Consider the following 113,774-nt stretch of genomic DNA (forward strand, 5'->3'; position numbering starts at 1 on the left):
GGTTTCCGGGCGGCGGCCCAGCACTCGCAAAGCCTATATGCGCTGTTTACATCGATTCCGGGATTAAAAGTCGCCGTGCCGTCAACGCCATATGATGCGAAAGGGCTGCTTTTGGCTGCGATCGAAGACAATGACCCGGTTATCTTTTTTGAAGATAAAACGCTTTACAACATAAAAGGGGAAGTGCCCGAAGATTACTATACGATTCCGCTCGGCAAGGCGGACACGAAACGTGAAGGAAGCGACATCACCATTGTTGCGGTCGGCAAACAGGTACAGACCGCACTTGAAGCGGCAGACCGGCTTGCCAAAGATGGCATTGAAGCGGAAGTGATTGATCCGCGCAGTTTATCGCCGCTCGATGAAGGGGCGATTCTCCAGTCGGTCGCAAAAACAAACCGGCTCGTTGTCGTCGATGAAGCGAACCCGCGGTGCAATGTGGCAACCGATATTGCGGCGCTTGTTGCCGATAAAGGATTTGATGATCTGGATGCCCCGATCAAACGGATCACGGCACCGCACACGCCGGTTCCGTTCTCGCCGCCGCTTGAAGATTTGTATTTGCCGTCCGCCGGGAAAATTGTGCAGGCGGTATCAGAGCTCTTGGGAGAACCGGTCGGGCAATAACAGACAGATAGAAAGGAGTGGTTGGCATGCCGGTTGAAGTCATTATGCCCAAACTTGGGATGGCAATGAAAGAAGGAACCGTTTCACAGTGGAATAAAACAGAAGGAGAAGCCGTTAAAAAAGGCGACCCGATCGCCAGCATCAGTTCAGAAAAAATAGAAATGGAAATCGAGTCCCCTGCGGACGGCAGTGTATTAAAAATCAATGTGCCGGAAGGAAAGGGAGTGCCGCCGGGAACGGTGATTTGCTATATCGGAAATCCGGATGAAGAAGTGGCGGCAACAGCAGCCCCGGTGCAGGAAGAAAAAGGCCAAAAAGAAGAAATACAGGCGGCACATCCCGCACCGCCCCCGAAAAAGCCGGGAAAAGCGCGCGTGAAAATTTCCCCGGTCGCGCGGAAAATGGCGGAAGCATCAGGCATCAAACCGGAAGATATAATAGGGACCGGCCCGGGGGGCAGGATTACAAAAGAAGATGTGGAACAGGCCATTGCGTCGGCAAAAGAAAGCCGCAAACAGGACATCCCCGTCCAGGCGGTGGCAGAAGAACCGCAGCGCATACCGGTATCCGGCATGCGCAAAGTGATCGCAGAACGCATGCATTTAAGCCTGCAATCGGCTGCACAGCTGACGATCACGATGAAAGCGGATGTCACGGAACTATTGGCGCTGCAAACGCAAGTGAAAGAGACAATTGCAAAACGGTACGGCAGCAAACTGACGATCACGGATTTTGCAGCAAGGGCTGCCATCCTTGCTCTCGAAAACCATCCGGAAATGAACAGTGCGTTTATGGATAACACCATCGTCACTTACCTGGAAATCCATTTGGGCATTGCAACGGCGGTTGAAAAAGGGCTTGTTGTCCCGGTCATCCGCCATGCCGAAAGCAAATCGCTGATCGATCTGGCAAAAGAAATCAAAGAAAAAGCAGCGGCAGCAAGAGCCGGGAAACTTCCGGCAGATGAGATGCAAGGGTCCACTTTCACCATTTCAAGCCTGGGTGCAAGCGGCGTCGAATTTTTCACGCCTATTTTGAACCCGCCGGAAGCCGGGATATTGGGTGTCGGTGCCGTTTCGGATGAAGCTGTTTTTATCGGGGACAAAATTGAAAAACGGAGCCGGCTGCCGCTCAGCCTGACGTTTGACCACCGCGTGCTCGACGGGGCGCCGGCAGCAGCCTTCCTGCAAACGGTCAAGCAATATTTGGAAGAACCAGTTACGATGCTTTTGTAGGAAAGAAGGGATCAGGATGGGAACCATCGGGATTTTAGGCGGCGGGCCTGCGGGCTACGTCGCTGCCATTACAGCAGCACAGCAGGGTGCGGATGTCATTTTATTTGAACAGGCAAACTTAGGCGGCACATGCTTAAATGAAGGGTGCATGCCGACCAAGACGCTTTTGGAAAGTGCAAGGCGCTACCGGGACATCCGGGAAGCGGACAAATTTGGGATCCGGGTGAACAAGGAAGCGGTGTCCATTGACTGGCCCGCCCTGCTTGAAAGGAAAAATGCAATCGTTTCCCGGCTTGTGCAGGGCATCCATTACTTAATGAAAAAAAACAAAATCAAAATCGTGCAGGGAAAAGCGGCATTCCAGTCACCCCATGTTGTCCTTGCAGAAACGCTGGACGGCACGGTTGAAATAAAAGCGGACCAGTTCATCATCGCAACAGGGTCTGAACCGGCAGCCCTCCCGTTTGCGCTGTTTGACGGAAACTGGATCATCGACAGCACGCAGGCCATGTCTCTTCCCAGCGTGCCTCCATCGCTCGTGGTCATTGGCGGTGGGGTAATCGGCTGTGAGTTTGCGAGCATTTACAGCCGGCTTGGGGCAAAAGTATCGATCATAGAGATGGCCGCGCATATTTTGCCGGGGGAAGATGCGGATATCGCGGGTATTTTAAAAGAGCAGCTTGAAAAAGACGGGGTGGATATTTATACATCGGCTGCCGTTAAAAAACTGGACCGTGACAAGAAATGTGCGCTGATTGAGCAGGGAGGGAACACGCGCGAGATTTACGGGGCGCATGTGCTGGTTGCAATCGGCCGGAAACCGTCTGTCAACGGGATCGGACTCGAAAATGCCGAGGTGGCGTATGAAAAATCGGGCATTAAAGTCAATGAAAAGATGCAGACGAACATCCCCCATATTTATGCCTGCGGGGATTGTATTGGCGGCATCCAGCTTGCGCATGTCGCTTTCCATGAAGGAAAAGTGGCTGCGCTCAATGCATCGGGAATCGAGGCAAGTGCGGATTATAAGGCCGTTCCCCGCTGCATTTATACGTTTCCGGAAATTGCCGCAACCGGCCTCACCGAAAAGCAGGCGAAAGAAGTGTACGGTGCTGTCCGGATCGGCGAATATCCGTTTTCGGCAAACGGAAAGGCGATGATCAGCGGGGAACAGGCCGGGAAAGTGAAAGTCATCATCGAACCGGAATACGAAGAGGTGGTCGGCCTGTCCATTTGCGGCCCGCATGCAACCGAACTGGTCGGGCAGGGGGTATTGATGCTGAACGGGGAAATGACGGCTGATCTGCTTGAACGCTTGATTGCCGCCCATCCGACCGTCTCAGAAGCCATCCACGAAGCCGTTTTAAACGCACAGGGCCATCCGGTGCACGTATAACCATGCCCGGCAGTTTGGGACTGCCGGGCATATTCATTCTATATTGAAAACGCTTTCCACATTCGATTATAATAGAAAAGAACATCACGACTTTCTTCCTGATGCGCAATTTTCTATGATGAGTCGGAGGGATGAAAGATGGCTGTATGTTATTGGAATACGTGGAAAAAGTTTGTCCAGGAAGGGATATTGGATTCTGGGAGAATCAACAACCGGATCGCTGAATCGTGGTACCGCTGTAAAAAACGGGATGTTAACCCCTATTTGCGGAAAGGGCAGCATATCCTACCGGTTGAAAAACTATTGGCACACCGGGAACGGCATAAAGATTTTTTGAATATTGCCGAACGCCATGTGAAAAAGATGGAGCCTGTGTTTCAGGAAGCTGGCATGATGGCGCTCCTGATTGATCCTTGCGGGCATGTGCTGTCCGTATCAGGAAACCGGAAAACCATTTTTGAAGCACAAAAAATTAATTTTGTCGAAGGGGTTTGTTGGACGGAAGAGCGGGTCGGCACGAATGCGATCGGCACTGCGCTTGAGACGGGGGAAGCCGTGATGGTGAACGGCCCTGAGCATTTCTCGGTTGCCTCCCACCAGTGGAGCTGTGCGGCTGCGCCGGTTTACGACAGCCAAAGGAATCTTGTTGGCGTCATGGACTTAACATGCCCGTATACCGAATCCCACCCTTTCATGCTCGCCATGGTTTCATCGCTCGCTTATACAGCAGAGCAGGAAATGGTACGCATGGCAAAAAGCCGGCATGAACGTTTCATCCAAAAGGCTGTTGAACTTTCGGACCAGTACGGGGACCGGTTACTCGCCATTACGGATGAAGAAGGAAAAACCGTGGCGGCAAGCCGGCCGCTCCGGAAGAAATTGCCGGATTATTTTGGCAGAACGATTGAAGAATTGACCTCCCAAACGGATACCATTGTAAACCAATCCATTCCATTGCCTTCCAGCCGGGAAAAAATCGGCACTTGTTTCTTTTTATCTGAAAATAAAAATCTGTCTGGAACCCTTCTTCCAAAAGAAAGGTTCGTCTTCCGCGGCGTCACCGGCATAAGCAAAAGTTTTCAGGAAACGTTGCGCAAAGCCCGGATTGCCTCCCTTTCTGATACCACTTGTTTTATCACGGGTGAGACCGGGACAGGAAAGGAGCTGGTCGCACGTGCCATCCATGAAAACAGTAGCCGGAAAAACGGCCCGTTTATTGCCGTCAATTGCGGGGCTGTGCCGAAAGAATTAATGGAAAGCGAGTTTTTCGGTTATGCCGACGGGGCGTTTACCGGCGCAAAACGGGGCGGCCATAAAGGAAAATTCGAGCAGGCCCATGGCGGAACCTTATTTCTTGACGAAGTGGCCGAGCTGCCGCCTGCCATGCAAACGGCGCTGCTCCGCGTCCTGCAGGATAGAAAAGTTGTGCCGGTCGGTGCCACAAAAGAAGTGGCTGTGGACGTCCGGATCATTGCCGCGACCCACAAGGATTTGCCGAAGCTCGTCAAAGAAGGGAAGTTCCGTGAAGATTTGTTTTACCGCCTGTATGTTTTTCCCGTCCGCCTTCCTGCCTTGCGCGAAAGAAAAGAAGACTTGCCTGCTTTGATTCAGTATATCGGCAGGAAAAAAAATCAAGACTTCGAAATCCCGCCGGCGGTTTTGAAAAAAATGCAGGATTATCATTGGCCCGGCAATATCCGCGAACTGATGAATGTGATCGAAAATGTGCGGCTGCTTGCACTGGCCGGTGAAGAAGAAGTGGAACGGTATGTGGACGAATATGTTTCCGGGCAGACCGGGCTTTGCGGCAAGGAAAAACAGGACGCGCCGCTGACCCCGCGGGAAGCGATTGAGCGCGATATGATCCTTGAAGCTTTGAAACATACGAAAGGAAATGCGGCGGCAGCGGCGAAAATGCTGGATATTCCGCGCAGCACATTTTACAGGAAACTGCGGAAATACGGCTTGTAACGATTGAATGCTAGGTTTCAGGGTATAGAAAAAATATCATCTTGGAACCGGGTGGTTATGTTGTTGGATACCGTATGGAAAGCATTCTCGGACATTCATCTTTTTCGTTTTGCGCTGGGTACGGCAGTGCTGCTTGTTGCCGGCAAGCTGCTGAAGTGGACGGTATCGGTTGCAGCCAAAAGGAACCGCCGGCTGCAAAAAACGGTAGTGCCGGCGGTTTATTCGATTACAAACTGGGCTTGTTTATACGGTGTGCTGATGATTTTCCTGTTTGATTTCTCCAATAACAGGTGGTTGTTTTACCCGCTTTATTCCAAAGGCGGGCTTGATGTCACGCCGTTTTTGCTGATTGTCGCTTTAATGATTGTCACACTCGCGCACCGGCTTGTGAAGCTTCTGACAAAATATGTGCTTTCAACCGTTTATGACCATTACCACGTTGACCGCGGGCTCGGGTATACATTTAACCGCCTCATTTATTATACCGTCATGATTGCTGCACTTTGTATCAGCTTTACAACGGTCGGCCTTGACCTGTCCGCACTCGGGGCGGTTTTAGGCGTAATCGGGATCGGGCTCGGCTTCGGCATGCGCAACATCGCGGCAAACTTCGTATCCGGGATCATCATTTTATTTGAACGTCCGATTGAAGTCGGGGAAACGGTTGAAATCAATGAGGAAACCGGCAGAGTGGAAAAAATCAATCTCCGTGCCACGACGGTCCGGCTCGATAAAAGCGGCACGCTGATTGTCCCGAATCAATATTTTATTGAACAGGTCATTAAAAACCGGACGACGGAAAAGCCTTCTGCCTCCATCCAGGTCAGCGTCAGTTCCGGAATGGATACAAAAAAGGTGGAAAAGCTGCTGCACCAGGCTTTTGAAATAGTGAAAGAAGCAGATCACAGTCTGGCGCCGGATACGACTGCGTCTGTAAAGCTGATCCGGCTGCGGAACCATAGCTTTGATTTTCTTGTAGAGATCCCGCTTTTGCCGGGCAGCCAGAAAGACGGGATTGAAAATGAAATGCGCCATGTGATCGTCCGGCTGTTCCGCGAAAACGGCATTGAATTTGCAAAAGAACCGATCGAACAGGTGATTTTGCGGGACAGTTGAGGCCAACCCAAAAAAGCAGGCACTTTTTGCGCCATCTGCCTTATTGGCGGCATTATGCGTATGATTAAAAAAAGTGAAAAAATTTGCCCCCGCCCCTCCGAAAAGTTATCCTTATAGAAGGAGGGGATGGATTTGGCAAGTTTTACGGAAAAAAAGGATTCGTGCGACTTCACGAAAGTGGCGGAAAATGTGTGGAAACTGGTCGTCCGTTTTCCGTTTGGCATGCGGGAGGTCAATTGCTATCTTTTTAAAGGGGAAAAAGGGTACACCATTGTGGACACAGGGGACTGCCATGAAACGGCGAAGGAAACATGGAACAAAGTGCTGGCATCGGTTTTTCCCATTGAAAAAATTGTGCTGACACATTCGCATCCCGACCATCTCGGGCTTGCGAAATGGCTGAAAGAAAAATACAGCGTGCCTGTTTTCATGTCCGATTTAAGCTTTCAGGCCATGCAGGAAACAAAGGCCCGTTTTGCCGCTTCACATGATAAATACGAAGCGGTTTTGCAAAAACATGGCGGGCCGGCTTTGCCGAAACGGAATTTTGCTCGGGAGATCCCGAAATATGATTTTGAACCGGACGGGCTTTTTAAAAATGGCGAACAGGTCCTGCTCGGGGATGATCCTTACGAAGCGATCCGGACGCCGGGCCATGCGCCGGACCATTTTTGTTTTTACAATCGCAAAGAGCAAATACTGGTGCTCGGAGACCATGTGTTAAAAGACTTGTCCCCCATTGTTGCCGCCTGGTCTGAAAACGACAAAAACCCGCTTGGGGATTATTTTGATTCGCTCGACCGGATTAAAGACCTCCCTGCCAAAGTGGCGCTTCCGGGGCACGGCGGGCTGATCGGCGATGTAAAGGCGCGGGCGGAAAGCATCCGGATGCGCCATGAGCACAGGCTCAAGCAAATGACCATGTCGCTTCAGGAAGGGGAGAAAACAGCGGCGCAAATCTGCCGGGATACTTACGGCGATGTCGCATTAAAGCAATTTTTTGCGCCGTTTATGGCAACGATTACAAGATGCCTTTATCTGGAATCCGCCGGGAAAATTTCGAGCCGGCTGGAGAATGGTAAAATTTTATATTTTTTGCCCTGATATGCCCGCATCTGCTTCAGTTTAAGAAGCAGATGATTTTTTTGCGACGAAGGAACAGGCGTGCAGCAGGCAAACCGAAACCGGATGCGCGGATTTGCGTATCGGCAAGGCTTTAGGCGGGCGATAAATATAGGGCAAGCGGCAAACCGGGCTGACGTTTTCCCTACATATATAGGAATTGGCCTTGGAAGGTTCGGAATATATAATCAGTTGTGAAAGCTATCTTTACAAAAAGTCCTACGGTGTGATGTCAAGGGTTAAAAACAAGTGAATTGGAAATTTTGTTGGCTCTATGTCATAAAAATGGCAATACTGAACTAAGCCTCCAGATAATTGGAATAATCTGGAAGTTTTCAAGTTCAGGCTATCGATGATGGTTACCTGGTTACCTCATCGCGTCACCTTCTTTTTCGGCGCATAAATTTGATCGTTGCGGAGCAGCGCATCGATCAGGCGCACCAGTTTTCTTGCCGTTAAGACGAGGGCGCGTTTGTGTGAGTGCTTATGCACCTCACGATATTTCTTTTGGTAAAAGGCGCGGTACTCAGGTTCGTGTCGCCGGACCAGATTGGCAGCCTCAACCAGGTAATACCGGAGATAACGATTGCCTGTACGCGCAAGCATTTTGTCATCAGCCTCAAAATCACCCGATTGGTGGCGGGGCCAGAACAATCCGGCAAATTTTGCGATCGCGGCTTGGTCGTCAAAGCGCTCAATGTCGCCGATTTCAGCGAGAATCCCAGCACAGCTCACCGGGCCTATTCCCGGAATGGTCTGGAGGGTATTCGGGATTCCATCAAGAACGCGGGCAATCGCCTTATCCAAATCCTTGATTTGGCGTTTAAGATGCCGGATGATCTCAATAGAACTGCCCAGGACCAAGTCAATCGAATCCTCCACACATTTAGAAAGCCGGTAAGAGGACCGGGCAGCTTTTTGGATGGATGCGGCCAAATCCTCGGGATCGCTAAAGCGGCCATGGCCTTTGGTCTGGAGATACATCGCTAAGTCCTCCAGAGGCATTTGGGCAATTTCATCGAGGCTATAGGCCTCAAGCAAAAATTCCGTTATGGCATGGCCGAAGACCGATGTATCCACTTCAAGGTTAAAGGCACTGAATTTGAAAAACAGATGATTCAAAAATACCTGTTGTTCCCGGGTTAAACTTTGAATCAGGTGATAGCGCATCCGTGTTAACCGTTGAAGGGCAAGGTATTGTTCTGACTGAATCACGGATTTCGGCAATCTCCCGAAACGCAAGCGGTCCGCAATTACCCAGGCATCTTTGGGATCGGTCTTGTCCATCTCGGCATAAGCCTTTTTGAAATTTCTCACCAGCTTCGGATTCAGGGTAAACACCTTTGTACGACGCTGTTTCAGCTCGGGATCTTCATGGAAAAACATTGCCGGGTGCCAACTATACACAGATGTGGCCTCCATGGCGATCTGGATGGTGTCATCCGCCTCCGCATGTTGGAGGATGGTGTCTCTTAACTCAGAGGCACCGGGAAGATTGTTTGTCACCGTTTGGGTGGCCAACGTTTCCCCCATTCCATCCATCAGGCAGGCATCGAGGTTTTTGGAGCTCACGTCAATACCGACAAATAAGGGCATATGATTTCCTCCTCTCTGTATTGGGATCGATGGAATCGGACGCTTCGGGATATCCCCAGATGGCTTGCCGATCTGTCAGCCTCGCGTATGAGAACTCATCCGGGCCGTGGGCTGCCTGGAACTGCTCATTTCCAGCACGGAGATCCGGAGGAACGGCCTACGGGTTAGACGTTCAAGCAAGAACCTGGGGATGCAGACTTTTCGAGTAGTCAGGCTACAAGGAGGGGAAGCATTGACCCAAACGATCCTAAGACCATTATCCGGGAACATCGCGAAGCGTCCAAGTCCGAACTTGTATTCCGGGCTCGCCCGGAATACAAAATCTTATATTCACTTGTCAATGAGCAGCAGAATGAACTGGAAATTGACATCCACTTTGGATTTAAACTTATTATACGAGGAGGAACCGCATGGAAACCGTTGACGAAATTTTTCAAACCATTGATGCTGCCTTGAAGAAAGATCCTTCCCGGTCACAAGGAATGAACGCGGTATACCAGTTTAACTTAAGCGGGGAAGAAGAAGGGGCTTACCATGTCGTTATGCGCCCGGAAGGCAGTTACGCCGGGGCGGGGGAAGCGGAGGATCCGAATTGTACGCTCTCTCTGTCATCCGCTGACTTTAAAAAACTGGTGCAAGGCAAAATGAACGGCACGACGGCTTTTTTAACCGGCAAACTCCGGCTGAAAGGGGATATGGGGCTGGCTTTGCGGCTGCAGGACGTTTTGTTGGCATATAACGCTTCGTGATGGAAGCAAAAGAAGCGAAAGGAGGGCAAAATGATTTCATACAAACGGCGGCAGCTGCGAAACACCTGTGAAAATGTCTTCTTTTCCGCTTTTCCGGCACGTGCCGGCCCGGGCAAAAAAAGCTGGCATGCTGGCAAAAGCAATTGATTGACTCAATTCACCAGGATCGCCACAGTTTTGCCGGATTTTTCGCCATTATGTGAAATCCTTTCCCATTCTGTTGCTGCTTTTTCATACGCTTGTTTTGTCCGTTCGTCAAAGCAAACCATCCAAACTTCCTGGACGGAGCCGGAAGTTTCAAGGAATGTGCAAATGGTGCGGACAGCGATCCGGGCAGCCGCATCCACCGGGTAATGGTAAACGCCGGTGCTGATGGAAGGAAAGGCAACCGTCCGCAGCCCTTTCGATTCAGCGAGGCGCAGGCTGTTTTGGTAACTGTTTTCCAATAATTCGGCTTCATGATGGCCGCCTCCCTGCCAGACGGGGCCGGGCGTATGAATGACGTATTTTGCCGGGAGCCGGTATCCTTTCGTTATCTTTGCTTCGCCGGTCGGGCATCCGTTCAATTTCCGGCATTCCTCCAGGAGCCCGGGCCCTGCTGCCTTGTGGATGGCCCCGTCCACTCCGCCGCCGCCAAGCAGTGTTGTATTCGCCGCATTCACGATGGCGTCCGTTTTGGCTTTTGTAATATCGCCAAGCACGATTTTAAAAGACTTCATCCCCATCATCTCCGTTTCTGTTCTTTGTTTTATTTTAGCACAGGAAGAGGCGGATGTTTAAATGCCGGTATAGTTTCATACCCCCCTATCCATACTTTAATTATAAAAAGAAACGGAGGTTTTGATATGGATGCAAGACGTGCGCAGGAAATTATGAACGTGCCGGAAATGGTGACGGTCACCTTGAACGGGGAAAGGATTTACATCGAGCACGTTGACCGGCAGGAAGAAACGGCAACGGTGCATACCCTTGACCATCCGGATAAAAAAATGAGCGTTCCCGTCAACTTTTTGCTGGAACATTAAAACCGCTTTTGAGCGGTTTTTTTCGGTTGACAGCGAAAATACAAACATTTAGAATTTTAGATATGAACGGATTTTCACGGGAGAGGGGTTTGGCCAAATGAATCTGGAAAACAGCACAGCCATTGTAACCGGCGGGGCATCAGGACTCGGGGAAGCAACGGTGAGAAAATTGGTGGAAAGCGGCGCAGAGGCGGTTGTTTTTGACCTTCAGCAGAAAAAAGGGGCAAAATTGGAGCAGGAACTAAAAGGCCGTGTCCGCTTTTTCCAAACGGATGTAACCGACGAGAAAAGTGTCCAATATGCCCTGGAACAAATTGAAAGCGTTAACATTCTGGTGAATTGTGCCGGCATCGGAGCGGCGAAAAAAACATACGGCAAAAGCGGCGCCCATGATCTTGCCTCTTTCCGGAAAGTGATTGAGGTGAACCTGATTGGCACTTTTAATGTGATCCGGCTTGCCGCTGAAAAAATGGCACAGAACAGCCCGAACGAGGAAGGGGAAAGAGGGCTGATCATCAATACAGCCTCGGTTGCCGCTTTTGAAGGGCAGATCGGGCAGGCGGCGTACAGCGCGTCAAAAGGCGGCATTGTCGGGATGACACTTCCGGTTGCCAGGGATCTTGCCGGGCTTGGCATCCGTGTTGTCACGATTGCACCGGGTGTATTTGAAACGCCGCTTTTTGCTTCTTTGCCGGAAAAAGCAAGGGATGCGCTTGGCAAAATGACGCCGTTTCCTCCCCGTCTCGGACGGCCGGCGGAGTATGCGCAGCTTGTCCAAAGCATTGTCCTGAACCCGATGCTGAACGGGGAAACGATCCGCCTTGACGGTGCGATCCGGATGCAGCCGAAGTAATGGGTGTGAGCTGGCGCTGGAAAAATCCGCCGGTAGGCAGATGCGGGAAACATATCTGAAACCGCACGTGCCCGGCGGATTGGACGTTTGCTTAACGTGCCGATAAATAAGATTTTCAAAGCATTCGTCCGGGCCGGGCACCATTTTTCAAAAAGGCCCGTGCAAATGCGGGTTTACAAACGGAATCGCAGGTTTGGAAAACGCAGGGTGTAAGCGGAGTGGAAAATTTTTATGGTGAGGGGAATTCGGATGCGGGAAGCGGTCATTGTAGAGGCGGTTCGGACACCCGTTGGAAAGCGGAACGGATTATTAAGCGGGATCCGGGCGGAAGAACTGGCGGCGAAAGTTTTGCAGGAAGTGGTTAAACGAACGGGGATATCCCCGGATTTGGTGGAAGATGTGATCATGGGCTGCGTTTCCCAGGTCGGGGAACAGGCGTCTGATATTGCGCGGCAGGCAGCGCTGATCGCCGGATTTCCGATTGAAGTGCCCGGTGTTACTATTGACCGCCAGTGCGGATCCAGCCAGCAGGCGGTGCATTTTGCAGCCCAGGCGGTTCTTTCCGGCGATATGGATGTGGTGATTGCAGGCGGGGTTGAGAGCATGTCACGCGTTCCGATCGGGTCCAACAGGAGCGGCGTACAATTTAGCAAGGTACTCACAGCAAAATACAACATGATCCATCAAGGGCTGTCCGCGGATTTGATTGCGGAAAAGTGGGGCATCAGCCGTGAAAAGATGGACCATTATGCGTTGGAAAGCCATAGGCGTGCATTGCAAGCGCAAAAAGAAGGGCGTTTTGACAGGGAGATCATGCCGGTTGAAGCGGAACAGCCGGATGGCATAGCCGTATCGGTTGTGAAAGACGAAGGCCCGCGTGCAGATACATCGGTTCAAAAATTGGCCGCGCTGAAACCGGCTTTTCAGGAAGACGGGCGTATCACGGCAGGCAATGCGAGCCAGATTAGCGACGGGGCAGCTGCCGTTTTAATCATGTCCCGCACAAAAGCAGAGTCACTCGGCCTGAAGCCGCGATTCCGTATTCTCGCCCGGGCCGTTGTCGGGTCCGATCCGACACTGATGCTGACGGGGGTGATCCCGGCTACGGAAAAAGTGCTGCACCAGGCGGGCCTTTCGATTGATGATATAGATGTATTTGAAGTGAACGAGGCATTTGCTTCCGTACCGCTTGCCTGGCTTTTAGAAACCGGCGCCAGTCCGGAAAAACTGAACCCGAACGGCGGTGCGATTGCGCTTGGCCATCCGCTTGGCGCAAGCGGGGCGCGGCTTATGACAACGATGGTGCACGAACTGGAACGAACAAACGATCGTTACGGCTTGCAAACCATGTGCGAAGGTTATGGGATGGCAAACGCGACGATTATTGAGCGATTGGATTAAAAACATGTTGTCTCCGGCTGCAGGCAGGAAAGGACCGCCGCAGCCGGCGCTTTACTGCGGCAAACGGAAAAACCGGGTTTTTCGAACAGGAGGAGTAAAAATGTTTGTAGGGCAACAGCTTAAATGGCATGCCATTCATCAACCGGACCATATCATCACGTCTTACCGGGGAAAGAAAACGACTTATGCCCAATTTTACTGGCAGTCGGTAAATGTCGCCGCTTTTTTCCAAAAAAAGGGATACAACAAAGGGGACATGATTGCCCTTTTTCTCCATAATTCCGATGCGCTGCTCATTGCCTATTATGCCTGCCAACTGGGTGGTTTTACAGCCATGCCTGTCAATACAAAATTGGCGCCGCCCGAAGTGCAGTATATTTTTCAGCACTCAGAAGCAAAAGCCCTCATCTATGATTCCCGCTTGCTTCATATACTGCATGAAATTCCGCGCGAGTTCCATCAGTTCCAATACCGCCTGGTGGTTGGCGGGGAAGACATATTCCGGGCTGTTGCCGGAGAAAATACTGATGCTTTTATGACTCCCCAAATAGAGGCAGATGATACTGCTGTCGTTTTTTATACATCCGGCACAACCGGCAGGCCAAAAGGCGTCATGCTGTCTGCCGCAAATGTCCGGGCAGCGGCGCAAATCTGGTCTGAGGCAATGGATTTAAACAGGGAAGACCGCGTGCATATTGTAACTCCGTTATTCCATTGCGCGGCATGCCATGTCTTTAGCATTCCATCCATCTACCGTGGCGGCACCATGATCATAGAAGAACAATTTTCCCCTGAGAAAACGCTTGAAACAATGGAAAAAGAAAAAGTTACTGTTTTCTTCGGGGTGCCGGCAATGTACAGTATCCTTCTCAATACGCCGAAAATGGCTCAAGTTGACCTTTCTTATTTGCGATTGTTCTGTTATGGCGCGTCTCCGATGCCGTATGAACGTGTGCGCCAGTTAAAAACGCGTTTTCCGAAAGTAAAAGTGCAAAATTTATACGGGCAGACCGAAAATGCACCGGCCGCTTCAACATTAATTGACCGTTTTGCTTTGGAAAAGGCCGGTTCGGTTGGCAAAGCATTGCCGCAAACGGAAATTCAAGTGGTAGATGCGGGCGGTTCACCTGTTCCCGCCGGGGAAGTAGGCGAAATCATTGTTAAAGGGCCGCAAGTCATGAAAGGATATTTGAAAAATGAAGAAGAAACGCGGAGGGTATTGCAAAACGGCTGGCTTTACAGCGGGGATTTGGGCCGTTTCGATGAAGCCGGTTTTCTCTATTTAGTTGACCGTAAAAAAGATATGTTAATCCGCGGGGGAGAAAATGTTTATCCGGTGGAAGTGGAGGAAGTGCTATATGAAATGCCGGAAATTTTGGAAGCGGCAGTGGTCGGCATTCCGCATGAAATATACGGGGAAGTGCCAAAAGCCTATATTGTCGTGAAAAAAGGCGAAACACTGACAGAAGAAAAAGTGCTCGCCCATTGTTCGGGGAAACTTGCAAAATATAAATGGCCGGCCGAAATGGAATTTTTACAAGCACTTCCACGAAATGCGAGCGGAAAAGTTTTAAAACACGTTTTGCGAAAACAAATCTCCGGGGTATAAGGCAAACAGTACGGCAGCAAAAAATCCCCATTTTGAGAAAAGGCGCCCATGCCGTTTGGGAAAAGCGGAATGCTGGCAATTCGCCGGTATTTTTTTGCGTAATTTGTTTTAATAACACTATGTGCTAAAAGATAAATAAATTTTTCATTTCAACCAATTGTTTAAATGTTCACCATTCTATTGCCAGCTGTAAAAAAATAGCCGGATACGCGGATGGATATAAAACGCATTTCCATTTTATAGAAAATGAAAGTGTTTTGGGACAAATCAAAATACACAGTGTGCTAAAAACACAATAAAACAAAAAACCTGCAATTAAAATAACATACGTTCGAGCGTTATTTTTTGTGTGCTGCCGGCACATTTTACTATAATGAAAGAAAAAGGGGTGAGCAGCATGGCGGAAAAGCGGCAAAGGGAGAGTACCGGCTTTTTAATCAAACAGCGCGCCTTTTTGAAACTTTATATGATCACCAATATTGAAAACGGGCGCTGGTACGGGCTGCAGCTTTTGGATGAACTGAAAAAAGAATTTAAGCCGCTCGGTTTCGAGCCGCAGCATTCCGAAATCTACCGGGCGCTTCATGAACTGGAAGATGAGGAGCAAATTTTAACCAAAATAAAAGTAAAACCGGACGGAGCAAAAAGAAAAGAGGTTGTTGTATACAAAATTAAAGACATGGAAAAAGCAAAAGCGTACAAAAAACTTGTCAAGGCTGATTTGGAACGGTGCGAGCAGCTTTTGCAAAAAGCGCTCCGGGATAATTTTTCATAAAAAAAAGCCGGGTGTTCCGGCTTTTTTAATTCACTGTTAAAACGGACGCCCCTTATACTTGATCGATCACCCCGAGCATTTCCAAACCATGGTAAATGCCGGATTCGGTAACGCTTGTCGTCCGGTGTTTTGCATAAGCAAACAGTCCGGGGTTGCTGTTTGCCATCGCAAAACTTTCGCCGACCACCTGCAGCATTTCTTTATCGTTCATGCCGTCCCCGAACGCAACGGCTTTTTCTTTTGGAATGCCAAGGATATCAAGAGTTTTGGCTACAGCCATTCCTTTATTCACTTTATCAAGAATGACGTCGTAACAATGCCTGAATCCGTCAATGTTGACCTGGGATAAATGCAGGCCGGCCAAATCCGCATACAATGCCGCGCCGTTTCCCCGGACATTTACAAGCGTAATGCCCAATATTTGATCATGTGCTTCCGGTGTAAAAGGGGCGTTTTGGCGAAGGTGGATTTTTTTTATAAAACTTTCCACTTCAGGCACATCAAAAGAAGTGATAAAGTTTTGCCGGTCCGTATACAAAACGACTTCATGGCCGTGCTTTTCAGCAATGGCAATAAATTTGTCCACAATTTTTGGATCCATTACCGTTTTAAAAAGGTTTTTTCCTTTATAAACAGCAAGCGTGCCATTATAGCCGATTGCGGATTGAATATCCAGTTCGTCCATCAGCCACGAAATTTCATGAAGCGGCCTCCCGGTTGCCAGAAAGACTTCCATTCCGTACCTTTTTGCCTTGGCCACAGCCTGCTTTGTTGAAGGCTGGATCGTATCTTCCGGTGTCAAAATCGTTCCGTCCACATCTAAAAAAAGTGCTTCATAGTGTCCCATCATTTCGCTCCAGTATGTATGATTTTTCACTTTTACTCTACCACAAATAAAAATGAATGTGAAAAAAACTTCGCTATTGTTGTTTGTCTGCCAATCTTCATGCTATCATGGAAGCATATGGTTACAGAATATAAAAATGACGGGGTGCTTGAAAACATGAATAAAGGGAACAGTCCATCTTACCAACCGAAAAGTGATAAGAATTTTACGGCGCTGATTATCACCGTTTCCCTTATAGTAAATATCATCATTTTACTGCTCTTTTTTACGAACATCGGTTACAAGGGAAAAGTAGGATTTGATATTTATATTTTGCCGAGGCTGAACGCCGTTTTTAACAGCTTTACGTTTATTTTTCTGGTCTGCGCGCTCATTGCCATTAAACGGAAAAATATCAATGTGCACAGAGGATTTGTTCTGGCTGCTTTCGCGTCAACGTTTTTGTTTTTGCTTTCTTACTTGACGTTCCATTATCTTTCGCCTGAAACGGCAAGATACGGCGGGGAAGGGGCAATCCGGGCCATCTATTTCTTTATCCTCATTACCCACAGTTTTCTCGCGGCCATCATTGTTCCGCTTGCCTTGTTCGCGCTTGTGTGGGGATGGACGATGCAGGTGAAAAAGCATAAAAAAATTGTCCGCTGGGCGATGCCAATCTGGCTTTATGTCAGCCTCACCGGCGTTATCGTTTACTTGATGATGGCGCCGTATTATTAAACAACACTGCACCAACCGCCGGCCCGGTTGGTGTTTTTCAATGTAACTTTTGTCATAAATTCTTGTTTTTTATCGAAAATAAAGGGCCGGACATGTATAATAATAGAGAACAGGAAGAAGAGTTTTTGAAGGAGGGATACATATTTGATGGTCTGGACATTAGCAATTTTATTTGCGGTATCCGTTGTGTTGCTGATCATTTCCATCTTTAAAACGCGGAACCTTGCGAAAGAGGAACAGCAGGAATTGGAAACGGTGCATTTGGCACTTATGGATGAAATCAATCATCTGAAAGACGGCATCCAGACGCTTGAACTGGAAATGGAAATTCTTGAAAAAGAAGCCGGTATCCAGCTTTCTGCCTTTGATAAACAGTTCAGGCTTGAAGTGCTGGATTTATATAAACGCAACTACTCTATTGAAAGCATTGCAGGAAAAAAACAAGTGACGCAAGCCGAAATTGAGGAAATCTTGGCCCCGTTTATGGCGGCGAAAAACGAAAGGAGCAAGGTTGCCGGTGGGAATGAATAAATTGAGCAGCTTTGCCGCAGGGATTTTGCTCGCCACGGCTGTAACAGGCGCCGTTTATTTTTCCGGAACAGGCAAAGCAGCGGACAATACGGCGAAAAAAACCAATACGGCTGAAACTGCAAAGCTCTCCAACAGCCAGATGAAGGACAAACTGGAGCAAGCAGGATATGTCGTTCAAACCAAGGCTGCATATGACAAAGATCTGGCCGATGCGAAGTCATCCGCCGAAAAATCTGCAAATACCAAAACCGTCAACCGGGTTGTATTCCAGGTAACGGATGGGATGACCAGCATTGATGTCGGCAGATTGCTTGAGAAAGCAAATATCGTGGATGATGCATTTAAATTCAGTAAAGACGTCGAAAAGAAGGGCATTGAGAACCATCTCCGCCCGGGCACTTATGTCGTGGACAGCACGATGAGTTACGATAAAGTGATTTCAACCATTTTTAAAAAATAATCATGCATCTTAAGCTGCCTACCGTACTGCGGACCGGGCAGCTTTTTTTATGCAGTATTTCCGGTTTACGAAATTTTCTCTTCAATAGTATGATTTTAAATGTTAAAATAAAGAAAACAAGGAGGGGAGACAACAGTGAGAAAGACGAAATTGGTGGTTGCAGGCGTCGGGCATGTCGGTTCGTATGTGCTTGCAAATGCGATGAAACTGGGCCTTTTTTCGGAAATTGCTGTACTGGATAAAAAGGAAGGGGTCGCATTCGGGGAAGCGCTCGATTGGAGGCATGCCACAGCACTTACATATATGCCAAACACAAGCGTGAAAGCAGGGGATTACTCGGAATGCGCCGATGCGGACGTCATTATTTGTGCAGCAGGGCCAAGCGTAATTCCATCGGAAAAAGACGAAATGCCGGACCGGTCAGGGCTTGCCAGGACGAATGCCGCCGTGGTTCGGGAAGTCATGGCAGGGATTACGAAATATACAAAAGAAGCTGTCATCATTTTTATTACAAATCCGCTTGATACGATTGTCTATATTGCTGAAAATGAATTTGGCTATCCGAAAGGGCGGATATTCGGAACAGGCACCATGCTTGACTCGGCCCGCCTCCGCCAGATTGTTGCCGAAAATTACGGCATTGATCCGAAAAGTGTAACGGGGTATATGATGGGCGAGCATGGGTTTACCGCATTTCCGGTTTTCAGCCGTTTAAATGTACAGGGATTCCGCGAAAAAGAACTGGATAGCGTGTTTAAAGGAAAAGAACCGTTGGACAGAGAAACGTTCAGACAAAAGGTGGTGAAAACCGCTTTTGATGTCCTGAATGGGAAAGGATGGACCAATGCCGGTGTCGCTGAGGCTGCAGTCACATTGGCAAAAGCAGTAATGCTGGATGAAAAAAGCATTTATCCGGTTTCCGCCACTTTGCACGGTCAGTACGGATATAACGGTGATGTCGCTTTAAGCATACCAAGTGTCATCGGCCGGGGCGGGATCGAACAACAGCTTGAAATTGAACTCGACGAACAGGAAACATCCTGGCTGCACGAATCGGCAAAATCGATCCAGCATACAATGGCATCGGTAAAAACCGGAAAATCGTATATTCGGGCTTGACCTGAAAGGTGTAAAAGGGCATGAAGAAAAGAAGGGTGTTGAGCATCGTCTCCGCCCGGGCACTTACGTCGCGGACAGCATAATGCGTTACAATAAAGTGATTTCAACGATCTTTAAAAATAGCAAAAAAGCTGCCCGGCCAACAATGGACGAGGCGGCTTTTTCATTGTCTCCACAACGCTGAAAAGAACAAAAATGAGGGCATCCCCATCCTTCAGCAAAAAATGATTTTACTGCGTGCTTATGGATACATCGTGTACAATAATAGGGAAATCCAAACGGGAGGAACAAGGATGAATATCCGTAAAATTCTCATTGCCGGTTTGATGTTTATTTTGATGATCATCATCGGCACTGCCGGTTACGAGTGGACGGAGCACCTGTCTTTTTTTAATGCGCTTTGGCTGACAGTTGTGTCCATCTTAACAATTGGGTACGGGATATGTATCCGGTTACGTTTACAGGAAAAATTTTCACGCTTATTCTTATCCCAATCGCGATCGGGCTGGTTACATACATACTGGCACAATTTGCTGCCGCTTTAATTGAAGGGAAATTTACGAGCGAGGTGAAAAGGAGAAAGATGAATGCAAAAATCAATAGGCTCCATCCACATATCATTGTATGCGGATACAGCAGGGTCGGAAAACAAGTGATCAGCCAGCTGGAAAAAGAAGGGAAGCCCCTCGTCGTCATTGAAAAAAACAGTCAGGAACTGGAAAACACTTCAAATTTATTATATATTACCGAGGATGCAACAGATGACGATGTCCTGATTTCTGCCGGCATCAAACGGGCTGACTGCCTTGTGCTGGCGCTCCCAAAAGATTCGGACAATGTATTTATTACGCTGACGGTAAAAGGAATGAACCCGGATATATGGATCGTTACGCGCGCGGAAAAACACGAGTCAGAGAGAAAACTATACAGTGCGGGCGCCGATAAAGTGATTAATACGGCAAGCATTGGCGGCCATCGTATTGCGTGTCAGTGCTCCGTCCGGTCAGCGTTGAACTGGTTGAAAATGTACTGCAAAATGAGGACGCCTTTTACAGTGTTGAAGAAATCATTGTCGGCGGGCAATCACCGTTATCCGGCCGGTCCCTGAAACATTCTCGGATCCGTGAAATGTACGGGGTGACGGTTCTGGCGTTAAAACGGGGCGAGAAAATTATCAACAATCCTGAACCTTTTGAGCCATTATTGGCAAATGATATTGTCATTGTTTTCGGCCCGGACGAGAAGCTAAGAAAATTTGAAAAAGTGTTAGGATAAAAAAGAACCTTCCTTCTGCATGAAAAGTTTTTTGCATCAGCGCCTTTTCTTTTTGTTGTCAACTGTAATGGTCCGCTTTTTGGCAGCCGGTTCGAACTGAACTTGCACACGATAAACGTTTTCTGTGATTTCCAATATATCTTTTATTTTTCCATTTCTGCCTTTGATTCTGATATCCTGGCCGCAAACTGGAACCCTGTTCACCAGCTGGCTCAGTATATGTTGCTGATTTTCATAGTAATGTACGGTTTTCATCTGAACCCCCCCTTAACCCGTTTTTCTAAACATATGAATTGCACTGTGATTTCATTCGTTCTGATTGGTTGGGGGAACCGTTTTTCAGAGAAGGACGGCCAAGAGAAGGGAGGGGGAATGGCCGTCATTCTTCAAGCCAAAGGAACTGTTGGCCGCTTCTACCTCCTGAAAGAGGTGGAAACCGTGCTGATCAACAAAGCCTACAAATTCCGCATATGCCCAACAAAAAAACAGGAAATCCTATTGCCAAAACAATCGGATGCAGCCGTTTCGTTTTCAACCATTTTTTTGAAGCCATCCATGCAGATATTGTTTTTGAAGAGCTGGAGAATGATGTGAATGGATTTATGTTGAGGATTGTATCGAGGTAGAATGTTTTAATTAGATGAATGCCGGATAGTGAACCTCTCATCACTATTCGGCATTTGTTAACATAAGAGGGGGATAAAGCCCCATACGAAAAAAATAAGTTAGTTAACATAATATATATTATAACTAGTTGAGGAGTAAAATGAAATTTTATCTCAAAAAAGAAGATTACTTTAAACATTGAGACAAAAACGATTTTTTGTGAAATACAATCCTTTATTGCATCTTTTCATCTCATCAGGACGGGATTTCGGTTTATCCGTATGCGGTCGCGGTCATTGATCGTTCCGGGTTTATTCCATCACTCAGCGTTATTGCATTTTCATCTACATTTTTTCACATTCTTTCATTGAATCGCCCTAAATTTTGGCTTATTCTTTTACTTACAATACCAGCACACTCTTTTTGCTTTAAAATTTTTCTTCTGGCTGATTTCCCTGTTTTTGTGCTTTAATGAGCATTCCGCATCGGTTTGATTTTACGCCTGCTTTTTCTTCAAAGTAACTGCAAACGTTTATACTTTTTTGATGGTTTTAAAACTGTCTATTGAGGTAAGTCAATTTTTCGAACTGTTCTTTCCTTTTATTGTAAACCTTTTCTTGCGGTGATACACTAAAAATTGTAAAGAAAAGTAAACGCTTACTTTTTCTATGAATATATCCATCAGGAGGCATGCATCATGTCAGGCAGAGTTGCAGTGATTACAGGGGCCGGCAGCGGGATTGGCCGGGAAACAAGTTTAACTTTTGCACGTAAAGGCGATTCCGTTGTGGTTGCCGATATTGATGAAGAAAAAGGGCTTGAAACGGTGGAATTGATCAAACAAGAAGGCGGAGATGCTGTTTTTGCCAAGACGGATGTTTCCAAATTTGAAGAAGTCGAATCACTTGTCAATCAGGCAGTTGAAATATACGGGACGATTGACGTGATGTTCAACAACGCCGGAATCGGAACGCTCGGGCATATCCTGAGTATGAAAATAGAAGATTACTTGCGTGTCATTGATATCAATCAGCACGGCGTGGCATACGGGATCATTGCTGCAGGCAGAAAAATGCGCGAGCTGGATGTAAAAGGCGTCATTATCAACACGGCTTCCGTATTCGGTTATTTGGCAAATTTCGGTACTTTCCCATATCAGGCTGCAAAAGGCGCTGTCCGGATGATGACGCAAAATGCCGCGCTCGAACTGGCACAATACGGCATTCGCGTCGTCGGCATTGCGCCGGGTTGTGTGGATACCCCGATTATACAAGCTTATAAAGATGCCGGAATGACGCAAAAAATGACAGAACAGCAAATGCGCAAAAAACTGATCCGCCCGGAAACGATCGCAAATGCGGTTTATCTGTTAACGCTTGAAGAAGCAGATGCTATTAACGGAAGCGTTGTCATGCTTGATGACGGCTATGCTTCTTTCAAATAACTTTCTTGGATGCTCAAACTTGCTGCTCTTGAAGTGTTGGAAAAATTTCCGTACACCCCTTCTCCCCCCTTTCCGGTTCAAAAGGGGGAGGCCCTTTTGAACCGGAGTATTCTTGTTCATTTCATCTCTGCCCGCACGAAAAAAGTGGCAATCCAAAACGCTATGCAAATAGACTTTACACAAAAGGTTCATTTTGTCATTTTTGTGGAAAATTATGTTACAATATTCATACAGCTCTCGTTTTTGATCCGTCTGTCTTTGTCCCTGTCCGGGGCGGTTTGAAAGAAATTACGAGAAAGTGGGAGTATGTATGGGAAGTCAATCATTTACATCAGCGCCGTTAGAGGCAGAAAACCCTTTTTTTCGCCGTGCGCTGTTTACGTTCAGCGGTGCGCATTTTTTAAATGACCTGGTGACAACCGGCATGGTTCCTGCCCTTGTTGTCATGTACAAGCATGCGCTCCATTTGAATTATACGCAATCCACTTTAATTGTACTGGTTTCTTATTTTACTTCATCGGTAACACAGCCGGTTTTTGGCATGCTGACGGACCGGAAACCGCGGGTCTGGCTTTTTTCGCTCGGTGTCTTCTTATCGATTGCCGGCCTGAGCCTAACCGCCATTGCGCCATCTCTCCCATGGCTTTTGGTTTTTATTGCGCTTTCCGGATTCGGGTCGGGCGTCTTTCATCCGGAAGCATCACGCGGCACCCATTTTGCGTCCGGGTATAAAAAAGGATTGGCACAGGCAATATTCCAGGTTGGCGGAAATGCCGGGCAGGCTTTCGGGCCGCTTATGATCCCGCTCTTTTTGGTGCATACCGGCATACACGGCCTGATCTGGCTGCTGCCGGTTGCTCTTTTATCCCTTATTTTAACAGCCCCCCTGCTTGGCTGGATGAACAGCAAAGTGCAAAATATCCAGCGCCGGAAAAAAGAAATCGCCGGAAAAAACCATATTCCCGGCGTCATCCTGCTTGTTCTGGTCATTATTTTGCGTTCCTGGTGCCAGGTCGGGGTTGTTATTTTTCTTCCGTTTTACATGAAACATGCAAGTTTGGAAACAAGCGAACTGTTGAACTTTGTCTTTGTCGGCGCCGGGGCACTGGGCACGCTTTTTGGCGGCATTATTTCAGACCGGGCCGGCATGAAACGGCTGCTTGTCGTGTCCATGTTCCTTGCCACGCCTTTTGCGCTTGTGTTGCCGCATTTAAGCGGCTGGCTGGCCGTACTCGATCTGCTCTGTTTCGGTTTCAGCGTCCTTTCAAGCTTTTCTGTCGGCGTCATCTATATGCAAAAGCTGTTGCCCAAAAATATCGCGCTTGCTTCCGGCCTGTCAATTGGTTTCGGGGTCGGCGCCGGCGGAATCGGTTCCGTTTTCATGGGCGGCGTTTCCGATATGTTCGGGGTTGCTACAGTATTTACCATTTTATCTTTCTTGCCCATGATCGGCGCTGTCATATCCTGCTTTTTGCCAAATGAAAAAAGGATCGCAAATTAAAAAGTGGTGTATACATTTTCGCATGTTTCAGCTGTCGGTTCGTAAAAACAATGCAATTTATACCGGGCAACGAACGGCTGGTCATACCATGTGGGCGGGCAGTCCCCTTGCGGCCTGAAATACCATAAACTGTATTTGGCAGGCCAATGCCTTTCGCCGTTAATCACACGTCTGGCCAACCGCCGTTCGCTTTCCCGTGCCCGCTGGTAAAAATACCCGTGTATCACTGCTTCAAAAGCATGCGGCTGATAAACCATTTGCGGAATGGTCCGGATCCCGATAAAATCCGAACAATTCGCCCTGATCCGGTTTATGCCTACATTGCCGACAAGCAGCATGCCAAGCTGCCCCTCCCCTTCTGCTTCCGCCCTTAAAAGCCGTGCCAGTAAATCGATGTCTGCACTTGATGCCCTTACGACTGCCATTTTAAGCCTCCCTGGATTTGCAAATTGCGCACAAGTTCCGCTTTTTATCTTATGCTGCAAAACACCAAAAGAGAACCCCACCTGTGCCTGAAATAAATCAAGCACCCGGGCGGAAAAAACCGGATGCTTGATGTTTGTTAAATCCGAAAGAGTACCGGGCTTTAAGTTTCGGCGCACAGCACAAAAGGGCAATCGGCAGAAACGGATCCTGCCAATTAAAAATTGGTTTCTAAAAATACCGGACAGTGGTCACTGCCCATTATTTCCGGATACATGCCGGCACCTTTTAAACGGCCGGCAAGTCTTTTGGATACGAGAAAATAGTCAATCCGCCAGCCGATATTCCTTTCCCTTACTTTATTCATATAAGACCACCATGTATATGCGCCTTCCCGCTCAGGATAAAAATATCGGAACGAATCAATAAATCCGCTGTTCAGCAGCCCGGTCATTTTATCGCGCTCTTCCGCTGTAAACCCTGAATTGCCGATGTTGCTTTTTGCATTTTTTAAATCAATTTCCTGATGGGCAACGTTCATATCGCCGCATACAATGACCGGCTTCTTTTTATCAAGATCCGTTAAATAGGCCCGCATCCGGTTTTCCCATTCGAGGCGGTAACCGAGGCGGGCAAGATCGCGCTGGGAATTCGGCGTATAAACATTGACCAAATAAAAATCTTCATATTCGAGTGTCAAAATCCGGCCTTCCGGTTCTGTCCGATTTTCCCCGACGCCGTAGCGCACGGAAAGCGGTTCTTTTTTTGTAAAAACGGCCGTGCCCGAATACCCTTTCCGCTCGGCATAGTTCCAATATTGATAATAGCCGTCCAAATCAAGGGCGATCTGGCCTTCCTGCAGTTTCGTCTCCTGCACGCAAAAAATGTCGGCGCCGGTTTCTGCAAAAAATGCAAGAAACCCTTTTTTTACACAGGCGCGGAGCCCGTTCACATTCCAAGAAACAAATTTCATCCCCGGTTTCTCCTCCATTGCATTTAAAAGTTCAGGTGTTTTAATGCTTTATAAACCGCAGCGACGTCCGCATTTTCAGCGATTTCTTTCGGCGTTTTGCAAACGGCGGCGCCGGCTTCAGCCAGTTTTTCCGTTTTCTTAATTGTGCGATTATACACAAACAAATCGAAATGCGCATCTAAAAGGCGGCAGGCCATCGGAGATCCCATATGCCCTAAACCAATCCAACCTATCTTCATGACAAAAGCCTCCATGTTTAGACAAATTCACCTAAAAGCCATCAGCTTTAAAGGGATATTCTGTTCTTATTCTAATGTTAAAGAAAAAATGCGGCAAGAAATACGCAATTTTTGTATAAATATTTGGCGTTTGTATTGAAGAAAAAAGCGGTATTATACAAGTATAATTGATGTTCGCCAATCCTTATGCGGGGGGGTGGGAAAAGTGAAAATCAAAGTCGGAAGTTGGAATATGTTAACGCTCCAAGACAAGTTATCGATTTTAAAAGCCATCAGCCGGCGAAACAAACGTGGGCATCAGTAAAAAGGCGCCGGTACGAAGCAGGCGCCTTTTTCCACTCTGTATAAGTGCTCCCTATTCTTTACGGCCATATCCCTTCATACAGCCGGATATATGCTTTTGCAGAATTCTCCCAGCTGAAATCAAGCCCCATCACCCGTTCAGACAACGACTGCCATGTTTTCGGCTGGTAGCGGAAAAACCAAACGGCCCTTTCAACTGTGTAAAGCATATCGTGCGCGTTATAGTTTGCGAACGAAAAACCGTTGCCTTCGCCTGTGAATTCATTGTATGGCTTTACGGTATCTTTCAGCCCGCCGGTTTCACGCACAAGCGGCAATGTGCCATACCGCATGGCGATCAGTTGCCCGATGCCGCACGGTTCAAATTTGGATGGCATTAAAAATAAGTCACTGCCCGCATAAATTTTATGTGAAAGGGCTTCATCGAAATAAATATGTACGGATACCCGGCCCGGATACTGGTTTTCAAGATGCCGGAATGCTTCCTCGTACTGATGCTCGCCTGTGCCAAGAAGGACAAACTGGACATTTAAACTTAACATCTCATGTATTACATGTAGCACCAGATCGATGCCTTTTTGTTCCACCAGCCTTGTCACCATCGATATAACGGGAATGCCGGAATCCGGCTGCAAATGGAAAGCTTCCTGCAAGGCTTTTTTATTCTTTAATTTTCCCGGATAGTCCTCATATGTAAAAAACAGCGCGTCGTCTGTTTTGGGATTATAAGCATCCGTATCAATCCCGTTGACAATGCCTTCGAAACGGTTGCTTTTCATCCGCAAAAAGCCGTCAAGATTTTCCCCGTAATACGGCGTCTGGATTTCCCGGGCGTATGTCGGGCTGACGGTTGTAATGGCATCTGCATAAGCAATCCCCGCCTTTAAGTAGCTGACATTCCCATAAAACTCAAGGCCATCCACATGGAAATACAATTCGCTTAAATCGAGAAGATCAGACAGAACACTTTTTGGAAATACGCCCTGGTAGCGCAAATTATGAATCGTAAACATCGTTTTGATGCCCTGGTAGAAAGGATGGCTGGAAAAATGCGCTTTTAACAGCACGGGAATCGGCCCGGTTTGCCAGTCATGGCAATGGATGACATCCGGTTTCTCGTTCAAATAAGGAAGAGATTCAAGCACTGCACGCGAAAAAAAGGAGAACCGTTCGCCATCATCGAAATAGCCGTAACTCCCGTGCCGTTTAAAATAATACTCGTTGTCCAAAAAATAATAGCGGATCCCCCCTTCCTCCAATGTTTCAATCCCGCAATACTGCTTCCGCCACCCAACCGGCACGGTCAGGCTTCCCATAAAGGAGAGGCGCGCTTTTACTTCGGGTTTTAAATCTTCATATTTCGGCAGGATGACTGCCGGATGGATCCCCGCTTTTTTCAAAGCTTTGGGCAATGCCTGGATAACATCGCCCAGCCCCCCTGTTTTAATAAATGGCGCGCATTCTGAAGCAGCGAATAATACGTTCATCTTGTCCCCTCCATCAAATGATCTCTTTTTTGCATAATACTTTTGGATGCGACGGAGTCCCGACAACCACCTTATGCTGGGTAACGACCACCTGCTTGTCTGCGATGACATTTTCCAATACCGCATCTTCTTCCACTTCTGTTTTTTGCATGATGATGCTGTTTTTCACGACTGCCCCTTTTTTGATTTTCACGCCGCGGAAAATAATACTGTTTTCCACTGTCCCTTCAATTAAACAGCCGTTTGCAATAAATGAATTTTTTACGTCCGCTGTTTGTCCGTATTTTGCCGGCGGCTCATGTTTGATCTTGGTCAGAATTTCCCAGTCGCTGTAAAAGAAAGCGCGGATCGTATCCGGGTCGAGCATGGCCATGTTTGCCGCGTGGTAACTGTCCATGGAGTGGATAAAGATCATATTGCCGCGGTGGTGATACCCCTTAACTTTAAATTTATGGACATTCGCTTTGATCGCATCCCGCAAAAAGTCATATTCTCCGTTTTCAGAACAGGTTTGGATGAGATCCATCAGCAACAGTTTTGACAGCACATAGGTTTCCAGGCAGACGAAGTCGCCCTTTTGCGGAGTGGTAAACAATTCGATGTCCCGCACGTTGTCCTCTTTATCTACCACCACTTGATGATAGTTCGGTTTTTGGATCGGCTCCCCGTCATATTTCCTGTATACAACCGTGATATCTGCCTGGCTTTTCTCATGGAATGCGACCAGCTCGCAAATATCGAGTTTGCTGACGTTGCTTCCCGGCGAGATGATGACAAGGTCTGCCGAGGCGCGTTCAAAGAATTCGCGATGATCATAAAAGCCCTGGATATCCCCCTTCAATTTTGCATTATCGGCAACCGGCGGCAGAATAAACAGCCCGCCGTCGTACCGGTCCAAATCCCATTCCTTTCCTGAACCAATATGGTCTATGATCGATCTGCCGTTGTCTTTCGTAAAAACGGCAACCTGGGTAATTTCAGCATGAATGAGATTGGAAAGCGCAAAATCAATGAAGCGGTATCTGGCGCCGAACGGAACGGAAGCAAGGCAGCGGTGTTTCGTTAGCTCCTTTAAAATCGGCTTTTCGTTGATCAAATTGATAACTCCTAATACGTTCGTCATGTTTCACCCGTCCCTTTTATAAAACTTCTTTTATTTCCGCTTCTTCTCCGTTTTGCGGACAGCTGTACAACTGAATATCATTTGGCTTTGAAGGCGTGATTTTTTTGCCGTTTTCAATGACGGTGCCGCTCGCAATAATGGCGCGTTCGATCGTCACATTGCTGCCGATCGTGACACTCGGCATGATGACGGAATCCCGGATCGTGCTGTTTTTGCCAATATAGACATGATCCGAGATGACGGAATGGAAAACATCCCCATAAATCCAGCTGCCTTCGTTGATGAGCGCGTTTTTAATATTGGATTGGGGCGCAATGTATTGCGGAGGATGGTTCGCATCTCCGGTGAAAATGCGCCAGTCCGGGTCATCCAGATCAAATGCCGGTTTTTCTTCCAGCAGGTCCATATGTGCTTCCCAGAAGCTTTGGACCGTGCCGACATCTTTCCAATAACCTTGGAATTTATAAGCATACATTTTCTTTTTATCCTTCAGCATTTTCGGAATAATGTCTTTCCCGAAGTCATGCGAGGAAGCGCTGTTTTTCTCGTCCTGTATTAAATATTCGCGCAAATGCTTCCAATTAAACAGATATACGCCCATGGAGGCAAGATTGCTCTTTGGGAATTTCGGTTTTTCTTCAAATTCAACAATGCTTCCTTCCGCGTTTGTTACCATAATGCCGAAGCGGCCTGCTTCCTGCCACGGGACTTCAATGACGGCAATGCTCGCCTGCGCCCCTGCTTCCACATGCGATTTTAACAGTTTCCGGTAATCCATTTTATAAATATGATCGCCTGAAAGAATCACAACATATTCCGGATTGTAGTGGTCAATATACTGGATATTTTGGTAAACCGCATTGGCCGTCCCCTTATACCATTCGCCGCCGTCTTTCCCTACATACGGCGGCAGTACGGTTGTACCGCCGAAATTTTTATCCAGGTCCCACGCTTTCCCGTTTCCGACATACGAATTTAAGAGATGGGGTTCATATTGCGTCAGCACGCCGACGGTATCAATGCCCGAGTGCATGCAGTTGCTTAGCGAGAAATCAATAATTCTGTACTTGCCGCCAAAAGGCACTGCCGGTTTTGCCAGCTGGGATGTCAAATCCCCGAGCCTTGTTCCCTGTCCGCCTGCTAAGAGCATTGCCATCCATTTCTTTTCTGCCATTATTTTTTGCCACCCCTTTGCCGTTTTGTTGATTGCTTTTTAAAGATCAATGCACTGAGTGGGGGAATGCTGATTTCCATACTGTATGGCTGGTTATGAAAAGGCTCCTTATCCACTTGGATTGCTTTTTTGTTCAACAAACCGCTGCCGCCGAACTGTTCATCATCCGTATTGAAAATTTCAATATATTTTCCGAATGAAGGCACGCCAATTCTGAATTTGTCATATTTGTTTTTTGAAAAATTGCAGAGGACGATGCAATAATCCCCTTTCCGCTTTCCTCTTCTCATAAAAATTATGATGCTCTGCCTGCGATTATTCGGATCAATCCATTCAAAGCCTTCAGGGTCATGGTCCTGCCGCCACAAGCTTCTTGTGTTTTGATAGAATGTGTTCATGGCTTTTGTAAACTGAAAGAAGGTCCGGTGCGTTTCAAAATCCAGCAGCATCCAATCCAGCTGCGTCAGGTCTTTCCACTCGTCAAACTGTCCGAATTCGCTTCCCATGAATAATAATTTTTTACCCGGATGGGTCATAAAATAAGCATAAAGAAGGCGTAAATTTGCAAACTTTTGTGGAAAATCCCCGGGCATTTTATTGAGCAGCGATTTTTTTCCGTAAACCAGTTCATCATGCGAAAAAGGAAGTACATAGTTTTCCGAAAAAGCATAGTGCATGGAAAAGGTGAGGAGATCGTGGGCATCAGGCCTTTTTTCCTCCGGTGTCTGCATATAGGTGAGCACATCATGCACCCAGCCCATGTTCCATTTATAATTAAAGCCGAGCCCGCCCGCGTAAACCGGCGCTGTCACGAGTGGCCACGATGTTGCTTCTTCTGCAATCATTAAGGCATGCGGAAACTTTTTAAAAACGGCTTCATTCAGCTTTTTGATAAACTCGACAGCTTCCAAATTGACGTCACCGCCATATTGGTTTGCCAATTTCTTTTCGTCTCCCCTGTCATGGTTCAAATAAATAAGAGAAGAAACTGCATCAACCCGGAAGCCGTCAATATGATAAACGTCCATCCAAAAAAGGGCATTGGAAATAAGAAAACTGAAAATTTCAGGTTTCTGAAAGTCAAAATTGTATGTACCCCAAATCGGCCGTTCCGCCATGTCAGGATCTGCAGGCTCGAACAGCGGTGTTCCGTCAAACCGGCCAAGGCCGTGGGCGTCTTTGCAGAAATGGACGGGAACCCAGTCTAAAATCACCCCAAGGCCGTTCTGATGGCATTTGTCGATAAAATACATGAAATCTTCCGGCTTCCCGTACCGGCTCGTCGGTGCATAGAAACCGGTAATCTGGTAGCCCCATGACCGGTCAAACGGATGTTCCATCATCGGCATAAGCTCGATATGCGTATAGCCATGGCCGGCAACGTATGGGACCAGTTCGTCTGCCATTTCACGGTAGGTGTAAAAATCACCATTGGCTTTTTTCTTCCATGAACCGAAATGCATTTCATAAATCAGCATCGGCTCGTGGTATGGGTCGGATTTTGCTTTATGGCTCATCCACTTTCTATCATGCCACTGATACATGCCGGGATCATAAATGACAGATGCCGTTTTCGGGCGTACTTCCGAATAGAACGCATATGGATCCGCTTTAAAAAAAGTATTGCCTGAAGGTCCTGTAATTTCATATTTATACAGTTCACCAGGCGCGAGATCCGGAATAAATAATACCCAGATGCCGGAATCTTTGAGCCGTTTCATTTGGTGTTTGCTGCCATCCCAGCCGTTAAAATCGCCGGCTACGGCAACGGCTTGCGCATTCGGCGCCCAAACTGCAAACCGCACGCCCTTTTTTCCTTCATACTCCATGGCATGTGCTCCGAACAAAGTATAGCTCTCGTAAAGGGTGCCTTCGTGGAATAAATAAAGCTCGAAATCAGTGGGCAGGACTTGTTGCGAATTTTTTACTGAATTTTCCAATGTCGCACCTCCGCTATTTCATCATACTTTTACTATTCGTTATGAATTTTACGAATCCTGCAAAAAAAGCCGTCTAATTTTGTCGAAATGGAGACAAAATGATTTTATTTTCAAATCCGCCATTCCGTTTACCAATAGAAAAAAGCTGTTTTAAATGTGCCGCATTGGTTTGACATGCAATGAATATGCGGGCTGCGGATTTAAAACAGCTTAAAATTGACTGTTCAATTGTTTAACGGACGTCCATTGTTTTGAAAAACTGGTATGCCAAAGAAACAGACCAGGCAAGCGGCTTATTTCCATTTGGCACGTACTTGCCGCCGATATAAAGTTCCGGGATTTCCCAATTTTCCGTAATAATGCGCTTGGTTTTTTCCACATATCCATTTGCCTTATCATACATACCCAGTTCATAGAAACATAAACCAAGCCACGGAAAACCAAAGCACCATTCGGCTTCTGCGCCTTCGTTATAGTATTGGTCGTTGACATAGCGGATCACGCCATATTTCCGTTCAAGCGTAGTGGTGACATCTTCCAGTATTTGAAGCGCCATGCCGCGGCTGACAATCCGGTAAGGGTAAATGAGCGACAGTAAGGCAAGGTCGGTCGGTTTGCCTGCGCTCTCCCGCGGCAGCAGTTTATAAAGTGTTTCTTCCCCTTTTTCAATCAGCCCATCCTTCACATGCACGAGCATCCTGACTGCTTTTAAGCCGGCAACGCATGCCCCGACACTTGAAGCATGCACCTCCATATTCTCTTCCCACATGCCGTTATCTTCGGCCTGCCAATACTCCAGGCACTCGAGATAGTCAACCAGTTTTTGGATAATCTCCAAATCTTTTTGGCTGCGGATGATTTTCTGGCCGTGGTGGATGCCTTCCCCTACTCCCCAAAGAAAAGCCCCAATAGCATCATTTTGGGCATGGCCCCATTCTTGCGGGAGTTCCTTGAGGTCAGTGGAATAGCGGGCGTGAATATATTCGTATAAATACCGAGGCCTTTTCTTCGTATGAATGTCAATTTTCCACTCATAACGGATAAACAGATCAAGCAATGCGTGGTATGCTTTTTCATAGTACGGGGACGGCGTGGCTAAAAAGGGCAAAACGGTATATACGACATCTCTGATCCAAACATAATGGTAGTCGGAAGACAAACTGGCGGTATAAGCACCGTTTGGCAGGCGCATCCGGTCAATGACCTCAACAGCTTTCTCGATGTTCATCATTCTTCACCTCCAAAAAGTTGATCCATACCATTAGTGTTGGCAAGACGCTGATCCTTTTATAACCATTCCAACATAACTCCCCTGTTTTAAAGCGCTTTCATGAAGATCTTTGCTTTTTGCAGATGCATTCAAGCGGGAAAAGCCCTGGTTTGGCAAACGGCGATGCTGCCATTTGCCGGCCGTTTCTTTTCCTGGACGGTTGTTTTTTATATATTATGTCTGCATTTGTTGGATGATTATTTAGAAAGCCTAATCAATCCCGATTTTTTTGCCCGTTTCTGCCCGCTTAAATTCTGGCATCCCGGAGTTTTTTCCGTTCCATTCCCTTAAATGTTTGTTTTGGTTTTATTTTTATTGTGTTATCAGCACATAGTGTAATTTGATTATTTAGATGCGGCATGTTCCCCGGTTTGGCGTTGCAGTGCCCTTGATTCTTATTTATTTTTTGTTATTAGCACAATGTACAACAGGATCATTTAAATTATGGGGTGATTGAAAAATAGGCTAATGATTATGTGTTTTTAGCACATTGTGTCTTTACTTTTTATTCGTTCTGCTTTTCAGCCGGATTTTCTTGTTCAACTTCCATTTCTTACAGATACTGGTTTTTATTTGAGACGATGCAAATATGCAGGATGTGTAATTTTGCCCTTTCTGCACAAGCTAGAATTGATATTCGGTATGAATATCAGCGGTATCCAAATCCTTCCAAGAGGTGATCGTATGAGCTACAAAGACCAGCTGGATCCGCATTCGGGGTTGTTCCATCACAACTGGACGCGGCGGAAACATACAAATTCCCAGGTCAATGGCGAGACGGAAGTCACACAAAACACCATCATCTTGAGGAGCAATGCAAAAGCGCATCGCTGGTGAGGATACTAAAAAGGCCGGGATAATTACCGGCCTTTTTTGGGTGTGGCAATAAACGGAAATTCGCTGAAACGCTTGTTTTTCGTTTAAAATCATGCTATATTGATATAGCGATGAGCTGAATTGCGTAAGCCGGCAAGGCAACCTTTTTGGAATGCACAATGTGGAGTGCAAGCCTTAGCCGCCGTAACACAAGATCGGAAAAAAGCGCCCCGGACCGGGCGCTTTTTTCATGTTTATATGGCCGCCACATAGGTTTCTTCCCGCCATGCTTCATGCATGGACCGGACAATGAAATCGACCGGGCGGGCTCCCGAAATCGCATATTTCCGGTTGATGACCATAAAGGGGGCAAAATCCGCACCCAACAGATCTGCCTCTGCCTGGTCTTTTTTGATATGCTCCAAGTAAACATCCGTTACAATGGCCTGTTCAGCCTTGCCTTTATCCAGCCCGGCCATTTGGGCAGCCTGTAATAAATCTCCTTTGCCTGGTGAGGGCTGCCTGGCATACGTTTCAAACAGGGCCTTGGCAATAAACGACTGCTTCCCGTGTTGTTTTGCAAAGTGCAGCAGTTTATGGCTCCCTTCAATATGTACTTCTTTTTCGGGGTTTTTCATGAAACTGCGAAATTCCAGTTGAATGCTTTCCCTGTGGCCAAATTGTTCCAGTGCCTCGCCAAGCCTAACAAAGGCAAGATAAGAATCCGCCGATGAAAAATCCGACCATAATTCTATTTTCATAACTTTATAGCTCCTTAAGCCTTTCAAAATCCTTTAAATTTTTTTGCCGGTGATCATTAAATCGTGCATGCGCCCGTCAAGCACAGCCACTTCTTTCAAATGCCCCCAGGTTTCAAACCCGAAGGATGCAAATAACTTTAAACTGGCCTTGTTTTCGCTGAAAATAAAGCCGAGCAGTGTTTCCACCCCAAGCTTCGGGCAGGCTTCCAACATTTTCCTGAGCAGGTACTTCCCGGCCCCTTTTCCTCTCCATTTTCCGCTGACATAAATGCTTACCTCGGCTGTAGGCTGGTAAGCAGGCCTTCCGTAAAAATCGCTTAAACTGATCCAGGCAGCAATCTCCCCGTCTGCTTCCAACACCCAAAGTGGCCGGCTTTCCGGCTGATGGGCTTTAAACCACGGCAGCCTTTCTTCTACGGTGACCGGAACCGTGTCAGCCGTTATAATCCCGTTGCCAATGCAGGCATTATAAATGTCCAGGATCTCCTGCAGATCTTCTTCTGTGGCATCTCTGACCAGACCATGCTGTATCATCGCTCATTTTCCCTCGATTGTAAAAATGACCTCCGTTTCCGCAACGGAAGCTTTGTATTATAAACAACATTTTATAATAATTTCCCGCAATTGAACAGCTTTTTATGCCTTACACACCAGGCCATGATGGAAACACCCGGTATTCAGGCGCCCGGCTTCCGGATCCTGTCGGCATTTCCGGTTTTCAAAAGAGCAGCAGGACAGCCGCCGCGGGCACCGTTCAAGCCTTGTCTGCGCCCAAAATATCCATAAAATTTTTCAAAATACCGGCGGTTAATCCCCAAATGACATACTCCCCGTAGTAATAAAAATACTCGTCCATTTGCTGGCTATTCCATTTATATGATTTGCCGCCCTGAATTAAATGGAAAGGAAAATCCTGGTCAGGCTCCACCTTAAATTCGATCCGGTAACATTCCGGCGCTATTTTGGCGAAATGTGAAAGCGGGACCGTAAAGACTTCTTCCACTTCGCCCGGATTCGGATGAAAAGGCGCATCCGGCAAAAAACCTGCAAACGGAAAGATCGCACGCCTTCCGTATGATGAAACGACATAGTCAAGCGGGAACACGTCCCGGATGACAGACGCGTCAATGCCCAATTCCTCGGTTGTTTCCCGAATCGCGGCTTCCATCGGGTTTTTATCCGTCGTCTCAATTCTGCCGCCCGGAAAACAAATTTCCCCCGGCTGTTTTCTTAACTGCCGGGACCGGACTTCAAATAAAACGTGAAGGCCATCGCCTTTTTGAACGAGCGGCAACAGGACCGCAAACTGGGACAAACGGTCCATCCCAAAAACGGACGGTTCCCGCTTTTTTAACTTTTCGATAATGAATGTCTCGTTCAATCGATTCCCCCCTTTTTTATTAGCGTTTCCATGATGTGAAAACAGTTTTCCCTATACCTAATATATACCACAGTTTTCAAGAAAAGGATGCATTTTTCTCCCCTCCTGCTTTCTCTCCCGGAGCAGAAGCCATAACCGCACATAAATCGGGCATAATGATCAAAAAGCATGTTTTCCACAAAAAATACAGGGGAAAATGCATGCAAAAGGTTTACTTTTTCGCAAACATTGAATATAATAGTACCAGATAAAGTTTTCCCTAAGGAAACTTTTTTGTTTCGGGGTTAAAGTTAAAGAAGGGGGAAACATCTAATGAGTGAAAAAACGATGAGCCAAAAAATGCCAGGCTGCACGTCCCATAATACAACGAGCGCACAAGCCGTGCTCCGAGGGGATGTAAAAGGGTTAAAACGGATTTTACCTTTCCTTGGCCCGGCCTTCATTGCAGGCGTTGCTTATATCGATCCCGGCAATTTTGCCACCAATATTACGGCAGGATCGAAATACGGCTATATGCTGCTTTGGGTCATTGCCTTTTCAAACTTAATGGCCGTTTTAATCCAGTCCCTTTCCGCAAAGCTCGGCATTGCAACCGGGAAAAATCTGCCGGAAGTTGCGCATGACCGTTTTTCAAAACCGGTGTCGATATTTTTATGGATCCAAAGCGAGCTTGTCATTATTGCAACAGATTTGGCAGAATTTATCGGCGCGTCTTTGGGCCTGTATTTAATTTTCGGCCTTCCGCTGCTTCCGGCCGCATTGATTACAGCAGCCGGATCGTTTGCCATTCTCGAATTGCAACGCCGCGGCTACCGGTCATTTGAGGCAGTAATTGCCGCCCTTGTGATGATTGTTGTGCTCGCTTTTGCTTTGCAAACGTTTCTGGCAAAACCGGAATGGGTGAAAGTGCTCGGCGGGCTTGTCACGCCAAAATTCGATGGCATCCAAAGCGTTGTCCTGGCTGCCGGCATTCTTGGCGCCACCGTCATGCCCCATGCCATTTATTTGCACTCTTCATTGACGCAAAACAGAATCGTCGGGAAAAATGAGCTGGAAAAAAGAAAAATTTTCAAATTTGAATTGATCGACATCATCATCGCCATGGTGATTGCCGGGGCCATCAATATGAGCATGCTTGTGATTGCGTCCAGTGTATTTTATAAACACGGCCTTGTCGTGGAAGATCTGGATGTCGCGTTTCGCGAGTTTTACACCCATATCGGTCCGGCAGCGGCTATCTCTTTCGGCCTCGGCCTTTTGATTGCAGGGCTTTCCAGCTCCTCTGTTGGCACATTATCCGGTGATGTCGTCATGCAAGGATTTATCAACAAACGGATCAATCTTTATTTGCGCCGTGCGATCACAATGATCCCGCCGCTTCTCATTATCATGCTGGGCACCAACCCGACAAGCGCGCTTGTCATAAGCCAGGTCATTCTCTCATTCGGGATCATCTTTGCCCTTGTCCCGCTGATTCTGTTCACGAGTAACAGACAGATCATGGGTGAACTGGTGAACCACCGGATAACGAGCATCATCTCCTGGATCGTGGCAGGATTCGTCGTATGCCTGAACCTGTTCCTTTTGATTGATACGTTTATATAAAGTGAAACAGCCCTTCCATCAAATGGAAAGGCTGTTTTTTTATTTGCCGCTGCTTCCCGGTTGAGGAAAACAAGGGCATTTACCGTTTGTCCGCCATCGCATCCAGCATCCAGATATCCTTGTCAAACCGGGCCAAAAACCGGGTGAGCAGATTGACGGTGGCGTCGTCCTTTCTTTCTTCCGCCAGCGGAATCCCCGTTTCCAGGATCTCCTTTGCCAGCTGTGCCAAATCCTCCCTTAATTGCTGCAGCAGTTCGCCTTCTTCATTATCCGCGCTCGCTTCAACAAGCGTCTTCCGGTCCAGGAATTTCGACATGGTTGCAAGCGGCCGTCCCCCGATTGCCAAAATCCTTTCGGCAAGCACATCCATTTGTTTTGAAAACGCCTGGTACAAATCTTCAAAATAAGCATGGAGCGTAAAAAAGTTTTTCCCCTGAATATACCAGTGGTAACGGTGCAGTTTGATATAAAGCACTGTAAAATTTGAAAGTTCCTGGTTTAAAAACCGGACCAGTTTTTCTTCATCCAATCCACACTTCCCCCCTTTTTTAGGCCGGCCATTGATGGGTCCCCGTTAGATTATCTCCGTAGGGCTTTTCTTATGCATATTTAACGCCAAATCTCAATTTTTATTTTTTTCACAAGCTTGCGGACCAGTAAAAATATGCCGTAACCGCACAATCCGCCCGTTGTATTCAGCAAAATGTCATCCACATCAAAACCCCCGACATGGAAATATCCTTGAATGATTTCCGCCAAAGCCGATGCCAGGCAAGACAGCAATCCCATTATCCAGGCCTTTCTCAGCCGCCTAAAAAGAATAGGCAGGAAAAACCCGAACGGCATAAACATGAAAATATTCCCAAACAGATTGGAAAACCAGACTTCAAATTGAAAGTAACGGTAATAAAGGATATACATCCGGATCGTTTTAAACGGGATAACATTTTGGCTGGCAGAATTGGGCGCATGGCGGTACGGGATAAAAAACAAAAGTTCCATTAAATAAGCAGCATACACAATGAAAACGAACAAAACGGCCGCATTGATTTTTTTCCGGTTGTTTTTTCCCATATCATCCTCCAGCGGTCCGGGCAAGCCCCCATTATTATCCTATTCGGCGGGTGCGCACGCTATGCGCCGCCTGTACAGCCTGATGCGTGCGCCGTCCCAAAAAAAGCAAAGAAGAGACCTGCTCTGGCAGATCCCTCCTTCACCCGGCCCTTTGCCGCCATTTTACCCGAATTTGCCCGCTGTATCAAAACGCAATATCGCGTTTTTGAAAATACCAAAAGGTCAAGGCCATAAAAACGGCATAATAAACAGCCAGCGTGATTAATGAAAACGGCAAGGTGACGCCATCTGTAAGTTTATCCTGATACGCATAGACGGACAAGTCCAAATGCGGGAAGATCAGGAATTTGAGCCAATGGTACCGGTCCATCAGAAACAGAAAAATCCCGCCCAGTGTGTTTGTGATAAACAGGGCAAAAATGCCGATCCCGACAGCCAGCGCCTGGCTCTTGAACAGGGTCGAAAGCATGAACGCAATCGCGCTTACCATGACAAGGCTCGGCAGATAAAGGGCAAATTTCAGGAAAAACTGCGGACCGATTTCTTTAATTTTATATTGGCTGGAATCCAAAGTATTTTCGACCATTTTCATATGGAAACTGCCGGATCCCTGAAAAATGATGCCGATCAAATAGCCGGCTAAAAGCAGGACAGCAAGCAGTAATACCGCGTAGGCTGTTACAGCAATGTATTTGGACAGCAAAATTTTCCATCTCTCATGCGGGCGGATCATCAGTTGCTTAATCGTTCCGGATGCAAATTCCGATGAGACATTGGCGCTCCCGACGATTACACTGAACAAGGTGACAAATGAACCAAGCGGAATGACCACATTGTTCATGAAATGCCAGTTTGAATGGGCATCCGGATTGATATTGTATTTCAAATAATCTTGCTTTCTTTGGATGGTTGGCGCAAGGTCCGCGTATTGTTCAGGATCCTTTTTCATGAGTGCCTCATCCGCTTTGATTTCTTTCTCGATTTTCGTGCGCCAGTTTGGATCGTCTTTGCCGTAAACCTTATTGTAAAACAGTGCAGCAATCAGCACGAACGCTACAATCAGGAGCATATAGACCCATGCGCTTTTCCGGGCAAATATTTTCATCCATTCATTTCGAATTAAAGCGGTCATTGATTTTCCTCCCCTGCTGTATGATTCGTGAGTTCAAGGAAACGGTCTTCCAGCGTTTTCTTTTCAAAATGAATTTCATAGACGTTGCAGCCGTTTCCTACCAATGTTGCGTTGATAACGGCTGCGTCTTTGTAAGCTGCCGAAACCAAAATGTGCGTATCATCGACAATGGAAACCGGAAAATGGAGCTGTTTTTCTACCGCCTGCTTCGCGCTTTCGCTGTCATCCGTTGCAAACAGGATATCGCGGCGGTCATCCTGTTTCACCGTTGTCGTTTCTGCCATCGTTTCAATATGGATCAGTTTTCCTTTTTCGATAATGGCATACCGGTCGCACATCAATTCCATTTCCGCAAGAAGGTGTGAGGAAACGAGGACAGATACCCCGCTTCCCGCCAGATCCCGCAAATAGCCCCTGAATTCGCGGATGCCTTGCGGGTCAAGGCCGTTTGTCGGCTCATCAAGGATCAATAACGAAGGCCGGTGCAAAATCGCCTGGGCGACCCCGAGCCGCTGCCGCATTCCCAACGAATACGTTTTGACTTTTTGTTTAAGGGCATCTTCCAGTTTGACAAGCTTTGCGACTTCCCATAATCTCTCTTCAGAAATGGGTTTCCTTGACATTCTCTTATAGTGGACGAGATTTTGATAGCCGGTCATATAGGGATAAAACTCCGGATTTTCAACGATCGCGCCGATTTCGTTCAAAGCGCCTTTGTAATCTTCATCAAGGCTTTTGCCGTTAATATAGATTTCTCCGCTTGTGCGTTTCATCAATGAAACAATCATCCGGATAATCGTTGTTTTACCGGCGCCGTTCGGACCGAGAAGGCCGAAAACCTCGCCTTTTTTCACTTCAAAACTGACCTGGTCCACAATTTTGCGCGAGCGGATTTGTTTTGTAATCCCTTTGACCGAGAGCGCAATTTCACTCATAACATCCCTGCTTTCTGCTAGACTAGTCTAATCAATATACGAAACCGGCCTTAAAAAGTTTCAAGAAAGATTCGGTTAAAAAAGCATTTGGTTGTGGTATATACATATTTTAATGAATGGCCCCATAAATATATTCATAGAGACGTTTTGGGAGTAGAGGGATGACAAATGGAAAAACTGAAATGGAAACTGGTTTTATTCATCATCTGCCTGGCCGTGCTTGTAGGGTTGCTCTTTTTTCAGCGCCCGGTAAGCTATCAGCGCGTAAAGATTACTGATAAATTTTATACGCCCAACCGGAAAGAAGTGCCGGTTGCAACCGGTGTGAAAACGAAGCGGAAAATAAAAGTGGCACCAACAACAACGAAACCGTATTGCGCGATCGCCTTTAATAACGGCAAAACGCTGACGGCTGACTGCGATACGTATTTAAATTTTAACATTGGCGACCAAGTGTACATCAAATACCGCGGGAACCGGTTAACCGATATCCGCCGGAAGGGCTGAAAAACATCCCGGTTCTTTTATACGCAAAAGAACCGGGATGTTTTTTAATCTTCCCCAATAATTTTCACTTCTGTCTCGAGGTCCACCCCGAATTTTTCCTTTACCGTTTTTTGGACAAACTTGATCAAATTCATATAATCCGTTGCCGTTCCGCCGCCAACATTCACCATAAATCCTGCATGCTTGGTCGAAACCTCGACGCCGCCGATGCGTTTCCCCTGGAGCCCGCTGTCCTGGATCAGTTTCCCTGCAAAATAGCCGGGCGGCCTTTTAAACACGCTGCCGCACGACGGATATTCAAGCGGCTGCTTGGATTCCCTGAGATAAGTCAGCTCATCCATTTTGGCTTTGATCTCCTGTGCGTCGCCCGGCTTCAGGCTGAACGTCCCTTCAAGCGCAATCTCCCCGTTCTCCGCAATGGAACTTTTCCTGTACTGGAAGGACAAATCGCTTTTTTCAAGCCTTTTCATCTTGCCTGTTTTGGTCAGGACAAGCGCGCTTTTCAGAACGTCTTTGATCTCCCCGCCATACGCCCCCGCATTCATATACAGCGCACCGCCGACAGATCCCGGTATCCCGCAGGCGAACTCAAGCCCTGTCAGATTTTGCTTTAAAGCATAGCGCGATACATCGATAATGGCTGCACCACACTGGGCTGTAATGTCATTGCCTGTATGTGATATTTTCGCTAATTTGGTCAGAATCAGCACAATCCCCCTGATGCCGCCGTCTTTGATGATCAGGTTGGAGCCGTTGCCGAGGATCGTATACGGCACGCCGTTCAGAGAAGCAAAACGGACCGTCTTCTGCACTTCCTCATATGTCTCGGGAAAAATCAAAATATCCGCTTTCCCCCCCGTTTTTGTAAACGTATATTTGCTTAACGGTTCATCTTCCAGAATTTCACGCGGGTAAATGAGTGAACGCAAGTCTTGTAAAATTGTCTTTTCAGCCATGTTCTTCTCCTTCTTTGCTGCTTACATGCCGACTCTTTGTTTCCGGATAGTGGAGGATCATCGCCGCCAAACAAATAAGCGGATACCCGATCAGCAATACAGCCGAAACAAAGCCGTTTTTCGTAACCCATTCATGAATGATTGTATGTAAAATAAACGGGACCGTCATGGCAAAGCATGACATTTTCCATAAATGCTGGTAGGCCAGTTTTCTTTTCCACAGCTTCCTGAGCCCGTATCCGGCGCAAGCGAGCAGGGAAATGCCCGCCAATACGCCGCACAGGACAATGAGCACATAAGCGAACAGAAAATAAAAAACAAATTGGATGGCATTCAGGCCGCTAACGGATCCGCTGGTTAAAAGCGCAGGGATATGCAGACAGGAAACCGCAAGAACAAGCAGAACCATATACAAAACCGCCTTGTCCATCGGAAGCCTGTTCAAGCGGAAAGCAGCCCTTTTTCCCGGCAATAAACAGCTGTATTTGAACGCAGTCCAAATTTCCATCCTGCTATCCCCCTATCCCGAATGCTCCATCCCACATTATAATATAAAAAACAAATTGAAACGAGAACCATTTACGGCAGATTCTTTAATTCCGTTTCAATTGCTGCTTTGATTTTTTCAAGGCAAGCCGCAGGCGTTTTGGCAAAGATCCTTTTTCCGTTCACCATCGCAAACGGGCTGTAGGTGCATAAGCCGCACGCCATTAAGCATTCATTTGAAATCACCGCAACTTCAGGATACCGGGATTCAAGTTCTGCTTCCACATCAATCGTGTTGATCAGGCTGCCTTCACATATTTCGACTAAAATAATGCCCAATCCCGTTTCCTCCTTTTGCTTAAAAACCGCCAAACGGCATCTTTATCCATTATACTGTAAGCTTTAAAAAATCCCAACAGGCGCGCTTTCCCGGAGGTCCCGGTTCATCGGAAATCGTATACACGGACACTTCTTTCCCGGAAAATATAAATATTTTCCGGCCGGGCTGTCTTTTTCTTTATAATAACAGGGGATATTTGGTACAATAATGTAAGACTTCCATTTTGCTTGCAGCCACCTGCGCGCAAAGGAAAGACTTTACAATCTAATCATGTTGAGGTGTCTACATTGGAAAAACAGCAAATCGGCGTCATCGGTTTGGCCGTCATGGGGAAAAACCTTGCGTGGAATATCGAAAGCAAAGGTTACACCGTTTCGGTCTTCAACCGTTCCCGTTCAAAAACCGAGCAAATGTTAAAAGAATCGGAAGGAAAAAATATTTTCGGTTATTTTACAATGGAAGAATTCGTCCATTCGCTTGAAAAACCGCGAAAAATCCTGCTGATGGTCAAAGCGGGCGAAGCAACAGACGCCACGATCGAGCAGTTAAAACCGTTTCTCGACAAAGGCGATATCTTGATTGACGGCGGCAACACCTTCTTTAAAGATACACAGCGCCGCAACAAGGAATTAAGCGCACTCGGCATCCACTTTATCGGCACCGGTGTCTCAGGCGGCGAAGAAGGCGCGCTGAAAGGCCCTTCGATCATGCCTGGCGGGCAAAAAGAAGCATACGACCTTGTTGCACCGATTTTAAAAGACATTGCTGCTAAAGTAAATGGCGAACCGTGCACAACCTATATCGGTCCGGATGGTGCCGGCCATTATGTGAAAATGGTTCATAACGGCATCGAATACGGCGATATGGAGCTCATCTCAGAGTCCTACAATCTGCTCAAAAATATCCTCGGCCTTGGCGCGAATGAACTGCATGAAGTTTTTGCCGACTGGAACAAAGGCGAGCTCGACAGCTATTTAATCGAAATTACCGCTGATATTTTTACAAAAAAAGACCCAGAAACCGGCAAACCGCTTGTCGACGTCATTTTGGACACGGCCGGCCAAAAAGGGACAGGCAAATGGACGAGCCAGAGCGCGCTTGACCTCGGCGTTCCGCTGCCATTGATTACGGAGTCCGTATTCGCCCGCTTTATCTCGGCCATGAAAGAAGAACGGAAAGCGGCAAGCAAATTGCTAAAAGGGCCTGAAAAACCCGCTTTTTCAGGAGACAAAAAAGCGTTCATTGAAGCGGTCAGAAAAGCGTTGTACATGAGCAAGATCTGTTCTTACGCCCAGGGATTTGCGCAAATGCGGGCCGCTTCGGAAGAATATAACTGGGATTTGAATTACGGCGAAATCGCGATGATTTTCCGCGGGGGCTGCATCATCCGGGCGCAATTTTTGCAAAAAATCAAAGATGCGTACGACCGCGACCGCAATCTGAAAAACCTGCTCCTTGACCCGTATTTCAAGGAAATCGTTGAAAGCTACCAGGATGCGCTGCGCGAGGTCATCGCGACAGCTGTCCGCTTCGGCGTGCCTGTGCCGGCTTTGTCCGCAGCGCTTGCCTACTATGATTCATACCGTTCGGAAGTGCTGCCTGCCAATCTCATACAGGCCCAGCGCGACTACTTCGGTGCCCACACGTACCAGCGTGTTGACAAAGAAGGCATCTTCCATACGGAATGGCTTGAATTATAATTCAGGGGAATCCCGCCGCACCTGGCGGGATTTTTTTATTCCCCGTACAATCTCCATACAATTTCGCCCTTGATTACTTTTGCCCCATCCTGATTGGCCGCCACTGCTTCATACGTTTGCTGGGCGCCTTGTGCTTCTTTCAGCGTTGCCGACAGTGTCAAGCGGTCGCCTGGAAAAACCATGCCCGCAAAACGCACGCTGAATTTTTCGATGAACCCTTCGCCAACATACGGTGTGAACAGCTTTCCAAGACTTCCCATTGTCCACATCCCATGGGCGATCATGCCGGGCAGACCGGCTTTTTCTGCTGCTTCATCGATCGTATGGATCGGGTTAAAGTCGCCGGAAGCACCGGCGTACTTGATTAAGTCCAGCCTTGAAACCGGCGGCAGTGTAATGCTTTCCAGTCTGTCCCCGGGTTTTTTCGCGCGGAGGCTCATCCTTTCATCCCCTTCCGGACCGTTTCAGAGAGAATAATCGTTTGCGTCGCGGTCATTACGAGTTCCCCATTCCTGTCTTCCGCCGTGCTTTTGATAAACAGGAAACCCATCTGCCCGAGCTTTCCTTTTCTTTCCTGGTATTTTTCAATTTCCCTATAGCAGCGCAATTCTTCTCCGACATAAAGCGGCCGTTTATATTCGAAACTTTGTTCCCCGTGGATCAGGCCCGCTTTCGGGAGGTCCAGTCCTTCTATTTTTCCGTAGTCAAACGTGACCGGGAATGTCGGCGGGGCGATATTGGCTTTAAGCCCTTTTTCAGCCGCAAAAGCAGGATCTGTAAAAACAGGGTGCGGATCACCGATGGCTTCGGCAAACTTTCTGACAGCGCCCCTTTCGATCGTATTCCGGACCGGGTTTGACCGTTTTCCAATCAGTTCTTCAAACATCCGCCCGCCCCTCCTTTATGCTTTCGGCCCGCCGGCAACATAGAGCACCTGGCCGTTTACGAATGATGATTCTTCCATCGCAAAAAAAAGGACCGCGTTTGCAATATCTTCCGGCTTTCCTGTCCGGCCGGCAGGAATCATCGATTGGTTAAATGCGATAAAGTCGTCGAATTTAACGCCGAGCCGCTCAGCCGTCGCTTTTGTCATGTCGGTTTCAATAAAGCCGGGCGCAACCGCATTGGCGGTAATGCCAAACTTTCCGAGTTCAATGGCCAGCGTTTTTGTAAAGCCCTGAAGGCCCGCTTTTGCCGCCGCATAGTTTGCCTGGCCGCGGTTGCCGAGCGCGGATGTGGAAGAGGTATTAATGATTCTTCCGTATTTGTTTTCGACCATGCTTTGCTGGACGGCCCTTGAAAAGAGGAACGCTCCTTTCAAATGGACATTCATGACGGTATCCCAGTCTTCGTCCGTCATTTTAAACAGCAGATTATCGCGGATCACGCCAGCATTGTTGACAAGAATATCAATCTTTCCATACCTGCCAAGCACAGCTGAAACCGCCGCTTCCACCTGCGTGCGGTTTGCCACATCCACCGGCTGCCCGAATACATCGTAACCGGTTTCTTTGAAAGCCTTTACAGTTTCTTCTAATGCCTTTTCATGAATGTCAACGAGACAGACTTTTGCCCCTTCTTTGGCAAAGGCGGCTGCAACCGCTTTGCCGATCCCTCTGCTTGCACCCGTAACAATCGCAACCCTGTTTTCAAACCTTTTCAAAACCGCTCCCCTCTTATTTTTCTATATTTTTCCGCCTGTTTTAAACATATACACAGTATACAGTTTAAAGCAAACGCTTACTTTTGTAAATATTTGTGCATTTCTTCCAAGCACCTGCCTTTTTTCCGCTGCCGAAAGTTTTGCCCCCTTTTTGACCAATGGTTTTGCCAACACTTTATTTTTTGTATATTATAAGAAGTAGAAATATTCATTTCCTCCCCGAAGCCATTGAAGATACGCGCAAAACGCTTGACAGAATGGGCATGGACGGAGCGATTGTCGGCCATGTCGGCGACGGCAATTATCATGTCATTTTAATGATCGATATGGCAAATGAAAATGAAATCCGGCAGGCCCGGTCGTTAAATGAACATATTGTGTCATTTGCGCTTTCAAAGGGCGGCACCTGCACGGGCGAACACGGCGTCGGGATTGGAAAGGCAAAATATCAGCGTGAAGAACACGGACCCGCTTATGGCACAATGAAGAAAATCAAGGACCTGTTTGACCCAAACCATATTTTAAACCCCGGTAAAATCTTTATATAAGGCTTCTGCCCGCATTTTTTTCACCTTTTGGGGCAAATGTCTATAACCATGCGCCCTGATCTACATACTCTAATGTTGAACACCGAAAAGGAGTGGGTTGAGATGGAACAAACATATGGAAATTATCCGCAATCTCAGGGGTTAGGGCATTTTGGAAGCTTTACAGGGGGAAGCCAGCCTTATTATGATGATGATATGGATATGATGCATTACGGTTCAATGGGGCAAATGGGCCAGATGGGAGCATCAGGCGGTTTGGCAGGGCAATATCCGACGGCTGGGCAAATGTATCCGGGGCAGCATCCCGCAACTTCGATGTATCCGGGCATGTACGGCATGCCGGGGTACGGCCAGCACATGGGGATGCCGATGGGGCCGGGTTACCCAGGCACCGGTTACGGATATGGACAAATGCCGGGTTATCCCGGGTATGCGGGTACGGGAATGGGCATGGCCCCGGGAATGATGCACGGCTATTATCCGGGCATGGCAGGCAGAGATTGTCATTGCTGACCGGGGCATGCCCGCGAGCCAAAACCAAAAGGCTATCCAAATAAATCCGCCGCGATACATGTAAACGGCCGGCCTGCCATTGCTCAGTGCAACGGAAGGCCGGCTGTTTTTAACATTTCTTTTAATTGGCCGAGCGCTTCATCGGTATGTCCGGCGCGGATCGTTTTCACCCTTTCTGTCTCCTCTATTCCGAGCGAATGGTCATATCTTGGATCATAATAATATTCGAGCAGCCATTTTACGGCCTCATGGTACCGTTCCTTCTGTAAATCTTTCTCGATTTCTTTTGCAACCGGCGTGTGAATCCGTTCTTTGATGCTTTGAAAGGCACGGATGCACGCTTCTTTGTTCTCCCACGGCCGGTAATCATCCAAAATATTGCGGACCCGTTCTTCCACCGGCAATTCAATCATAATCTTCATACCGCGCGCTTTGTTTTCCATCAAAAATTCCGGCACCACTACTTTTCCGATTCTTTTGCTTTCCGCTTCCATCAGCACATACGGCGCATTTTTCAATTGTAAAATGCGCTCTGCCAGCAAAGCATCGAACGTTTTCTGGTTATGAGAGCTGAGGCCGATATCCCCGAAAATGCTGCCGCGGTGATTGGCCATGCCTTCCAGGTCAAGGACCGGATAGCCTTCCGAAGCAAGCGCCCGGAGCATATACGTTTTGCCGGTGCCTGTATAGCCGCCCAGCACATACGTAACCGGATGAAAGTCCATATTTTCAAGCAGGCCTGTCACCCATTTCCGGTAGGCGCGGTAGCCCCCCTGGAGCCGGTAGGCATGAATATCCATCAGATCCAAAACGGTTGCCGCTGTTTTGCTCCGCATACCGCCGCGCCAGCAAAATACCGCCTTTTCCCCTTCTATTTCACGGAAAGCCTCGATAAAACCGGGCAACTTTTTCGAAAAAATTTCAAGCCCGCGTTCTTTCGCAGCGCGGTTGCCGGCTTGGGCATAAATTGTCCCCACTTCCGCCCGTTCTTCATCATTAAATAAAGGAATATTCACGCTCCCCGGAATCGTTGCGTTCCGGTATTCGGAAGGGGAACGGACATCCACCCATGTGAGCTGCTTTTTCTCCATCCGTTTTCTTGCTTCTTCAATGGTAATGTCTTGAAACAAATATTTCCCGCCTTTCTAATGGTTCCTGATGGGACTATTGCACTTTGATACGGCCGGGATGTTCCGGGACAACCTCGCCGATCAGGCTGGCTTCCACCCCTGATTTTACAAGTTCTTCAAGCAGCTGTTCCGCTTCATCGCCGGCAACGGAAAGCAAAAGGCCGCCTGATGTGACCGCATCACTTAAAATCCATTTATCTATTTGGTCCATACCTTCAGGGAAGTCGACGACATTTTCAATATGGGCAAAATTATTTTTTGTGCCGCCCGGAACAGCGCCCGCTTCCGCCAGTTCACGCACGCGCGGCAGCACCGGCACTTTGTCTTTGTAAATACGGAGCCCTGCCTTGCTTCCCTGCGCCATTTCGGATGCATGGCCCAAAAGCCCGAACCCGGTCACATCGGTCGAAGCATGGATGGTGTAATCCCGGGAAATTTCAGCCGCTTTCTTATTTAAGGTAGCCATGACATTGGTCACGCGTGTGATTTCTTCTTCTGTTAACAAATCCCGTTTAATGGAAGTGGTCAAAATCCCGACCCCGATCGGTTTCGTCAAAATTAGCTTGTCCCCCGGCTTTGCCCCTGCATTTGTGCGGATATTTGCCGGGTGGATCGTGCCGGTCACCGCCATCCCGAATTTGGGTTCCTGGTCATCAATCGAATGCCCGCCGGCTAAAGTTACCCCCGCTTCTTTGCACTTGTCACCGGCGCCTTTTAATATATCGGCAAGAATGGCTTTGTCGAGGGTATGGATCGGAAAAGCAACGATATTCAGCGCAGTCAGCGGCGTGCCGCCCATTGCATAAATATCGCTGACCGCGTTTGCCGCCGCCACCTGGCCGAATGCATAAGGGTCATCGACAATCGGTGTAAAAAAGTCGACTGTCTGCACGATCGCCAAATCATCCGTCAGCTTGTAAACGCCAGCATCATCGTTCGTATCGAGCCCGACCAGCAAATTCGGATCCTGGACTCTCGGTGGCAGTGTCCGCATCACCTGCTGCAAATCCGCCGGGCCGATTTTGCATCCGCATCCGCCCTTTGTCGTCAGTGAAGTCAATTTTATTTTTTCTGATTGTGCCATATTGCATCAACCTGACCTTTCTTAAAGCATGTCTGATCCTTGTACCATTATAGACCACTTCGCGGCAAATTGCATTTTCTTCCGCTCCGCCCGCTTGCAGAGGGCGCTGAAAACGGGCCTCAGTGGTGAAACCAGGCAGGCCGGGATAAACCCGCAACCCGTTATGGTATAATAAAGGAAACCAATTTTTGAGGTGATCGCATTGAAACTGGCATTTATATCCGATATCCACGGCAATGCGCATGCGCTTGAAGCCGTGCTGGAAGATATTGAACAAAAGCGGGCCGATAAAATTTTTGTCCTTGGTGATCTTTGCTTTCGCGGTCCTGAACCGCAACGGGCATATGAGATGGTGATGGCTTTAAAAACGAAAGTGATTAAAGGGAATGCCGATGAATGGGTGTACAGGGGCGTCAGCATGAACGAAGTACCGGAAAAGGCTTATGAAATGATGAACCGGGAGCGGGACTGGACGGTTTCCCGGATGGAACAAAATGCAGTGGAGTCGCTGCACCAGCTTCCCGAAGAGGTAAAATACGAATACGGCGGCATTAAAATTCACGGATTTCACGCCACCCCGTACAGTTTGTTTGAAAATGTGCCACCGGATAGCGAAAACAGCAAGTTGAAAGAGAAGTTAATGCAGGAAGACGCGGATATTTATTTATATGCGCACATCCACCTGCCGTTTATCCGCACGTTTGATGGCAAAACGTTTGTCAATCTCGGCAGTGTCGGCCTGCCGTTTGACGGGATCGCCAAAGCCTCTTATGCGATGGTGGAAATTGGCGATCACGATTACCAGGTTTCCAATGTCCGCGTTTCCTACGATGTGCGAAAGACGATCGGGCTATTTGAAGCTTCTGATTACCCGAACAAAGACAAGCTGATCGACATTTTAACCCGGGCAAAAAATGATTGAACCCGCCCCCGGTTTTAACCGGGGGTTTTTTTCGGCAGAAGTTTTTGTGAAATTTTTCACGGGAGAGCATAAAAAAGCGCAGCAGCCCCATGCCAAAAAAGAGACAGCCATTGGCATCACTCGCCATTTATTTTTTCACCTTATTATGTTATCATTAACAATTGGTATAAATTTTACTGTCATAGAAATGGAGATGTTGTTGCCGTGGCTGTTGTAAATCATACAGCAAAACCTGAACAGCAATCCGGAAAAAAGGCGGCCTGGCTTGCCGTTTTGTTTCTCGTTATTGCCGGATTAGGCCTTTTTTATGTAAAATGGTGGCCGTACTATGAGAAATCTTTGCTTGCCGCCCATACGCACTCCATCGGTACATCGATTCTCGGGGATCCGGGCAAATCGGCATCATTTTCATGGGATGGCACTTTCCAATATGTGACCGCGTATTTTCAGGCTGTTTGGAAAGCGGCCGTGCTCGGCATTTTGCTCGGTTCGCTCGTGCAGGTGCTCCTGCCTTCTGCGTGGCTACTTAAAGTGCTCGGCAAAACGTCATTTGGAAGTACGGTTATTGCCGGTGCGAGCGCCATTCCCGGCATGATGTGCACATGCTGTGCTGCGCCGATTGCAGTCGGGCTGCGCAAAAAACAAGCGTCCACACCTGCGGCACTCGCCTTTTGGATTGGCAACCCGATGTTGAATCCGGCAACGCTGATTTTCATGGCTTTTGTCTTGTCATGGAAATTTACCCTTCTCCGCATCGTGGCGGGGCTTATCATGACGTTCGGGGTCAGCTGGCTGGCGGGCCGGCTCGTGAAAAATGAACAACCGGTGGACATCCGCCAGTTCGGGCCGGATGCCGGAGAAAACAACGGGTCCTTTTTCCTGAGATGGGGAAAGGCCGCCGGAAATATGATCCTGTATCTTGTTCCGGCTTATTTGCTCTCGGTTGTTGTGTTAAGCGCGGCCCGTTTCTGGCTGTTTCCGGCATTCGGCCAGCATGCCGGAAACAGCATCACGGCGGTGATCCTGCTTGCATTTGCCGGCATGCTGTTTGTCATCCCGACAGCGGCTGAAATTCCGATTGTCCAGACGATGATGGCTTTCGGGCTCGGGACAGGCCCGGCCAGCGCACTGCTTGTGACGCTTCCGGCCGTCAGCCTTCCTTCCTTAATCATGGTTGGCCGGTCGTTTTCAAAACAAATCCTTCTGTTTGTTGCCGCCTCCTGTGTTGTGGTCGGCATTGCGGCAGGGTTATGTGGAATGTTTTTTTAACCAAACGATTGCCCGGAGCATTTGAACAAAACGGCGCGGCCATTTGTCCGCGCCGTTTTGTATTCATTCCCTGATTTGCCCGCTCCCGTAAATCCAATATTTTGTGGAGGTTAAGGCATCCAGCCCCATCGGACCGCGGGCATGCAGTTTCTGGGTGCTGATGCCGATTTCCGCCCCGTATCCAAACTCAAAACCGTCTGTAAAACGGGTGGACGCATTATGGTACACACAGGCGGCATCCACCATGGACATGAAATGTTCCGCCCGGGCCCCGTCTTCTGTTACAATCGCCTCTGAATGTTTTGTGCCGTAACGGTTGATGTGCCGGATCGCTTCATCTGTATCTTCGACCGTTTTGACGCTGATTTTAAGCGCGAGGTATTCGCAATACCAATCCTCTTCCGCCGCCTTTTTTGCAGCCGGAAAAATTTTCTGCACCGGCTCATCCCCGTAAATCTCCACCCCTTTTTCCGCCAGTGCGCTAAGCAGCTTTTCGCCGTGTCGGGCGAGCCACTGCGCATGGATTAAAAGCGTTTCGATGGCATTGCAGACGGATGGGCGCTGCGTTTTTGCATTGACTGCAATCCGGACGGCCATTTCCGGCTGTGCTGTTTCGTCTATATATAAATGGCAATTGCCTGCCCCGGTTTCAATCACCGGCACGGAAGCTTCGCGGACAACGGTATCAATCAGCTTTTTCCCTCCTCTCGGGATCAGCACATCGAGATAATCGCGCAGGTGGAACATTTCTGTTGCCGCCTCCCTGCCTGTATCTTCGATGAGCTGAACGGCATCTTCAGGAAAGCCTGTCTCCGCCAATGCGCGGTGAATGGAAGAGACGAGCGCCTGATTTGAGCAGATGGAAGACGAGCTGCCCCTTAAAATGACTGCATTGCCCGTTTTGATCGCAAGCGTGGCAGCATCGGCCGTAACATTCGGGCGCGCTTCGTAAATCATGCCGATGACACCGACCGGCACTTTCTTTTTGAGGATCAGCAACCCGTTTTCTTTCTTGATTTCTTCGACTGTTTCCCCGACCGGATCTTTTAACTTCACAAGCAGCCGGACCGCTTCTGACATATCATGGATCCGCTTCTCGTTAAGCATCATCCTGTCAAGTATATTTTCCGGAAGGCCCGCCCGGCTCCCGCTCCTGAGGTCTTTTTTGTTTTCGGAAATGATCGTTTCCCGGTCCTCAAGCAAAACACGGGCAACCGCCAAAAGCGCTTTGTTTTTTTCTTCCGTTGTCTTTTTGGCAAGCGCCATGCTGATATTCTTCGCTTTTTTTCCTTTTTCTGCGGCTTCAGACATTTAACCCAGCCCCTTTCTGTTTAAAGGCACCCAGTGATCGCGGTGGATGACTTCTTCTGCTGCCCGCCCGCCAGGCTTCATGAGCACGTGCAACAACTCATCCGCACCGTAAAGCACTTCCCCTTTTCCAAGCAGCCCTTTTGCGCCGTAGACGTCCACGACATCGCCTTTTTGGAATGTTCCGGAAATTTTTTGAATGCCTGCCGGAAGCAGGCTGCTCCCTTTTTGCAGCAAAGCCTGTTCCGCGCCGCGGTCAATGTATATTTTTCCGGCACTTTCCGAAAACAGCGCGATCCATTGTTTCCGGCTCTTTACAGCCGGGCGGGCGGCTCCGATATACGTGCCGTCCCCTTTTCCTTCGAGTATCTTGACGAGTTTACCGCGCCCTTTTCCCGTACCGATAAACACCCGGACGCCGAGGGATACCGCTGTATTTGCGGCTTTCAACTTTGACAGCATGCCGCCGGTTCCCGCTTTCGAACCGGCGCCTCCAGCCATTTTCATCATCTCGGGCGTGATGTTATCGATAAAATCAATGCGCCGTGCACAACGGTCGTATTTTGGATTTGTACTGTACAGCCCGTTTACATCCGTTAAAATAATGAGGTACCCGGCGTGGACAAGCCCGCTGACGAGCGCAGACAGCATGTCATTGTCGCCGAAAGTGAGTTCTGAGACCGATACGGAATCATTTTCATTGATAACCGGGATGACGCCGCGGCGCAAAAGCTCTGTTATCGTTGAATAAGCGTTATGGTACCGGTCTTTTGTGGAAAAGTCTTTCCGGGTTAACAAAATTTGCGCCGGTATTAAGCCGTAACCACCAAGCGCTTCCCTGTACCGCTGGATGAGCACACTCTGGCCGATGGCAGCAGCAGCCTGCTTCCCTTTTAACGTGACGGGCCGCGCCGGGTAACCGAGCAGCCGGAACCCGCACGCGACAGCGCCGGATGAAACGACGACCACCTCATGCCCGGCTCTGCGCAATGCCGCAAGGGCGCCGATATGGTCGGCAAACTTCTGTTCATCAATTTCCCCCGCGTCATTTGTTAAAGAACTGCTTCCGATTTTTACTACGACTCTGTTTTTCTCCATGGCATTTCTCTCCTTCTAAAAGGGTAAACAAAAAGGCCTTCCCGTCCCTGTAAAAAGGACGAAAAGGCCTTGCTTTTCGCGGTACCACCTTTTTTGGGCGACACACTTGCGCCCCGCTCTTTTTTGATAACGCAAAGCTTTGCGCCCGGTTTTCCGGGACCCGGAAGGCAGGTTTGGCAGGCCGCCTGCTGCAGCACCTTTCAGCCTGTGGGCGCCGCTCTCTTGCGCAGGGGTAATCCGCCTACTATTCCTTCGTTCACGTTCAGTATTTTTAATTATCTTACAACAGCACCGGAAGAAATGCAAGCAAAATATTTTGCTATGCATAACCCGAGAAGCCGGGACAAAAAATAAGCTTGCATGCGGATTTTCCCCGAAATTGGAAAGAAAATTACTTCCTATACAGTGAAAATTTGATATACTAATCATATATGAGGTTTCATCACCTTTCTTTGTGAATCTTAGTATGCGTAATTATGGGAGGAAATTCACAAACAGGAGGGAGGGAATCAGGGAACCTGTATATTTTTTGTATCTACATATGTGTGGGAATTCCATCAGAAAAGGAGAAATAGGAGATGGCAGAAACTTCAGCTCAAAAAGGCAATCCTGAAGAAAAACCAGAAGTAACCCCGGAAACGGCAGTCGCACAGAAAGATTTGCTGGATCAATTATTGGATCCGGAAATCCAGCAATCTTTGACGGTGTTGGTTGAAAGCCTGCCGAAAATGGCCGAACTGGTCACAATTTTAAACAAAACCTATGATTTTGCGCAATCCATAATGACAGATAAAGTGCTGATCAATGATTTTAAAGGCGGATTTCAAGGTTTTCTGGATCCCGTTGCCGAGAAAGCAAAGGGGCTTGCCCAAACCGCGATTGAAGCAAAGGACCGTGCCGAGACGTCCACAGACACGATCGGATTGTTCGGCCTGTTAAGATTGCTGAAAGATCCGCAAGCCCAGAAGCTGTTCCGTTTTCTGCAGTCTTATCTTGCAGTCGCGGAAGAACGCAGCAAACAGCAGTAAGGTGAATGAGAACTAATGAAAACGGGGGATCCATATGAGTAAAAAAATTGTCATTTTAGGGGCCGGTTACGGCGGCCTGTTATCTGCGTTATCAGCGCGTGAATATTTGTCAAAAGACGATGCGGCGATCACAGTCGTAAACCGTGTGCCGGACCATCAAATTATTACGGAACTGCACCGTCTGGCGGCGGGCGGCGTTTCTGAAAAACGGGTGTCGCTTCCGCTCAGAAAACTGTTTAAAGGCAAAGATGTCGACGTTCAGGTGGATGAAGTCACAAAAATCTCGCCTGATTCGAAAGAAGTATCACTTGGAAGCGGCTTTAAGCTGAATTACGATGTGCTCGTTGTGGCGCTCGGCAGCGAAACAGCTTTCTTCGGTATTCCGGGCCTTGAAGAAAACAGCTTTCTGTTAAAATCAGTGGACGATGCGAAACGCATTCATGCCCATATCGAGTCCTGCCTTGAGCAGTATGCCAAAACGAAAAACAAAGCGGATGCCACATTTGTTGTCGGCGGCGGCGGCCTGACCGGGATTGAACTGGTTGGCGAGCTGGCGGACAAGGTTCCGGGGTGGTCGAAAAAATTTGCGATCGACCCTTCCGAAATCTCGCTTATTTGTGTCGAAGCGGCGCCTTCCATTTTGCCGAACTTCGCGCCAAATCTGATTGAACGGGCAACGAAGAGCTTGGAAGCGCGCGGCGTGCAATTTTTCACAGGCATCCCTGTTACGAAATTCCAGGACAATGTGGTGGAATTAAAAGACGGCCAGAAAATCGAAACGAAGACGCTTATCTGGACGGGCGGCGTGCAAGGAAACCGTGTCGTTGCAAATTCCGGGATTGAAGTAAACCGCGGGCGTGCAACGGTAAACGCCTATTTGCAATCCACTTCCCACCCGGATGTGTTTGTTGCAGGCGACAGCGCGGTTGTCTTCCCATCAGAAGGCGCACGCCCTTATCCGCCAACAGCACAAATGTCATGGCAAATGGGCGAATTGATCGGCTATAATCTTTATGCTTATTTAAAAGGCGGGAAAATGCAAACATTCCAGCCGGTCAACTCCGGTACGCTTGCAAGCCTCGGCAGAAAAGATGCCATTGCGTTTATCGGGGAAAACCAAACGCAATTAAAAGGCTTCCCGGCTTCCGCCATGAAGGAAGCAAGCAATATCCGTTACCTGGCCCATATCAACGGGTTGTTCTCACTTGTATATTAAGGAAAAAGGCGCATCCAAACGCGGATGTGCCTTTTTTAAGCCCCTTTCTTCCCCGGCAAACTTGCTAAGTGCAGGACGCGCTTCATCCTGCGTGCAAATTTGCATGCAACCGGCTCTCCCAGCACGAAAAAAAAAGCCCGGCATCACCCGGGCAGCTTTACAAACCGCTTTCGCTTCTTTTTTTCTTTTTGTCCATATATTCCAAATACGCATCATCGTGGGCAAGCCACGCCTGGAACTGGCGCTTTACAAATTTTTCCGCTTCTTCAAAGGCGGAAAAAGAAGGAGACTGCTTTAAGCCTCTTGCTTCGATCTCCCAGCCTTTTTGGGCGTCTTTATAAATTAAGATCGGTTCCCCGCTGCGGTTTTGGTATAAACATCCCGCTTCCTGCCCTTTGATATTGGACTGGTTATGGGCAAAATCGCGTTTAAGCGGTTCCGTTTTAAACGTTTCGATGACAAACTGCCGGAACGCCTCTTCCGTCAGCACAGCCCCCGATGCTTTTTTATGCCCGCCCCCGTCGTATTTTTTGGCAATTTCCGATACGTCAATATGGTCATGAATCGTCCTGAAACTGATCCGTTTCTTTCCGACCATGCAAATGGCGATATAATCGAGATGTGGGTATTCTTTTGCAATGGCATTCCCCAATTCGGAATGGTGCGACTCGGCATGGATAACACCTGCATAATAACCGTCAATCACGGCCTGGTAGACTTCCCGCTTCTTTCCATTGATATACCTTTCGATTTTTTTCTCTTCCAGATCGAGGATCTTTTCTTCCAGATCATCAAATGAAAAAGTTTCACTGCCGCTAAGTTTATGTAGCAAAATCTCTTCAAACTCTTCGATCGGATACAGGTAAAAAAGATCATTTAATTTTTTGGCCTGCATATTCCCGTTGCGTTCCCATTCCCATGTATCCATTTGCCGGACAAGTTCGACAAACGCGTCAATGGCGCCGGTCGGGCTGATTTTTCCTTCCGCTTGCAGATACCGGTAAAACAAAGAAGTAGCGCTTGTCTGTTTGCCGTCTTCCTCCACCTGGACAGAAGCCCATTCATGCTCATTTAAGTGAAGCGCGCTTTTATGGTGGTCAATCAGTTTCACTTTTCCGCCCTGTGCGGCATAGGCATCGAGGAGCTCCGCATTTTTTTCATTGACCGATAAATCGGTAATCCACAGCATGTCTTCTTTATGTTCTTTTTTTAAAAAAGCTTCCACCTGGGGATTTAAACCGGATATGGAATTATACTGGATTTCAATGTCTTTGCCGAATGCAAGCCTGGCAAGAATCCCGCAGCCAAGCCCGTCCAGGTCATTATGCGTTAATAAACGATACATCAATCTTCCTCCGAAATTCAATTTTCTGTATGGTCTCCCATACGGATGTTTTTCACAAAGTAACGTTCTTTGCCTCCGCCCGGTTCCGGGTATATACCTTGCCTCCTTTCCCGATGACAACAAGATCGCAAATGCCGAGAAAAAGCCCGTGCTCTACAACGCCTGTTATGCTGTCCAGCCAGGCTCCAAACGCGCCGATATCAGGCGTTTGGAGACGGATATCCACGATATAGTGGCCGCCGTCTGTTACATACGGCCGGCCTTCTTTCATCCGGAGGACAGGGTTTAATCCTTCCCGCTCAAACGTTTTCACCAAATGCTTGTATCCGAACGGGACCACTTCCACCGGCAGCGGAAAAGCGCCAAGTTTTTGAACCATTTTCCGGGAATCCACCACCCAGATATTTCTTTTTGACGCCTTTGCCACCAGCTTTTCAAACAACAACGCCCCGCCGCCGCCTTTAATTCCGTCTAAGGAAGGGTCCACCTCGTCGGCACCGTCAATGGTCACATCCATTTGCGCCGTGTCGTTCAAGTCTGCTATTGGAATGCCGCATTCGCGCGCAAGTTTTGCCGTCGCATGCGAGGTGGGCACCCCGGTGATGTGCAGGCCGCTTTGCACCCGTTCCCCTAATTTTTTTATCGTGTAATAAACGGTTGAGCCGGTCCCAAGCCCGACAATCATTCCATCTTCTATGAGTTCTGCCGCTTTCTCCCCGGCCATCTTTTTCCCGTCCATACTCTGCACCTGCCTTTACTTTGATTTTATTACAGTCTTAAAGAATTATAAAGGAAAGCGCAGACAGCCATGGAATTAAAATAAAGAAAATCGCCTTTCCTTCCAATGTTTGAACGCAACACGCACGTACAAAGGCCATTTTTGGATAATATAACCGGAAGTGCCAAGCCCTATACAAACATGCATTCACGGGCGGCATGCTGCAGCGCTTTACAGGGCAATCCAACAATTCTTGAAACTCGTTTTCCGCCAGGTTTTTGTTCACCGGATCACAATGGCCTGGCTGCCCATCTGCTTCCACGCTTTCTCAAATACTTTACGGCTAAGCGGCTTATTTTTTGTTCCATACGGGTCATTCACATAAATATGGCCAGTATCGTACCCCGTGATGACAACGCTGTGTTCGCTGTATGTGATGTTTATTTTGCCCTGGGGCGTGTCCCATGTTTTGAAATCAGAAACCGGCTGAAACCGGGCTGTAGTAACCACCCAGACAGCATGCCCTTCCCCGACATTTTCCAGGATTTTTGAAAAAGGCTGCCCCGTTAAATCCGCCGCTCTTGTGCCGGCATATTTTTTGGCCAGTTCAAAAACAGGGCCGTGGTATACGCCATACCCGGGACCGTCCTCCATGTTCCCGACAAAACCCGCATTCGGATTGCCGTGCTGCCCGTTTTTATAGGTAAACGGCACATATTTGATTTCTTCCGCCAGTTGATTTTTGGTCACATGAAAGCCGTTATCGACAAGCAGCATCGCGAGGCTTGTCACTTCGCAGCCGTTGTAAAGGCGGGGCGCATCCATTTGCCTGATAAGCGGCACATCGAGCAGTTTTTTGGCAGCAGCGTTGTTTTGCGCGGATTTTTTTGCCAATTCTTTATGGGTCAGATACTCATTTAAGGCGAGCAACATAACAATCAATACGATTGCTGCAAAAATGAGCCGGGATGATTTCATCTGTGCTACTCCCCTTTCGGTTACAGCGGCATCATTCACCGCCTTCCGTTCTTTCCTGTATGCATTTTAACCCCGGCCGGCCGGGGAAGCGCACGGACAAATGCCGGTCCCGCTTTTAAGCCGGCCGCGGGCAGCCGCTATTCCTGCAGAGAAACCAGTCTTGAATTATTATATGGTTAAATTGGAAAGAACTCAACTCCGCTTTGGGACAACCCAATGGACATCAAAGGACTGCTGTTATGTAATCTCACGTGCCGGCGAAAAATGCGCAAATACTTGTCAGGATTTCTTACAGAAATATGGTCTTAACGGCTTTTTTGGTATATATTAATAAAAACACCTTACAAAGGGAGGATGCACAGGTGGCAACGAATGAATCATACTTGGAAAAGAAAGTCATCTCGATCGGAACGGTATGTGAACTAACCGGCTTAAGTGAAAGAAGAATCCGCTACTATGAAGAAAGAAAATTGATTTTCCCGGAACGGACAAACAGAGGCATCCGGAAATATTCGTTTACCGATGTCGAACGCCTGATGGACATCGCCAATAAACGCGAAGAAGGCATCCAGACTGCGGAAATCCGCAAAGAATATATTAAAGAGAAAAAATACAATGAACGTACGATGCGCGAACAAGTCATTCGCGGCCAGCTGAATGCTTATTTCCGCACAAGAGAATAATGCATCAAACGGCAGCCGTGCAGGCTGCCGTTTGCGCAAGCTGTTTATTCATACAAGCTCCGGATATCCGTGTTTGCAGGAAGCACGAACGGATTGTCCTTGTTAATATGGTCATAGAACATAATCCCGTTCAAGTGGTCCATCTCATGCTGAAACACAATCGCGGGATAGCCCTTTAATTTAATGAGCACTTCATTCCCGTCCAAATCGTATGCCCTGACTTTAATCCGTTCATAACGCGGCACAAAACCGTCCACTTTCCGGTCAACCGACAGGCAGCCTTCCCCTTGCGGAAGGTAGATCATCGATACCGAATGGCTGACCAGTTTTGGATTAAAAACCGTGTACGCCTTTTCCCCGTCTTCATCCGCAATATAAACGGCAAACATCCTTTTATTGAGGCCGATCTGATTTGCGGACAATCCGACGCCTGCACGCAAATTGCATTTACTGGCAATCTCCGGATCCTGGCTGTTTTTTAAAAACTGGAGCATGCAGCGCAGTTCTGCTTTGTCTTCCTCAGTTGGCGGCATGTTCACTTCATCCAGCACTTTTCTTAAAATCGGGTCGCCTTCCCTGACGATATCATCCATTGTAATCATATAATCATCATTAAATTTGCTCATCGCTTGAACCCTCATCTGCCTTTTTCCTGAAATTCTTTTTACCCGGCACGGGACGGCCCCGGAGCCGGCTGCCATTATACCTGTTTGGACATTGTTAATCTTACCATACCGGAGCAAAAAAATCTAAACAGACGGAACGCCGGGCCAGATTTCCGCCAAAACGAAACCCCTGCCTATAAATAAACCGGGCACACCTTTTAAAGGGCGGCCCGGTATTTTCAGCTTTTTGCCGCCTTGGCCCGGGATGGGGCATCCGGCGCACAACAGCTGGCTGTATTGCAGTGGTCTTTCAGTGCACAGGAAGCGCACTGCCCTTCCCTGCTTTTTTTGACAAAACGGATGAGCGTAAACGCCGCATAAGCAAAAATCACAACGCCAATCAAAATACTGAATAACATCGGAACATTCCCCCGTTTTAAAAAGCGATGAACCGCCCAATATTGTAAATCAGAAAAGCAATCAAATAAGCAATCACAAGCGCATAAACGATCGAAAAAAGCGTCACTTTCCCCGAGCCGGTTTCTTTATGGATAATGGCCACGGTCGAAAGGCATGGAATGTATAAAAGAATGAATACCATAAAACTATAGGCCGAAAGCGGCGTAAAGGCATGGGAAATAACGCCTGCCAGGGATGCGCCGTCCGGAACAAAATAGAGGACGTTCATCGTTGAAACGACCACTTCCTTTGCCATAAAACCGGTCAGGAGTGCAGCCGCCGCCTGCCATGTTCCAAAACCGAGCGGCTTGAAGACGGGCGCAATCCATCCGCACAGGATCGCCATAAAACTTTTATCGACAGGCACATTGAATCCGCCCGGCCCCGCATTCGAAAGGAGCCAAATTGCAACCGTGCCGCCGAAAATCAAGGTCCCTGCTTTCCGGACGAAACCTTTCCCTTTATCCCATGTGCTTCTGTACAAGTTCCGCACATTCGGCACGCGGTACGGCGGCAGTTCAATGACAAAAACAGAGCCTTCCGTTTTCACCACCATCGAAAATACTTTCGCAAGCAAAAGCGCAACGACAATGCCGAGCACATACAGCGACAGGACAATAAGTGCCTGATGGTGGCGGAAAAAAGCCGCGACAAACAAACTGTAGACCGAAAGCCGGGCAGAACAGGACATGAGCGGGGTCAACAGCGTCGTTAACAGCCGCTCTTTCGGCTGTTCAATCGTCCTTGCCGCCATGACGCCGGGCACATTGCAGCCGAAACCGATAATCAGCGGAATAAACGCTTTTCCGTTCAGGCCGACTGATTCCATCACCCTGTCCATGACCATGGCTACCCGCGCCATATACCCGGAATCTTCAATCACCGAGATAAAGAAAAACAAAACAAAAATTTGCGGCACAAAAACGAGAACGCCGCCAACCCCTGCCACAATCCCGTTTAACACCAGATCACGGATAAACGGCGTTGCCCCCGCTTCTTTCAGCCCCGCTTCAATCCAGGCTGTCAGCGGGCCTGAAAAAAACTTGTCAAGCCAATCCGACAAAGGGGTGCCGAGCCAGTTGAATGTAATGCAAAATACCAAATACATCATCACGAGAAAGATCGGCACGCCAAGGTATTTATTCGTGACGACCGCATCTATTTTCTCCGTCAGCGTTTTCTTTTCTGCCGCCGTTTTTTCAACAGCGGTTTCAATCAGCCGGTCAATAAATTGCTGCCGCTTTTTAAACATTTCCTGTTTAATGGAGGTATGCGGGTTGGCGGCACGGAGCCTGCGCTCCACGCCCGCGCAAAAATCTTCGAGTTCCGCCCTTACATTGGCAAACGCCGGAATTTGGCGGATCACTTCATTTCCTTCCAAAAACTGGAGCGCTAGCCAGCGTTTGTCCAATGACCGGAAATCCGGCAGCCGGTCCATAAGATAGGCCGCCGCATGCTCCAAATCATCGCCGTAATCAATACGGAAATCCGGTGCAACCGCCTTTTCCTGCATCTGTTCCGATATGGCCCTGCATCCTTTTCCTGTCCTTGCAATAATCGGCACGACCGGAATGCCCAGGCCTTCTGCAAGCGAATGGTCGTTCACTTTCATGCCGCGCGATTTTGCAACATCTATCATATTCAGCCCGATCAGAACCGGCTTTCCGTACTCCATCAATTGGATGGTCAAATGCAGGTTCCGTGCGAGCTGGGAAGCATCCACGATATTCAAAACAGATGTGAAGTCTTCCTCAATTAAGAATCTCGATGCCACCGCTTCATCTTTGGAAAGCGGGTTCAAAGCATAAATACCGGGCAAATCAATCAGCATCCCGGCATTTTCCTTCAGCTGGCCCACCTTTTTTTCAACGGTGACACCTGTCCAGTTTCCAACATATTCATAAGATCCGGTAAGCTCATTAAAGAGTGATGTTTTTCCTGTATTGGGGTTTCCAAATAAAGCGACCTGCATTATAAACACTCCACGTGGATCCGCATCGCTTCTTTTTTGCGGATGCCGATGCACTGCCCGCTGACTTCAAGCATGCAAGGCCCGCCGAAAGGCAATCCGCATTTATAACAAACTTCCCGGCCTTCAAGCACACCCAAATCAAGAAGGCGCCTTTGAATACTTTGATCAATGCTTGATAAATCTGTAATAATGCCTTTGCTTCCGGGTTTCAGTTCGGTCAAGACCATGGTATGCCCCTCCTAGACAGATCGAGAAATAGAGTCTGTTCATTGATAATGATTATCATTCTATATTCCTATCATACCGCATTTATTCGCGGGCGTCTACCTCATTTTCAGGGAACCCGGAAAATTTTCATACATTTATGTGAAACTTTTCACATAATATTCATTGACAGCCGGCTTGTCCGCCACCACATGCAAAAAGCGGGCCCCTTAAAGGAGTCCCGCTTTTTGCGGCATATGCACGCCGCTTTTTTCAATGCGGCGGACAGCTTCCATGAGCCTTTCTTCATCCTGTACAAGCGCGATTCTGACATATCCTTCGCCGTGGGGGCCAAAGGCGTTGCCTGGCGTGACCACAACGCCGGCTTTGTCCATCAGTTCATATGTAAAAGCGAGGGACTTTTTGCCTTCCGGGATTTTGGCCCACAAAAACATCGTGGCATCAGACGGGCGGATTTCCCAGCCGATCCGGGATAATCCGGAAACAAACAAATCCCTTCTTTTCTCATACAGCGCAGCATTCCGGCGTGCGAATTCCCTGCCGTTTGCCAAAGCAGCGGCAGCCGCCCTTTGGACCGGTTCAAAAATGCCGTAATCCATATGCGATTTCATTTGGGCAAACAGCCGGATCACTTCCCGGTTCCCTGCCAGAAAACCGATCCGTGCCCCAGCCAAGTTAAAGCTTTTCGATAAGGAATTAAATTCAACCCCCACATCTTTTGCCCCGGCGACGGACAGGAAACTGACCGGCTTTTTCCCGTTAAAGACGAGTTCGCAATAGGCAAAATCGTGGACGACGACGAGATCATATTGTTTTGCGAACCGGACGGCCTCTTCAAAAAATTTTTTCTCAGCAAGCACCGGAATCGGGTTGCCCGGAAAATTCAGCATCATCATTTTCGCTTTTTTCGCGACCTCTTCCGGAATTTTTGACAAATCCGGCATAAAACCGTTCTCTTCCAGAAGCGGCATCGGGTAAGGCACGGCTTCCGCCAGTTTCACCCCTGATTCATAGGCTGTATAACCGGGATCCGGTACGAGAATGATATCGCCGGGGTTACAAAAGACGAGTGGAAGATGGATAATGCCATCCTGGGAACCCGCAAGCTGGATGATCTCGTGTTCAGGATCCAGTTTCACCCCGAACTGTTCGTAATAACGAGCCGCCGCCTCGTAGAAAGCTCCGATCCCGGAAATTGTATACCCGTATTGGCGCGGGTCAGCTGCATTTCGGGCCATTTCTTCCATTACAAAAGCAGGCGGCGCCTGATCCGGGCTTCCGATGCTTAAGTCAATCATCCGGCTGCCTTCTTTTATTTTTTTCTTTTTGTACGCCAAAAGCTCATTAAAAATCAATGTCGGTAACTGGTTCATGCGTCTTGCAGTGTCAACCAAAAGCTTTTCCTCCCAATTTCCCGGCCTCAAGGCTTTGTGTGCCTGTTCCAGGATGCATCAGCATAAGATTCGTTTATAATCATTTATTATACCACAATTTCCGGCATCCCGGGAGCTGTTATCATACAGTTACAGGTTGGAAGCGAAGGATCCGGCCCGGTTAAAAAGCCGGGCGATTGTTTAAGAACGCCCGCTTCTTGTGCTTTTGATCCCGCAGCCACGCTTGCATGTATCAAAGAGCCGCTTGTTCAATCCGGTGTGCGGAGTTGTTTTTCCGCCATCTGAAGCTGTGCCGCCACTTGTGCATGGCCTGTTCCCCCGGCGCTGTTCCGCATTTTGACAACATGTTCCGGTTTCAGCACTTCAAAAATATCGGCTTCAAAAAGCGAGCTGAACGACTGATATTCATCCAGTGTCAAGTCAAGCAAATATTTGCCGTGCTGAATCCCATAGAGGACAATCTGCCCGATCACCGCATGCGCCTCACGGAACGGCAGCCCTTTTTTCGCCAAATAATCGGCAATATCGGTTGCATTCGCGTAATCGTTCGAGACAGCCCGGAACATCTTCTCCCGGTTCACTTTCATCGTTTCAATCATCGGCGCAAGCAGCTTAAGCGCTCCTTCAAGCGTATCAGCCGTATCAAAAATACCTTCTTTATCTTCCTGCATGTCTTTATTGTAGGCAAGCGGCAACCCTTTCAGAACGGTTAAAAGCCCGATGAGGTTCCCAAACACCCTTCCCGTTTTTCCGCGCAAAAGTTCGGGCACGTCGGGATTTTTCTTTTGCGGCATGATGCTCGACCCGGTGCAAAAGGAATCATCGAGCTCGATAAACTGGAATTCCTGGCTTGACCAGAGCACCAGTTCCTCCGACAAACGGGAAATATGGGCCATCAGAATGGCGGCATTCGCCAAAAATTCAAGCACAAAGTCGCGGTCGCTGACAGCATCCAGGCTGTTCGGGTAAATGCGGGAAAATCCGAGCAGTTCGCGCGTCCGTTCCCTGTCAATCGGAAAAGTCGTCCCGGCGAGCGCCCCGGCACCGAGCGGCAGCCAGTCCGTCCGCTTCAAGCTGTCTGAAAATCTCTCTTTATCGCGCTCCAGCATCCAAAAATAAGCGAGAAGATGGTGGGCAAACAACACCGGCTGCGCCCGTTGCAGATGGGTGTAACCGGGCATCATCGTTTCTTTGTTTTCTTTTGCTTTCGTCACAATTGCTTCCTGGACGAGTGAAATCAGGCGAATCATTTCTTTTGTCGTTTTCCGGACATACAGGTGCATATCGGTCGCCACCTGGTCATTCCGGCTCCGCCCTGTATGCAGCTTCCCGCCGGCAGGGCCGATTTCATCCATCAGCATTTTTTCGATATTCATATGGATATCTTCATTCTCAACTGTAAATGCCGCTTCTCCGTTTTTGATTTTTTCGGCAATTTTATGAAGCCCTGCTTTGATTTGTTCCACATCTTTTTCAGGCAAAATGCCGCATTCGCCGAGCATTTGGACATGGGCAAGGCTCCCTTCAATATCTTCAAAAGCAAGCCTCTGGTCATATCCGATCGACGCTGTATAGGTTTCAACAAGCTGATTCGTTTCCTTTGTAAAACGTCCGCCCCATAGCTTTGACAATGTCATTTCCTCCTGCTGCAATAGGATTAAAAAATGAAGGCTGCACGGCGAACCGCCACAGCCTTCCGGATATTTTTCCGACTTCTCCCGCCTCGGCAAACAAGTGAAAAATACTTGAACGGGCCTGTTCCAACCTTGAAATTTGCCGTGCTGCTGATTTAGTATCAGAGACAGCGGCCAAATTGCTTATTGATTTAACACTTTCCCGTTTTCCTGGATTTCGGCAAATACTTTTGTCGGCAGCCCCCACAGTTTGATGAAGCCGACTGCAGCATTATGGTCAAACGAATCGCCTTTCAAATAGGTCGCCAGTTCTTCATTATACAGGCTGTATGGGGATTTTCTTGCCACTACCGTGTGGGTGCCTTTAAACAGTTTCACGCGGACCGTGCCGGTGACCGTTTTCTGTGTTTCCTCGACAAACGCATCGAGCGCGGCCTTTAACGGCGAATACCAGAGCCCTTCATAAATGATTTTGGTCAACTGCTGTTCCACCGTTGTTTTAAATTGTGTCACTTCACGTGGCAGCGTTAAAAATTCCAGTTCTTTATGGGCATTGATCAGCACGACTGCAGCCGGGTTTTCGTATACTTCGCGCGATTTGATCCCGACAAGGCGGTTTTCAATATGGTCGATTCTGCCGATGCCATGTTTGCCGGCTGTCAGGTTCAGCTCTTCGATCATTTGGACGAGGCCCATCGCTTTGCCGTTTAAGGCAACCGGGACGCCTTTTTCAAACGTAATTTCAATATATTCCGGCTCATCCGGCGTCATTTCGATCGGCGCAGTCCAGTCGAATGCTGCTTCCGGCGCTTCGTTCCAAGGATTTTCAAGGACGCCGGCTTCGCACGCTCTTCCCCATATATTGGCATCAATCGAAAACGGGTTATCTAAGTCTACCGGAATCGGAATATTGTTTTTCTCCGCATAGGCAATTTCTTCATCGCGGGTCATGCCCCATTCACGGACAGGCGCAACGACTTTCAAGTTCGGGTTGAGCGCCTGGACGGACACTTCAAAACGGACCTGGTCGTTCCCTTTTCCGGTACAGCCGTGTGCCACGGCAACGGCGCCTTCCTGTTCCGCGACATCCACCAAAAGCTTCGAAATAAGCGGGCGGCTGATCGCCGAAGACAGCGGGTATTTTCCTTCATAGAGCGCATTTGCCTTTAATGCCGGCAATATATAATCTTTTGCAAGCATTTCTTTCCCGTCTATGATCACCGCTTTGATTGCGCCGACATTCAGCGCTTTCTGGCGGATCGCATTTAAATCTTTGCCTTCGCCGACGTCAATGCCAAGGGCAATGACATCATAGCCGTATTTTTCCTGAATCCATTTAATCGATACGGATGTATCCAAACCGCCTGAGTAGGCCAATACAATTTTTTCCTTTGCCATTTTTCTCTCTCCCTGCCTCTTTGTATAAATAATATTGAAGTTGAATTTTTATACACCCATTATATCGGATTCATTAAAAATTTTCCAGTAGTTTTTTTAAAATGGCTTTATGGGCATGGAGCCGGTTCTCCGCCTCGTCAAAAACCGCGGAATGCGGGCCGTCAATGACCGCCTCCGTGACTTCTTCGCCGCGGTGGGCTGGCAGGCAGTGGAGGAAAAGAAAATCTTTTTTTGCCAGTTTGCATAATGATTCATTTACCTGATAATCTTGCAAATCTTCGAGCCGTTTCTTCGTTTCGCCTTCCTGCCCCATGCTGGCCCACACATCGGTGATGACCACATCGGCATTTCGGATCATTTCTTCCGGGTTTTGGCCCATTTCAATACAAACCCCTTTTCGGGCAGCTTCTTTTTGAGCCCCAGCAAGAATGCCGGCATTCGGCAAATATCCTTCCGGGGCAGCGACGGACATATGCATGCCCGCCTTTGCCGCCCCCTCAAGCAATGAGTGGCACATATTGTTATTGCCGTCCCCGAGGTAGCAGATTTTAAGCCCGACAAGCTTCCCTTTATATTCCTGAATGGTCAGCAAATCGGCCAAAACCTGGGTCGGATGATGCAGATCGGTCAGCCCGTTGATCACGGGGACATCTGCGTGCCGCGCAAAAGATTCGATGGTTTCGTGCGCGAATGTGCGGATCATCAGACAGTCGACATAACGGGACAACACTTTTGCCGTGTCATGGATTGTCTCGCCGCGCCCGAGCTGGATGTCTCTCGAGCTCAGAAAAAGGGCGTGGCCGCCGAGCTGGAGCATGCCGGCTTCAAAAGAAACCCGGGTGCGCGTGGATGATTTTTCAAAAATCATCCCGAGCACTTTCCCTTTTAAATACGGGGTCTCCTTCCCTTCTTTATGCGCTTTTTTTAAGACGGCCGCTTCCTGGAGCAGATCGTACAGCTCCTCTTCCTGCAGCGCGCCGATTGTTAAAAAATCTTTCTTTTTCGTACGGGCCATTGTCGCCATCTGTATCTTCCTTTCTGCTAAACTTCTGCTTTTATGCGGTTAAAATCGTGAAGCGGAGCCACTTTTGGCGTTGTCCCTGTAGCGTGGCGGGTGATGGCTTCCAATGTATCCAGACAGGTAAACAGCGGAATATGGAAACGCATTGCTGCTTCACGCAGCTTGCTGCCGCCTCTTCTTTGGTCCCGCCCTTTTGTCGGGATGACCACCGCAGCGGTTACGGGTTGCTGTTCGAAAAAGGCGGTGGCACCCTCAAGGGCCACTGTTTCCGCAGCCACGCCGTTTTTGGCCAGGAACCGTGCCGTATGTTCCGTTGCGGCAATCCGGTAGCCTCTGTCCGCCAGTGTTTTCATTACCGGCAGAGCGGCTGCTTTTTCGCGATCCGTCACCGAGCAAAATACAAATTGTTCATCAAGCGGCGGCTCAAACACCGGGCCATGGACGGACAGAAGCGTTTTTTCGAGTGCCTCCCCGAATGTCCGGGCAAGGCCGAGCACCTCGCCGGTTGATTTCATTTCAGGCCCTAAAACAGGGTCGACATCTTTCAGCTTTGTATAGGAAAATACCGGTGCCTTCACGGCAACAAGTTCCGGCGGTACAAGGAGCCCCTTTTCCGCAAGCGTTTTTCCGAGTTGTACGGCAATGGCGAGATCAATCATCGGAATGCCGGTGACTTTGCTTAAAATCGGAACGGTTCTAGAAGCACGCGGATTGACTTCCAGCACATAAACGGTCCCTTCATAAATTAAAAATTGGATATTGGCAATGCCTTTGATTTGGCCCTTTAAACAGATTTTTTCAGCATACCGGATAAGCGTTTCCTGCACAGACGGGCCTAAGTGCCGGGGCGGGTAAACGGCCATGCTGTCGCCGGAGTGGACGCCCGCCTTTTCAATATGTTCAAAAATGCCCGGGATGAGCACCTTCTCCCCATCACAAATGCAGTCGAGTTCGCATTCCGTACCCGGCAAATACTGGTCAATCATAAGCGGCCAGCTTTTTTCGCTTGCGTACTTCAACGCATCGGCGTAAGCGTTGAGTTCGTCTTCATGGTAAAAAATGAACATCGACTGCCCGCCAATAACATAGGACGGGCGGACAAGTACCGGAAACGAAAGGTCTTTTGCCGCCCGTTTCAGTTCTTCTGCATCATAGGCGGTGTGCCCTTTAATATGCGGAATGCCGAGCTCATCCAGCAGCTTGTAAAAAAGATTGCGATCCTCAAGCTGGTCGATTTGTTCCACAGTGGTCCCGAACAGTTTCACGCCTTCCGCTTCAAGGCTCGATGCGACATTGATCGCGGTCTGGCCGCCGAATTGCGTGAAGACGCCGGCCACCTGCTCTTTTTCAATAATATGCAGCAAATCTTCCGGGCGCAGCGGGTCAAAATACAATTTATCCGCCATTGAAAAATCAGTGCTGACCGTCTCCGGATTGTTGTTTACGACAATCGTTTCATAGCCAAGTTGTTTGAGCGCCATAACGGCATGGACCGAGCAGTAATCAAATTCAATCCCCTGCCCGATGCGGATCGGGCCGGAACCGATGATCAGCACTTTCGGGCGGTTTGACACTTCCACTTCATCCCGGCCGCCCCAGGTGGAATAGTAGTACGGCGTTTGCGCCTCAAACTCGGCGGCACAGGTGTCGACAAGTTTATAAACCGGCACAAGCCCGAGTTGTTTTCTTTTTTCGCGCACCGCTTTTTCGCTGCATCCGCATAATGCCGAAAGACACTCATCACTGATGTTCATTTTTTTAGCTGCGCGCAGCAAAGCATCCGGCATGGCATCGATCGTATATTGTTTGCATGTTTCTTCCATATCCACAATATTTTTTATTTTTTCAAGAAACCAGCGGTCGATTTCCGTGTATTTTTCAATGTCAGAAAGCGCCATGCCTTTGCGCATCGCTTCCGCCACCGCAAACAGGCGGATATCGGTCGCTTCCGTCAAAAGCGGGACCAAATCATCCGGCTGTTTTTCGGCAAGCGCCGGATAGAAAAGGCCTGAAAGCCCGAGTTCAAGCGAACGGATCCCTTTGTTAAGCGCCCCTTCAAATGTGCGGTCGATCGCCATCGCTTCGCCGGTCGCCTTCATTTGCGTGCCAAGTTTCCGGTCCGCTTCCGTAAATTTGTCAAACGGAAAGCGCGGAATTTTTACGACAACATAATCAAGGGCCGGTTCGAAGGAGGCAAACGTGTTGCCGGTTACCGGGTTTAAAATTTCATCCAGATGATAGCCGATTGCGCATTTCGTCGCAATGCGGGCGATCGGGTAACCGGTTGCTTTCGAAGCCAGGGCGGATGACCGGCTGACGCGCGGATTGACTTCAATAATATTGTACTGGTCGGAACACGGATCGAGCGCGAACTGGATGTTGCACCCGCCGATCACCCCGAGCGCGCGGATCACTTTTAAAGAAGCGTCCCGGAGCAGCTGGTACTGCACATCCGATAAAGTCTGCGATGGCGCGACCACAATCGAGTCGCCCGTGTGCACCCCGACGGGATCGATATTTTCCATATTGCAGACAATGATGCACGTGTCGTTTGCATCGCGCACGACTTCGTATTCAATTTCTTTCCAGCCTTTGATGCTTTTTTCAAGCAGCACCTGGTGGATCGGGCTCAGGTCAAGGCCGCGCTGCAGCACTTCCCGCAGTTCCTTGTCATTGGCCGCAAATCCCCCGCCGGAGCCGCCAAGCGTATAGGCGGGGCGGATAATGACGGGATAGCCGATTTTTTTCGCAAACGCCAGCCCGTCCTCCATATTTTCCACAATTTTTGACTGCGGGATCGGTTCCCCGATATCAAGCATCAACTGGCGGAATTTTTCGCGGTCTTCCCCCTTCTGGATCGATTCCACCGGCGTCCCGAGCAATTGTACCCCGTACTTATCGAGAATCCCCGCTTCATAGAGCTGGACGGCGAGATTCAGGCCGGTCTGCCCGCCCAATGTCCCGATAATGCCGTCCGGACGCTCTTTTTGTAAAATCTGTTCTATCGACTCCACCGTCAGCGGGTCAAAATAAATCCGGTCGGCCATTTCTTCATCTGTCATGATCGTTGCCGGATTGCTGTTGACAAGCACGACCTCAATCCCTTCTTCTTTCAAGGCGAGGCAGCTCTGCGTCCCCGCATAATCAAATTCGGCGGCCTGGCCGATGACAATCGGGCCGGAGCCGATCACAAGCACTTTTTTGATCGATTTATTGAATGGCATAAGACAAAACTCCCGCTCTTTGTTGTACTCGTTGTAAAAACTGGTCAAAAATGTATTCGGAATCACGCGGCCCCGGATGCGCTTCCGGGTGGAACTGGACGGAGAAGACCGGCAAGTCCGGATGGATGCAGCCTTCAACCGTGCCGTCATTCACATTCTTAAAGGAAAGTTCCAGTTCCGTCCCTGCAAGTGATGCTTCATCGACAACATAGCCATGGTTTTGGGCCGTCATCAACACTTTGCCTGTCTTTAAATCTTTAACCGGGTGGTTGCCGCCCCTGTGGCCGAACGGCAGCTTTTTCGTCTTTGCCCCGTAAGCGAGTGCCAATAGCTGGTGTCCGAGGCAAATGCCAAGCACCGGGTAAGCGGCGCTCACTTTTTTGATTTCCGGCAGCCACTCGGCCAGTTTAGCAGGATCCCCGGGGCCGTTTGAAATGACAATGCCGTCAGGTGCAAGTTCCGCCATTTGTTTTGCCGTAAAATCAAAGGGTACGACGGTCACTTTGCAGTTGCGGTCAAGCAAGTATTGCAGAATGGATTTTTTGTAGCCGAAATCCATCAAAGCAATGTGCAAAGGGCCGTCTCCATAGGTTTCCGGTTGTTTTATGGCAACTTCGGCTACGAAAAATTCATCGCCGCCGCATGGCACTTTTTGATCGCGGGACGTTGAAACAAGGCCGCGCACAGTGCCGCGTTTGCGGATCGTTTTTACAAGCGCACGCGTGTCCACCCCTGAAAGGCAAGGGACATCCGACTTTTCCAAAAAGGAAAGGGCCGTTTTTTCCACTTTATAAAAACTCGGGCTTGCGCATATTTCGCCGGTCACAACCGCGCGCGCCGAGATGCTTTTGCTTTCGTGATCATCGCCGTTTACGCCGTAATTGCCGATTAAAGGGTAACAAAACACCAGGATCTGCCCGGTGTACGACGGGTCGGTCATCATTTCCTGATATCCCGTCATGCCGGTGTTAAATACCACTTCTCCCGTTGTTTCAGCGGGATTTCCCGCAAAAAAGCCTTCAAAAATTTCTCCCGTTTCAAGAATGAGATATCCTCTTGCCACGTTTTCTGTCCTCCCTTGTCTCTTTGCCGGTTAAAGATCGTTTTGGTTTGCCTTGGCAAAAACCGTTTGCATTTTTTGGGCAAAAAGCGCCGTTTCCTTTTCCGTAATCACAAGCGGCGGCAACAGGCGGACCACATGCGGCCCTGCTGTTAATACAAGCAAATGCTCGGTCAATGCCACCCGGGTGATTGTCGCAGCTTCCATTTCCGTTTCAAGGCCGGCCATCAGCCCTTTTCCGCGGATTTCTTTAATAAAAGGAAATTGTGCTTTCAACTCTTCCAGTTTTGCCCAAAAATCGATGCTCTGTTTTTGGACATGTTCGATGATATCCTCTTCCGCAAACGTTTCAAGTGTCGCCAGGCCGGCTGTCGCGGATAGCGGGTTGCCGCCAAAAGTGCTGCCGTGCGTGCCGGGCGTAAAGCTTTGCGCAATTTTTTCTTTCGCGAGCATGGCGCCAATCGGAATGCCAGACCCCAGCCCTTTTGCAAGCGTCATGATATCCGGTTCGAAGCCGTACTGTTCATAGGCAAACAGTGTACCGGTCCGGCCCATGCCCGTCTGCACTTCATCCACAATGATTGCACAATCGTTCTCCCTGCACGCGCGGACAAGGGCATCCACCCATTCCTGTTCTGCAGGAATGACGCCGCCTTCCCCCTGAATCAGTTCAAACATGACGGCAATGGGCTTTATTTTTGCGAGATCGCGGAGTGCCGCAATGTCGTTAAACGGCAAATAGATGAATCCCGGCACAAGCGGTTCAAAGCCATGCTGGATTTTTTCCTGTGCCGTTGCCGACAATGTCCCGAATGTCCGGCCGTGGAACGAAGCCTTGAAGGTGACGATGGGCCCCGATTTGCCGCGTTTTTTTGCATCAAGGCGGGCCAGTTTGATCGCCGCTTCATTGGCTTCCGCGCCGCTGTTTGCAAAAAACGCCTGGTCAAATACGCTTTGTGCTGCTAGTTTTTCAGCCAGCTCTTCCTGCGGCCCGATTTCAAACAGATTGGAAGTATGCCAGATTTGGTCCAGCTGGCCGGCCACCTTGGTTTTTACCTTTTCGGGGACATGGCCGAGATTGCAAACGGCAATGCCCGAAGTAAAATCCAAATATTTTTCTCCGTTTTCATCCCATACATAACTGCCTTTTCCTTTTACAAACTTTACCGGCGTCCGGCTGTACGTCTGCATAAGTGCTTGTTTCTGTACCGTTTGCGCCATCTTATCCATCGATCAAAACCCCGTTCCCTGTAAATTTCGTCCCGGTTTTTCCGCCGCCTGCCAAAAACAGGAGGCTGTCTTCTTCTGTCCCGTCCACAATCACCACTTCTTTTACGCCGGACCGGATGCATTCCACTGCTGCCCGGACTTTTGGAATCATGCCGCCAGTAATGACTTGCTTTTGGATGAGCCCGTCAACCTGCCCGGGGGTAAGATAAGGGAGCACTTTCCCTTCCATCATGACCCCGGGGACATCCGTCACCATCCAAACACGCGCGTTCATTTTTCGGGCAACCGCGGCTGCCGCCAAATCAGCATTGACATTCAAGCGCTGGCCGTTTTTATCCGCCGCAACCGGGGAAATGACCGGGATAAACTGCTGCCGCAATAAAGCATGCAGCACCTGTTCATTTACCGATTCGATTTCCCCGACATACCCGAGATTAGGTGCCTCAATCTTTCTGGCTGTTAAAAGACCTGAGTCGGTTCCGCTGATGCCGACCGCTTTGGCCCCCGCCTGTGAGAGCCGGCGCGTAATCCATTTGTTGATGGAACCGGAAAGCACCATCTCGACGACGTTTAACACCGGCTCGGTTGTGACACGCATCCCGTTTTTGAATTGCGACTTGATCTGCATTTTTTCCAGCATGGCCGAGATCGCCGGCCCACCGCCGTGGACGATAACAGGATCAAGCCCGAATCGCGCTTTGATTTGCACCAGATTTTCAAAAAATGCATCCGGCAGCTGATGGAGGATGCTGCCGCCGCACTTGATGACAACGTATGCCAATTTGGCCCACCCCTTATAAATAGTTATTATCTTGTATAATTATGCAAAAATGTGTGCACCAACATTATGAACGGTAAGTGGCATTGATTTTCACATAATCATAGGTCAGGTCGCATCCCCACGCCGTACCCTGGCAAGTTCCGGCCCCGAGGTCGATGGCCATACAGATTTTGTCATTTTCCTTTAAATAGGCATGTGCCTCGTCTTCGGAATAGGAAGCCGGCATGCCTTTTTCGACTACGGAAATCCCGCCGATACGGACAGAAAGCGCCTGTTCATCCACTTGGACGCCGCTGTATCCGATCGCATTGATAATCCTTCCCCAGTTCGCATCGGCGCCAAAGATAGCGGCTTTTACCAAATTTGAGCCGATAACGGTTTTTGCGGCTGCTTGCGCCTCTTTTTCCGTTTCAGCCCCGGTTACACAGACTTCAACCAGTTTCGTCGCGCCTTCCCCGTCCCTTGCAATTTGTTTGGCAAGTTCCCGGGCAATATAGGCAAAGCTTTCTGCAAATTTTTTCCAATCCGGGTGTGCGTATGAAAGCGTATCATTTCCGGCCAGCCCGTTTGCCATCACAATCACCATGTCATTTGTGCTTGTGTCGCCGTCCACCGTGATCATATTGAACGTTTCATCGACCGTTTGTTTCAGCAGGTTTTGCAATGCAGCCGCCTCCACTTTGGCATCTGTCGTCATAAAAGCGAGCATCGTTGCCATGTTTGGATGGATCATCCCCGATCCTTTGGCGCAGCCGGCAACGGTGACCGTTTTCCCGCCAATTTCAAGTGTTGCGCAGGCGCGTTTTTGAAAGGTGTCCGTCGTGAGTATCGCTTTTTCAAAAAGGTCTGGATGGGACGCCCCCTCTCCTATATCGATACGGCGGATGCCGGTTTCAATTTTTTCAACCGGCAAAAACTCGCCAATGACACCTGTTGAGGCAACGCCGACCTGGTTTTCGTTTACGCCGATTTGGGCGGCGAACCATTTCCGCATCAGGCGGGCGTGGCGGAGGCCTTCACTGCCTGTAAAGGAGTTTGCATTTCCCGAATTCACAATGATGCCGGACAGCTTCCCGCTTTCCACAATGCTTTCCTTTGTGACCTGGATGGGCGCTGCCTGAAACTGATTCGTCGTATAGACCGCAGCCGCTTGTGCCGGGACAGCGGAGTAAAGCCACCCAAGGTCCGGGCGTTTTCTTTTAATGCCGCAATGGAGCCCGCCGGCAAAAAATCCAGCCGGGCTCGAGATGTTTCCGTCCGTTTTGGTAAAAAATGCAGTACTTTCTTTCTCATATAATTGATTCATTGCCATCCTCCATATATAAACGGTATGTTTAAGATTGCCTTATGGATAAACCGGAATAGACTTGAGCCCTGTATCTTCTTCCAGCCCGAAAAGCAGATTCATATTTTGGACTGCCTGCCCGCTTGCACCTTTTACAAGATTGTCAATGGCAGAAATGACCACGAGCCTTCCCGTCCGTTCATCCGCATGGACGCCTATATCACAGTAATTTGAGGCGTATACTTCCTTTGTAGATGGAAAAGAACCGGCCGGCCTGATCCGGATAAATTTCCGGCCTTTATACACTTTCCTATAATATTGGCGGACATCTTCAGTGGTGACTTTTTTTGTTAAAGGCGCGTATATCGTGCAAAGAATCCCCCTTGTCATCGGAATGAGATGGGGCGTAAACGAAATTTTCGCTTCCCTTCCGGCAAACTCCTTGATGAACCGCTCGATTTCCGGTGTATGCTGGTGGCTGCCGACTTTGTACGCGCCGGTATTTTCATTTACTTCAGTAAATAAGTTGCTGAGGGAAGGGTTTCTTCCCGCGCCGGAAACACCGGTTTTGCCGTCAATCACAATAAAGGAAGTGTCAATAAGCTCCTCTTGAACAGCCGGGAGAAGCCCTAAAAGCGCTGCGGTCGGAAAGCAGCCGGGATTGGCGATCAATTGCGCTTCTTTTATCCTGTCCGCATTCATTTCAGCAAGGCCGTAGATTGCTTTGTCCAGCTCTTTTTGCGGGGCGGGTTCGCGTTTATACCATTGCCTGTACGCTTCCCCGCCCAGTCTGAAATCCCCGGACAGGTCGATGCACTTTAAACCTTTTTCAACAAAGCGCGGTACCCAGTTTTTTGCTACCCCGGACGGCGTTGCGAAAAACAATAGTTCCACCCTGCCTGCGATTTCATCCGGAACCATGTCTTCCAGTTCGGCTTCGGTGATGTGCTGGAAATGCGGGTAGTGTGCGGTCAGCATCGTGCCTTTTGTGCGATGCGATATCAACATTTCCAGTTGTGCGCGGGGATGGCGGGCAAGAAGTCTGACAAGTTCCACGCCGCTGTATCCGTTTGCCCCGACAATCCCTATTTTCAACATTTTCATCTCCCTATTGTTATGTATGTGCATTATTATAATTCAATATGCATGATTATACAAGGCTAAAAATATAAAAAAATAGAAACTTTTCATTTTCACGAATAACAAAAAAAGATCAAGGCCTGCATTTGGCAGGGCTTGATCTTTTTTGTCCGCAAGGAAAGATTATTCGTTTGCCAATACGACGATTTTTCCGTTTGCCGCCGCACCGACATACCGGGTGGCAATTTCAAGCGGAATTCCGAGTTCAAGGATCTTTTCCAATATTTTTTCCGGATATGTTTCTCTTTTGACCAGTGCTTTCAGTTCGTCCATGAGATCCACATCCGTATGAAGGCATATTCCGTTTACGCCTTTTCCGGCTTCACGGCCGACTTCACGGATGGCCGCATCATTGTTGGCAATGACAGTAATGCGCCCATTTTCTCTATGATGCTGTAAAACGGCTTCTGCTGCTTCCCCGGGTCCGGCAAAAATTCCAATTAAATGCATACGCGTGTCCCCATGTCAATTTCCGAAAGAAATGACGAGTTTTTCCAGTTCCGCCGGGCCGGGTTCCGTCATCGTAAAGCCGAGCTTTTCCATTTCTTCAGCCAATGCCGCTGCATGGCTTTGATCTGTGACAATAAAGGTGCGGTCGCGCTGAATGGTGTCTTTTACTTTCGCCAAAAAGGAAAACAAAGCAGCGGTTTTCGGTTCTTGAATTTCCCGCATAAAATTGGAGGATTTTTCGGTTACCGGCAAAATCCAAATCTCACATGCAAACGGCATTTTTAAGATTTCATAGAAAGCATCTGTTTTTTCGAGCGGTGTACGCAGCGTATAATCGAAAAATTCATACACTTTCCGGCTGGAAAAAGGGAAGTTTGCAAACGGGCGGGAGCCTTCCTTGTCGAACACGTGAATGTCCACTTTCGATTTATTTTTTTCAAAATAATTGTCTTCTGTTTTCGCAACGGTATTTTGCATCGTAAGTTCCCCTTTGTATGTAAATCAGATTTCTTTTTATATTGCCTTTTTGCCCCGTTCTTAAACACTGAAGCCGGAATGTTTAACCTGTTAACCCGCGGGTAGACAAAATTGCAAGGCAAAACTGGTACGGGAGTAGGAGCAGATGTTTGTCGTACCGAGCACATACCCGCCTGATCAGGAACCCGAAGAATTTTGCCATCTTTTTATCAATCATTCGGAAGGCAAAGAAAGTGCCAAAGGGAGATGGGCGAGTAGCGAAAGCATGGATGGAAAAGGCGAATTTAAATTCGTCGAACCTTTTGCATCCAGTGACCGTGTCGGGCAACAACCGCACCGCCCTATGTGCAAGGGACACTGCCAACCGGTGAACTACCCACCACTTATTGACCTTGCGGTCTAATTGAAGTGGGGGCTTCTCGACTTATCGTTGCTTTTACTAGCCAACGAAAACTGACCGAGCTAACCCTCTTGTTCCAAGAGTTTTGTTACTTATGATAACGCTAATAAGCGTATACCTTCATTTTTGATATTGATTGCTGAATTATAGTCGCGATCTGCCACATAACCGCACGAACAACGGTAGGTGCGTTCAGATAGTTTCACAGGTTTTTCTGCACCACAACAAGAACACTTCTTAGTGGAGGGAAACCACTTATCAATTTTCACAAGTTGTTTCCCCTGTTCTTTTAGCTTTGATGCTAGTATAGTTTCATGGACACCCTTTAGTGAAATATAATATTAACGAAGGGATGTGTCCTGATATGGGTAACACAAGCGAAAAACGTAAAAGTTATCATGCTGAATTTAAGGAAATGGTGGTTGAGCTTTATCAAACTGGAACACCAGTAAAACAGATCTGCAGCGAATATGGCCTGTCTGAAACGACAATCTACAAATGGATCAGAAAACAAAAACCGGTTAAGCTGGATGACGGGAGCTCTTTTACCCCGGAAGAATTTCTGAACCTGCAAAAAGAATTGCACCGGCTGAAAGAGGAAAACGAAATCTTAAAAAAAGCTATGGCCATATTCGCAAAGAAGTAGATCAAACCACTGTTATATCCATGATTGACGAGATAAGAGCCAAACACCATTATGACCTTAAAACCATGTGTACGGTCCTTGGCGTGCCGAGAAGTACCTACTATCAATCCAAACAAAAAAAAGAGTCAAAAACAAAACGGGAAAACCGGGAGTTGACAGACAGAATACGAAAAATCCATACGGAAAGCAAGCAGAGGTACGGAGCGCCGAAGATCCGCCATATGCTTGAAAAAGAAGGGCTCAAAGTCAGCCTGAAACGGGTTCAGCGTTTGATGAAGGCTGCAGGCATTTATTCCATTATCAGAAAAAAGTACCGTCCCCATTCCAATAAGGGCAAGATGGAAGAACACGATAACCTGCTGAACCAGGACTTCTCAACGACAACCATCAACGAGAAATGGGTTACGGATATTACGTACATTCATACTTTGAGAGACGGTTGGTGCTACCTGGCTTCCGTAATGGATTTACATTCCAGAAAGATTGTCGGTTACGCTTTTGACCGCCACATGACGACTGAACTGGCTTTAAAGGCAGTAGAAAACGCTTATCAGGCACAACGTCCAGGTCCGGGATTGATCTTGCATTCTGATTTGGGATCCCAGTATACAAGCGAGAAATTTGCAGAATACATGGAAAAGAAGCAGTTCAAACACTCCTTCAGTAAAAAAGGTTGCCCATACGATAACGCCTGCATTGAGTCTTTCCATGCAATTCTGAAAAAGGAAGAGATCTATAGAATCAACTATTTGAACTTTCAAGCTGCCAGAAGAGCCTTATTCGAATTTATAGAAGGCTGGTACAATCGGAAACGGATTCATAGCTGCCTGGGCTATATGACGCCACAAGAAACAGAAGACAGTATCAAAGGGGCAGCGTAGTGCTCTTCACAATTTTACAAGCATCCGCTTTACATGGAGTGGCGGGGCGTGGTAGGCTTGTTTGCCATGCGAAAGAAATCATTGCCCCTTTCGCCCTTCGCATAACACCACGCCCGCAGAGGCTCCATGTCAAGCGACCAGCAGTCATGAAAAATATGGCATGAGATCAAAATTAAATTTCACTTATTGGTGTCCAAAATATTGACTTAAATCCACTTATACGCTAAGAAAGTAGTGAACATCCCCCAGCCGTTATCATGAACGCTTTTCCCAAAGTGAAGGGCTTGAGACATCCCTTTCATGTTCAAGTCCTCAATCACGACAGCATCAAAGTTAGAAGCTAATTCTTTTGACTTATGATGAAGAAAATTCATGCGTTGGTTCGCCACTTTCTCATGTAATTTAGCCACTACTAGTCGTTGCTTGTTCCAACGTGCAGAACCTTTCTTTCTTCGAGAAAGAATTCGTTGTGCTTTTGCTAATTTATCTAAGGCTTGCCGATAGTAACGTGGGTAATTGGCTTTCTTACCCTGTTCACTCTCGACATATAGACCATCCATAGCAAAATCCAAACCAACAACTTTCTGTATTTTAACTGGACGAATATCTTTCTCATATTCTGTCAAAATTGAAATGTAGTACTTGCCTGTCTTTGTTTTAGAAATAGTGCAAGATTTGATTTTATAATCAGCAGGTATCTCTCTATGCTGTTTCATTTTTATTGGCTTTTTGATTTTTGGCAGTTTGATATGACCATTTTCTAGCTTAATATTTCCGTTGACCATATTAGTTGTATAGGATTGTTTTGCTTTACGATTTTTGAACTTTGGAAAATCCGCATTTCCTTCAAAGAAATTCTTATAAGCAGTCTGTAAGTTCATTTGTGCATTTGCCAAAGCTAAAGAATCCACTTCTTTTAGGAATGGAAATTCACTTTTATATTTTGCAGGGGTCGGAAACTTTTGCTTTTTAAGCAATTCTTTATCATCCTTGAACTTTTCATACGTTTCTTTGCGTTCAGCTAACATCTTATTGTAGACAAAGCGAACACAACCAAATGTCTTAGCTAATAATGCGGATTGTTCTTTGTTTGGTAACAAACGAAACTTGAAAGCTTTGTTTTGCTTGGCCATATCAATTCACCTCACTTTTGACCTTGATTTTCAATATATTTTTTGATGGTATCTATTGGAGCGTCGCCTGTTGTAAGTAGGCAGAAACTTCTTGACCAAAACATTTCTTTCCATAGTTTTTTTCTTATATGTGGAAAGTCTCTTTTTATCAGTCGAGAACTTGCACTCTTATAGGCGTTGATGAACTTTGATAGTTCAGAGTTAGGATTTGCTTTGAATAAGATGTGGATATGGTCTTTATCATGATTCCATTCCACTAAAGAAATATTGTATTTACTTCCAATCTCAGCGAACATATCTTTTGCAAAATCAGATATTTCACTATCGAACACTTGTCTACGGTATTTTACAACCAATACAAGGTGATAATGCAGTAAGAATACTGAATGATTATTACTATCTAATTTCATTGATATATCAAACCTCTATTCCATCTAAGACTGATTATATCAAAACCTTTGGCTAAAGCCAACCGAAATTCATCTCCCACCTACTCATTGGTGCTATTCGCACCTTCACATTCCTTGAGGATGGGAGACTTCTTTCGGAAAGCCGTTAAATAAAGCAAAAAACCGGGAGAAGGCAAGCCTTCTCCCGGTTTTTTGCTTTTTCTTAATGCGCACCCGCCATCACCGGCTGGCGGTAAGCAGATAGCGACTCATCCATGATTTTTTGAAAAAGCGGCCTAAGATGCGCGGGAACCAGCCGGCCGGCAAAATCCCACGCATTTTGTTCAATCGTAAGCGCCAGTGCTTGCTTTTCCGGCAAACGCCCGGACTCTTCAAAGGCGGCGGACAATGCAGGCAGATTTTCATCCATCGCATGGCCGATTTCATGTGCAAGCACAATCGTAGTGTAAGACATAAACCATTTGCAGCTCCCAAACAATAGCTCGCATTGCCGCCGGATTGTCTCTGTATACAGCGTAATCGTATGGGTGTGCGGATGATATTTGCCGCCAACGAGACGCCCGCCTGGGAACTGTTTCTTTATTTTCAAATGGGCGGTGCACCCGGCGTTTTTTAGTAATTCCGTTGCCATTTCTCTGATTTGCAAAATTCCCCTGTCTCCTTTATCCATATTGGCATTGCTCTTATCATATATTTATGAAAGATCGCGATTGCAATATGTATCTATTTTTTCCGGCATCCGAAGTGGCCGGATGAAAGGGCTTTTTATCCGTTCCGGGCAAAGGGATGCCTAAACCTGGATCCCCAGGACAAAAAAAAAAAAAAAAACAGGCCATAAAGGCCTGTTTTTTATAATTTCGAAACGTTCGCAGCTTGTGGTCCGCGGTTGCCTTCTTCAATATCAAAAGATACGGATTGGCCTTCTTCCAAAGTTTTAAAACCTTCGCCCTGAATCGCTGAGAAGTGAACAAATACATCGCTTCCGCCTTCGCGTTCGATAAAACCGTAGCCTTTTTCCGAATTAAACCATTTTACTTTACCTTGTTCCATTTTGTTTCCTCCTAATGTGTTTGAACACAAAATTACTATCCTTGCTCAAGTGATTTCAGGGGGTCAGTTTTAAAACTTTTTCCTTCCTTACCATACCGAACAAAAATAATTCTTTATTATAATAGCAGATTATGTATGGGGAGTCAAGACGAATTGATTATTTTTTTCTTCATTTTATTTTTTCTCCACTAAATGCCATGATTTTTTCCGGATTGAAACCTTCATGGCTGCCGGATCCATCCGCCTGAAAAAATTACGCTGCAAAAATGGGGAAAAGATGCCTGCTTGCAGGCATCTTTTCCGGTCAAGCATTTTATTTTTCTTCCCTGTATCCGTGGCCCGGAAAATTCCCGTAGCCGCCGTGGCCGTAATGCCCGGAATGGTAATGGTGGTGATGTCCGTATGGGTAACCGTGCGAATGGCCGTACGAATAACCGCCGTATCCGCCATAATGGTGATGATGCCCATACGGCACGGATAGCCGCCATAATACTGACTGGAATCTGCCAAATTTGTCACTCCTTTATCCATTGCTGCTTTTACAATATGGCAGTTGGAAGCGCATCGTTTGTGCATCCGCCTGCAAGCGGGAAAACAGGCGCCGGTTTAAACGGCCCGGATGTGCGTCTGCATTGTAAACCCCTTGCCAGGTCGGCCTGCTTTCGGGCATACCGTAAGGGCAATAAACATGCGGTTATATATATGAGAAACAATCATGCAATAAGCTTATTCAGCGACAATGGTTTCGCAAAAATGCAAGCGTTGGCCGGCCGTATCCAGTGTGACCGAGATGCCGAGCGGAAGCGCCAGATTCGGAGTGCCGTGCCCGGATTGTATGCCGGCAAGCACCGGCTTGCCGATCCCGCAAAAAAATTTTTCCAGGACTTCCTGTGCCGTAAAGCCATCCGCATATGCTTCCGGCTCACAGTCCGTCCATTGGCCGAGCACAAACCCGGAGGCGTCATCCAGTTTTCCGGAAAGCTGAAGCTGGGTCAGCATCCGGTCGATCGCATAAGGTTCTTCATGCACTTCTTCAAGAAAAAGAATTTTCCCGCTTGTATCAATTTCAAACGGCGTTCCCATCAGTGCGCAAATCAATGACAGATTCCCGCCTGTAAGCGGTGCTGTCACGGCCCCTTCACTCCACGCCTCCCCCGTGTAACTGCCGGCAGGAACACCGGTTGACGCCAGCTGCAGCAATGATTGTACCGAAAGATCATCTTCTTTGATAAATTCGACAGCCGCCATCGGGCCATGGATCGTGGCGAGGCCGCATTTTTGCTGGAAAGCAATATGCAAGGCTGTAATATCGCTGTAACCGATGAATAATTTTGGATTCTCCCGGATCCATTCAAGGTCCAGATACGGCAAAATTTGCGTCGCCCCGTATCCGCCACGCAAACAAAGAATCGCCCGCACGTCATCGTCTGCAAACATCGCATGAAGATCGGCCGCCCGTTCAAGCGGCGTGCCGGCCATATACCCGCCATAAACTTTTCCCGCACTTTCTCCGGTTTTTACCCGGAAACCGAGCCGCCGCAATATGGCAATTGCAGTCTGAATCCTTTCGATTGAAACCGGGCTTGCAGGCGCGACCAGCCCGATCGTATCCCCGGCCTGCAGCCGTTTTCCTTTTCTCATCCTTCTCCCCCCTGGTTGATGAATTGCAGTACGATTTGCTCTTCCGCTTGATGTACTGCTTCTTCATCCAGTACATTATTGATCAAAATAGAAAAAATCAGCTTTTTCCCGGATGTTGCCTGCATATAGCCGGAAAGTGTGCTGACGCCTGTAATCGACCCTGTTTTGGCAAAAACCCGTCCTGCAGCGGCCGTCCCCTTAAACCGGTTTCTGAGGGTTCCGCCTTCCAGCCTGTTTTCAGCCCCTGCAACGGGCAGCGCATCGAAAAAGCACGGAAACCAGTCTTTTTCCTGTATCCGGTATAAAAGCGCCGTCAAATCATTTGCCCGGACCAAATCGGCGTGGGATATGCCCGAACCGTCGCGGAGCATCATCAGGTCAGGATCGACGCCAAAGTTTCTTGCAACGCCGCGGATTACTTCAAGCCCTTTTTCCCAGCTTCCTTCCCCTTTTTCCGTTTTCCCCATTTCTTTTACAAGCATTTCGGCGATGGTGTTATTGCTGAATTTTAAAAACGGCGCCATGATGCTTGATAAAGGTGGCGATTGGGAAAAAAGAACCGGAACTGCCGCATCCTTCACCCTGCCCGTTTTGATCGTACCTTGCACGGTGATCCCGTTTTCCTCTAAAGTTTTTTTGAAAACAGACAGCACCCATGTCGCCGGGTCCCAGACCGCTTTCCATTGCCGGACTGCGGCTGAATCGGCAGTAATCGTCCCGCTTGCCGTAAACGTATTCCCGCCGTGTGCCCGGCTGATGACGATATCGTCCTCTCCCTGCTTGCCATCCGGCACGGTTCGGACATGGTTGTCCAGTTTAACCATCCCGCTTTCCGGAACCATTTTGATCCGCGCTTTCATGCCGGGTTTTTTTGCCGGGGCGACTTCAAAAATGGCCGTCCCTGCATCATAATCGCGGTCAGGCGATAACGTTAAAGCCGAAATTTGTGCCCCGTAATATTCCTGCTCATCGCTCCACGGCAAGTCAAGTGAATACCGAATATCGTCATAGCGCGAATCATCCCCGACCAGGTCCCCCTGAATACGCCGGATCCCCTGTTTCTTTAATTCAGCCGCCCAGTCCGCTAAATCGGATTTTAATAAAGCAGGATCTCCTCCCCCTTGTATGTATATATCACCGTAAAGCGTACCGTTTTCGATCGCGCCCGTGCGGTACACGCCCGTTTTAAAACGGGCATTTCCCCCGAGTGTTTCAAGCGCGGCGGCCGCGGTCAGCAGTTTCATATTGGACGCAGGGCGCAATAGCGTGCTGCCATTTTGTTCGTAGAGCAGTTCCCCGGTATCAGCCGAACGGACGCTGATCGCAACAATCCCGCCTTTTAAAGGGGCGGCCTGCAAAATGCCGGCAATTTTTGCGTCTGTTTCTTTTTTTCCGCGGCCTTCCCTGTCCCCTGCTGCACAGGGCCCGGTTCCCTGAATAAATAGGAATGCCATCGTCCATATCACAACCCATCTTTTATGCAATACATTTCCCTCCGTATGAAATTCTGCCTTGCTTTATCATATTCCTTCTTCTTTTTAATCTTTCCGTAAACGCTGTTTTGGCTGCGATCTTCTTTTTTCCAATGATTCATTTCGCGTTTTTAAATATTTTTTTCCAAATTAGTAGAACAAGCATGCCTGTATAGTATAAAATGCTTGTGGGGGTGTAATCATGTACCGGTTTGGCTATTACGTTGTTACCGTCATTTTGTGGCTGCTTGGCGGCAAAATCAAAAAAGAAAACAAAGAGAAAATCCCTGCGGCTCCGTTTGTGGTCGTTTGTACCCACCAAACATGGCTGGACATTATTTACCTGGCGATTGCCATCTGGCCTGTCCAAATTCATTATATGGCGAAACAGGAACTTTTTTCTAAAAAATGGCTAAAATGGCTGTTCACGAAGTTGCACGCTTTTCCAGTCAATCGTGAAAATCCGGGCCCGAGCTCGATTAAAATTCCAATGAAACTTTTAAAAGAAGGGAAAGTCGTCGGCATTTTCCCTTCCGGAACACGCAAAAGCGAACATGTTTCTTTAAAACGCGGTGCCGTGACGATAGCTTTAAAAGCAAATGTTCCGCTTGTCCCGGCTATTTACGAAGGGCCGAAAACATTGAAAGAAGTCATTGCGAGAAAGCCAAAACGTGTGCGCTTTGGCGACCCGATCAGGCTGGCAGACGGAAAAAAAGGAACAAAAGAAGAAATCGAAAAAACGATTGTTCTGCTGCAAGACACTTTTGAAACGCTGAAAAAACAGTAAAAATCTTTTCCACTTTCCGGAGGCAGATGAAAAAGTCCAAAAGAAAACAAAAAACGGCGAGGCACCACATTCAAAGTGTCTCACCGTTTTTTTGCATCCGATCTCTCGTAAAAATAAAACATCACTTTTTCAGTGCCCCTGCCCGCCGGCGGAAGGGTTTTTCCTTTTTTAATTGAAAAAACAGTCCATCTTTTCTTATAATAAAAGGAAGTACTTGCCAAGGAGGAGAGCGTCATGCTAAGCGGTTGGTTTTCTGCTTTTATTTTAATATGGATCCTCTGTCTGGTTTTTCTCTTTTCAGTTGGCGGCTATTTTATGTTCCGAAAATTTTTGAAAAGGCTTCCGAAAGAAGACGGAAAATCGATACTTGACCAGCAGGAAGAGACAATCCTTAAAACGCGGCACCTCTGGACGCCGGAGTACAGAGAACTGCTTGAAGAACTAGTAAGCCCTGTCCCGGAATTGTTCCGCGATGTGGCCAGGAAAAAAATCGCGGCAAAAATCGGGGATGTGGCGCTTTCCAAAAATGCAAAGAAAATGACACTGGACAATATCATTCAGGGCTATATCCTCGCCACGCCAAGAAGGGACCATAAATTCCTCCGAAAAAAATTAAAGCAGCTGGACATCGATGACAGCCGCTACGAGCATTTGTTTGCGCAGGAAAAAACAAAATCGGCCCGGTAAATGAAAAAACATCATTCGGTAAAAGCGAATGATGTTTTTCAAGCACGGACCCCTTCATCCAGTTCCTGTATGAGCCGCCTGTACTGAATATACATGGCGACGCGCCACGGCAGAATCATGCCGAATGCGAGCAGAAAAAACATGCCGCTGAGCTGCCCGATTTGAATCGAGGAGCTGAGTACCACCTTCATCAGCAACCGGATGAGAAGGAGCCCGATCAGAATAAACGGAAAAGCTTTCGACCGTTTTAAATATACATTTCCGTCACGGACTTCGAAACGGGAAGTTTTAATTAAAAATATGGAAAAAAACATTCCGACCACAAAGGCTTCCAATACTTCGGCAGGCGTCACGCGAAAATACGGGACGACAAACATCAATGCCCCGGTACTCATAAAGACCGGCGGCAACAATATTTTTTTTGTGGAAACGGGCTTGTTCTGCCCTTTTAAACGGACAAAAATGACCAAAGACCCCATCAAAATCGCAACAATGAACGAGATGACAATGCCTTCCATGTCTCAACCCTCTTTAGTAACAGATTTTTAACAAAATAAATATAGCTACGGTAAATATAAGTTTCCTATGCTAATATTCAACCATAAAAGCGGGGTTGATGTCCAGCCGGAATGCCTGCCTCTCTTTTTTTTGCGGCGCCTGTCAGTTCAAAACGCGTTCAACCGCTTCTAAAACACGCGTTTCATCAAAAGGCTTGACGATAAAATCCTTTGCGCCGGATTCTATTGCTTCGACGACCAGTTTTTGCTGGCCAAGCGCGGAGCAAATAATAATTTTTGCGTCCGGGAATTCGCGCACGATCTTTTTCACAGCTTCAATGCCGGTCATCTCCGGCATGGTAATGTCCATCGTAACGACATCCGGCCTGACTTCACGGTATAATTCAATCGCCCGCTGCCCGTTCTCCGCTTCGCCCACAACGGTATGGCCGCCGTTTTCCAGCATTTTCGCCAAAGTCATCCTCATAAATTTTGCATCATCCACAATCAACACATTTGCCATCGATCGAATTTCTCCTCCTCATTGATCCGTTAAAATGCAACCCGGATTAAAATCCCTGGAATCCCCCGAACAGCGCACTCATATAACCGGAAATGACAGGCATCCAGTCAAAAAAGAACAGGATTCCGGCGAATATCATCACAACACCGCTCCATTTTAATAGTTTCACGCTATATTTTTGCATCCACCCCAATCGTCCGATAAAAAAAGCAAGGACAAAAAAAGGGATGGAGAAGCCGAACACATATGCAGCCATATAGACGGACGCAGAAGCCGGATGGGCCACTGCCATCGCCAATACCGAGGCAAGAATCGGCCCGGTGCAAGGCGTCCAGCCGGCAGCAAACACAAGCCCGACGAGAAAAGAACCCAAGAATCCGACCGGCTGCTTTTTTACATCGATTCGGTACACTTTCATAAAGATCCCCGGCTGAAAAATGCCCGCAGCAAGCAGCCCAAAAAAAATGAGCGCGACTGCACCGAGCTGCCGGATGGCATCCTGGTAACGGATAAAAAAACTCCCGATCCAGGAAGCACCAAACCCCAATGCAATAAAAACTGTGGAAAATCCTGCGAGGAACCAAACGGTATGCAGGATACTTTTCCACTCCCGCATGCCGCCCCCGCTTTTTAACCGGCTAACAGAAGCGCCTGTTATATAAGAAACAAAAGCAGGGTAAAGCGGCAGACAGCAAGGCGATATAAAGCTCATGAAACCTGCCCCGAAAGACAGCCATACTGTTACATCAGCCATCGGTTCACTCCCCATCCCGGCTCATTTTCATTTTAACATAAACAGATTGAAAGAGAAAAAACATCACGAAAGCATAAAAATGGAACATGAAATCAAAAACCACCTTTTCTGTGCAGGAAATTGGCAGAAAAAGTGGTTTACAGAATCGTGAGAAGCTTAACAATGGTGATGGATATACCACAAAAGCCGGTCATCCAGCTTAAGATTTCATTTGTTTGTTCATGGCATTCATCATTTGATTGATTTTCTTCTGAGACGGCTTCATACCCATTTGCATCATCATCATTCTCAGCATTTGTTCATTAATCGGCGGATTTTTCTTCAGGTAATTCATCATATATTTACGGGCGATGAAAAACCCGATTGCTGCGCCTGCCAAAAGAGCAATAAGGGCTACAAGAACGAACACCCAAATCATAATATACCTCCTTCACTCACATACAGTGTACTAAATCCATTTGAATTATACAATACTTGTTTTCTTCTCACACGAATTTTCTTTCTTTAACCGGTTTTATCCAGCCGTATCGTTTATGGTCGTAATCGATTGCAAGCAGATTTCCTTTGAAGTTCCTCAGAATTTCAAAAACGGCGGTTTCTGTATCATAACTACCGGATACGTTCAGGCGGAGCATTCTTTCTTCTATGGTCACTTCCAGCACCTGCTCCTCTTTTTTTGAAAGAAGTTGGCAAGCGCCGGTTTTCGTCATGTTAATGGTGTCAGAAAATAACGGCTGCAAGACATGATGGACAGGCAAGAGCGGAATCTGCTTTGTAATATAATGGATCTGTCTGCTGAGGACATTTTTCAAACTTCCGGAAACGTGCGCATACTGGTGAAAAAGGTTAAAAAACATTCGTTCCCTGCCGTAATAATATTGTGCAAACTCCTCTTTTATCAGGTAGATAGAATAGGATCGCATATGATCTCACTCCCGCAACTTTGTTACCTTCACTATAATGGACGGGCCCCAAAAAAGTTGTCGTTTGTTGTAACAAAATTTAAAAAATTACTGTGGAACATTCGATTACACGTACATACAGGAAAATAAGCGTAAATGTATCAAAGCGTTGCTGCAAAATCGGTTGCGTCCAAGGGAGAAGCTAATTCAACTCAGCTCCGGTACTTCAAGCCCCCTATTCTTATACCCTTCCTTCATAAAAATGAGCCTGCTTTTGCGAATACCGCAAAAGCAGGCCCGGAACGATTACATGCCCAATAATTTTTTTACACGTGCCACAACATTTTCAACGGTAAATCCGTATTTTTCCACAACGGTATTGCCGTTTCCGCTTGCGCCAAACGTATCAACCGACAAAATATCGCCTTCATCGCCGGTATACCTTTCCCAGCCGAATGGTGAAGCCATTTCAATGGAAAGGCGTTTTTTCACCTGTGCCGGCAATACGGATTCTTTGTATTCTTTGCTTTGCTGTTCAAAACGGTCCCATGACGGCATGCTGACAACAGCAGCATCAATCTTTTGTTCCGCCAATTGCTGCTGCGCGAGCACAGCCAGATGGACTTCCGACCCGCTGGCAAGAAGGAGAACGTCAGCCATTTCCTTTTGTGCAGGGGACACGACATAGGCGCCTTTTGAAACGCCTTCCAGCGCTTTTTCAGCCGTCCCTTTCAAGGTTGGCAGCCCTTGGCGCGTCAAAACAAGCGCAGTCGGATGGTTTTCAGATGACAGGGCCAGCCGCCAGGCAGCCGCCGTTTCATTGCCGTCCGCGGGGCGGATGACCGACAAGCCCGGCATCGCTCTTAAAGAAGGAAGCTGTTCAACCGGTTCATGCGTCGGCCCGTCTTCCCCGACTGCGATACTGTCATGCGTAAAGACGTATGTTACCGGGAGGCCCATAAGCGCGGCCAGGCGGATGGCAGGACGCAAATAATCCGAGAAAACAAAGAACGTGCCGCCGTATACATGCACACCGCCATGAAGCGCCATGCCGTTCATGGCTGCGCCCATCGCAAATTCGCGGACACCAAACCAGATATTGCGCCCTTCATAGGCATCCGGCATATAGTCCTTGTCTTCTTTCAACCGCGTATTGTTGGATCCGGCAAGGTCGGCAGATCCACCGAACAAAGACGGCAAATGTTTGGATATGGCATTTAGCACTTCCCCGCTTGCCGCACGGCTGGCAAGGGTTTTGCCTTCTTCATAGACCGGAATGTCCTTGTCCCATCCATCCGGAAGCCCGCCTTTTATCGCCTGTTTTAGTTCAGCCGCAAGCTGCGGGTATTGTTTTTCATAAGCCTCAAACAGGGACGCCCACTCTTGTTCCTTTTTCACGCCGTTTTCTACAACCAATTCACGGAACCGGGCGTAAACTTCATCCGGAACATAGAAGTCTTCTTCAAACGTCCATTTATACGCTTCTTTCGTCAGTTTCAGTTCATCTTCTCCGAGCGGGGCGCCGTGGGCAGCCGATTTCCCGGATTTGTTCGGGGAACCGTAACCGATGATCGTTTTCACTTCGATGAGTGTCGGCCGGCTTGTATCCGCCTTTGCTTCCTCGATCGCTTTTGCGACCTGTGCCATATCATTCCCGTCTTCAACCCGCAAATACTGCCAGCCGTATGCTTTAAACCGGTCGGCAACACTTTCGGAAAAGGCCTTGTTTAACTCGCCGTCAAGGGAAATGTCATTGGAATCGTACAATACAATGAGGCGTCCCAATTTTAAATGTCCCGCCAAGGAAGCAGCTTCGGCAGATACACCTTCCATTAAGTCGCCGTCTCCGCATAAAGCATATGTATAATGGTCAATGACGGGGAAATTTTCTTTGTTGTATACAGCCGCCAGATGCCGTTCTGCCATCGCCATCCCGACTGACATGGCAATCCCCTGCCCGAGCGGACCGGTCGTTGCTTCCACGCCTTCCGTATGCCCGTATTCCGGATGCCCCGGGGTTTTGCTGCCGTATTGCCGGAAATTTTTAATATCATCCATGCTTAATGCATAGCCGGATAAATGGAGCAGGCTATAAAGCAGCATGGAACCATGCCCTGCGGATAATACGAAACGGTCCCGGTTAAACCAGTGCGGGTTTTCCGGGTTTTGGTTCATAAATCTTGTCCAGAGGGTGTATGCCATTGGCGCAGCCCCCATCGGAAGCCCCGGATGGCCGGATTTTGCTTTTTCAATGGCGTCAATGGACAAAGTCCGGATTGTTGTGACTGCCAGTTCGTCCGTTTTATCAAACATCTGCTAACATCCTTTCTTCATGGGTTACAATTTTATATTAAGGCAAGTGAAACCCATAACACAACTCTTTTACCATTTTGTATGGATTTTGTAAGAAAGAAGCAGGATGGCGCCCCTTTAGTGCAGCTTTCTTTTTGTTTGGATTTGCTTTATTTTTTCCGGGGTAACGTCCTGGCCTTCGGGGTCAAGCACACGGACATTTTCAATCGTTTTTCTGAATGAAGAGCGGAACGCCTGCAAATACTCGCTTCGCAACTTTGACTGTTCTTTTGCTTCCTCACCTGTCAGGCCGCCGGTTTTCGCTTTTTTCGCCAATTCGTTTATTCTTGCCATTTTTTCCTTTGAAAGCATATTTTCTCTCCTTTAATCCGTGATTGATGCCATCTTACTAAAATATAGGCCCGCCTGCAAAGAAAGCGCACCGGCGAAACCGGTTTTTGTACTATTGATCATGCCCCGTTTCCTCCATATATTCCCTGTAACGCCGGTGGACGGTTGCTTTTGAAACTTGATAGCCAAAACCGCGCATTGTCGCAGCAATCTCCTGAAAAGTCAGGCCGTTGTCCCGCAGGCGGATAATTTCTTCAACCGGCACTTCCTTCCTCTCCCTGCCGTCCGGATTCCGCTTTCCTTTTAAATTTTTCTCCGGGCGGTAGCCGTTTCTGACAGCGCGTTCCATCCCCCTTTTGATTTTTAAGTTATGCAGCTTTCGCTGGTACTCTTCAACCATGCTGACAATTTTCAACACCATTGAATCGGATTCCGAAAGTTCGAGTTCACCGTTTTGTGCATAACAATATACTTTGACCCCTTTTTTATATAAAAAATGGAGCAGTGCAATTTTTGCATTTCCTCTTCCAATCCGTGTTTCATCCTGCACCAGTACGGCGTCAACCTTTTCATTTCCAATGATATCAAGAAGTTCAAGGATGCCGGGCCTGTCCAGGTCGTAGCCGCTTGCCCGGTCGCAGATCACCCCGGCCACTTGAAAACCGCGGGAATCCGAAAGCTTCTCCAGCTCTTCCCGCTGCCTCGCCAAAGAAGTTTCCTGGCTTTCTTTTTCCGTGCTTACTCTGCAATATAAAACAACTTTCATTTTTTCGTCTCCCATTGTGATTTCATCGCAAGTTCCCTTTTATCATCCCTGATTTCATTTTTTTCTACCGGAATGACAATTTTTTCGCCGGCTTTGATCATGTTGCCGTTAATCCCATTATGGCGCTCAACCCAGCTGATAAATGCTTCCCTCGACATTTTGCCCTGTTCTGCATACTGACCGGCGATATTCCAAAGCGTCTCGCCCTCTGTAACGCTGATTTTGATATAGTGTGGGGATGGATCCCGCAGACTTCCAATCATGAAAAATCCGAAAACAAGCGCAACCCCTGCTAAAATCATAACATAGTTATACTTTTTCCATAATCGTGACATCTCCATCTTCCTCCCGCGAATATTCGTTCGTCCAATCACCAGTTCTATTATAAAACGAACGCCTGTTTTTCGTCAACATTTTTTCGAACTTACGTTTGTTTTATCTTCTGCAATGTGATATAATAATAGCAAATAATGGCATTCCTCCCGTTTGCGTCCCCGTACGCAGCGCGGGTGCCAAACAAAACTGCGACGAGGTGGAAATAATGGCAAAACTATCAAAACGGCAACAGGCGATACTTGATTTCATCAAGCATGAAGTCAAAACAAAAGGCTATCCCCCTTCCGTGCGGGAAATCGGCCAGGCAGTCGGGCTTGCTTCCAGTTCAACTGTCCATGGCCATCTCGCAAGGCTTGAAAGCAAAGGGCTGATCAGGCGCGACCCTACAAAGCCGAGAGCGATTGAAATTTTGGACCATGATGAAGAAATACCGGCCCAAAATGTTGTCAATGTGCCTGTTGTCGGAAAAGTAACAGCAGGCATACCGATTACCGCTGTAGAAAATATTGAAGAGTATTTTCCGCTTCCGGAACATCTTGTCCCGTCTGACGAGTCCGTCTACATGCTGGATATTGAAGGGGACAGCATGGTGGATGCCGGGATTTTAAACGGCGATTATGTGATTGTCCGCTCCCAGCAGACGGCAAACAACGGAGATATCGTGGTCGCTATGACAGATGAAAATGAAGCGACAGTAAAAAGATTTTTCAAGGAAAAAGACTACTTCCGGCTGCAACCTGAAAACCAGACAATGGAACCGATCATATTGAAAAACGTCACCATTCTCGGCGTTGTCATCGGGCTGTACAGGCAAATGGTGCACTGATCAAAAAGAAGCAGTTTCGGCTGCTTCTTTTTTAATAGAGCATATGCGAGTTTGATGGCAAAAATGCCTGTGACACTTGAGGATTTCTGGGCTTCCAATCTATTTTCGAAGGAAAAATCGGGGCAATTAATGGGCATTTTGTTTTTCTGGGCGTTCGACGCAAAAATGCCCGATAAACAAAAACCCCTCAAAGCCTTACGCTTCAAGGGGTTTCTTGCTTAATACATTTCGATATACTGGTCGCGTTCCCATTGGTGGACTTGTGTGCGGAACATATCCCATTCAATTTCCTTAGCTTCAAGGAAGTGTTCGAGAATGTGATCGCCAAGGGCGTCTACCATTACATCATCCGATTTTAAGTTTTCCAGCGCCTGCAGCAGTGTGCCCGGGAGGTCGACAATGCCGGCTTCTTCTCTTTCTTCTTTCGTCATGACATAGATGTTGCGGTCGACCGGTTCCGGCGCCTGCAATTTGTTCGCGATGCCGTCAAGCCCTGCTTTTAACAGGACGGCGAGCGCGAGATACGGATTGGCAGACGGGTCAACGCTGCGCACCTCAACGCGCGTGCTTAAACCGCGGGAAGCCGGAATCCGCATGAGCGGGCTGCGGTTGCGAGCGGACCAGGCAACATAACAAGGCGCTTCATAACCCGGCACAAGCCGTTTATAGGAGTTCACCGTCGGATTCGTGACAGCCGTAAAGTTCGGCGCATGCTTTATGATGCCGGCAATGAACTGGTATGCCGTATCGCTCAGCTGCAGTTCTGCATCGTTCGGGTCATAGAATGCATTTTCTTTTCCTTTAAAAAGCGAAAGATTGGTGTGCATCCCGGAACCGTTCACGCCAAACAACGGTTTCGGCATAAACGTCGCATGCAGGCCATGTTTGCGTGCAATTGTCTTGACCACCAGTTTAAAGGTCTGGATATTGTCGCATGCCCTGACTGCATCCGCATATTTAAAATCAATTTCGTGCTGGCCGGGTGCAACTTCATGGTGGGACGCTTCAATTTCAAAGCCCATTTCCTCGAGTTCCAATACGATGTCGCGCCGGCAGTTTTCGCCAAGGTCCGTCGGCGCCAGGTCAAAATAGCCGCCGTTGTCGTTCAGCTCCAGTGTCGGTTCATTTTTTTCATTCAGCTTGAAGAGGAAGAATTCCGGTTCAGGCCCAAGATTAAAACTCGTGAAGCCAAGTTCTTCCATTTCTTTCAATACCCGTTTCAAATTATTCCGCGGATCACCTTCAAACGGGGTGCCGTCCGGATTATAAATATCGCAAATCAGACGGGCGACTTTCCCTTTCTCAGCGGTCCACGGGAAAATGACCCATGTATCATAGTCCGGATACAGATACATATCCGATTCTTCAATCCGGACAAACCCTTCAATCGAAGAGCCGTCGAACATGATTTTATTGTCGAGCGCTTTTTCAAGCTGGCTGAGCGGGATTTCCACGTTTTTAATCGTCCCCAAAATATCCGTGAACTGCAAGCGGATGAATTTCACATTTTGTTCTTCGGCATTCTTCAAAATATCTTCACGTGTAAACTTAGGCATGAACAGTATTCCTCCCTTTAGGCAATAAAAAGTATATATCTAAGCTATAAAACTAGCTTTTCAACAATGTTAATGGAAAAACCGGGGCGCATCGGACAACCGCTGGCTCGGTCTTTGAAAACGGCCGGCCTGCAGCAGTTCCTGGCGAAGCCGTTTGCGGATTTCTTCATCCGTTACATGATTTTTGACGAGTACCGGCCCGGTTCCGCGGCGGTCGTTCATCAATAAGATTTTTTTGATGCCTGCAATATTGATCCCCTGATCCAGCAAATCTTTAATATCAAGAAGCCGGTCGACATCATTTAAAGAATAAAGGCGGCGATTGCCTTCCGTTCTTGCCGGTGTAATCAGCTCGTGTTCTTCATAATAGCGGATCTGCCGGGCCGATAAATCTGTTAGCTTCATAACGGTTCCGATCGGCAAAAGCGGCATCGAACGGCGGATTTCTTTTCGACCCATGTTATACGCTCCTTTTCTTTATATTTTTACTATATTCCATGTGAGTTTTTTTGTCAACAAAATGTTATATTTTCTCACATCATTTTTTATCCTCAGGAAGGCAAAACGAGTTTTTCGCGGATTTCCATCCATTCTGCCACGTCCACGCTCTTTCTAAGGGCTTCAAGACGGGCATCGAACTGTTCGGCAATATCGAGCAAAGCTTCCGACTGCATTTTCGTAAACTCTTCCTCCAGCCATGAGCGGAACGAACCGGCAAGCTTTTCTCCCTGCACGTCAAGATACTGCTGCGCAAGCGGTTCAAACATCGCCTGCAGTTCTTCCTGCATGCCTGATTTTCCCCCTTTTTCAAAAAAAGTGCGCGCATTTTTAAAATGGCGGAATGCCTTTTCGAACGGTTTCAAATCCGTCTCCGAAAAAGCCGCAGGAAAATCAGGCGTAGCGTGTGCGCCCGCTTCAAACGTACTGACGGACAAATCAGGAAGCAAACGTTTTATCTCCCTGTTCCATTCCGCGCTTTGGGAGGCGAATAAATTCCGGCAATGGGCTTCAAGCCTCACATTTGTCGCCCGCATCTCCTGCGCAAAATCATAACCGACGAGTTCTGCAAGCTCCTGAAGGGCGCCCGGCAAATCTTTCGCTGCCTTTACCGTTGCCGGATTAAAAGCTTCCTTGAAAAAGTCGGCGAAGCGGTAAAAAACACGCTGTTTCACGTAATAGAGCAGCTCCTTCTGCTCCTGCATAACGCTGTCTGTGAAGAACGCCAGCTTTGTATTTTTCAAAATGGCTTCTGCCTCTTCCCGCCGTTTCCGGAGGAGTTCCCGTTTCGCTTTCTTTGTTTCAATTGATTCATTGGCATCGCGGATCACGGCATCCACCATTTCGAGGCCGCGTTCCAGCTCTTTTTGTGCGGACTGAAGCACCATATTCAGCAAATCATGGTCGAGAAATTGGCGGAACCCGGCTTCAAATTCGGCCATTTTCGCTTCCTTCCGCCTGCCTGAAAGCGCAAGCAGGCTTGATACACCATACAGGCGCGGGTTGCGGATGCCAAAATGGAGCAGCTGCCCCCTGACATAGTCCATCACTTCTTTATATTCTTCACCGGACGAGGCAAGATCAATCGCATTGACAATAAAAAACATCTTATCCAGTTCAAATGCTTCTTTTACCCGCCCGAGCTGGATGAGAAATTCCCTGTCTGCGCGCGCGAAGGCATGGTTATAGTATGTGACGAAGAAAACCGCATCCGAGTCTTTAATATATTCAAATGCCACGCCGGTATGACGGGCATTGATCGAGTCGGCTCCGGGCGTATCGACCAGCGTAATGCCAAGCCTTGTGAACGGGCAATCATAAAACAAATCAATGGATTCAACAAAACAAGACTGGGTTTCATCGGCAACAAACCGGCGGAACGCTTCCATTCCGGCATTCAATTTCTGTCCGGCCCGCCCGTTGAAATCAGGGAAGCCTTTCGCAAAGGCACGCAAAAAAGATAAATGGACTTTTTCGTTTGCTTTTCCCGTTTCTTTCGCGTGCAACGTTTCAATTTTTTCAAGTGCTTCCCCGAAAGAACGGCAGCTGAGCCCGAAAACAGCGAGCGACTTGTTTACGTCTTCCAGCATCTGAGCCTCTGTTTTCAGCTGGACGGCTGCCGTTTTATGCGGATGTGCCGCATCAGGCGGGCAGATCCGGCAAATGGCCGCTGTTGTCGGATTCGGTGAAACCGGCAGCACTTTTTCGCCGGCAAGCGCGTTTGCAAAAGACGATTTTCCCGCGCTAAACGCGCCGAACAGCGCAACAGTATAGCGGCGGTTTTTCAGGCGCCTGCTTTTTGTACTGAGCGTTTCGGTATACCGTTTAAAACCGTGCTGATCTTTTAGCAGCGTAATCGCCTGCTCCATTTTGGCAAGCGCGGTTTCAAGTGGCAATGTGCCGGCTTGTTTTTCTGCCGGGGCGGAGGTTTCTGTAGCCTTGCCGGTTTCTTCCGGCTGTTTTGCATCCTTTTCCCCGCGGTACACCCGGTAATGCGCCTTTTCATCCGCCCATTCTTTCTCTATTTCAGCCAGCAGCTGTTCCGGATGTGCGGCAGGTGCTTTCAGTTCAGCCCGTTTTTCGACAAGCTGCCTTTCTATTTTTTCAAGATGCCTGTAAGCCTCTGCCAGTTCTTTTGCCTGCCCGGCCTTTTTCCGGGCCATTTTAAGCTGTTCCTCTGTTTCCAAGGCAGCCTGCTTCAGGACGGGCGCTTTCCAATCGTCCCAAGCCTGGCGGGCGGAACGTTTTATTTCGTCCGAGACATTTTCGCAATAATGGAGGATGTAGTCGCCTGTCAGCCGGGCGCCCTCTTTTACCTGGGCGGCAAGCATTGCTTCGCTGAAATCTGCTTTAAGCATGCCGGCCTGTTGTTCCAGCATTTGCGCGCCAGCGAGATGGAGCGTTTTTAAAGCTTCTTGCGCCAGCGGGCGGAGATGCCAGTCGATTTGTGCCTCAACATTGGCTTTCAGGGCGGCATAGAAATCATAGAGCCGCTGTTTTCTTGCTTCTTCGGTTTTTTTCTTCTTCGCAAAAAAACCGCCGGCCTGGAAATCTTTTTGCATGCTTTCAAGATACGCTTTTGCTTTCTCTCTCGTTTCAAACGGCATTAAATAGGCGCCGTCCAGAAGTGTTTGAAGCTTTTGCCGCGTTTCTTCCTCCCAATTTTCAATGCGGGCAAGAAGCACCCGTTCTTTTTCAAGCCACTCTTGTTCCTCTTCATATGCTTCCGCTTTCCCGGTTCCTGGGTATTTTGCAAGCACTTCCCCATATGCTGCTTTTTGCGGCGCGTACTGTGCTTCAAGCCAGTCGGCATGTTCTTTTTCCAGCACGCTTAAGGATGCTTCAACAGACCGTTCCAGCCGGGCGGATTTTTCGGAAACGGCGCGGTCAATGAGCGCTTTCAGCCGGCCGAATTCATTATCGGGATGATCCGGGTCTTTTAAAGAGGTGTAAAAAATGCCACCCGGCCGGACATGCCAGGATGCAAATGCATTTTCAACCCCCCGCCGGAATGCGGAAAACGGCAGCTCTTCATTCCGGTGCTTGTCAATCTGGTTAATAATTAAATAAAGTTCAAGCCCGTGATCGAGCAGTTCTTTTGTAAAGGTAAAATTCAGTTCCGACTGGACATGGTTGTAATCCATTACATAAAAGACAAGGTCCGCCATATAAATCGCCGATTCCGTGGCAATCCGGTGCGCATCGTCGGTTGAATCGACACCCGGCGTATCCATCACCGTCAATCCCGCCGGCAAATTGGAATCAGGCTTTGTGATTTCAATTTCCTGGACATGCCCCTTTTTACAATAATCTTTGACAACTTCAAAATCATACGGCGCGTGAAAAATCAAAGGGGCTTCCCCTTTTTCATAAACAATGGCGCAGTCTTCCGTCCCCTTTTCAATTTTGACGAGATTGGCGCTCGTCGGAATCGGGCTTGACGGAAGGACACGGCTGCCTAGAAGTGCGTTAATCATGGTGGACTTGCCGGCTGAAAAATGCCCGCAAAACGCGATATGGAAATCTTCGCGGCGGACTTTTTTCAGCAGGTTTTTCGCTTTTTCCACCCTTTGTTCATCCCCGTTTTGCCGGAAATGTTCAATTAAGCTTAAAATCTGTGTTGTGTTTTTGCTTTTTTCCTGTAGTTTGGCCATCACTTTACTCCCCATTGTGTGTTGATAGCTCTATTTTAACGAATTTTTCATCGTATTCATACTATATTAAACTCATTTTTCTCCTTGCCCGGGCGAATACCGCGGGCCGCGGATAATTTTCCGGAAAGAAACCCATCATATGGCTGTATCAGGAGGTGAAAGCAGATGGGATTATTCCGTTCCCTTTCTGCCTGGCAGTCCGCACGACGCGAAAAATACTTGTCCGCGATGCAGGAACAAAACAAATGCCCGGATTGCGCCGTGCGCGGTTTTATCATGCCGGCCGCATACGAATACGCTTATCCGTTTGACTGTTCCGGGTGCAACGGAACGGGCTCCTTTCAGGAATGGCAGTCAAACCGGCAGTAGCCGCTACACTTTGGCGGCTTTTGCTTTGCTAAAATGCACGGGATTTCTCTCCCTCAGCGTGACAGCAATATGCCGGCATGTTATGATGAAGTGAAGAGAAAATAAAAGAGGTGGGGAAGAGATGTCCGAAAAGAAAGCCTGGCACATAAACGGTTTTCTCGGTATTTTAGCGATTGCCGTTTTCGCTGTTCTAGGTTTGTTTTTCCTTTTTGCCGTCAATTTTTTTGCCGGTATTGTCCTGCTTGCCATAAGCGTCCTGCTTGTCTCGGGAATTTGTGTAATCCAGCCGAACCAGGCGTTGGTTGTCACTTTTTTCGGCCGCTATATAGGCGCCATCCGGGAAAGCGGCTTTTACGTAACGGTTCCGCTCAGTGTAAGGCGGCGCGTTTCGTTGCGGGTAAGGAATTTTAACAGCGCCAAATTAAAAGTGAATGACGTGGACGGAAATCCGATTGAAATTGCCGCAGTGATCGTATTCCGTGTGGTCGATGCTGCGAAAGCCGTGTTTAATGTGGAGGACTACGAGGAATTTGTTGAGATCCAAAGCGAAACGGCGCTCCGCCATGTCGCCACAAAATACCCTTATGACAGCGCGGAGGCAGAAGGGATTTCGCTGCGCGGAAACGGGGAGGAAGTTTCCAAGCATTTAAAAGAGGAACTCCAGCCGCGCCTTGATGTTGCCGGCGTGGAAATTATGGAAGCGCGCCTCACGCACCTTGCCTACTCTACAGAAATTGCCAGCGTCATGCTGCAGCGCCAGCAGGCTTCCGCCATTCTTGCCGCCCGGAAAAAAATCGTGGAGGGGGCAGTCGGCATGGCACAGATGGCGATTGCGCAATTGGAAAAAGACGGCTTTGAACTGGATGAAGAGCGGAAGATGGTTATGATCAACAATCTGATGGTTTCGATTGTATCCGACCGGGCCGCACAGCCGGTCATCAATACCGGCAATTTAAATTAATCCGAAAAAAGCTGGACCGGAATCCGGCCCAGCTTTTTTCATCCGGTCAGGATGCCTGTGTCCCGACTTTTTTTACTTTTGCTTTTGCCTCCTGTTTATTCGGAAGGATATGGAAAAAAAGATTGAGCACAATGGCCGTCACACTGCCTGCGACAATGCCGCTTTGCGTAAGAAGCTGGATATTCGACGGCAAACCCTTGAAAATATCCGGCACCACCGTGACGCCAAGGCCGATGCCGATTGAACAGGCAATGATAAACAAGTTTTCGTTATTGGCAAAATCGACTTTGCTCAGCATTTTTATGCCTGACGCAATGACCATCCCGAACATCGCAATCATCGCCCCGCCGAGTACGGAAGACGGAATGATCGTCGTCAGGGCGCCTAATTTCGGAATCAGCCCGAAAAGGAGCAAAAAGGTTCCGGCAAGCGCCATCACGTTTTTCGATTTCACGCCAGACAGCTGGATAAGGCCGACGTTTTGAGAAAAAGCGGTGTACGGGAAAGCATTAAATAATCCGCCAAGCATGACGGCAAGGCCTTCAGCCCGGTAGCCCCTCGCAAGGTCATCTTCATGGAGCGGCTGTTTGGTGATCCCGCTTAAAGCGAAGTAGACGCCGGAAGATTCCACAAGACTGACGAGCGCCACAAGGATCATCGTGATACAAGCGCTCCACTCAAAAGTCGGCGCGCCGAAATAAAACGGCTGCACGATATGCACCCATGAGGCTTCCGCAACCGGGGCAAAGCTGACCTTTCCGAGCAGTGCAGCCGCCACGGTGCCGAGTGCCAGCCCGATTAAAATCGAGATCGAACGGATAAACCCTTTTGCAAACCGCTGCAAGAGGACAATGATGAGCAAAGTGCCGAATGAAAGGGCGGTATTGGCCAGGGAGCCGAAATCTTTGCTCCCGTCTCCGCCCGCCATATCTTTCATGGCAACCGGGATGAGCGTCACGCCGATAATCGTGACAACCGACCCGGTCACAACCGGCGGGAAAAAGCGGGCCAGCTTGCTGAAAAATTTGCTGATCAAAATGACAAACAGCCCTGATACGAGAATGGCGCCGTACACAGCTGAAACGCCGTACTGCTTGCCGATTGCGATCATCGGCCCGACCGCGGTAAATGTGCAGCCGAGCATAATTGGAAGCCCGATGCCGAAAAACCGGTTTTTCCAAATTTGCAGCAGTGTCGCAAGGCCGGACATGAAAATATCAATGGAAACGAGGTACGTCAGCTGCCTGCTGTTCATCCCCAGGGAACTGCCGGTAATAATCGGCACAATGACTGCGCCCGCATACATCGCCAAAACGTGCTGGATCGCCAGTACGGTCATTTTGGTTTTTTCCGGTTTCATTTCGCATACGCCTCCTCTTGAAAGCTGACCGTGCCGTTTTCAAGCGACCGGATCGATGCGAGCGACTCCACGCGGATTCCGCGTCCGCGCAGCCTTTTTCCGCCCGGCTGGAATGCTTTTTCAATCACAATGCCGATACCGCAAAGTTCCGCCCCTGCCTGGTCGATAATATCAATCAGGCCTTCAGCCGCCTGGCCGTTTGCGAGAAAATCATCAATGACAAGCACCCGGTCACCCTGATTTAAAAAAGCGCGCGAAACGGAAATGGTATGGGTTGTTTGTTTTGTAAATGAATGGACGGAAGCTTCATATACGTCCGCGTCCTGCGTGAATGGTTTTCTTTTCCGGGCAAAAATCATCGGAACGTTTAATTCCAGTGCTGCCATTAATGCGGGCGAAATGCCGGAAGATTCGAGCGTCAAAATTTTGGTTACGCCATCCTGCTTAAACAGCCCGGCAAATGTTTCCCCGATCTGTTTCATGAGGACAGGGTCGACCTGGTGATTTAAAAAAGCGTCCACTTTCAGCACCTGGTCTGAAAGCACGATGCCGTCTTTTCTGATTTTTTCTTGTAAAGCTTTCAATGTTTTTCCTCCTCTTTGCCTTCGCTGCATTTGTCTTGATTGAAACATGCGGCCTTTAGAAAAAAAGCCCAAAGGCCGCTGCACCCACAAAAAATGGAGTAAGCAACGCCTTTGAGCTTTTTCATGTGCAAAAAGGAAAAGGAACCATCTGCCACGTTCCCATTGCCCACCCATAGTCAGGCCGTTTACGGCAGCCTGGTAGAAACTTGCGGGCCATATTCCCGCGATTATATGAGTGAATGCGTTCAGTTTTATAATAAAAGTATAATGGTATCTTTCCGTCATGTAAAGACGAAATTTCCGAACGGCGGATTTTCCATCTTTCTTTTTGTTCGCGTTTGGCAAAATGCAGGCAACGTCCGGCGGGAATTTTACAGGCAAGCCAGCAGGCAACACGGATAGAATAACCGGAATATCCGCCGTTTTTTTCATCGTTCAATCAATTGCCTGTTAGGGTACGAACACCGGATAAGCGGCATACGCAAGTTTCCGGTATTCTTTCTGAAACCGGCGGCTTGCGCACTTTATTTGTTAGCCGGAAGTTTTATCTTAATCTTTGATCCGGTAAACATCGGTATATTTTTCGGTTAAGTAATCAATCAAGTATTTCGGGTTGAGCGCTTCGCCGGTGGCATCGCGCAAAATATCGGCAGGTTTTTTCAATTTGCCGAACCGGTGGACATGCGCCGAGAGCCATTTCCGGATTGGCTCCAGATTGCCCGATTCCACAAGCTTGTCAAAATCCGGCAGCGATTTTAACATCGCATGTTTGAACTGGGCGGCGTACATCAGGCCGAGCGCATAAGACGGAAAATAGCCGAAATCCCCGCCGGCCCAATGCACATCCTGGAGTACGCCTTCCCCGTCATGTTCCGGCCGGATGCCAAGATAGTCCTCATATTTCGCATTCCAGATTTCCGGGAGTTCCCCGACTTCGATTTCATCATTCAAGAGCGCTTTTTCAATTTCATACCGCACCATAATATGAAGCGGATACGTCAGCATATCGGCTTCAATTCGGATCAGGGACGGTTTCGCCTCGTTCACTGCACGATAAAATGTTTCAAGCGGCACATCATCAAACTGCCCGGATGCAAATTGTTTCAAAAGCGGATAATTTTTCTTCCAGAACGGAAAAGAACGGCCGATGATGTTTTCAAAAAACAGGGACTGTGATTCGTGTATCCCCATTGACGCGCCTTCTGCAAGCGGCGTACCCGACAGGTCTTTTGAAATATGCTGCTCATACAAAGCGTGCCCGCCTTCATGCATGACGCCGAACACATCGACGCGCCAGTCGTTTTCATTATAACGTGTCGTTATCCGCACATCCCCCTGGTTGATGCCGGTTGCAAACGGATGCACCGTTTCATCCAGCCGCCCCGCCTCAAAGTCAAAGCCCATCTGCTTGAGTATTTCAAGCGTAAACGCTTTTTGTTTTTCTTTCGGGAACGGGTGAAAAAGGAATGCCGTATCCGGTTTTTCTTCCGACATACTGATTTTCTGGACAAGCGGCACAATCGCATCCTTCACTTGTTTGAACACACGGTCGAGCACATCAACTGTCATGCCCGGTTCATACAGATCGAGCAGGGAATTATACGGATGGCCTTCGTACCCCCAGTAGCGGACAAATTTCTTTTTAAATTCCACGATTTGTTCGAGATATGGCTGGAACAAGGAAAAGTCTGCCTTTTCCTTTGCTTCTTCCCAAACATTCTCCGCTTTCGAGACGAGCACCGTATAAGCCTGGTATTCGTTAGGCGGGATTTTTTTGCTGCGTTCGTATGTTTTCCGGCATTCTTCCAATGTACCAGCTGTCCGTTCCGACAATTGCTGCTGATGCGGCAAAAGCTTCTCCAAAAATTCAGCCATTTCTTTTGAAGTTTGCATGTCAAAGACTTCGCCCGATAAAATGCCGATCACTTCCGCACGCTGCCCGACGCCTTTTTTCGGCGCGCCGGTCCGCAAATCCCAGTATATAAGGGCAAGTGCTTCTTCATAAGCTTTGATTTTTTTGACATACGCCAAAAAGTCCTGCTCCAGTTTTTCAATCGGCTCTGTTCCCATCATCATACCTCCCGTCAAATCACTTGCACGTCCATCTTACCATGTTTCACGCAGCGCACAAACGATAACCATTCCGTTTGCTTACGTTTCCGTTTTCCGCGGCGGGCGCGGCCCCCAAAACTGATACAGATCGGTTTTGATCGGCCCGTTGTAAAGCTTTCTTTTTTTCGTCGCTTTTTTGCCGTATGCGCGTTCAAACTGTTCGTCTGCAGTCAAAATATAAACCGACCACGTGTCAAGCCTGGCAAATGCACGGCCCATCTCCCGGTACATGTTTTCCACTTCCGCCCGTTCGCCGATTCTCTCGCCGTACGGCGGATTGCCCACAATCGTGCCGTATGCTTCCTGCGCCGTAAAATCGGCCACCTGCATCTGTTTAAACGTGACGATGCCGCCAAGCCCAGCCTCATTGGCGTTTTGCCGGGCGATTTCAACCATCCCGGGGTCGATATCCGAACCGGCGATGTCAAGCGGCTGGTCGTACCGGGCGAGATCTTCTGCTTCTTCGCGCGCTTTTTCAAAGACGGCTTCACTCATCCACGGCCATGTTTCGCATAGAAAATCGCGGTTAAAACCCGGTGCAATATTTTGCCCGATGAGCGCAGCTTCGATCGGAATTGTGCCGGAACCGGAAAACGGATCGCGAAACGGCCGGTCCGGATGCCAGTTTGTCAGCCGGATAAGCGCAGCGGCAAGCGTTTCTTTGATCGGCGCCGGCCCTTGCGCCGCGCGGTAGCCGCGTTTATGCAGCCCGGCCCCGCTTGTATCGATCGTAATGGTGGCCACGTCTTTCAATAACGCCACTTCTATTTTAAAAAGCGGGCCGTTTTCCTCAAACCAGCTCGTTCCTTTATAACGGGACTTCAGCCGTTCAACGATTGCTTTTTTGACAATTCCCTGGCAGTCCGGGACGCTGAACAGCTTTGACTTGACCGATTTTCCGGTGACGGGAAACTCGGCATCGCTCGGCAGATAATCCTCCCAGGGAACCGCTTTTGTCCCTTCAAACAGTTCGTCGAAAGTTTCCGCCTTAAATTCGGCAGCTTTGATTTTCACGCGGTCCGCGCATCTCAGCCAGAGATTGGCACGGGCAATCGCCGATTCATCCCCGACAAATTCAATTTTCCCGTTTTCCACCGTACAGTCGTAGCCGAGTGCACGCACTTCTTTTGCAACAAGCGCCTCAATCCCCATTGCGCTTGTCGCGATCAATTGAAAGCCAGACATTTTCCCACCATCTCTCATCTTATAATTCTTATTGTGCGGCATTCAGTACCGGATAACCCCGTTTTAAAAAATTATGTATAAAAAAGGCCGGGCGCCTGCTGTATATCTAAATACCGCAGCGCCGGCCCGATTCTTTCGATTCAGCCAGAATAACGTTCTGTAAGCCATGTTCTGTACCTTTGTACTGCAAACGATGTGGCGTCATCTCGTACGAAGGCGGTAATCATCTATCTACAAGCAATACGCTTGTCTCTTTCCTCGTTCATTTCCTCAGAAAGAGTGCCTCTACCATGATTTGAGTTGCTCGCTTGCGGGGTTTACCTCGTTCCACCTTTACGGTTTCCCGTAAAGCTCCGTCACTGTGGCACTTTCAAGGGTACTCCGCCATTGCCTGAAGGTTTAGGCGTTTTCCCTGCCGTCAGCCTTGAACCAAGGCTGCCCTGGCTTATGAATTCGCCAGGCACAAACACTACGGGCATCTCAGCACCGTGCGAGCATGGACTTTCCTCAACAGCCGTTTCCAGGCTGCAGCGATTACCCGAACGTTATTCACAACGCTTATCTATTATATAAAAAGAAACCGGGACTTGCAAGCTGTAATTTTTAACGGTTGTGCCAATTTCTTCCCCCTGTATTGTCATACCGGGTTCGGGCAAGCGATGGTCTGTTTATTTATGCCGCTTCCCCGGGCCCTTTCCGCAGAAAAATTTCACACATTTTTTGAGCTGGCTATTCATTTAATTTGTTGCCGAAAACATGTTTTTCAAGATTGGACAGCCGTTTTAAAATATCGAAATTCGTTGTCCCGGTCATTTGCTGTACAGGCTGCCGTTTTGTCAGTTCTTCCGCCTGCTTTTTGAGCCGGAGGTTTTCCTGCTGGAGCTCCTCAATCGTCTGATTAAACGTTTCATAATCTTTTATGATCAGATCCAGAAATTTGTCTACTTCTTCCTGCCGGTAGCCTCTGACAGCCGTTTTAAACTCTTTTTCCAAAATGTCTTTCGCCGTCAATTTAATTTGATCCGATAACATGTTTGCACCACCTTACATCTCCCAGACATAATTTCATTTTTTCAAAAACCTTTTTATTTGTCAACTGTACCACAGCTGCCTAAAAATCTGTCTGTTCTTCTTCTATTATTGCCTGTAAATCGTAAAAGTCAATGATGCGGATGTCATACGAATGCGATTCGCTGAACTTTTTTGCAGCTTCGAACAAATATTTCGGGGACCCTTCGCGTTCTTCATCATACACAATCATCAGGCAGTCGCTTTTATGTAAGAAAATCCGGTTTTTATTGCGGAACTGCTGCGGGCTTTCGTACGGCCTTTTCGAGATGGCGGCAACAAAATCGGCTTGGGAAAGCACCATTTCGTAGTATTCTTTTTGTTCGTCTTTCCACTTTTCTTCCTGCCCTTCAAAAGGCATTAACACAGCGAGTTTCAGTTCCGGATATTCCGCTTGCAGATCAAAAACGGTTTCAGCGGCCCAAAGTTCGGTGCCCTGCTGCCCGGAAATAAGGACCCATTCGTACCCTTCATCGAGCAATTCCAGCAACCGTCTTCTGATTGCCGTTTGAATATAGCGAATACCCGGGTGGTCCGTCCCGAATATCCCCAGTTCATACGGTTTATAGCCTGTAATGGCGACAACTTTTCCCAATGCTTTACGCTCCTTTTTGTTTTCCTAAAAGCAGGACGGCAAGGATTGCCCTTGCCGTCCATTTGTCAGCAGCACTTCGGCCCGTGCGGCCTGACTGGATCAAAAAAGTTGCAGACCGTTCCCGGATCGGTTTGATTGACATACGATTCCGTGTGCGGAAAGTAGTTTTGCTGATGAAATACATGGTGATTCACATGGGTTGTATGCGTCGGGAAAACATGCGGCACGATGACATCCTGGACGGTGTGCGTAACGCAGCATTTTGTCGGATGCACAACAGCCGGCATGATCCGCGGCGGGCAATGGTGGTGAAACATGTTCCGATCTCCTTTCATCATCAGACGTCTTTTTTCTTACACTACTAACCTATGACCCGGAAAGGAAACATGTACTAATGAAAAAACCCAATTTGCCAATAATTCACGCCCTCATCCCCATTTCGGGAGCAGCCGAAGCCCGGTGCATCGTTTTCTCGGCCTCTTTACATTTCTTTTTAATCAAAACCATTTTAACGGGACTTTTGGTGGGCTGCAATAACAACATACGGAAATCGACAAAGGGCGCGCATTTTTCTCTGATCCAAAAGAAACCGACAAATCCCAACAAAGGGCGTTTCAAAATTCCGGATTCCCCGTCGAATCATGCGCTTGCCCAGGAAATAGCGGTTAAAAACCGGTTCTTTTCCCGGGCATTTCCTTGCTGAAAGAGGATCTCGCCGGGATTTGGGCTTTCCGGTACAGCCGTAAAAGGCGTTTTTCCGTTTCCAAACAGCATTTTTTCCATTTCCCATAACCGAATCTGCCGTACTTTTGATAAATTTCCAGGCCTTTTTCGGCATAGCGGACGGCTTGCAAAAGGTCTTTTTCCTTGTGTTCATACAGTTTGGAGAGCTCAATGCATGCTTCGGCTCTTATCGTATCCGGCGCATTTTCGGCTAATTCCGCCCACAGCATTCCGGCTTTTCTGTATGCTTTTTGTTTTTTATACTGGAAGGCCAGGCGGTGTTTGGCAGCCAGATCATTTTCGCCGGCAGCCGCTTCAAAACGTTTCACCGCGGCATCATCTTCGCCGATATATTCAAACCATTTCCCGACAAGCCGTTTTTCCTTTGCCGTCTGGTCCGGGTCGGCCTCTAGAATTTGAAACGTAAGGTGGGTGTACAAAGAAATGAGCGATAAAATGTCCTCTTCGTTATGGCGGATGACGCCAAGCAGGCCTTCCGGATTTTTGCGCTCAACGAAATCAAAATAAATCATCGGCGCCAGGTATCCCGGAATATCCTCTTCGCGTTCCACTCCTAGAATTTCGCGCTCCACATTCGCTAATTTCACGGACCCGAGTTCATCTTTCCACAGCCTTTTTGCCGCGTGGTACAAATCAAAATGGCCAAATTCAGGTAGACGCGGCACGTGGTCGCGGATCAGCGTATGGCGCGTCTTCACCTGGGGCCAGTCAAACGCCTTCCCGTTATAAGTAACAAGCGCAGTGTAATCGATATTTTCCAGGAAGCTGTAGTAAAGCGGCACTTCAAGCCCCGGCTCCGGAAGAATATGCTGTTTTAAAATGACATTTTCTTCGGTAAAGGAAGCATATCCGAGCAAAAAAATCGTGTTGCCCGCCCCTCCCCCGAGGCCGGTCGTTTCGGTATCGAAAAAAAATAAATCAGACGGGCTGTACCCTTTGGCGGATAAAGGGTGGCGGACCGGCTTTTGCTGCCACAGTTTGATGGCGTCAAAATAGTCGCGAAAAGCATATTTGCCGTGCTTTGTTTCAAGCGGGTAGCGGACTTCACGGATCAGGCAGTAATCGCCATCCAAATCATACAGCGAGACGCCCGCCTTTTCCCACATTTCAAAGAAAGGGACAGAATCGGCCCCGAGTGCTTCCGCCCGTTCGCCAGGCTCCGGCTGGTCCCTCACGATATGGTTTTTCATCCGGTTTAATTTATCTTTTAATCCCGGCATGATGCTTGCCTCCTTTGATCGCCCCGAGCCAGAAATCAAACAGCCGGACGGCGGCCTGTTTTGCGCCCGCGGCAGCCGTTTCCGCGCCTGTACAGGAAGGGCATCCGTCTTCGCAAGGGCAGTTTACAACCATTGCTCTTGCGGATTCCAAAATTTCCCTTGCGCCGCCATAGATTTTTTCACTCAGGCCGATGCCGCCCGGATACCGGTCATATAAAAAGATCGTCGGTTTTTCATCATGGATCGCTTTCACCTGGGGCACAGCCTGGATATCATGGGCATCACACATGGCAAAAAGCGGCGCAATCGACTGGAGTGCGTGCGCAGCGCCGGTAAGCGCGCCTTCCAGCAAATGTTTTGGCACCGCATCTTCCCCCATGGAAAACCAAACGGCATTTGTGTGCAGTTCCATTTCCGGAAGGTGGATCGGCCCCGAGCCAATGTTTTCATGCGTGTTAAATTTAATTTTTTTGAAAATCGTCGGCATCGCCCGGACCATCACATCCCCATAGCCGATTTTTGCATCTTGCAAAACGGTCTCTCGGTCCTGTTCCAGCACTTTCAGCTCCACCGCCAGATTGGCATCCGTGTAATAATCAACAGCGACTTCACGGACAAAGGCTTTTTTCTCTTCCCAGTCCAGCTTTTCAACCTGATACTGCACCGCCTGATGCAAATAAATCGCCTCTTCATGGAGCAATGTCATCGCGCTGAACTGGTCCATTTCACCGATCACGCGCACATCCGGCGAATTGGTCATATCGATAATGACGACATTTTCCTGCGATGCGGAACGAAGGCTGATATTATGGGCCGGAAAAGCATCATTCATCCAGTACCACGCATCACCGCGGCGGTGGAGAATCCGTTCATCCACCAAAAACTCGAGCACGTCCTCGATTTCAACGCCGCCAAACGTTTCCCCTTTTTTAAACGGCAGTTCGTATGCCGCGCATTTGACATGGTCCACTAAAATGACAAGATTATCGGGGTTGATGCGCGCCGTCTCCGGGGACCGGTTGAAAAAGAAGCCCGGATTGCGGATGATGTACTGGTCAAGCGGGCTTGAGCCGGCAACAAGGATGACAAGCGATTCCCCCTGCCTTCTTCCTGCGCGCCCGGCCTGCTGCCAGGCGCTCGCAATCGTGCCCGGATAGCCGGTCATAATACAGACCTGGAGCTGGCCGATATCGACACCGAGCTCGAGGGCGTTCGTGCTGACAATCCCGTATATGTCCCCGTTTCTTAACCCCTGCTCGATTTTCCGCCGCTCGGTTGGAAGGTATCCTCCCCTGTAGCCCATGATCGACTTTTCCCCGAGTTCGTCTTTAACGATTTCCTGCAAGTATTTTAAGATGATTTCGACGCGCACACGGCTTCTTGCAAAAACAATCGTCTGAATTTTGTTTTTCAAAAGTTCCCCTGCAATTTTCCGGACTTCAAGTGTGGCGCTTCTCCGGATGTTCAGCGGCTTGTTCACAAGCGGCGGGTTGTAAAAAAGAAAATGCTTCGTTCCGCTCGGCGCGCCGTTTTGGTCAATCAGTTCCATTTTTTTGCCGGTTAGCTTTTCCGCCAGCTCTTTCGGGTTTTGAATCGTCGCGGACGTGCAAATAAAAACCGGATCGCTCCCGTAATAACGGCAAATCCGCTTTAATCTGCGCAACACATTGGCAACATGGCTGCCGAACACGCCGCGGTATATATGCAGTTCGTCGATCACCACGAATCTTAGATTTTCAAAAAACGACACCCATTTTGTATGGTGGGGCAAAATGGCGGAATGCAGCATATCCGGATTGGTGATGACGATATGGCCGGCTTTGCGCACGCGCTGCCGGATATTTGAAGGCGTATCCCCGTCATATGTATAACTGTTTACAGGTACGCCGGCTTCTTCAATCATTTCGTTTATTTCACTTTTCTGGTCCTGCGCGAGCGCTTTTGTCGGGAACATATAAAGCGCGCGTGCATCCGGGTTTTGAAGGATGGTCTCGAGCACGGGTAGATTATAGCAAAGCGTTTTGCCTGATGCAGTCGGGGTAACGGCCGTAAAATCTTTTCCTGCCATGGCAAGCTGATATGCCTCTGCCTGGTGGGTATACAATGACGAAATCCCTCTTTTTTCCAGCGCCGAAATTACAGCCGGTGTGATGCTGCCAGGAAAAGGCACCGTTACAGCCGGCTTTCCTTCAATCGTATGCCAATGGGCGATCCGCTCCTGGAAAGAACGGTCCATCCGCAATTGCGCCAATATTTCCTGCAAATTCTTTTTTTTGAACAACTTTCCTCACCCCGCTATCTATTATAGCGAATAGACGTTCGTTTTCAAAGCATTCTTTCACATTTCCCGCTTGGTTTTCATATTATACAGTGAAAGAGTCCTGTGCAACCATTTCATTTTCTTCATCATCAACAAGAAAGGAGCCTGCCGATGTCCAATTTATCCGGCCCGGAAGAAAAGTATCCTTTTTACGGGCTGATGCAAGCGATGGACCAATTTTTTCAGGAAAAGCCGGTCAAACATTTTTTTGAGAATCTGGATGAATTTTTTTCTTTTGATACGATTCCGGTACGCCTTGAAGAAAAAGATGAAGCTTATGTATTGAAAGCCAAACTGCCCGGGTATGAAAAAGGCCAGATTGAGATTGAAGTTTATGATCAATATCTCACCATTAGCGCCAGGCATAAGGAAGCCATTTCAAGTTTGGATGAAACGAAAAAAGCTTACGAAAAGAAAAGCGCATTCCACCGGATAAGCCGGACGGTTCCCCTGCCGCCCGCGGTGGACGGGGATCAGATTCAGGCAAAATTTGAAAACGGGCTGCTTGTGATTTTAATGCCGAAAGGAAAGAAAAAAAAGCTGAGGATTGAATAGTATGCCGGGAGCGTCCCGGTTTTTTCCGTTTTTCGCCCTTTTTAAGCAAAACGGCCCGGAAGCCTATTTTGTAAACAGGCCCCCGAGCCCCTTGATCATCGATGACACTTGATTAATCGCATTGATCATCTGTCCGGCAGTATTGACCATTTTATTAAAATCGATGGAGCCGTCCTGGGATT

At 48.1% G+C, this 113,774-nt stretch carries 120 protein-coding genes, 1 other RNA gene, 2 pseudogenes and 1 riboswitch (2 of these 124 only partly in view); of the genes and pseudogenes, 44 read left to right on the top strand and 79 right to left on the bottom strand.

The window, feature by feature from the left end:
* The 6 genes from NSU00_RS07395 to NSU00_RS07420 form a co-directional block, all read left to right on the top strand.
* Positions 1–627, top strand: partial view of an alpha-ketoacid dehydrogenase subunit beta gene (locus NSU00_RS07395; protein WP_029142642.1) — the 3' portion only. Its footprint begins 402 nt before the window's first position; only the last 627 of its 1,029 coding nucleotides appear in the window; its start codon lies beyond the left edge, outside the window; its stop codon occupies positions 625–627.
* A gap of 26 nt (positions 628–653) precedes the next feature.
* On the top strand, positions 654–1,862 hold the full coding sequence (locus NSU00_RS07400; protein WP_029142641.1) for a dihydrolipoamide acetyltransferase family protein: 1,209 nt from the start codon (positions 654–656) through the stop codon (positions 1,860–1,862).
* 16 nt (positions 1,863–1,878) lie between these two features.
* Positions 1,879–3,258 (top strand): dihydrolipoyl dehydrogenase, encoded by a 1,380-nt coding sequence (gene lpdA / locus NSU00_RS07405; RefSeq protein ID WP_340703569.1) that lies wholly within the window; start codon positions 1,879–1,881, stop codon positions 3,256–3,258.
* A 138-nt stretch (positions 3,259–3,396) separates the two neighbouring features.
* The gene (locus tag NSU00_RS07410) at positions 3,397–5,229 is read left to right on the top strand and encodes a sigma-54-dependent Fis family transcriptional regulator (RefSeq protein WP_340703570.1); all 1,833 of its coding nucleotides are present in this window, start codon (positions 3,397–3,399) and stop codon (positions 5,227–5,229) included.
* A gap of 60 nt (positions 5,230–5,289) precedes the next feature.
* Positions 5,290–6,345 (top strand): mechanosensitive ion channel family protein, encoded by a 1,056-nt coding sequence (locus NSU00_RS07415; RefSeq protein ID WP_326241465.1) that lies wholly within the window; start codon positions 5,290–5,292, stop codon positions 6,343–6,345.
* 126 nt (positions 6,346–6,471) lie between these two features.
* Positions 6,472–7,449: an MBL fold metallo-hydrolase gene (locus NSU00_RS07420; RefSeq protein WP_235801575.1), complete on the top strand. Its 978-nt coding sequence runs from the start codon at positions 6,472–6,474 to the stop codon at positions 7,447–7,449.
* Positions 7,450–7,839: 390 nt separating this feature from the next.
* On the opposite strand, the gene NSU00_RS07425 is transcribed toward NSU00_RS07420, so the two are convergent.
* Positions 7,840–9,063 carry an IS110 family transposase gene (locus NSU00_RS07425; RefSeq protein ID WP_237349286.1) on the bottom strand — a complete coding sequence of 408 codons (1,224 nt, stop codon included), beginning with the start codon at positions 9,061–9,063 and terminating at the stop codon, positions 7,840–7,842.
* 232 nt (positions 9,064–9,295) lie between these two features.
* Here NSU00_RS07425 and NSU00_RS07430 point away from each other — a divergent pair, with 232 nt between their 5' ends.
* Positions 9,296–9,487, top strand: coding sequence for a hypothetical protein (locus NSU00_RS07430; RefSeq protein WP_340703571.1), 192 nt, complete (start codon positions 9,296–9,298; stop codon positions 9,485–9,487).
* The gene (locus NSU00_RS07435; RefSeq protein WP_013859365.1) at positions 9,474–9,812 is read left to right on the top strand and encodes an SCP2 sterol-binding domain-containing protein; all 339 of its coding nucleotides are present in this window, start codon (positions 9,474–9,476) and stop codon (positions 9,810–9,812) included. Before NSU00_RS07430 ends, NSU00_RS07435 begins: the two co-directional genes overlap by 14 nt.
* Before the next feature lie 152 nt (positions 9,813–9,964).
* Here NSU00_RS07435 and NSU00_RS07440 read toward each other — a convergent pair whose 3' ends face one another.
* Positions 9,965–10,531 carry an O-acetyl-ADP-ribose deacetylase gene (locus NSU00_RS07440; protein ID WP_029142635.1) on the bottom strand — a complete coding sequence of 189 codons (567 nt, stop codon included), beginning with the start codon at positions 10,529–10,531 and terminating at the stop codon, positions 9,965–9,967.
* 126 nt (positions 10,532–10,657) lie between these two features.
* Here NSU00_RS07440 and NSU00_RS07445 point away from each other — a divergent pair, with 126 nt between their 5' ends.
* From NSU00_RS07445 to NSU00_RS07465, 5 genes are all read left to right on the top strand, one after another.
* Positions 10,658–10,837: an H-type small acid-soluble spore protein gene (locus tag NSU00_RS07445; RefSeq protein ID WP_013859367.1), complete on the top strand. Its 180-nt coding sequence runs from the start codon at positions 10,658–10,660 to the stop codon at positions 10,835–10,837.
* Positions 10,838–10,934: 97 nt separating this feature from the next.
* On the top strand, positions 10,935–11,690 hold the full coding sequence (locus NSU00_RS07450) for a 3-hydroxyacyl-CoA dehydrogenase (RefSeq protein WP_013859368.1): 756 nt from the start codon (positions 10,935–10,937) through the stop codon (positions 11,688–11,690).
* A gap of 249 nt (positions 11,691–11,939) precedes the next feature.
* A complete protein-coding gene (locus tag NSU00_RS07455; protein WP_029142634.1) occupies positions 11,940–13,091 on the top strand; it encodes a thiolase family protein in 1,152 nt (383 codons plus the stop codon).
* A 100-nt stretch (positions 13,092–13,191) separates the two neighbouring features.
* Positions 13,192–14,700 carry a class I adenylate-forming enzyme family protein gene (locus NSU00_RS07460; protein WP_340702621.1) on the top strand — a complete coding sequence of 503 codons (1,509 nt, stop codon included), beginning with the start codon at positions 13,192–13,194 and terminating at the stop codon, positions 14,698–14,700.
* A gap of 397 nt (positions 14,701–15,097) precedes the next feature.
* Positions 15,098–15,475 (top strand): helix-turn-helix transcriptional regulator, encoded by a 378-nt coding sequence (locus NSU00_RS07465; RefSeq protein ID WP_017550391.1) that lies wholly within the window; start codon positions 15,098–15,100, stop codon positions 15,473–15,475.
* A 52-nt stretch (positions 15,476–15,527) separates the two neighbouring features.
* Here NSU00_RS07465 and NSU00_RS07470 read toward each other — a convergent pair whose 3' ends face one another.
* Positions 15,528–16,322, bottom strand: a complete 795-nt coding sequence (locus NSU00_RS07470) for an HAD family hydrolase (RefSeq protein ID WP_340703173.1) — start codon at positions 16,320–16,322, stop codon at positions 15,528–15,530.
* 156 nt (positions 16,323–16,478) lie between these two features.
* On the opposite strand from NSU00_RS07470, the gene NSU00_RS07475 reads away from it, so the two are divergent.
* From NSU00_RS07475 to NSU00_RS07505, 7 genes are all read left to right on the top strand, one after another.
* The gene (locus NSU00_RS07475; protein ID WP_340703174.1) at positions 16,479–17,039 is read left to right on the top strand and encodes a DUF420 domain-containing protein; all 561 of its coding nucleotides are present in this window, start codon (positions 16,479–16,481) and stop codon (positions 17,037–17,039) included.
* 147 nt (positions 17,040–17,186) lie between these two features.
* On the top strand, positions 17,187–17,570 hold the full coding sequence (locus tag NSU00_RS07480; RefSeq protein WP_340702622.1) for a hypothetical protein: 384 nt from the start codon (positions 17,187–17,189) through the stop codon (positions 17,568–17,570).
* Positions 17,563–18,030: an aminodeoxychorismate lyase gene (locus NSU00_RS07485; protein ID WP_017550395.1), complete on the top strand. Its 468-nt coding sequence runs from the start codon at positions 17,563–17,565 to the stop codon at positions 18,028–18,030. Before NSU00_RS07480 ends, NSU00_RS07485 begins: the two co-directional genes overlap by 8 nt.
* A 135-nt stretch (positions 18,031–18,165) precedes the next feature.
* The gene (locus NSU00_RS07490; protein ID WP_029143048.1) at positions 18,166–19,149 is read left to right on the top strand and encodes an L-lactate dehydrogenase; all 984 of its coding nucleotides are present in this window, start codon (positions 18,166–18,168) and stop codon (positions 19,147–19,149) included.
* Positions 19,150–19,442: 293 nt separating this feature from the next.
* Positions 19,443–19,694, top strand: a complete 252-nt coding sequence (locus NSU00_RS07495) for an ion channel (RefSeq protein WP_340702623.1) — start codon at positions 19,443–19,445, stop codon at positions 19,692–19,694.
* Between the two features lie 38 nt (positions 19,695–19,732).
* The gene (locus NSU00_RS07500; RefSeq protein WP_340702624.1) at positions 19,733–20,257 is read left to right on the top strand and encodes a potassium channel family protein; all 525 of its coding nucleotides are present in this window, start codon (positions 19,733–19,735) and stop codon (positions 20,255–20,257) included.
* A complete protein-coding gene (locus tag NSU00_RS07505) occupies positions 20,140–20,424 on the top strand; it encodes a cation:proton antiporter regulatory subunit (RefSeq protein ID WP_340703175.1) in 285 nt (94 codons plus the stop codon). The genes NSU00_RS07500 and NSU00_RS07505 overlap by 118 nt, the downstream gene beginning before the upstream one ends.
* A 36-nt stretch (positions 20,425–20,460) precedes the next feature.
* Here the strand turns inward: NSU00_RS07505 and NSU00_RS07510 are convergent, their stop codons facing one another.
* A complete protein-coding gene (locus NSU00_RS07510) occupies positions 20,461–20,679 on the bottom strand; it encodes a hypothetical protein (RefSeq protein WP_019721319.1) in 219 nt (72 codons plus the stop codon).
* Between the two features lie 215 nt (positions 20,680–20,894).
* Here NSU00_RS07510 and NSU00_RS16065 point away from each other — a divergent pair, with 215 nt between their 5' ends.
* The 3 genes from NSU00_RS16065 to NSU00_RS07525 all read left to right on the top strand — a co-directional run bounded on the left by NSU00_RS16065 (position 20,895) and on the right by NSU00_RS07525 (position 23,975).
* On the top strand, positions 20,895–21,050 hold the full coding sequence (locus NSU00_RS16065; RefSeq protein WP_445684488.1) for a helix-turn-helix domain-containing protein: 156 nt from the start codon (positions 20,895–20,897) through the stop codon (positions 21,048–21,050).
* Between the two features lie 677 nt (positions 21,051–21,727).
* Entirely contained in the window at positions 21,728–22,474 is a 747-nt protein-coding gene (locus NSU00_RS07520) for an SDR family NAD(P)-dependent oxidoreductase (RefSeq protein WP_029143041.1), read from the top strand.
* 310 nt (positions 22,475–22,784) lie between these two features.
* Complete coding sequence (locus tag NSU00_RS07525) at positions 22,785–23,975, top strand: MFS transporter (RefSeq protein ID WP_340702626.1); 1,191 nt, start codon at positions 22,785–22,787, stop codon at positions 23,973–23,975.
* Here NSU00_RS07525 and NSU00_RS07530 read toward each other — a convergent pair.
* The 8 genes from NSU00_RS07530 to NSU00_RS07565 form a co-directional block, all read right to left on the bottom strand.
* Positions 23,972–24,400: a cell wall hydrolase gene (locus NSU00_RS07530; protein WP_237349297.1), complete on the bottom strand. Its 429-nt coding sequence runs from the start codon at positions 24,398–24,400 to the stop codon at positions 23,972–23,974. The two genes, NSU00_RS07525 and NSU00_RS07530, sit on opposite strands and share 4 nt — an antisense overlap.
* Positions 24,401–24,615: 215 nt before the next feature.
* The gene (locus NSU00_RS07535) at positions 24,616–25,371 is read right to left on the bottom strand and encodes an exodeoxyribonuclease III (protein ID WP_019721325.1); all 756 of its coding nucleotides are present in this window, start codon (positions 25,369–25,371) and stop codon (positions 24,616–24,618) included.
* Positions 25,372–25,394: 23 nt separating this feature from the next.
* Positions 25,395–25,610, bottom strand: a complete 216-nt coding sequence (locus NSU00_RS07540; RefSeq protein ID WP_019721326.1) for an NAD(P)-binding domain-containing protein — start codon at positions 25,608–25,610, stop codon at positions 25,395–25,397.
* Between the two features lie 362 nt (positions 25,611–25,972).
* Complete coding sequence (gene glgA, locus NSU00_RS07545) at positions 25,973–27,400, bottom strand: glycogen synthase GlgA (protein WP_340702627.1); 1,428 nt, start codon at positions 27,398–27,400, stop codon at positions 25,973–25,975.
* Between the two features lie 13 nt (positions 27,401–27,413).
* Entirely contained in the window at positions 27,414–28,523 is a 1,110-nt protein-coding gene (gene glgD, locus NSU00_RS07550) for a glucose-1-phosphate adenylyltransferase subunit GlgD (RefSeq protein WP_340702628.1), read from the bottom strand.
* A gap of 16 nt (positions 28,524–28,539) precedes the next feature.
* Positions 28,540–29,697, bottom strand: a complete 1,158-nt coding sequence (locus tag NSU00_RS07555) for a glucose-1-phosphate adenylyltransferase (protein WP_340702629.1) — start codon at positions 29,695–29,697, stop codon at positions 28,540–28,542.
* Positions 29,697–31,637, bottom strand: coding sequence for a 1,4-alpha-glucan branching protein GlgB (gene glgB / locus NSU00_RS07560; RefSeq protein ID WP_265115299.1), 1,941 nt, complete (start codon positions 31,635–31,637; stop codon positions 29,697–29,699). Before glgB ends, NSU00_RS07555 begins: the two co-directional genes overlap by 1 nt.
* Before the next feature lie 232 nt (positions 31,638–31,869).
* Complete coding sequence (locus tag NSU00_RS07565; protein ID WP_061575462.1) at positions 31,870–32,865, bottom strand: glycoside hydrolase family 15 protein; 996 nt, start codon at positions 32,863–32,865, stop codon at positions 31,870–31,872.
* 726 nt (positions 32,866–33,591) lie between these two features.
* On the opposite strand from NSU00_RS07565, the gene NSU00_RS07570 reads away from it, so the two are divergent.
* A complete protein-coding gene (locus NSU00_RS07570; RefSeq protein ID WP_017554300.1) occupies positions 33,592–33,744 on the top strand; it encodes a YpzG family protein in 153 nt (50 codons plus the stop codon).
* 233 nt (positions 33,745–33,977) lie between these two features.
* Here the strand turns inward: NSU00_RS07570 and NSU00_RS07575 are convergent, their stop codons facing one another.
* The 3 genes from NSU00_RS07575 to NSU00_RS07585 form a co-directional block, all read right to left on the bottom strand.
* On the bottom strand, positions 33,978–34,484 hold the full coding sequence (locus NSU00_RS07575) for a DsbA family oxidoreductase (RefSeq protein ID WP_265115297.1): 507 nt from the start codon (positions 34,482–34,484) through the stop codon (positions 33,978–33,980).
* A gap of 33 nt (positions 34,485–34,517) precedes the next feature.
* A complete protein-coding gene (locus tag NSU00_RS07580; protein WP_081110485.1) occupies positions 34,518–35,018 on the bottom strand; it encodes a GNAT family N-acetyltransferase in 501 nt (166 codons plus the stop codon).
* Positions 35,019–35,238: 220 nt separating this feature from the next.
* Positions 35,239–35,865, bottom strand: a complete 627-nt coding sequence (locus tag NSU00_RS07585; RefSeq protein ID WP_061575454.1) for an NUDIX hydrolase — start codon at positions 35,863–35,865, stop codon at positions 35,239–35,241.
* Positions 35,866–36,177: 312 nt separating this feature from the next.
* Here NSU00_RS07585 and NSU00_RS07590 point away from each other — a divergent pair, with 312 nt between their 5' ends.
* Positions 36,178–37,470 (top strand): Nramp family divalent metal transporter, encoded by a 1,293-nt coding sequence (locus NSU00_RS07590; RefSeq protein ID WP_340703572.1) that lies wholly within the window; start codon positions 36,178–36,180, stop codon positions 37,468–37,470.
* A 79-nt stretch (positions 37,471–37,549) separates the two neighbouring features.
* Here the strand turns inward: NSU00_RS07590 and NSU00_RS07595 are convergent, their stop codons facing one another.
* The 4 genes from NSU00_RS07595 to NSU00_RS07610 form a co-directional block, all read right to left on the bottom strand.
* A complete protein-coding gene (locus NSU00_RS07595; protein ID WP_340702631.1) occupies positions 37,550–37,999 on the bottom strand; it encodes a Dps family protein in 450 nt (149 codons plus the stop codon).
* An 80-nt stretch (positions 38,000–38,079) separates the two neighbouring features.
* Positions 38,080–38,544 (bottom strand): VanZ family protein, encoded by a 465-nt coding sequence (locus NSU00_RS07600; protein ID WP_013859392.1) that lies wholly within the window; start codon positions 38,542–38,544, stop codon positions 38,080–38,082.
* A 184-nt stretch (positions 38,545–38,728) separates the two neighbouring features.
* Positions 38,729–39,676: an ABC transporter permease gene (locus NSU00_RS07605; RefSeq protein WP_315958382.1), complete on the bottom strand. Its 948-nt coding sequence runs from the start codon at positions 39,674–39,676 to the stop codon at positions 38,729–38,731.
* The gene (locus NSU00_RS07610) at positions 39,673–40,611 is read right to left on the bottom strand and encodes an ABC transporter ATP-binding protein (protein ID WP_328014260.1); all 939 of its coding nucleotides are present in this window, start codon (positions 40,609–40,611) and stop codon (positions 39,673–39,675) included. The genes NSU00_RS07605 and NSU00_RS07610 overlap by 4 nt, the downstream gene beginning before the upstream one ends.
* 168 nt (positions 40,612–40,779) lie before the next feature.
* On the opposite strand from NSU00_RS07610, the gene NSU00_RS07615 reads away from it, so the two are divergent.
* Positions 40,780–41,118, top strand: coding sequence for a hypothetical protein (locus NSU00_RS07615; RefSeq protein ID WP_013859395.1), 339 nt, complete (start codon positions 40,780–40,782; stop codon positions 41,116–41,118).
* A gap of 44 nt (positions 41,119–41,162) precedes the next feature.
* On the opposite strand, the gene murB is transcribed toward NSU00_RS07615, so the two are convergent.
* The 3 genes from murB to NSU00_RS07630 form a co-directional block, all read right to left on the bottom strand.
* On the bottom strand, positions 41,163–42,074 hold the full coding sequence (gene murB / locus NSU00_RS07620) for a UDP-N-acetylmuramate dehydrogenase (RefSeq protein ID WP_017554294.1): 912 nt from the start codon (positions 42,072–42,074) through the stop codon (positions 41,163–41,165).
* Positions 42,067–42,582: a DUF1189 family protein gene (locus tag NSU00_RS07625; protein WP_061566394.1), complete on the bottom strand. Its 516-nt coding sequence runs from the start codon at positions 42,580–42,582 to the stop codon at positions 42,067–42,069. Before NSU00_RS07625 ends, murB begins: the two co-directional genes overlap by 8 nt.
* 71 nt (positions 42,583–42,653) lie before the next feature.
* Entirely contained in the window at positions 42,654–42,899 is a 246-nt protein-coding gene (locus tag NSU00_RS07630) for a DUF1450 domain-containing protein (RefSeq protein WP_013859398.1), read from the bottom strand.
* A gap of 288 nt (positions 42,900–43,187) precedes the next feature.
* On the opposite strand from NSU00_RS07630, the gene gndA reads away from it, so the two are divergent.
* Positions 43,188–44,600, top strand: a complete 1,413-nt coding sequence (gene gndA, locus NSU00_RS07635) for an NADP-dependent phosphogluconate dehydrogenase (RefSeq protein WP_340702632.1) — start codon at positions 43,188–43,190, stop codon at positions 44,598–44,600.
* 35 nt (positions 44,601–44,635) lie between these two features.
* On the opposite strand, the gene NSU00_RS07640 is transcribed toward gndA, so the two are convergent.
* From NSU00_RS07640 to fabG, 3 genes are read right to left on the bottom strand one after another with little or no spacing between them, the layout of a single operon-like run.
* Complete coding sequence (locus NSU00_RS07640) at positions 44,636–45,040, bottom strand: MaoC/PaaZ C-terminal domain-containing protein (RefSeq protein WP_340702633.1); 405 nt, start codon at positions 45,038–45,040, stop codon at positions 44,636–44,638.
* Positions 45,037–45,486 carry a MaoC family dehydratase N-terminal domain-containing protein gene (locus tag NSU00_RS07645; protein ID WP_013859401.1) on the bottom strand — a complete coding sequence of 150 codons (450 nt, stop codon included), beginning with the start codon at positions 45,484–45,486 and terminating at the stop codon, positions 45,037–45,039. Before NSU00_RS07645 ends, NSU00_RS07640 begins: the two co-directional genes overlap by 4 nt.
* 15 nt (positions 45,487–45,501) lie before the next feature.
* Entirely contained in the window at positions 45,502–46,263 is a 762-nt protein-coding gene (gene fabG, locus NSU00_RS07650) for a 3-oxoacyl-ACP reductase FabG (RefSeq protein WP_340702634.1), read from the bottom strand.
* Positions 46,264–46,445: 182 nt separating this feature from the next.
* Between fabG and NSU00_RS07655 the strand changes: the two genes are divergently transcribed.
* On the top strand, positions 46,446–46,811 hold the full coding sequence (locus NSU00_RS07655) for an FAD-binding oxidoreductase (RefSeq protein WP_445684489.1): 366 nt from the start codon (positions 46,446–46,448) through the stop codon (positions 46,809–46,811).
* Between the two features lie 102 nt (positions 46,812–46,913).
* Complete coding sequence (locus tag NSU00_RS07660) at positions 46,914–47,324, top strand: hypothetical protein (RefSeq protein ID WP_258921549.1); 411 nt, start codon at positions 46,914–46,916, stop codon at positions 47,322–47,324.
* An 83-nt stretch (positions 47,325–47,407) separates the two neighbouring features.
* Here the strand turns inward: NSU00_RS07660 and mnmH are convergent, their stop codons facing one another.
* Positions 47,408–48,454 carry a tRNA 2-selenouridine(34) synthase MnmH gene (gene mnmH, locus NSU00_RS07665; RefSeq protein WP_340702635.1) on the bottom strand — a complete coding sequence of 349 codons (1,047 nt, stop codon included), beginning with the start codon at positions 48,452–48,454 and terminating at the stop codon, positions 47,408–47,410.
* Positions 48,455–48,488: 34 nt separating this feature from the next.
* The gene (selD, locus tag NSU00_RS07670) at positions 48,489–49,538 is read right to left on the bottom strand and encodes a selenide, water dikinase SelD (protein ID WP_017550428.1); all 1,050 of its coding nucleotides are present in this window, start codon (positions 49,536–49,538) and stop codon (positions 48,489–48,491) included.
* A 202-nt stretch (positions 49,539–49,740) separates the two neighbouring features.
* Between selD and NSU00_RS07675 the strand changes: the two genes are divergently transcribed.
* From NSU00_RS07675 to NSU00_RS07685, 3 genes are read left to right on the top strand one after another with little or no spacing between them, the layout of a single operon-like run.
* On the top strand, positions 49,741–50,460 hold the full coding sequence (locus tag NSU00_RS07675) for a metallophosphoesterase family protein (protein ID WP_061566391.1): 720 nt from the start codon (positions 49,741–49,743) through the stop codon (positions 50,458–50,460).
* Positions 50,453–50,677, top strand: coding sequence for a hypothetical protein (locus NSU00_RS07680; RefSeq protein WP_340702636.1), 225 nt, complete (start codon positions 50,453–50,455; stop codon positions 50,675–50,677). The genes NSU00_RS07675 and NSU00_RS07680 overlap by 8 nt, the downstream gene beginning before the upstream one ends.
* Positions 50,665–51,729, top strand: a complete 1,065-nt coding sequence (locus NSU00_RS07685; RefSeq protein WP_017550431.1) for a permease — start codon at positions 50,665–50,667, stop codon at positions 51,727–51,729. Before NSU00_RS07680 ends, NSU00_RS07685 begins: the two co-directional genes overlap by 13 nt.
* Positions 51,730–51,792: 63 nt before the next feature.
* On the opposite strand, the gene NSU00_RS07690 is transcribed toward NSU00_RS07685, so the two are convergent.
* Entirely contained in the window at positions 51,793–53,040 is a 1,248-nt protein-coding gene (locus NSU00_RS07690) for a glutamate-5-semialdehyde dehydrogenase (protein ID WP_029142588.1), read from the bottom strand.
* Positions 53,041–54,135 carry a glutamate 5-kinase gene (gene proB, locus NSU00_RS07695; RefSeq protein WP_029142589.1) on the bottom strand — a complete coding sequence of 365 codons (1,095 nt, stop codon included), beginning with the start codon at positions 54,133–54,135 and terminating at the stop codon, positions 53,041–53,043.
* A gap of 578 nt (positions 54,136–54,713) precedes the next feature.
* Between proB and NSU00_RS07700 the strand changes: the two genes are divergently transcribed.
* Both NSU00_RS07700 and NSU00_RS07705 read left to right on the top strand, forming a co-directional pair.
* The gene (locus NSU00_RS07700) at positions 54,714–55,163 is read left to right on the top strand and encodes a DUF1641 domain-containing protein (protein ID WP_013859411.1); all 450 of its coding nucleotides are present in this window, start codon (positions 54,714–54,716) and stop codon (positions 55,161–55,163) included.
* A 34-nt stretch (positions 55,164–55,197) separates the two neighbouring features.
* Positions 55,198–56,379, top strand: a complete 1,182-nt coding sequence (locus tag NSU00_RS07705; RefSeq protein WP_017550436.1) for an NAD(P)/FAD-dependent oxidoreductase — start codon at positions 55,198–55,200, stop codon at positions 56,377–56,379.
* Between the two features lie 157 nt (positions 56,380–56,536).
* On the opposite strand, the gene NSU00_RS07710 is transcribed toward NSU00_RS07705, so the two are convergent.
* The 3 genes from NSU00_RS07710 to NSU00_RS07720 all read right to left on the bottom strand — a co-directional run bounded on the left by NSU00_RS07710 (position 56,537) and on the right by NSU00_RS07720 (position 59,420).
* Positions 56,537–57,724 (bottom strand): DHH family phosphoesterase, encoded by a 1,188-nt coding sequence (locus NSU00_RS07710; RefSeq protein WP_340703573.1) that lies wholly within the window; start codon positions 57,722–57,724, stop codon positions 56,537–56,539.
* Positions 57,725–57,776: 52 nt separating this feature from the next.
* On the bottom strand, positions 57,777–58,463 hold the full coding sequence (rpiA, locus tag NSU00_RS07715) for a ribose-5-phosphate isomerase RpiA (protein ID WP_019721356.1): 687 nt from the start codon (positions 58,461–58,463) through the stop codon (positions 57,777–57,779).
* 261 nt (positions 58,464–58,724) lie between these two features.
* Positions 58,725–59,420 (bottom strand): C39 family peptidase, encoded by a 696-nt coding sequence (locus tag NSU00_RS07720; protein ID WP_133536370.1) that lies wholly within the window; start codon positions 59,418–59,420, stop codon positions 58,725–58,727.
* A 362-nt stretch (positions 59,421–59,782) separates the two neighbouring features.
* On the opposite strand from NSU00_RS07720, the gene NSU00_RS07725 reads away from it, so the two are divergent.
* Positions 59,783–60,103 (top strand): MerR family transcriptional regulator, encoded by a 321-nt coding sequence (locus tag NSU00_RS07725; protein ID WP_041819081.1) that lies wholly within the window; start codon positions 59,783–59,785, stop codon positions 60,101–60,103.
* A 44-nt stretch (positions 60,104–60,147) separates the two neighbouring features.
* Here NSU00_RS07725 and def read toward each other — a convergent pair whose 3' ends face one another.
* The 16 genes from def to NSU00_RS07805 form a co-directional block, all read right to left on the bottom strand.
* The gene (gene def / locus NSU00_RS07730; RefSeq protein ID WP_013859417.1) at positions 60,148–60,729 is read right to left on the bottom strand and encodes a peptide deformylase; all 582 of its coding nucleotides are present in this window, start codon (positions 60,727–60,729) and stop codon (positions 60,148–60,150) included.
* A gap of 218 nt (positions 60,730–60,947) precedes the next feature.
* Positions 60,948–61,127, bottom strand: coding sequence for a FeoB-associated Cys-rich membrane protein (locus tag NSU00_RS07735; protein ID WP_013859419.1), 180 nt, complete (start codon positions 61,125–61,127; stop codon positions 60,948–60,950).
* Positions 61,128–61,144: 17 nt separating this feature from the next.
* A complete protein-coding gene (gene feoB / locus NSU00_RS07740) occupies positions 61,145–63,139 on the bottom strand; it encodes a ferrous iron transport protein B (RefSeq protein ID WP_328014125.1) in 1,995 nt (664 codons plus the stop codon).
* The gene (locus NSU00_RS07745) at positions 63,139–63,366 is read right to left on the bottom strand and encodes a FeoA family protein (RefSeq protein WP_026104754.1); all 228 of its coding nucleotides are present in this window, start codon (positions 63,364–63,366) and stop codon (positions 63,139–63,141) included. The genes feoB and NSU00_RS07745 overlap by 1 nt, the downstream gene beginning before the upstream one ends.
* Before the next feature lie 207 nt (positions 63,367–63,573).
* The gene (locus NSU00_RS07750) at positions 63,574–64,758 is read right to left on the bottom strand and encodes an LL-diaminopimelate aminotransferase (protein WP_340702640.1); all 1,185 of its coding nucleotides are present in this window, start codon (positions 64,756–64,758) and stop codon (positions 63,574–63,576) included.
* 248 nt (positions 64,759–65,006) lie between these two features.
* Positions 65,007–66,389, bottom strand: coding sequence for an argininosuccinate lyase (gene argH, locus NSU00_RS07755; RefSeq protein ID WP_340702641.1), 1,383 nt, complete (start codon positions 66,387–66,389; stop codon positions 65,007–65,009).
* 186 nt (positions 66,390–66,575) lie between these two features.
* Positions 66,576–67,790, bottom strand: coding sequence for an argininosuccinate synthase (locus NSU00_RS07760; RefSeq protein ID WP_014098237.1), 1,215 nt, complete (start codon positions 67,788–67,790; stop codon positions 66,576–66,578).
* A 73-nt stretch (positions 67,791–67,863) separates the two neighbouring features.
* Complete coding sequence (gene argF / locus NSU00_RS07765) at positions 67,864–68,814, bottom strand: ornithine carbamoyltransferase (RefSeq protein WP_328014346.1); 951 nt, start codon at positions 68,812–68,814, stop codon at positions 67,864–67,866.
* A 17-nt stretch (positions 68,815–68,831) separates the two neighbouring features.
* The gene (gene carB, locus NSU00_RS07770; RefSeq protein ID WP_285958142.1) at positions 68,832–72,035 is read right to left on the bottom strand and encodes a carbamoyl-phosphate synthase (glutamine-hydrolyzing) large subunit; all 3,204 of its coding nucleotides are present in this window, start codon (positions 72,033–72,035) and stop codon (positions 68,832–68,834) included.
* Positions 72,022–73,098: a carbamoyl phosphate synthase small subunit gene (locus tag NSU00_RS07775; protein WP_029141474.1), complete on the bottom strand. Its 1,077-nt coding sequence runs from the start codon at positions 73,096–73,098 to the stop codon at positions 72,022–72,024. Before NSU00_RS07775 ends, carB begins: the two co-directional genes overlap by 14 nt.
* Before the next feature lie 30 nt (positions 73,099–73,128).
* A complete protein-coding gene (locus NSU00_RS07780; protein ID WP_340703574.1) occupies positions 73,129–74,325 on the bottom strand; it encodes an acetylornithine transaminase in 1,197 nt (398 codons plus the stop codon).
* Positions 74,318–75,106: an acetylglutamate kinase gene (argB, locus tag NSU00_RS07785; protein WP_019721365.1), complete on the bottom strand. Its 789-nt coding sequence runs from the start codon at positions 75,104–75,106 to the stop codon at positions 74,318–74,320. Before argB ends, NSU00_RS07780 begins: the two co-directional genes overlap by 8 nt.
* Positions 75,107–75,170: 64 nt before the next feature.
* Positions 75,171–76,412, bottom strand: coding sequence for a bifunctional glutamate N-acetyltransferase/amino-acid acetyltransferase ArgJ (argJ, locus tag NSU00_RS07790; protein WP_340703575.1), 1,242 nt, complete (start codon positions 76,410–76,412; stop codon positions 75,171–75,173).
* A 39-nt stretch (positions 76,413–76,451) separates the two neighbouring features.
* Entirely contained in the window at positions 76,452–77,489 is a 1,038-nt protein-coding gene (gene argC / locus NSU00_RS07795; protein ID WP_133536350.1) for an N-acetyl-gamma-glutamyl-phosphate reductase, read from the bottom strand.
* 165 nt (positions 77,490–77,654) lie between these two features.
* Positions 77,655–77,981 (bottom strand): hypothetical protein, encoded by a 327-nt coding sequence (locus NSU00_RS07800; protein WP_019721368.1) that lies wholly within the window; start codon positions 77,979–77,981, stop codon positions 77,655–77,657.
* A 15-nt stretch (positions 77,982–77,996) separates the two neighbouring features.
* Positions 77,997–78,458, bottom strand: a complete 462-nt coding sequence (locus tag NSU00_RS07805; protein WP_133536348.1) for a hypothetical protein — start codon at positions 78,456–78,458, stop codon at positions 77,997–77,999.
* Positions 78,459–78,603: 145 nt separating this feature from the next.
* Here NSU00_RS07805 and NSU00_RS07810 point away from each other — a divergent pair, with 145 nt between their 5' ends.
* Positions 78,604–78,861: a manganese catalase family protein gene (locus tag NSU00_RS07810; protein WP_019721370.1), complete on the top strand. Its 258-nt coding sequence runs from the start codon at positions 78,604–78,606 to the stop codon at positions 78,859–78,861.
* 89 nt (positions 78,862–78,950) lie between these two features.
* Here the strand turns inward: NSU00_RS07810 and NSU00_RS07815 are convergent.
* Positions 78,951–79,181 (bottom strand): annotated as a pseudogene (locus tag NSU00_RS07815) (zinc ribbon domain-containing protein); the annotation flags it as partial.
* 41 nt (positions 79,182–79,222) lie between these two features.
* Here NSU00_RS07815 and NSU00_RS07820 point away from each other — a divergent pair.
* Positions 79,223–80,385, top strand: a protein-coding gene (locus NSU00_RS07820; RefSeq protein WP_445684486.1) for an IS3 family transposase whose coding sequence is annotated in 2 segments (ribosomal slippage) — positions 79,223–79,466 and positions 79,466–80,385 — 1,164 coding nt in all. Because the reading frame shifts where the segments join, the coding sequence is not laid out codon by codon here.
* Positions 80,386–80,600: 215 nt separating this feature from the next.
* Here NSU00_RS07820 and NSU00_RS07825 read toward each other — a convergent pair.
* From NSU00_RS07825 to dacB, 7 genes and pseudogenes are all read right to left on the bottom strand, one after another.
* Positions 80,601–81,518, bottom strand: a pseudogene (locus NSU00_RS07825) (RNA-guided endonuclease TnpB family protein); the annotation flags it as partial.
* A gap of 11 nt (positions 81,519–81,529) precedes the next feature.
* On the bottom strand, positions 81,530–81,928 hold the full coding sequence (tnpA, locus tag NSU00_RS07830; RefSeq protein ID WP_041818598.1) for an IS200/IS605 family transposase: 399 nt from the start codon (positions 81,926–81,928) through the stop codon (positions 81,530–81,532).
* Positions 81,929–82,130: 202 nt separating this feature from the next.
* Positions 82,131–82,598: a hypothetical protein gene (locus tag NSU00_RS07835; RefSeq protein ID WP_019720375.1), complete on the bottom strand. Its 468-nt coding sequence runs from the start codon at positions 82,596–82,598 to the stop codon at positions 82,131–82,133.
* Between the two features lie 179 nt (positions 82,599–82,777).
* Positions 82,778–82,978: a cold-shock protein gene (locus NSU00_RS07840; RefSeq protein ID WP_013859436.1), complete on the bottom strand. Its 201-nt coding sequence runs from the start codon at positions 82,976–82,978 to the stop codon at positions 82,778–82,780.
* A 174-nt stretch (positions 82,979–83,152) separates the two neighbouring features.
* On the bottom strand, positions 83,153–83,488 hold the full coding sequence (locus NSU00_RS07845; protein ID WP_235962324.1) for a hypothetical protein: 336 nt from the start codon (positions 83,486–83,488) through the stop codon (positions 83,153–83,155).
* 216 nt (positions 83,489–83,704) lie between these two features.
* A complete protein-coding gene (locus NSU00_RS07850; protein ID WP_340702644.1) occupies positions 83,705–84,619 on the bottom strand; it encodes a S66 peptidase family protein in 915 nt (304 codons plus the stop codon).
* Positions 84,616–86,103 (bottom strand): D-alanyl-D-alanine carboxypeptidase/D-alanyl-D-alanine endopeptidase, encoded by a 1,488-nt coding sequence (gene dacB / locus NSU00_RS07855; RefSeq protein WP_340702645.1) that lies wholly within the window; start codon positions 86,101–86,103, stop codon positions 84,616–84,618. Before dacB ends, NSU00_RS07850 begins: the two co-directional genes overlap by 4 nt.
* Before the next feature lie 190 nt (positions 86,104–86,293).
* Here dacB and NSU00_RS07860 point away from each other — a divergent pair, with 190 nt between their 5' ends.
* Both NSU00_RS07860 and NSU00_RS07865 read left to right on the top strand, forming a co-directional pair.
* A complete protein-coding gene (locus tag NSU00_RS07860; RefSeq protein WP_019720379.1) occupies positions 86,294–86,878 on the top strand; it encodes a lysophospholipid acyltransferase family protein in 585 nt (194 codons plus the stop codon).
* Between the two features lie 234 nt (positions 86,879–87,112).
* Positions 87,113–87,565 carry a DUF2621 domain-containing protein gene (locus NSU00_RS07865; protein ID WP_013859442.1) on the top strand — a complete coding sequence of 151 codons (453 nt, stop codon included), beginning with the start codon at positions 87,113–87,115 and terminating at the stop codon, positions 87,563–87,565.
* A 38-nt stretch (positions 87,566–87,603) separates the two neighbouring features.
* On the opposite strand, the gene NSU00_RS07870 is transcribed toward NSU00_RS07865, so the two are convergent.
* From NSU00_RS07870 to yneA, 9 genes are all read right to left on the bottom strand, one after another.
* Positions 87,604–88,083: a CcdC family protein gene (locus NSU00_RS07870; RefSeq protein ID WP_013859443.1), complete on the bottom strand. Its 480-nt coding sequence runs from the start codon at positions 88,081–88,083 to the stop codon at positions 87,604–87,606.
* A gap of 142 nt (positions 88,084–88,225) precedes the next feature.
* A complete protein-coding gene (locus NSU00_RS07875; RefSeq protein ID WP_013859444.1) occupies positions 88,226–88,585 on the bottom strand; it encodes a response regulator in 360 nt (119 codons plus the stop codon).
* Positions 88,586–88,631: 46 nt separating this feature from the next.
* Positions 88,632–89,339: a cytochrome c biogenesis CcdA family protein gene (locus tag NSU00_RS07880; RefSeq protein ID WP_118497688.1), complete on the bottom strand. Its 708-nt coding sequence runs from the start codon at positions 89,337–89,339 to the stop codon at positions 88,632–88,634.
* 199 nt (positions 89,340–89,538) lie between these two features.
* Positions 89,539–89,757 (bottom strand): YneF family protein, encoded by a 219-nt coding sequence (locus NSU00_RS07885; RefSeq protein WP_013859446.1) that lies wholly within the window; start codon positions 89,755–89,757, stop codon positions 89,539–89,541.
* Between the two features lie 67 nt (positions 89,758–89,824).
* Positions 89,825–90,262 carry a sporulation inhibitor of replication protein SirA gene (sirA, locus tag NSU00_RS07890; RefSeq protein WP_340702646.1) on the bottom strand — a complete coding sequence of 146 codons (438 nt, stop codon included), beginning with the start codon at positions 90,260–90,262 and terminating at the stop codon, positions 89,825–89,827.
* 285 nt (positions 90,263–90,547) lie between these two features.
* On the bottom strand, positions 90,548–92,554 hold the full coding sequence (gene tkt, locus NSU00_RS07895; RefSeq protein WP_118497690.1) for a transketolase: 2,007 nt from the start codon (positions 92,552–92,554) through the stop codon (positions 90,548–90,550).
* A gap of 117 nt (positions 92,555–92,671) precedes the next feature.
* Positions 92,672–92,905, bottom strand: a complete 234-nt coding sequence (locus tag NSU00_RS07900) for a DUF896 domain-containing protein (protein ID WP_013859449.1) — start codon at positions 92,903–92,905, stop codon at positions 92,672–92,674.
* 91 nt (positions 92,906–92,996) lie between these two features.
* Entirely contained in the window at positions 92,997–93,650 is a 654-nt protein-coding gene (locus NSU00_RS07905) for a YneB family resolvase-like protein (protein WP_013859450.1), read from the bottom strand.
* Complete coding sequence (gene yneA / locus NSU00_RS07910; protein ID WP_029141483.1) at positions 93,647–93,985, bottom strand: cell division suppressor protein YneA; 339 nt, start codon at positions 93,983–93,985, stop codon at positions 93,647–93,649. The genes NSU00_RS07905 and yneA overlap by 4 nt, the downstream gene beginning before the upstream one ends.
* 206 nt (positions 93,986–94,191) lie before the next feature.
* Here yneA and lexA point away from each other — a divergent pair, with 206 nt between their 5' ends.
* Positions 94,192–94,812 (top strand): transcriptional repressor LexA, encoded by a 621-nt coding sequence (gene lexA, locus NSU00_RS07915; protein WP_340703576.1) that lies wholly within the window; start codon positions 94,192–94,194, stop codon positions 94,810–94,812.
* Positions 94,813–94,863: 51 nt separating this feature from the next.
* Positions 94,864–95,034: a hypothetical protein gene (locus tag NSU00_RS07920; RefSeq protein WP_017550445.1), complete on the top strand. Its 171-nt coding sequence runs from the start codon at positions 94,864–94,866 to the stop codon at positions 95,032–95,034.
* Here the strand turns inward: NSU00_RS07920 and glnA are convergent.
* The 3 genes from glnA to NSU00_RS07935 form a co-directional block, all read right to left on the bottom strand.
* Positions 95,031–96,368, bottom strand: a complete 1,338-nt coding sequence (gene glnA, locus NSU00_RS07925; RefSeq protein ID WP_340702647.1) for a type I glutamate--ammonia ligase — start codon at positions 96,366–96,368, stop codon at positions 95,031–95,033. The genes NSU00_RS07920 and glnA overlap by 4 nt on opposite strands.
* Positions 96,369–96,437: 69 nt before the next feature.
* The gene (locus tag NSU00_RS07930; RefSeq protein WP_014098211.1) at positions 96,438–96,827 is read right to left on the bottom strand and encodes a MerR family transcriptional regulator; all 390 of its coding nucleotides are present in this window, start codon (positions 96,825–96,827) and stop codon (positions 96,438–96,440) included.
* A gap of 92 nt (positions 96,828–96,919) precedes the next feature.
* A complete protein-coding gene (locus NSU00_RS07935) occupies positions 96,920–100,519 on the bottom strand; it encodes a dynamin family protein (RefSeq protein WP_340703577.1) in 3,600 nt (1,199 codons plus the stop codon).
* 165 nt (positions 100,520–100,684) lie between these two features.
* Here NSU00_RS07935 and NSU00_RS07940 point away from each other — a divergent pair, with 165 nt between their 5' ends.
* Positions 100,685–100,888 (top strand): hypothetical protein, encoded by a 204-nt coding sequence (locus tag NSU00_RS07940; protein WP_029141487.1) that lies wholly within the window; start codon positions 100,685–100,687, stop codon positions 100,886–100,888.
* Positions 100,889–101,009: 121 nt separating this feature from the next.
* Entirely contained in the window at positions 101,010–101,849 is an 840-nt protein-coding gene (locus tag NSU00_RS07945; protein ID WP_029141304.1) for an SPFH domain-containing protein, read from the top strand.
* Positions 101,850–101,895: 46 nt separating this feature from the next.
* Here NSU00_RS07945 and NSU00_RS07950 read toward each other — a convergent pair whose 3' ends face one another.
* From NSU00_RS07950 to NSU00_RS07995, 10 genes are all read right to left on the bottom strand, one after another.
* The gene (locus NSU00_RS07950) at positions 101,896–103,209 is read right to left on the bottom strand and encodes a nucleobase:cation symporter-2 family protein (RefSeq protein ID WP_328014112.1); all 1,314 of its coding nucleotides are present in this window, start codon (positions 103,207–103,209) and stop codon (positions 101,896–101,898) included.
* The gene (locus NSU00_RS07955; protein WP_017553021.1) at positions 103,206–103,793 is read right to left on the bottom strand and encodes a xanthine phosphoribosyltransferase; all 588 of its coding nucleotides are present in this window, start codon (positions 103,791–103,793) and stop codon (positions 103,206–103,208) included. The genes NSU00_RS07950 and NSU00_RS07955 overlap by 4 nt, the downstream gene beginning before the upstream one ends.
* Before the next feature lie 153 nt (positions 103,794–103,946).
* Positions 103,947–104,048: riboswitch (purine riboswitch) on the bottom strand.
* Between the two features lie 294 nt (positions 104,049–104,342).
* Complete coding sequence (locus tag NSU00_RS07960; protein WP_340703920.1) at positions 104,343–105,863, bottom strand: carboxypeptidase M32; 1,521 nt, start codon at positions 105,861–105,863, stop codon at positions 104,343–104,345.
* A gap of 81 nt (positions 105,864–105,944) precedes the next feature.
* Positions 105,945–107,090, bottom strand: coding sequence for a THUMP domain-containing class I SAM-dependent RNA methyltransferase (locus tag NSU00_RS07965; RefSeq protein WP_340703578.1), 1,146 nt, complete (start codon positions 107,088–107,090; stop codon positions 105,945–105,947).
* A gap of 155 nt (positions 107,091–107,245) precedes the next feature.
* Positions 107,246–107,636, bottom strand: an RNA gene (gene rnpB, locus NSU00_RS07970) — RNase P RNA component class B.
* A 183-nt stretch (positions 107,637–107,819) separates the two neighbouring features.
* Complete coding sequence (gene gpsB / locus NSU00_RS07975; RefSeq protein ID WP_019720918.1) at positions 107,820–108,122, bottom strand: cell division regulator GpsB; 303 nt, start codon at positions 108,120–108,122, stop codon at positions 107,820–107,822.
* Between the two features lie 79 nt (positions 108,123–108,201).
* Positions 108,202–108,753: a DUF1273 domain-containing protein gene (locus NSU00_RS07980; protein WP_013859463.1), complete on the bottom strand. Its 552-nt coding sequence runs from the start codon at positions 108,751–108,753 to the stop codon at positions 108,202–108,204.
* 65 nt (positions 108,754–108,818) lie between these two features.
* Positions 108,819–109,070 (bottom strand): CotD family spore coat protein, encoded by a 252-nt coding sequence (locus NSU00_RS07985; RefSeq protein WP_017553027.1) that lies wholly within the window; start codon positions 109,068–109,070, stop codon positions 108,819–108,821.
* Between the two features lie 348 nt (positions 109,071–109,418).
* Entirely contained in the window at positions 109,419–110,717 is a 1,299-nt protein-coding gene (locus tag NSU00_RS07990) for a ribonuclease H-like domain-containing protein (RefSeq protein ID WP_195850370.1), read from the bottom strand.
* Entirely contained in the window at positions 110,698–112,953 is a 2,256-nt protein-coding gene (locus tag NSU00_RS07995; RefSeq protein WP_445684501.1) for a DEAD/DEAH box helicase, read from the bottom strand. The genes NSU00_RS07990 and NSU00_RS07995 overlap by 20 nt, the downstream gene beginning before the upstream one ends.
* A gap of 195 nt (positions 112,954–113,148) precedes the next feature.
* On the opposite strand from NSU00_RS07995, the gene NSU00_RS08000 reads away from it, so the two are divergent.
* Positions 113,149–113,592: an Hsp20/alpha crystallin family protein gene (locus tag NSU00_RS08000; protein ID WP_061566806.1), complete on the top strand. Its 444-nt coding sequence runs from the start codon at positions 113,149–113,151 to the stop codon at positions 113,590–113,592.
* Between the two features lie 63 nt (positions 113,593–113,655).
* On the opposite strand, the gene NSU00_RS08005 is transcribed toward NSU00_RS08000, so the two are convergent.
* On the bottom strand, positions 113,656–113,774 hold the 3' end of the coding sequence (locus NSU00_RS08005; protein WP_340703580.1) for a YppG family protein. Its footprint extends 376 nt past the window's final position; only the last 119 of its 495 coding nucleotides appear in the window; the start codon falls outside the window, past its right edge; the stop codon is at positions 113,656–113,658.

This window comes from Weizmannia sp. FSL W8-0401 (genome assembly GCF_038009125.1).
In the GTDB taxonomy this organism is placed as follows: Bacteria; Bacillota; Bacilli; order Bacillales; family Bacillaceae_C; genus Weizmannia; species Weizmannia coagulans.

Bases quoted from the DNA above. Each gene is read 5' to 3' on its own strand.
- NSU00_RS07930 (WP_014098211.1), bottom strand. From the start codon at position 96,827: ATGGGTCGAAAAGAAATCCGCCGTTCGATGCCGCTTTTGCCGATCGGA.
- NSU00_RS07660 (WP_258921549.1), top strand. From the start codon at position 46,914: ATGGAACAAACATATGGAAATTATCCGCAATCTCAGGGGTTAGGGCAT.
- NSU00_RS07565 (WP_061575462.1), bottom strand. From the start codon at position 32,865: ATGAACATCGAGAAAGCTGTTGAGGTCATTGACCGGATGCGCCTGCCA.
- NSU00_RS07705 (WP_017550436.1), top strand. From the start codon at position 55,198: ATGAGTAAAAAAATTGTCATTTTAGGGGCCGGTTACGGCGGCCTGTTA.
- NSU00_RS07745 (WP_026104754.1), bottom strand. From the start codon at position 63,366: ATGGTCTTGACCGAACTGAAACCCGGAAGCAAAGGCATTATTACAGAT.
- NSU00_RS07965 (WP_340703578.1), bottom strand. From the start codon at position 107,090: ATGTCTGGCTTTCAATTGATCGCGACAAGCGCAATGGGGATTGAGGCG.
- NSU00_RS07985 (WP_017553027.1), bottom strand. From the start codon at position 109,070: ATGTTTCACCACCATTGCCCGCCGCGGATCATGCCGGCTGTTGTGCAT.
- NSU00_RS07610 (WP_328014260.1), bottom strand. From the start codon at position 40,611: ATGAGTGAAATTGCGCTCTCGGTCAAAGGGATTACAAAACAAATCCGC.
- NSU00_RS07860 (WP_019720379.1), top strand. From the start codon at position 86,294: ATGTACCGGTTTGGCTATTACGTTGTTACCGTCATTTTGTGGCTGCTT.
- NSU00_RS07935 (WP_340703577.1), bottom strand. From the start codon at position 100,519: ATGGCCAAACTACAGGAAAAAAGCAAAAACACAACACAGATTTTAAGC.
- NSU00_RS07885 (WP_013859446.1), bottom strand. From the start codon at position 89,757: ATGATTTGGGTGTTCGTTCTTGTAGCCCTTATTGCTCTTTTGGCAGGC.
- NSU00_RS07780 (WP_340703574.1), bottom strand. From the start codon at position 74,325: ATGGATAAGATGGCGCAAACGGTACAGAAACAAGCACTTATGCAGACG.
- glnA (WP_340702647.1), bottom strand. From the start codon at position 96,368: ATGCCTAAGTTTACACGTGAAGATATTTTGAAGAATGCCGAAGAACAA.
- NSU00_RS07720 (WP_133536370.1), bottom strand. From the start codon at position 59,420: ATGAAATCATCCCGGCTCATTTTTGCAGCAATCGTATTGATTGTTATG.
- NSU00_RS07640 (WP_340702633.1), bottom strand. From the start codon at position 45,040: ATGAGCCTCCGCGCGAAAAAACCCGGGGACAGACTGGAAAGCATTACA.
- NSU00_RS07580 (WP_081110485.1), bottom strand. From the start codon at position 35,018: ATGATACAGCATGGTCTGGTCAGAGATGCCACAGAAGAAGATCTGCAG.
- NSU00_RS07475 (WP_340703174.1), top strand. From the start codon at position 16,479: ATGAATAAAGGGAACAGTCCATCTTACCAACCGAAAAGTGATAAGAAT.
- NSU00_RS07410 (WP_340703570.1), top strand. From the start codon at position 3,397: ATGGCTGTATGTTATTGGAATACGTGGAAAAAGTTTGTCCAGGAAGGG.
- tkt (WP_118497690.1), bottom strand. From the start codon at position 92,554: ATGTTTGATAAAACGGACGAACTGGCAGTCACAACAATCCGGACTTTG.
- carB (WP_285958142.1), bottom strand. From the start codon at position 72,035: ATGCCATTCAATAAATCGATCAAAAAAGTGCTTGTGATCGGCTCCGGC.
- NSU00_RS07940 (WP_029141487.1), top strand. From the start codon at position 100,685: ATGGGATTATTCCGTTCCCTTTCTGCCTGGCAGTCCGCACGACGCGAA.
- NSU00_RS07875 (WP_013859444.1), bottom strand. From the start codon at position 88,585: ATGGCAAATGTGTTGATTGTGGATGATGCAAAATTTATGAGGATGACT.
- glgA (WP_340702627.1), bottom strand. From the start codon at position 27,400: ATGAACGTATTATTCGCTGCTTCAGAATGCGCGCCATTTATTAAAACA.
- NSU00_RS07605 (WP_315958382.1), bottom strand. From the start codon at position 39,676: ATGACCGCTTTAATTCGAAATGAATGGATGAAAATATTTGCCCGGAAA.
- sirA (WP_340702646.1), bottom strand. From the start codon at position 90,262: ATGCGATCCTATTCTATCTACCTGATAAAAGAGGAGTTTGCACAATAT.
- NSU00_RS07800 (WP_019721368.1), bottom strand. From the start codon at position 77,981: ATGCATTTAATTGGAATTTTTGCCGGACCCGGGGAAGCAGCAGAAGCC.
- NSU00_RS07615 (WP_013859395.1), top strand. From the start codon at position 40,780: ATGGAAAAACTGAAATGGAAACTGGTTTTATTCATCATCTGCCTGGCC.
- NSU00_RS07470 (WP_340703173.1), bottom strand. From the start codon at position 16,322: ATGGGACACTATGAAGCACTTTTTTTAGATGTGGACGGAACGATTTTG.
- NSU00_RS07960 (WP_340703920.1), bottom strand. From the start codon at position 105,863: ATGGGAACAGAGCCGATTGAAAAACTGGAGCAGGACTTTTTGGCGTAT.
- NSU00_RS07760 (WP_014098237.1), bottom strand. From the start codon at position 67,790: ATGGCAAAGGAAAAAATTGTATTGGCCTACTCAGGCGGTTTGGATACA.
- lpdA (WP_340703569.1), top strand. From the start codon at position 1,879: ATGGGAACCATCGGGATTTTAGGCGGCGGGCCTGCGGGCTACGTCGCT.
- NSU00_RS07530 (WP_237349297.1), bottom strand. From the start codon at position 24,400: ATGGCAGTCGTAAGGGCATCAAGTGCAGACATCGATTTACTGGCACGG.
- NSU00_RS07905 (WP_013859450.1), bottom strand. From the start codon at position 93,650: ATGAAAGTTGTTTTATATTGCAGAGTAAGCACGGAAAAAGAAAGCCAG.
- NSU00_RS07710 (WP_340703573.1), bottom strand. From the start codon at position 57,724: ATGTATCGTTTATTAACGCATAATGACCTGGACGGGCTTGGCTGCGGG.
- NSU00_RS07700 (WP_013859411.1), top strand. From the start codon at position 54,714: ATGGCAGAAACTTCAGCTCAAAAAGGCAATCCTGAAGAAAAACCAGAA.
- NSU00_RS07455 (WP_029142634.1), top strand. From the start codon at position 11,940: ATGCGGGAAGCGGTCATTGTAGAGGCGGTTCGGACACCCGTTGGAAAG.
- NSU00_RS07500 (WP_340702624.1), top strand. From the start codon at position 19,733: ATGAATGCAAAAATCAATAGGCTCCATCCACATATCATTGTATGCGGA.
- NSU00_RS07690 (WP_029142588.1), bottom strand. From the start codon at position 53,040: ATGTCTGAAGCCGCAGAAAAAGGAAAAAAAGCGAAGAATATCAGCATG.
- murB (WP_017554294.1), bottom strand. From the start codon at position 42,074: ATGGCTGAAAAGACAATTTTACAAGACTTGCGTTCACTCATTTACCCG.
- NSU00_RS07575 (WP_265115297.1), bottom strand. From the start codon at position 34,484: ATGAAAATAGAATTATGGTCGGATTTTTCATCGGCGGATTCTTATCTT.
- NSU00_RS07805 (WP_133536348.1), bottom strand. From the start codon at position 78,458: ATGCAAAATACCGTTGCGAAAACAGAAGACAATTATTTTGAAAAAAAT.
- NSU00_RS07810 (WP_019721370.1), top strand. From the start codon at position 78,604: ATGTTTGTCGTACCGAGCACATACCCGCCTGATCAGGAACCCGAAGAA.
- NSU00_RS07680 (WP_340702636.1), top strand. From the start codon at position 50,453: ATGATTGAACCCGCCCCCGGTTTTAACCGGGGGTTTTTTTCGGCAGAA.
- proB (WP_029142589.1), bottom strand. From the start codon at position 54,135: ATGGAGAAAAACAGAGTCGTAGTAAAAATCGGAAGCAGTTCTTTAACA.
- gpsB (WP_019720918.1), bottom strand. From the start codon at position 108,122: ATGTTATCGGATCAAATTAAATTGACGGCGAAAGACATTTTGGAAAAA.
- NSU00_RS07840 (WP_013859436.1), bottom strand. From the start codon at position 82,978: ATGGAACAAGGTAAAGTAAAATGGTTTAATTCGGAAAAAGGCTACGGT.
- NSU00_RS07570 (WP_017554300.1), top strand. From the start codon at position 33,592: ATGAGCTACAAAGACCAGCTGGATCCGCATTCGGGGTTGTTCCATCAC.
- NSU00_RS07485 (WP_017550395.1), top strand. From the start codon at position 17,563: ATGAATAAATTGAGCAGCTTTGCCGCAGGGATTTTGCTCGCCACGGCT.
- def (WP_013859417.1), bottom strand. From the start codon at position 60,729: ATGAGCAAATTTAATGATGATTATATGATTACAATGGATGATATCGTC.
- NSU00_RS07400 (WP_029142641.1), top strand. From the start codon at position 654: ATGCCGGTTGAAGTCATTATGCCCAAACTTGGGATGGCAATGAAAGAA.
- NSU00_RS08000 (WP_061566806.1), top strand. From the start codon at position 113,149: ATGTCCAATTTATCCGGCCCGGAAGAAAAGTATCCTTTTTACGGGCTG.
- NSU00_RS07735 (WP_013859419.1), bottom strand. From the start codon at position 61,127: ATGTTATTCAGTATTTTGATTGGCGTTGTGATTTTTGCTTATGCGGCG.
- NSU00_RS07510 (WP_019721319.1), bottom strand. From the start codon at position 20,679: ATGAAAACCGTACATTACTATGAAAATCAGCAACATATACTGAGCCAG.
- NSU00_RS07555 (WP_340702629.1), bottom strand. From the start codon at position 29,697: ATGGCAGAAAAGAAATGGATGGCAATGCTCTTAGCAGGCGGACAGGGA.
- NSU00_RS07440 (WP_029142635.1), bottom strand. From the start codon at position 10,531: ATGAAGTCTTTTAAAATCGTGCTTGGCGATATTACAAAAGCCAAAACG.
- NSU00_RS07835 (WP_019720375.1), bottom strand. From the start codon at position 82,598: ATGGATAAAGGAGACAGGGGAATTTTGCAAATCAGAGAAATGGCAACG.
- NSU00_RS07865 (WP_013859442.1), top strand. From the start codon at position 87,113: ATGCTAAGCGGTTGGTTTTCTGCTTTTATTTTAATATGGATCCTCTGT.
- NSU00_RS07880 (WP_118497688.1), bottom strand. From the start codon at position 89,339: ATGGCTGATGTAACAGTATGGCTGTCTTTCGGGGCAGGTTTCATGAGC.
- NSU00_RS07520 (WP_029143041.1), top strand. From the start codon at position 21,728: ATGTCAGGCAGAGTTGCAGTGATTACAGGGGCCGGCAGCGGGATTGGC.
- NSU00_RS07950 (WP_328014112.1), bottom strand. From the start codon at position 103,209: ATGAAACCGGAAAAAACCAAAATGACCGTACTGGCGATCCAGCACGTT.
- argC (WP_133536350.1), bottom strand. From the start codon at position 77,489: ATGTTGAAAATAGGGATTGTCGGGGCAAACGGATACAGCGGCGTGGAA.
- NSU00_RS07600 (WP_013859392.1), bottom strand. From the start codon at position 38,544: ATGGGAAAAAACAACCGGAAAAAAATCAATGCGGCCGTTTTGTTCGTT.
- NSU00_RS07450 (WP_013859368.1), top strand. From the start codon at position 10,935: ATGAATCTGGAAAACAGCACAGCCATTGTAACCGGCGGGGCATCAGGA.
- rpiA (WP_019721356.1), bottom strand. From the start codon at position 58,463: ATGGACGGGAAAAAGATGGCCGGGGAGAAAGCGGCAGAACTCATAGAA.
- NSU00_RS07460 (WP_340702621.1), top strand. From the start codon at position 13,192: ATGTTTGTAGGGCAACAGCTTAAATGGCATGCCATTCATCAACCGGAC.
- selD (WP_017550428.1), bottom strand. From the start codon at position 49,538: ATGGCACAATCAGAAAAAATAAAATTGACTTCACTGACGACAAAGGGC.
- NSU00_RS07445 (WP_013859367.1), top strand. From the start codon at position 10,658: ATGGATGCAAGACGTGCGCAGGAAATTATGAACGTGCCGGAAATGGTG.
- NSU00_RS16065 (WP_445684488.1), top strand. From the start codon at position 20,895: ATGCCCAACAAAAAAACAGGAAATCCTATTGCCAAAACAATCGGATGC.
- tnpA (WP_041818598.1), bottom strand. From the start codon at position 81,928: ATGAAATTAGATAGTAATAATCATTCAGTATTCTTACTGCATTATCAC.
- NSU00_RS07535 (WP_019721325.1), bottom strand. From the start codon at position 25,371: ATGAAATTTGTTTCTTGGAATGTGAACGGGCTCCGCGCCTGTGTAAAA.
- yneA (WP_029141483.1), bottom strand. From the start codon at position 93,985: ATGTCACGATTATGGAAAAAGTATAACTATGTTATGATTTTAGCAGGG.
- NSU00_RS07435 (WP_013859365.1), top strand. From the start codon at position 9,474: ATGGAAACCGTTGACGAAATTTTTCAAACCATTGATGCTGCCTTGAAG.
- NSU00_RS07995 (WP_445684501.1), bottom strand. From the start codon at position 112,953: ATGGACCGTTCTTTCCAGGAGCGGATCGCCCATTGGCATACGATTGAA.
- NSU00_RS07540 (WP_019721326.1), bottom strand. From the start codon at position 25,610: ATGAAGATAGGTTGGATTGGTTTAGGGCATATGGGATCTCCGATGGCC.
- NSU00_RS07425 (WP_237349286.1), bottom strand. From the start codon at position 9,063: ATGCCCTTATTTGTCGGTATTGACGTGAGCTCCAAAAACCTCGATGCC.
- NSU00_RS07850 (WP_340702644.1), bottom strand. From the start codon at position 84,619: ATGAGAAAAGGAAAACGGCTGCAGGCCGGGGATACGATCGGGCTGGTC.
- argJ (WP_340703575.1), bottom strand. From the start codon at position 76,412: ATGAATCAATTATATGAGAAAGAAAGTACTGCATTTTTTACCAAAACG.
- NSU00_RS07495 (WP_340702623.1), top strand. From the start codon at position 19,443: ATGAATATCCGTAAAATTCTCATTGCCGGTTTGATGTTTATTTTGATG.
- lexA (WP_340703576.1), top strand. From the start codon at position 94,192: ATGGCAAAACTATCAAAACGGCAACAGGCGATACTTGATTTCATCAAG.
- NSU00_RS07525 (WP_340702626.1), top strand. From the start codon at position 22,785: ATGGGAAGTCAATCATTTACATCAGCGCCGTTAGAGGCAGAAAACCCT.
- NSU00_RS07420 (WP_235801575.1), top strand. From the start codon at position 6,472: ATGGATTTGGCAAGTTTTACGGAAAAAAAGGATTCGTGCGACTTCACG.
- NSU00_RS07625 (WP_061566394.1), bottom strand. From the start codon at position 42,582: ATGGAAATTTGGACTGCGTTCAAATACAGCTGTTTATTGCCGGGAAAA.
- NSU00_RS07645 (WP_013859401.1), bottom strand. From the start codon at position 45,486: ATGTTTGAAGAACTGATTGGAAAACGGTCAAACCCGGTCCGGAATACG.
- NSU00_RS07870 (WP_013859443.1), bottom strand. From the start codon at position 88,083: ATGGAAGGCATTGTCATCTCGTTCATTGTTGCGATTTTGATGGGGTCT.
- feoB (WP_328014125.1), bottom strand. From the start codon at position 63,139: ATGCAGGTCGCTTTATTTGGAAACCCCAATACAGGAAAAACATCACTC.
- NSU00_RS07480 (WP_340702622.1), top strand. From the start codon at position 17,187: ATGGTCTGGACATTAGCAATTTTATTTGCGGTATCCGTTGTGTTGCTG.
- NSU00_RS07990 (WP_195850370.1), bottom strand. From the start codon at position 110,717: ATGCCGGGATTAAAAGATAAATTAAACCGGATGAAAAACCATATCGTG.
- NSU00_RS07945 (WP_029141304.1), top strand. From the start codon at position 101,010: ATGTCCGAAAAGAAAGCCTGGCACATAAACGGTTTTCTCGGTATTTTA.
- glgD (WP_340702628.1), bottom strand. From the start codon at position 28,523: ATGACGAACGTATTAGGAGTTATCAATTTGATCAACGAAAAGCCGATT.
- NSU00_RS07590 (WP_340703572.1), top strand. From the start codon at position 36,178: ATGAGTGAAAAAACGATGAGCCAAAAAATGCCAGGCTGCACGTCCCAT.
- NSU00_RS07900 (WP_013859449.1), bottom strand. From the start codon at position 92,905: ATGCTTTCAAAGGAAAAAATGGCAAGAATAAACGAATTGGCGAAAAAA.
- NSU00_RS07465 (WP_017550391.1), top strand. From the start codon at position 15,098: ATGGCGGAAAAGCGGCAAAGGGAGAGTACCGGCTTTTTAATCAAACAG.
- argF (WP_328014346.1), bottom strand. From the start codon at position 68,814: ATGGCGACAATGGCCCGTACGAAAAAGAAAGATTTTTTAACAATCGGC.